The 115,343-nt window shown below is 35.1% G+C and carries 117 protein-coding genes (2 of these 117 cut by a window edge); 75 read left to right on the forward strand and 42 right to left on the reverse strand.

The window, feature by feature from the left end:
• A protein-coding gene (locus tag JF259_RS02025) for a SusC/RagA family TonB-linked outer membrane protein (protein ID WP_199112749.1) crosses the window boundary here: on the reverse strand, positions 1-2,019 show its 5' portion. 1,212 nt of this gene lie to the left of the window's left edge; only the first 2,019 of its 3,231 coding nucleotides appear in the window; its start codon is at positions 2,017-2,019; its stop codon lies off the left edge, out of view.
• A 122-nt stretch (positions 2,020-2,141) separates the two neighbouring features.
• Positions 2,142-3,767, reverse strand: coding sequence for a POTRA domain-containing protein (locus tag JF259_RS02030; protein ID WP_233164063.1), 1,626 nt, complete (start codon positions 3,765-3,767; stop codon positions 2,142-2,144).
• Positions 3,768-4,016: 249 nt separating this feature from the next.
• Here JF259_RS02030 and rpsL point away from each other — a divergent pair, with 249 nt between their 5' ends.
• The 36 genes from rpsL (at position 4,017) to JF259_RS02210 (ending at position 26,691) form a co-directional block, all read left to right on the forward strand.
• A complete protein-coding gene (rpsL, locus tag JF259_RS02035) occupies positions 4,017-4,391 on the forward strand; it encodes a 30S ribosomal protein S12 (protein ID WP_199112753.1) in 375 nt (124 codons plus the stop codon).
• Positions 4,392-4,481: 90 nt separating this feature from the next.
• Complete coding sequence (rpsG, locus tag JF259_RS02040) at positions 4,482-4,958, forward strand: 30S ribosomal protein S7 (RefSeq protein WP_199112761.1); 477 nt, start codon at positions 4,482-4,484, stop codon at positions 4,956-4,958.
• 6 nt (positions 4,959-4,964) lie between these two features.
• Complete coding sequence (gene fusA / locus JF259_RS02045; RefSeq protein WP_199112763.1) at positions 4,965-7,091, forward strand: elongation factor G; 2,127 nt, start codon at positions 4,965-4,967, stop codon at positions 7,089-7,091.
• Between the two features lie 11 nt (positions 7,092-7,102).
• The gene (gene rpsJ, locus JF259_RS02050; protein ID WP_007650482.1) at positions 7,103-7,408 is read left to right on the forward strand and encodes a 30S ribosomal protein S10; all 306 of its coding nucleotides are present in this window, start codon (positions 7,103-7,105) and stop codon (positions 7,406-7,408) included.
• A gap of 148 nt (positions 7,409-7,556) precedes the next feature.
• Positions 7,557-8,174 (forward strand): 50S ribosomal protein L3, encoded by a 618-nt coding sequence (rplC, locus tag JF259_RS02055; protein WP_199112765.1) that lies wholly within the window; start codon positions 7,557-7,559, stop codon positions 8,172-8,174.
• Positions 8,174-8,803, forward strand: a complete 630-nt coding sequence (gene rplD / locus JF259_RS02060; RefSeq protein WP_199112767.1) for a 50S ribosomal protein L4 — start codon at positions 8,174-8,176, stop codon at positions 8,801-8,803. The genes rplC and rplD overlap by 1 nt, the downstream gene beginning before the upstream one ends.
• 7 nt (positions 8,804-8,810) lie before the next feature.
• Positions 8,811-9,101, forward strand: coding sequence for a 50S ribosomal protein L23 (rplW, locus tag JF259_RS02065; protein WP_199112769.1), 291 nt, complete (start codon positions 8,811-8,813; stop codon positions 9,099-9,101).
• A 10-nt stretch (positions 9,102-9,111) separates the two neighbouring features.
• Entirely contained in the window at positions 9,112-9,939 is an 828-nt protein-coding gene (rplB, locus tag JF259_RS02070; protein ID WP_199112771.1) for a 50S ribosomal protein L2, read from the forward strand.
• Between the two features lie 3 nt (positions 9,940-9,942).
• Positions 9,943-10,221 carry a 30S ribosomal protein S19 gene (rpsS, locus tag JF259_RS02075; protein ID WP_194766102.1) on the forward strand — a complete coding sequence of 93 codons (279 nt, stop codon included), beginning with the start codon at positions 9,943-9,945 and terminating at the stop codon, positions 10,219-10,221.
• A gap of 6 nt (positions 10,222-10,227) precedes the next feature.
• Positions 10,228-10,635 (forward strand): 50S ribosomal protein L22, encoded by a 408-nt coding sequence (gene rplV / locus JF259_RS02080; RefSeq protein ID WP_199112779.1) that lies wholly within the window; start codon positions 10,228-10,230, stop codon positions 10,633-10,635.
• A gap of 9 nt (positions 10,636-10,644) precedes the next feature.
• Complete coding sequence (gene rpsC / locus JF259_RS02085) at positions 10,645-11,364, forward strand: 30S ribosomal protein S3 (protein WP_199112782.1); 720 nt, start codon at positions 10,645-10,647, stop codon at positions 11,362-11,364.
• A 21-nt stretch (positions 11,365-11,385) separates the two neighbouring features.
• A complete protein-coding gene (gene rplP / locus JF259_RS02090) occupies positions 11,386-11,805 on the forward strand; it encodes a 50S ribosomal protein L16 (protein WP_199112792.1) in 420 nt (139 codons plus the stop codon).
• A 98-nt stretch (positions 11,806-11,903) separates the two neighbouring features.
• A complete protein-coding gene (gene rpmC, locus JF259_RS02095) occupies positions 11,904-12,095 on the forward strand; it encodes a 50S ribosomal protein L29 (protein ID WP_199112794.1) in 192 nt (63 codons plus the stop codon).
• Between the two features lie 11 nt (positions 12,096-12,106).
• On the forward strand, positions 12,107-12,364 hold the full coding sequence (gene rpsQ, locus JF259_RS02100; protein WP_117172447.1) for a 30S ribosomal protein S17: 258 nt from the start codon (positions 12,107-12,109) through the stop codon (positions 12,362-12,364).
• Between the two features lie 2 nt (positions 12,365-12,366).
• Complete coding sequence (rplN, locus tag JF259_RS02105) at positions 12,367-12,735, forward strand: 50S ribosomal protein L14 (protein ID WP_199112796.1); 369 nt, start codon at positions 12,367-12,369, stop codon at positions 12,733-12,735.
• Between the two features lie 12 nt (positions 12,736-12,747).
• Positions 12,748-13,059 carry a 50S ribosomal protein L24 gene (gene rplX, locus JF259_RS02110; protein ID WP_199112798.1) on the forward strand — a complete coding sequence of 104 codons (312 nt, stop codon included), beginning with the start codon at positions 12,748-12,750 and terminating at the stop codon, positions 13,057-13,059.
• Between the two features lie 2 nt (positions 13,060-13,061).
• Positions 13,062-13,613, forward strand: coding sequence for a 50S ribosomal protein L5 (gene rplE / locus JF259_RS02115; RefSeq protein WP_199112800.1), 552 nt, complete (start codon positions 13,062-13,064; stop codon positions 13,611-13,613).
• 3 nt (positions 13,614-13,616) lie between these two features.
• Positions 13,617-13,886: a 30S ribosomal protein S14 gene (rpsN, locus tag JF259_RS02120; protein ID WP_099563531.1), complete on the forward strand. Its 270-nt coding sequence runs from the start codon at positions 13,617-13,619 to the stop codon at positions 13,884-13,886.
• Positions 13,887-13,958: 72 nt separating this feature from the next.
• Positions 13,959-14,357: a 30S ribosomal protein S8 gene (gene rpsH, locus JF259_RS02125; protein ID WP_166967730.1), complete on the forward strand. Its 399-nt coding sequence runs from the start codon at positions 13,959-13,961 to the stop codon at positions 14,355-14,357.
• Positions 14,358-14,369: 12 nt separating this feature from the next.
• Positions 14,370-14,912, forward strand: coding sequence for a 50S ribosomal protein L6 (rplF, locus tag JF259_RS02130; protein WP_199112802.1), 543 nt, complete (start codon positions 14,370-14,372; stop codon positions 14,910-14,912).
• Positions 14,913-14,922: 10 nt separating this feature from the next.
• Positions 14,923-15,279 (forward strand): 50S ribosomal protein L18, encoded by a 357-nt coding sequence (rplR, locus tag JF259_RS02135; RefSeq protein WP_199112804.1) that lies wholly within the window; start codon positions 14,923-14,925, stop codon positions 15,277-15,279.
• A 6-nt stretch (positions 15,280-15,285) separates the two neighbouring features.
• Positions 15,286-15,810, forward strand: a complete 525-nt coding sequence (gene rpsE / locus JF259_RS02140) for a 30S ribosomal protein S5 (protein ID WP_199112805.1) — start codon at positions 15,286-15,288, stop codon at positions 15,808-15,810.
• Positions 15,811-15,821: 11 nt separating this feature from the next.
• A complete protein-coding gene (rpmD, locus tag JF259_RS02145; RefSeq protein WP_099563536.1) occupies positions 15,822-16,001 on the forward strand; it encodes a 50S ribosomal protein L30 in 180 nt (59 codons plus the stop codon).
• Positions 16,002-16,017: 16 nt separating this feature from the next.
• A complete protein-coding gene (rplO, locus tag JF259_RS02150) occupies positions 16,018-16,470 on the forward strand; it encodes a 50S ribosomal protein L15 (protein WP_199112806.1) in 453 nt (150 codons plus the stop codon).
• A 15-nt stretch (positions 16,471-16,485) separates the two neighbouring features.
• Positions 16,486-17,835 carry a preprotein translocase subunit SecY gene (secY, locus tag JF259_RS02155; RefSeq protein ID WP_199112807.1) on the forward strand — a complete coding sequence of 450 codons (1,350 nt, stop codon included), beginning with the start codon at positions 16,486-16,488 and terminating at the stop codon, positions 17,833-17,835.
• A 10-nt stretch (positions 17,836-17,845) separates the two neighbouring features.
• The gene (infA, locus tag JF259_RS02160) at positions 17,846-18,061 is read left to right on the forward strand and encodes a translation initiation factor IF-1 (RefSeq protein WP_007094967.1); all 216 of its coding nucleotides are present in this window, start codon (positions 17,846-17,848) and stop codon (positions 18,059-18,061) included.
• 4 nt (positions 18,062-18,065) lie between these two features.
• On the forward strand, positions 18,066-18,182 hold the full coding sequence (gene ykgO, locus JF259_RS02165) for a type B 50S ribosomal protein L36 (protein WP_013305171.1): 117 nt from the start codon (positions 18,066-18,068) through the stop codon (positions 18,180-18,182).
• A gap of 100 nt (positions 18,183-18,282) precedes the next feature.
• Positions 18,283-18,657, forward strand: coding sequence for a 30S ribosomal protein S13 (rpsM, locus tag JF259_RS02170; protein ID WP_199112811.1), 375 nt, complete (start codon positions 18,283-18,285; stop codon positions 18,655-18,657).
• 107 nt (positions 18,658-18,764) lie between these two features.
• Positions 18,765-19,148 (forward strand): 30S ribosomal protein S11, encoded by a 384-nt coding sequence (gene rpsK / locus JF259_RS02175; RefSeq protein WP_199112822.1) that lies wholly within the window; start codon positions 18,765-18,767, stop codon positions 19,146-19,148.
• A gap of 226 nt (positions 19,149-19,374) precedes the next feature.
• Positions 19,375-19,980: a 30S ribosomal protein S4 gene (gene rpsD / locus JF259_RS02180; protein ID WP_199112830.1), complete on the forward strand. Its 606-nt coding sequence runs from the start codon at positions 19,375-19,377 to the stop codon at positions 19,978-19,980.
• Between the two features lie 97 nt (positions 19,981-20,077).
• Positions 20,078-21,070: a DNA-directed RNA polymerase subunit alpha gene (locus tag JF259_RS02185; RefSeq protein WP_199112832.1), complete on the forward strand. Its 993-nt coding sequence runs from the start codon at positions 20,078-20,080 to the stop codon at positions 21,068-21,070.
• Between the two features lie 63 nt (positions 21,071-21,133).
• Entirely contained in the window at positions 21,134-21,610 is a 477-nt protein-coding gene (rplQ, locus tag JF259_RS02190; RefSeq protein ID WP_199112834.1) for a 50S ribosomal protein L17, read from the forward strand.
• An 89-nt stretch (positions 21,611-21,699) separates the two neighbouring features.
• Complete coding sequence (gene carA / locus JF259_RS02195; RefSeq protein WP_199112844.1) at positions 21,700-22,809, forward strand: glutamine-hydrolyzing carbamoyl-phosphate synthase small subunit; 1,110 nt, start codon at positions 21,700-21,702, stop codon at positions 22,807-22,809.
• 150 nt (positions 22,810-22,959) lie between these two features.
• Complete coding sequence (eno, locus tag JF259_RS02200) at positions 22,960-24,249, forward strand: phosphopyruvate hydratase (protein ID WP_199112846.1); 1,290 nt, start codon at positions 22,960-22,962, stop codon at positions 24,247-24,249.
• Positions 24,250-24,420: 171 nt separating this feature from the next.
• The gene (locus JF259_RS02205; RefSeq protein WP_199112852.1) at positions 24,421-25,707 is read left to right on the forward strand and encodes a citrate synthase; all 1,287 of its coding nucleotides are present in this window, start codon (positions 24,421-24,423) and stop codon (positions 25,705-25,707) included.
• A gap of 69 nt (positions 25,708-25,776) precedes the next feature.
• Positions 25,777-26,691: a dimethylarginine dimethylaminohydrolase family protein gene (locus tag JF259_RS02210; RefSeq protein WP_199112853.1), complete on the forward strand. Its 915-nt coding sequence runs from the start codon at positions 25,777-25,779 to the stop codon at positions 26,689-26,691.
• Here JF259_RS02210 and JF259_RS02215 read toward each other — a convergent pair whose 3' ends face one another.
• Complete coding sequence (locus tag JF259_RS02215) at positions 26,692-27,075, reverse strand: RidA family protein (protein ID WP_233164065.1); 384 nt, start codon at positions 27,073-27,075, stop codon at positions 26,692-26,694. It lies immediately after the preceding gene.
• A gap of 310 nt (positions 27,076-27,385) precedes the next feature.
• Between JF259_RS02215 and ctlX the strand changes: the two genes are divergently transcribed.
• The gene (gene ctlX / locus JF259_RS02220; protein ID WP_199112854.1) at positions 27,386-28,321 is read left to right on the forward strand and encodes a citrulline utilization hydrolase CtlX; all 936 of its coding nucleotides are present in this window, start codon (positions 27,386-27,388) and stop codon (positions 28,319-28,321) included.
• Between the two features lie 12 nt (positions 28,322-28,333).
• Here the strand turns inward: ctlX and JF259_RS02225 are convergent, their stop codons facing one another.
• The gene (locus JF259_RS02225; protein ID WP_199112855.1) at positions 28,334-30,400 is read right to left on the reverse strand and encodes a tetratricopeptide repeat-containing sensor histidine kinase; all 2,067 of its coding nucleotides are present in this window, start codon (positions 30,398-30,400) and stop codon (positions 28,334-28,336) included.
• A 601-nt stretch (positions 30,401-31,001) separates the two neighbouring features.
• Here JF259_RS02225 and argS point away from each other — a divergent pair.
• On the forward strand, positions 31,002-32,786 hold the full coding sequence (argS, locus tag JF259_RS02230; protein WP_199112856.1) for an arginine--tRNA ligase: 1,785 nt from the start codon (positions 31,002-31,004) through the stop codon (positions 32,784-32,786).
• Positions 32,787-32,793: 7 nt separating this feature from the next.
• Here argS and JF259_RS02235 read toward each other — a convergent pair whose 3' ends face one another.
• The 6 genes from JF259_RS02235 to JF259_RS02260 form a co-directional block, all read right to left on the reverse strand.
• Entirely contained in the window at positions 32,794-34,116 is a 1,323-nt protein-coding gene (locus JF259_RS02235; protein ID WP_262894859.1) for a sulfatase-like hydrolase/transferase, read from the reverse strand.
• A gap of 175 nt (positions 34,117-34,291) precedes the next feature.
• Positions 34,292-35,467 carry a heparan-alpha-glucosaminide N-acetyltransferase domain-containing protein gene (locus JF259_RS02240; RefSeq protein ID WP_199112860.1) on the reverse strand — a complete coding sequence of 392 codons (1,176 nt, stop codon included), beginning with the start codon at positions 35,465-35,467 and terminating at the stop codon, positions 34,292-34,294.
• Positions 35,468-35,926: 459 nt separating this feature from the next.
• Positions 35,927-36,325 carry a hypothetical protein gene (locus tag JF259_RS02245; RefSeq protein ID WP_199112862.1) on the reverse strand — a complete coding sequence of 133 codons (399 nt, stop codon included), beginning with the start codon at positions 36,323-36,325 and terminating at the stop codon, positions 35,927-35,929.
• Between the two features lie 20 nt (positions 36,326-36,345).
• Entirely contained in the window at positions 36,346-38,700 is a 2,355-nt protein-coding gene (locus JF259_RS02250; RefSeq protein ID WP_317192053.1) for a TonB-dependent receptor plug domain-containing protein, read from the reverse strand.
• Complete coding sequence (locus tag JF259_RS02255) at positions 38,693-39,589, reverse strand: FecR family protein (RefSeq protein ID WP_317192054.1); 897 nt, start codon at positions 39,587-39,589, stop codon at positions 38,693-38,695. The genes JF259_RS02250 and JF259_RS02255 overlap by 8 nt, the downstream gene beginning before the upstream one ends.
• A gap of 119 nt (positions 39,590-39,708) precedes the next feature.
• Complete coding sequence (locus JF259_RS02260) at positions 39,709-40,224, reverse strand: RNA polymerase sigma factor (protein ID WP_199112864.1); 516 nt, start codon at positions 40,222-40,224, stop codon at positions 39,709-39,711.
• 161 nt (positions 40,225-40,385) lie between these two features.
• Here JF259_RS02260 and JF259_RS02265 point away from each other — a divergent pair, with 161 nt between their 5' ends.
• The 16 genes from JF259_RS02265 to JF259_RS02340 all read left to right on the forward strand — a co-directional run bounded on the left by JF259_RS02265 (position 40,386) and on the right by JF259_RS02340 (position 61,062).
• Complete coding sequence (locus JF259_RS02265; RefSeq protein WP_199112866.1) at positions 40,386-42,125, forward strand: hypothetical protein; 1,740 nt, start codon at positions 40,386-40,388, stop codon at positions 42,123-42,125.
• A 204-nt stretch (positions 42,126-42,329) separates the two neighbouring features.
• Complete coding sequence (ffh, locus tag JF259_RS02270; protein ID WP_199112868.1) at positions 42,330-43,658, forward strand: signal recognition particle protein; 1,329 nt, start codon at positions 42,330-42,332, stop codon at positions 43,656-43,658.
• 61 nt (positions 43,659-43,719) lie between these two features.
• Entirely contained in the window at positions 43,720-43,875 is a 156-nt protein-coding gene (locus tag JF259_RS02275) for a four helix bundle protein (RefSeq protein ID WP_394370571.1), read from the forward strand.
• Between the two features lie 114 nt (positions 43,876-43,989).
• A complete protein-coding gene (folD, locus tag JF259_RS02280) occupies positions 43,990-44,868 on the forward strand; it encodes a bifunctional methylenetetrahydrofolate dehydrogenase/methenyltetrahydrofolate cyclohydrolase FolD (protein ID WP_199112870.1) in 879 nt (292 codons plus the stop codon).
• Positions 44,869-45,332: 464 nt separating this feature from the next.
• The gene (locus tag JF259_RS02285) at positions 45,333-45,923 is read left to right on the forward strand and encodes an RNA polymerase sigma factor (protein ID WP_199112872.1); all 591 of its coding nucleotides are present in this window, start codon (positions 45,333-45,335) and stop codon (positions 45,921-45,923) included.
• 134 nt (positions 45,924-46,057) lie between these two features.
• Positions 46,058-47,263 (forward strand): FecR family protein, encoded by a 1,206-nt coding sequence (locus JF259_RS02290; RefSeq protein ID WP_199112874.1) that lies wholly within the window; start codon positions 46,058-46,060, stop codon positions 47,261-47,263.
• Positions 47,264-47,411: 148 nt separating this feature from the next.
• Positions 47,412-50,981 carry a SusC/RagA family TonB-linked outer membrane protein gene (locus JF259_RS02295; protein ID WP_199112882.1) on the forward strand — a complete coding sequence of 1,190 codons (3,570 nt, stop codon included), beginning with the start codon at positions 47,412-47,414 and terminating at the stop codon, positions 50,979-50,981.
• Between the two features lie 119 nt (positions 50,982-51,100).
• Complete coding sequence (locus JF259_RS02300) at positions 51,101-52,846, forward strand: SusD/RagB family nutrient-binding outer membrane lipoprotein (RefSeq protein WP_199112884.1); 1,746 nt, start codon at positions 51,101-51,103, stop codon at positions 52,844-52,846.
• Positions 52,847-53,086: 240 nt separating this feature from the next.
• A complete protein-coding gene (locus JF259_RS02305; RefSeq protein ID WP_199112886.1) occupies positions 53,087-53,866 on the forward strand; it encodes an L-fucose dehydrogenase in 780 nt (259 codons plus the stop codon).
• 72 nt (positions 53,867-53,938) lie between these two features.
• Positions 53,939-55,279, forward strand: coding sequence for an L-fucose:H+ symporter permease (gene fucP / locus JF259_RS02310; RefSeq protein ID WP_199112888.1), 1,341 nt, complete (start codon positions 53,939-53,941; stop codon positions 55,277-55,279).
• Positions 55,280-55,618, forward strand: a complete 339-nt coding sequence (locus tag JF259_RS02315) for an L-rhamnose mutarotase (RefSeq protein ID WP_199112890.1) — start codon at positions 55,280-55,282, stop codon at positions 55,616-55,618. It abuts the gene before it with no gap.
• Between the two features lie 25 nt (positions 55,619-55,643).
• Positions 55,644-57,338 (forward strand): beta-N-acetylhexosaminidase, encoded by a 1,695-nt coding sequence (locus JF259_RS02320; RefSeq protein WP_199112892.1) that lies wholly within the window; start codon positions 55,644-55,646, stop codon positions 57,336-57,338.
• A 37-nt stretch (positions 57,339-57,375) separates the two neighbouring features.
• Positions 57,376-58,116, forward strand: coding sequence for a (Fe-S)-binding protein (locus tag JF259_RS02325; protein WP_199112895.1), 741 nt, complete (start codon positions 57,376-57,378; stop codon positions 58,114-58,116).
• 5 nt (positions 58,117-58,121) lie between these two features.
• On the forward strand, positions 58,122-59,492 hold the full coding sequence (locus JF259_RS02330) for a lactate utilization protein B (protein WP_199112897.1): 1,371 nt from the start codon (positions 58,122-58,124) through the stop codon (positions 59,490-59,492).
• Positions 59,482-60,072 carry a LutC/YkgG family protein gene (locus JF259_RS02335; protein ID WP_199112899.1) on the forward strand — a complete coding sequence of 197 codons (591 nt, stop codon included), beginning with the start codon at positions 59,482-59,484 and terminating at the stop codon, positions 60,070-60,072. The genes JF259_RS02330 and JF259_RS02335 overlap by 11 nt, the downstream gene beginning before the upstream one ends.
• A 117-nt stretch (positions 60,073-60,189) precedes the next feature.
• Positions 60,190-61,062 carry an AraC family transcriptional regulator gene (locus JF259_RS02340; protein ID WP_199112901.1) on the forward strand — a complete coding sequence of 291 codons (873 nt, stop codon included), beginning with the start codon at positions 60,190-60,192 and terminating at the stop codon, positions 61,060-61,062.
• A gap of 49 nt (positions 61,063-61,111) precedes the next feature.
• Here JF259_RS02340 and rluF read toward each other — a convergent pair whose 3' ends face one another.
• The 6 genes from rluF to JF259_RS02370 form a co-directional block, all read right to left on the reverse strand.
• On the reverse strand, positions 61,112-61,867 hold the full coding sequence (gene rluF / locus JF259_RS02345) for a 23S rRNA pseudouridine(2604) synthase RluF (RefSeq protein ID WP_199112903.1): 756 nt from the start codon (positions 61,865-61,867) through the stop codon (positions 61,112-61,114).
• Positions 61,868-62,274: 407 nt separating this feature from the next.
• A complete protein-coding gene (locus JF259_RS02350; RefSeq protein WP_199112906.1) occupies positions 62,275-63,105 on the reverse strand; it encodes an alpha/beta hydrolase in 831 nt (276 codons plus the stop codon).
• 4 nt (positions 63,106-63,109) lie between these two features.
• A complete protein-coding gene (locus JF259_RS02355; RefSeq protein ID WP_199112908.1) occupies positions 63,110-63,472 on the reverse strand; it encodes a cupin domain-containing protein in 363 nt (120 codons plus the stop codon).
• A 3-nt stretch (positions 63,473-63,475) separates the two neighbouring features.
• Positions 63,476-64,450 (reverse strand): YitT family protein, encoded by a 975-nt coding sequence (locus tag JF259_RS02360; RefSeq protein ID WP_199112910.1) that lies wholly within the window; start codon positions 64,448-64,450, stop codon positions 63,476-63,478.
• A 9-nt stretch (positions 64,451-64,459) separates the two neighbouring features.
• Entirely contained in the window at positions 64,460-65,020 is a 561-nt protein-coding gene (locus tag JF259_RS02365) for a hypothetical protein (RefSeq protein ID WP_199112912.1), read from the reverse strand.
• Between the two features lie 29 nt (positions 65,021-65,049).
• Positions 65,050-66,591 (reverse strand): helicase HerA-like domain-containing protein, encoded by a 1,542-nt coding sequence (locus tag JF259_RS02370; RefSeq protein WP_199112913.1) that lies wholly within the window; start codon positions 66,589-66,591, stop codon positions 65,050-65,052.
• Between the two features lie 359 nt (positions 66,592-66,950).
• Here JF259_RS02370 and JF259_RS02375 point away from each other — a divergent pair, with 359 nt between their 5' ends.
• Positions 66,951-67,580: a 7-carboxy-7-deazaguanine synthase QueE gene (locus JF259_RS02375; protein ID WP_199112914.1), complete on the forward strand. Its 630-nt coding sequence runs from the start codon at positions 66,951-66,953 to the stop codon at positions 67,578-67,580.
• Positions 67,581-67,634: 54 nt separating this feature from the next.
• Here the strand turns inward: JF259_RS02375 and JF259_RS02380 are convergent, their stop codons facing one another.
• From JF259_RS02380 to JF259_RS02400, 5 genes are all read right to left on the reverse strand, one after another.
• On the reverse strand, positions 67,635-68,165 hold the full coding sequence (locus JF259_RS02380; RefSeq protein ID WP_199112915.1) for a DUF2911 domain-containing protein: 531 nt from the start codon (positions 68,163-68,165) through the stop codon (positions 67,635-67,637).
• Between the two features lie 87 nt (positions 68,166-68,252).
• Positions 68,253-69,554 (reverse strand): YCF48-related protein, encoded by a 1,302-nt coding sequence (locus tag JF259_RS02385; RefSeq protein WP_199112917.1) that lies wholly within the window; start codon positions 69,552-69,554, stop codon positions 68,253-68,255.
• A 65-nt stretch (positions 69,555-69,619) separates the two neighbouring features.
• Entirely contained in the window at positions 69,620-72,955 is a 3,336-nt protein-coding gene (gatB/aspS, locus tag JF259_RS02390) for a bifunctional amidotransferase subunit GatB/aspartate--tRNA ligase AspS (RefSeq protein ID WP_199112919.1), read from the reverse strand.
• Between the two features lie 87 nt (positions 72,956-73,042).
• Positions 73,043-74,443 (reverse strand): amidase family protein, encoded by a 1,401-nt coding sequence (locus JF259_RS02395; RefSeq protein ID WP_199112921.1) that lies wholly within the window; start codon positions 74,441-74,443, stop codon positions 73,043-73,045.
• Between the two features lie 3 nt (positions 74,444-74,446).
• The gene (locus JF259_RS02400; RefSeq protein ID WP_199112923.1) at positions 74,447-74,716 is read right to left on the reverse strand and encodes an Asp-tRNA(Asn)/Glu-tRNA(Gln) amidotransferase subunit GatC; all 270 of its coding nucleotides are present in this window, start codon (positions 74,714-74,716) and stop codon (positions 74,447-74,449) included.
• A 616-nt stretch (positions 74,717-75,332) separates the two neighbouring features.
• On the opposite strand from JF259_RS02400, the gene gyrB reads away from it, so the two are divergent.
• The gene (gene gyrB / locus JF259_RS02405) at positions 75,333-77,282 is read left to right on the forward strand and encodes a DNA topoisomerase (ATP-hydrolyzing) subunit B (RefSeq protein ID WP_199112925.1); all 1,950 of its coding nucleotides are present in this window, start codon (positions 75,333-75,335) and stop codon (positions 77,280-77,282) included.
• 69 nt (positions 77,283-77,351) lie between these two features.
• Here the strand turns inward: gyrB and JF259_RS02410 are convergent, their stop codons facing one another.
• The 3 genes from JF259_RS02410 to JF259_RS02420 form a co-directional block, all read right to left on the reverse strand.
• A complete protein-coding gene (locus JF259_RS02410; protein ID WP_199112927.1) occupies positions 77,352-77,933 on the reverse strand; it encodes a porin family protein in 582 nt (193 codons plus the stop codon).
• Between the two features lie 40 nt (positions 77,934-77,973).
• Positions 77,974-78,756, reverse strand: coding sequence for a membrane metalloprotease (locus tag JF259_RS02415; protein ID WP_199112929.1), 783 nt, complete (start codon positions 78,754-78,756; stop codon positions 77,974-77,976).
• Between the two features lie 128 nt (positions 78,757-78,884).
• Positions 78,885-79,928, reverse strand: coding sequence for a hypothetical protein (locus JF259_RS02420; RefSeq protein WP_199112931.1), 1,044 nt, complete (start codon positions 79,926-79,928; stop codon positions 78,885-78,887).
• 271 nt (positions 79,929-80,199) lie between these two features.
• Between JF259_RS02420 and JF259_RS02425 the strand changes: the two genes are divergently transcribed.
• From JF259_RS02425 to secDF, 7 genes are all read left to right on the forward strand, one after another.
• Positions 80,200-80,721: an RNA polymerase sigma factor gene (locus tag JF259_RS02425; protein WP_199112933.1), complete on the forward strand. Its 522-nt coding sequence runs from the start codon at positions 80,200-80,202 to the stop codon at positions 80,719-80,721.
• A gap of 58 nt (positions 80,722-80,779) precedes the next feature.
• Positions 80,780-81,694 carry a FecR family protein gene (locus JF259_RS02430; protein WP_199112935.1) on the forward strand — a complete coding sequence of 305 codons (915 nt, stop codon included), beginning with the start codon at positions 80,780-80,782 and terminating at the stop codon, positions 81,692-81,694.
• Positions 81,681-84,224 carry a TonB-dependent receptor plug domain-containing protein gene (locus JF259_RS02435; protein WP_233164066.1) on the forward strand — a complete coding sequence of 848 codons (2,544 nt, stop codon included), beginning with the start codon at positions 81,681-81,683 and terminating at the stop codon, positions 84,222-84,224. Before JF259_RS02430 ends, JF259_RS02435 begins: the two co-directional genes overlap by 14 nt.
• 101 nt (positions 84,225-84,325) lie before the next feature.
• Positions 84,326-85,342, forward strand: coding sequence for a DUF6588 family protein (locus tag JF259_RS02440; protein WP_199112939.1), 1,017 nt, complete (start codon positions 84,326-84,328; stop codon positions 85,340-85,342).
• Positions 85,343-85,612: 270 nt separating this feature from the next.
• On the forward strand, positions 85,613-86,539 hold the full coding sequence (locus JF259_RS02445) for a malate dehydrogenase (protein WP_199112941.1): 927 nt from the start codon (positions 85,613-85,615) through the stop codon (positions 86,537-86,539).
• Positions 86,540-86,800: 261 nt separating this feature from the next.
• A complete protein-coding gene (locus tag JF259_RS02450; RefSeq protein ID WP_199112943.1) occupies positions 86,801-87,406 on the forward strand; it encodes a hypothetical protein in 606 nt (201 codons plus the stop codon).
• Between the two features lie 192 nt (positions 87,407-87,598).
• On the forward strand, positions 87,599-90,595 hold the full coding sequence (gene secDF / locus JF259_RS02455; protein ID WP_199112945.1) for a protein translocase subunit SecDF: 2,997 nt from the start codon (positions 87,599-87,601) through the stop codon (positions 90,593-90,595).
• Positions 90,596-90,728: 133 nt separating this feature from the next.
• Here the strand turns inward: secDF and JF259_RS02460 are convergent, their stop codons facing one another.
• From JF259_RS02460 to JF259_RS02490, 7 genes are read right to left on the reverse strand one after another with little or no spacing between them, the layout of a single operon-like run.
• On the reverse strand, positions 90,729-91,793 hold the full coding sequence (locus JF259_RS02460; RefSeq protein ID WP_199112947.1) for a HEPN domain-containing protein: 1,065 nt from the start codon (positions 91,791-91,793) through the stop codon (positions 90,729-90,731).
• Positions 91,794-91,819: 26 nt separating this feature from the next.
• Positions 91,820-93,253 (reverse strand): sulfatase, encoded by a 1,434-nt coding sequence (locus JF259_RS02465; protein WP_199112949.1) that lies wholly within the window; start codon positions 93,251-93,253, stop codon positions 91,820-91,822.
• A 7-nt stretch (positions 93,254-93,260) separates the two neighbouring features.
• Positions 93,261-93,749, reverse strand: a complete 489-nt coding sequence (locus JF259_RS02470) for a DUF192 domain-containing protein (protein ID WP_199112951.1) — start codon at positions 93,747-93,749, stop codon at positions 93,261-93,263.
• Positions 93,750-93,754: 5 nt separating this feature from the next.
• A complete protein-coding gene (gene lgt, locus JF259_RS02475; protein ID WP_199112953.1) occupies positions 93,755-94,681 on the reverse strand; it encodes a prolipoprotein diacylglyceryl transferase in 927 nt (308 codons plus the stop codon).
• A gap of 48 nt (positions 94,682-94,729) precedes the next feature.
• The gene (locus tag JF259_RS02480; protein WP_199112955.1) at positions 94,730-95,860 is read right to left on the reverse strand and encodes a peptidylprolyl isomerase; all 1,131 of its coding nucleotides are present in this window, start codon (positions 95,858-95,860) and stop codon (positions 94,730-94,732) included.
• A 7-nt stretch (positions 95,861-95,867) separates the two neighbouring features.
• Positions 95,868-96,413 carry a gliding motility-associated peptidyl-prolyl isomerase GldI gene (gene gldI / locus JF259_RS02485; RefSeq protein WP_199113418.1) on the reverse strand — a complete coding sequence of 182 codons (546 nt, stop codon included), beginning with the start codon at positions 96,411-96,413 and terminating at the stop codon, positions 95,868-95,870.
• Positions 96,406-97,425, reverse strand: coding sequence for a DHH family phosphoesterase (locus JF259_RS02490; protein WP_199112957.1), 1,020 nt, complete (start codon positions 97,423-97,425; stop codon positions 96,406-96,408). Before JF259_RS02490 ends, gldI begins: the two co-directional genes overlap by 8 nt.
• Positions 97,426-97,598: 173 nt before the next feature.
• Between JF259_RS02490 and JF259_RS02495 the strand changes: the two genes are divergently transcribed.
• Positions 97,599-98,018, forward strand: a complete 420-nt coding sequence (locus JF259_RS02495; protein ID WP_199112959.1) for a nucleoside-diphosphate kinase — start codon at positions 97,599-97,601, stop codon at positions 98,016-98,018.
• A 96-nt stretch (positions 98,019-98,114) separates the two neighbouring features.
• On the opposite strand, the gene JF259_RS02500 is transcribed toward JF259_RS02495, so the two are convergent.
• The 4 genes from JF259_RS02500 to recF form a co-directional block, all read right to left on the reverse strand.
• A complete protein-coding gene (locus JF259_RS02500; protein ID WP_199112962.1) occupies positions 98,115-98,306 on the reverse strand; it encodes a cold-shock protein in 192 nt (63 codons plus the stop codon).
• 155 nt (positions 98,307-98,461) lie between these two features.
• Positions 98,462-98,653 (reverse strand): cold-shock protein, encoded by a 192-nt coding sequence (locus tag JF259_RS02505; RefSeq protein WP_042242688.1) that lies wholly within the window; start codon positions 98,651-98,653, stop codon positions 98,462-98,464.
• A 98-nt stretch (positions 98,654-98,751) separates the two neighbouring features.
• Entirely contained in the window at positions 98,752-99,048 is a 297-nt protein-coding gene (locus tag JF259_RS02510; RefSeq protein ID WP_199112964.1) for a DUF721 domain-containing protein, read from the reverse strand.
• A 99-nt stretch (positions 99,049-99,147) separates the two neighbouring features.
• Positions 99,148-100,227 (reverse strand): DNA replication/repair protein RecF, encoded by a 1,080-nt coding sequence (gene recF, locus JF259_RS02515; RefSeq protein WP_199112966.1) that lies wholly within the window; start codon positions 100,225-100,227, stop codon positions 99,148-99,150.
• A 137-nt stretch (positions 100,228-100,364) separates the two neighbouring features.
• Between recF and JF259_RS02520 the strand changes: the two genes are divergently transcribed.
• The 8 genes from JF259_RS02520 to JF259_RS02555 all read left to right on the forward strand — a co-directional run bounded on the left by JF259_RS02520 (position 100,365) and on the right by JF259_RS02555 (position 106,860).
• Positions 100,365-101,135, forward strand: coding sequence for a tetratricopeptide repeat protein (locus tag JF259_RS02520; RefSeq protein WP_199112968.1), 771 nt, complete (start codon positions 100,365-100,367; stop codon positions 101,133-101,135).
• A 1-nt stretch (position 101,136) separates the two neighbouring features.
• Complete coding sequence (ribH, locus tag JF259_RS02525; RefSeq protein WP_199112970.1) at positions 101,137-101,622, forward strand: 6,7-dimethyl-8-ribityllumazine synthase; 486 nt, start codon at positions 101,137-101,139, stop codon at positions 101,620-101,622.
• A 216-nt stretch (positions 101,623-101,838) separates the two neighbouring features.
• Positions 101,839-102,072, forward strand: a complete 234-nt coding sequence (locus tag JF259_RS02530; RefSeq protein WP_199112972.1) for a hypothetical protein — start codon at positions 101,839-101,841, stop codon at positions 102,070-102,072.
• A gap of 18 nt (positions 102,073-102,090) precedes the next feature.
• A complete protein-coding gene (locus JF259_RS02535; RefSeq protein WP_199112974.1) occupies positions 102,091-102,378 on the forward strand; it encodes a riboflavin synthase subunit beta in 288 nt (95 codons plus the stop codon).
• A gap of 3 nt (positions 102,379-102,381) precedes the next feature.
• Positions 102,382-104,235 carry a DNA mismatch repair endonuclease MutL gene (gene mutL / locus JF259_RS02540; RefSeq protein WP_199112976.1) on the forward strand — a complete coding sequence of 618 codons (1,854 nt, stop codon included), beginning with the start codon at positions 102,382-102,384 and terminating at the stop codon, positions 104,233-104,235.
• Between the two features lie 3 nt (positions 104,236-104,238).
• The gene (locus JF259_RS02545; protein ID WP_199112978.1) at positions 104,239-104,985 is read left to right on the forward strand and encodes a rhomboid family intramembrane serine protease; all 747 of its coding nucleotides are present in this window, start codon (positions 104,239-104,241) and stop codon (positions 104,983-104,985) included.
• The gene (locus JF259_RS02550) at positions 104,985-105,833 is read left to right on the forward strand and encodes a rhomboid family protein (RefSeq protein ID WP_199112980.1); all 849 of its coding nucleotides are present in this window, start codon (positions 104,985-104,987) and stop codon (positions 105,831-105,833) included. Before JF259_RS02545 ends, JF259_RS02550 begins: the two co-directional genes overlap by 1 nt.
• 4 nt (positions 105,834-105,837) lie before the next feature.
• A complete protein-coding gene (locus JF259_RS02555; RefSeq protein ID WP_199112982.1) occupies positions 105,838-106,860 on the forward strand; it encodes an endonuclease/exonuclease/phosphatase family protein in 1,023 nt (340 codons plus the stop codon).
• On the opposite strand, the gene JF259_RS02560 is transcribed toward JF259_RS02555, so the two are convergent.
• The 7 genes from JF259_RS02560 to JF259_RS02590 all read right to left on the reverse strand — a co-directional run bounded on the left by JF259_RS02560 (position 106,861) and on the right by JF259_RS02590 (position 112,501).
• Complete coding sequence (locus tag JF259_RS02560) at positions 106,861-107,169, reverse strand: DUF6122 family protein (RefSeq protein WP_199112984.1); 309 nt, start codon at positions 107,167-107,169, stop codon at positions 106,861-106,863.
• Positions 107,169-107,792: a WbqC family protein gene (locus tag JF259_RS02565; protein WP_199112986.1), complete on the reverse strand. Its 624-nt coding sequence runs from the start codon at positions 107,790-107,792 to the stop codon at positions 107,169-107,171. The genes JF259_RS02560 and JF259_RS02565 overlap by 1 nt, the downstream gene beginning before the upstream one ends.
• Before the next feature lie 53 nt (positions 107,793-107,845).
• Positions 107,846-109,438 carry a signal peptidase I gene (lepB, locus tag JF259_RS02570; protein ID WP_199112988.1) on the reverse strand — a complete coding sequence of 531 codons (1,593 nt, stop codon included), beginning with the start codon at positions 109,436-109,438 and terminating at the stop codon, positions 107,846-107,848.
• A gap of 66 nt (positions 109,439-109,504) precedes the next feature.
• On the reverse strand, positions 109,505-110,209 hold the full coding sequence (gene dapB, locus JF259_RS02575) for a 4-hydroxy-tetrahydrodipicolinate reductase (protein ID WP_199112990.1): 705 nt from the start codon (positions 110,207-110,209) through the stop codon (positions 109,505-109,507).
• A 2-nt stretch (positions 110,210-110,211) separates the two neighbouring features.
• The gene (locus tag JF259_RS02580; RefSeq protein WP_199112992.1) at positions 110,212-110,829 is read right to left on the reverse strand and encodes a DUF5683 domain-containing protein; all 618 of its coding nucleotides are present in this window, start codon (positions 110,827-110,829) and stop codon (positions 110,212-110,214) included.
• The gene (locus tag JF259_RS02585; RefSeq protein WP_199112994.1) at positions 110,819-111,733 is read right to left on the reverse strand and encodes a ParB/RepB/Spo0J family partition protein; all 915 of its coding nucleotides are present in this window, start codon (positions 111,731-111,733) and stop codon (positions 110,819-110,821) included. The genes JF259_RS02580 and JF259_RS02585 overlap by 11 nt, the downstream gene beginning before the upstream one ends.
• A 3-nt stretch (positions 111,734-111,736) precedes the next feature.
• Positions 111,737-112,501 (reverse strand): ParA family protein, encoded by a 765-nt coding sequence (locus JF259_RS02590; protein WP_199112996.1) that lies wholly within the window; start codon positions 112,499-112,501, stop codon positions 111,737-111,739.
• Between the two features lie 270 nt (positions 112,502-112,771).
• Between JF259_RS02590 and nirK the strand changes: the two genes are divergently transcribed.
• The 3 genes in view from nirK to JF259_RS02605 are tightly spaced (at most 20 nt apart) and all read left to right on the forward strand, a layout consistent with a single transcriptional unit that may run on beyond the window.
• Positions 112,772-114,250 carry a copper-containing nitrite reductase gene (gene nirK, locus JF259_RS02595; protein WP_199112998.1) on the forward strand — a complete coding sequence of 493 codons (1,479 nt, stop codon included), beginning with the start codon at positions 112,772-112,774 and terminating at the stop codon, positions 114,248-114,250.
• Between the two features lie 20 nt (positions 114,251-114,270).
• The gene (locus tag JF259_RS02600; protein WP_199113000.1) at positions 114,271-115,041 is read left to right on the forward strand and encodes a formylglycine-generating enzyme family protein; all 771 of its coding nucleotides are present in this window, start codon (positions 114,271-114,273) and stop codon (positions 115,039-115,041) included.
• A gap of 2 nt (positions 115,042-115,043) precedes the next feature.
• On the forward strand, positions 115,044-115,343 hold the beginning of the coding sequence (locus JF259_RS02605) for an SCO family protein (RefSeq protein ID WP_199113002.1). 417 nt of this gene lie beyond the right edge of the window; the window shows 300 of its 717 coding nt (coding positions 1-300); it begins with the start codon at positions 115,044-115,046; its stop codon lies beyond the right edge, outside the window.

A 115,343-nucleotide genomic window follows, 5' to 3' on the forward strand; every position in this document is an offset into this window, starting at 1 on the left:
CAAATAATTTAATCCGTCTGATTTCAAACTAGGAATAGCAGAAGTTGGAATTATAGAAAGGGCTGCACTAGGGTAAAAAAGTGATCGGTTGTCAATTTCAACTGTAGAGGTCCAGTCATTTCTTCCTGCTAAAGTTAAAAATAAATAGTTAGAGTAGTCTAATTGCAGTTGGCTATAAACACCTATTGTATTTTCTTTTTGAATAAAGTCCAAAGAGCTTCCGAGGGGATCTTGATTACTCTGAGTAGCAAAATTATTATGGTCGATAAAATCAAAAACAACTTGACCTGTACTGGCAACGCCAAATTTATCATATACCTCAGAGTTGGTATTGATACCAACAGTTGCGTTTAAGCCTAGATTTTCGGTTAGGTTTATGTCATTTATATTAAGAATTAAACTATGATCCCAAATGGTATTTGTAGCAGATGTAGTTTTTAGAAAACCTTGTTGGGCAATTAAAGCACTTACACCTCCTTTGTTAATATAAAATTGTTGTCTTTCTGTGTAGGTGTCATAACCTACTCGATAAGTTAATTTTAGATTTTCACTTATATCAAACATTGTACTTATAGAATTGTAAAACCTATTTACGTTTATAGATTCTTGAGAATTGTCTATTAGCCAGCGAGGGTTCTCTTGATCGGTTCTATAGTATACACTAGCTCCTGTAAAAGGATCTTGATAAGGAAGTCCCATTAAATCAAAATTCCTTGGGATAAATAATGTTCTAGTAAAGATGGAAAAGTTGCCTGTACCATTATCTGCAGCAACCGGAGGTGTGATAAATTTGCTTGTTGAAAAATTGAAAGAACCGTTAATAGTAAATTTATTGCTCAATTTAATAGAACCGCCAGCCCCAAAATTTGTTCTTTTAATGTTATTTCCTCTTACGTAACCGTCTTCATCTGTATTACCAAAATTTACATTAAAGGAAGCATTTTCAGTTCCCTTAGATACATTTACAGACGTTGTTCGTCCAAGACCAGTTCTGAAAAAATCTTTCACATTGTTTTTGAAATCTTGATAAGGAACAGTAACGCCTGCATATTCAGGAAATGAAGTGTTTAAAGCAGGTAAATCGTAATGATGTCTAACTGTGAAATTGCCATCAAATCGTCCTCCCCAGTTTCCAACAAATCCAACGTTAACAGAGTTATCACCCCCTTGACCATAAACATCTGTGTAATCTGGTAAGCTTGAAATTTCATTGAAAAAAACAGATTGATTAAGGCTTACTTCAAAACCTTTATCAGCACTTCCATCTCCACCTGTTTTGGTAGTGATCAATATTACACCATTTCTACCGGCATCACCATAAAGAACTGTAGCACTTAGTCCTTTTAAGACACTCATTGAAGCAATGTTGTTAGGGTCTAAATCTAAAAATCTACTGGAAGCAGATACAGAACCGTTACCTGTAGTAACATTACTTTCAGCATTGGTGCTTGTGTTAAACGGAACTCCATTTATAACAAACAAAGGTTGATTGTCGCCTGTAATAGAAACATTGCCTCTAATTTTTATATTGGTTCCACTACCCGCTAAGCCACCTGTTCCTACAACGCTTACACCAGCTATTTTACCAGATAAAACTCTTGCAATATCAGCTTCAGGTCGGCTTTCTACTTGTTCAGAATTTAAAGTTGTTACTGCATACCCTAAAGCCTTTTTCTCCCTTCTAATGCCTTGAGCAGTGACAACAACCTCTTCTAAAACAGCTGTATCTTCTTGCATTGTAATGTTAACAGTATTGGATGATCCAACAGTGACTTCTTGGCTCGTATACCCAACAAAACTAAATACAAGAACATCTCCTGTGCTAGCATCAATTGAATAATTACCATCGAAATCGGTTGAGGTACCAGAAGATGTACCTTTTACTAAGACAGTTGTGCCAGGTAGTGGTAATCCGGTTTCATCGGATACCGTTCCTGAAATTGTCTTCTCTTGTGCAAAAGTTAATTGCACAACAAACGCTAGTAATAGCGTTAGAATTCCACTAAACTTTGTTTTCATTTTAATAATTATTTGAATTAGTCAACATCAAAAATCTTAATAAAATCTTAATAAAGCAATAAATATTGGTTAAAATTTGCTTTTTTTACCCTTATCGATGGTTGAAAGGGGGAATTTGGACTTTAAAATTGAGAAATGAGGCTTATATGTACTTTTGAATTGGAAAGTTTGAATTTTTGATTTTCGCTTTTGCCGTTGGCATAGTTTAATTTAAAAAGTCCAGATTTGGTCATGATTCCTAAGCCGAAACCATATCCAAAAAGTTTTTCCTTTTTATTAAGTATTTTGTTTTCAAAATAAGAAGCGTCTGTAATGGTGTGGACGTAGAGGTTACTTCCTAACTGTAGTCTGTATTCGGTATTTATTGTACCATAGAATGAGGCTAGCAAACTGTTTTCCTCAAAGCCTCTAATGGAGTTTATACCTCCAAATCGAAACAATTCGTTTTCTAGATAGGAGTTAGAAATTAAATTGGAGCTATCTACTCTTAGAAATATGCTGTTCTTTTTGTTAAGATTAATGATTGTAGAGGTGTTTATAGTGATGCCCGTTTGTTTGTCTGAAATGTCAGAGGTGGTTCTTTTGCCTAAGGAGGTTTCTAAATATAAATTTGAATGTAATGGGAATAATAAATTATTGGGTTGGGCTTTTTTATATTCGTAAGCTAAAGTGAAAGCTTTGGTTGTGTAGTCTTTTATGTTGGGGTTGGTGTTTATGGATAGTAAATTACTGGATTGGGAGGCTAATATGCCTGAGTATATTTTATGGTTTGAATTTATAAGATAGTCCAACTTTGCAGATTGATTGACGGTAGAGAATAAAGAGTCTCTTTTGAATATGTGCAGTTGTAGGTTGATACCAATTGGGGATTTAAATAGGTAAGGGAGGCTTAACTTTGTCTCAAAAGTTTTCTGATTGCCTTCGTCGCTCTTGTAGAGTAGTTTTAATGACTCGCCATAATTTAAATTATTGGTCAGGTTTAGGTCAAGATAGCCGTCGAATTCTAACTTTCCGGTTTCGGTGTTTGTTCCAAAACCTAAAAAACCGTTGAATGAATTGCTTTTTGATTTTTCTATGTAAAGATAAAGTGTTGTTGAGTCTTTTGTGAACAATACTTCGGGAGGCTTTATTTGGTTGGCAAAATTTAGGCTTCTAAATAATTCTGTTTTCCTTTCAATAGCACTGCTGCTATAAAATTGGTTTGGTTTTATCTTAAAATAATAGTTCAAATATGACTTAGGGAACATTTCATAACCTCTAATTACAATGTTGTTTATGATTCTTGGTTTTTTGTTGGATTCAAGAACTAAATCGGCTCTTAATTTAAAGTCTTCAATAGGGGTAATGTTGGCTAGTCTTAATTTGGAAAAAGGGAATCCTTTTTCAATATTTTTTGAGTTGATGTACTGGAGTGTACTTTCAATAGTTTTAAATTCTAATTCAAAATAAGTATCGAATACACGTTTGGAAATGGTTTTTAATATACTTGCATCTATAGTTGCATTATTGTAATATATGTATATGGTGTTGTATTTCTTTTTTAGTTGGATGGTGGTCGTAAAAGTTGAATCATTTACTTTGTTAATTGGAGTGCGTTTGTTTTCTATGTAGCCTATCTTCGAAAGGTTGTTTTGAAGTGTCTCAATTTCATTTTTTACTGAAGCATAATCCTTATGAGTTTTAGAATATCCTATGGAGTCTATCGTATGGGAATCTATATTGGAAGCGCCTTTGATTTTAAGGTGCAAGTTTTGGCTGTAAAACTCCGAGAAAAAGGAGGTATATATTAAAAGAAGTAAAAATAGAAATCTTTTCACGTTAAAATTAACTGTGTGTTAATTGTGTAAATCTAACGGAAAATAGATACTTATAATATAGTATGTGGTCATTAATTTTAAACTTAGTTGAAAATTAATGTTTTAGGATTTGAATTTTTAATTTTAATTTCTACCTTTGCAGCCCTCTTAGAAGAGGATTTTTAAATTTATATATAATTTATGCCAACAATTTCACAATTAGTAAGAACAGGAAGAGCCAAAATAACCAAGAAGAGTAAATCGGCTGCTTTGAATTCTTGTCCTCAAAGACGTGGGGTTTGTACGCGTGTTTACACTACAACACCAAAAAAACCTAACTCAGCAATGCGTAAAGTTGCAAGGGTTAGATTAACAAATGGTAATGAAGTGAATGCATACATCCCTGGAGAAGGACATAATTTACAAGAGCACTCGATAGTATTGGTTAGAGGTGGAAGGGTAAAAGATTTACCGGGAGTTAGATATCATATCGTTCGTGGCGCCTTAGACACCGCTGGTGTTGCAGGTAGAACGCAACGTAGATCTAAGTACGGTGCTAAACGCCCTAAAAAGTAAAATGAAAGTTAGAAGTTAGAAGTTAGAAGTAAAAAGTTTAACTAATTACCAATAACTAATAGCCAATAACTAATAACTTAAAAAGAAGACATGAGAAAAAGACAAGCTAAAAAAAGACCGCTTTTACCAGATCCAAGGTTTAACGATCAGTTAGTTACGCGTTTTGTAAATAACATGATGTGGGATGGTAAAAAGTCTGTAGCGTTTAAAGTTTTCTATGATGCAATTGACATTGTAGATGCTAAAAAAACAGATGAAGAAAAATCTGCTTTAGAGATTTGGAAAGATGCTTTATCTAATGTAATGCCTCACGTAGAAGTACGTAGTCGTCGTGTTGGAGGTGCAACCTTTCAAATTCCAATGCAAATACGTCCTGATCGAAAGATTTCAACAGCGATGAAGTGGTTGATTGGTTATGCACGTAAAAGGAATGAAAAATCTATGTCACAGAAGTTAGCCTCTGAAATTTTAGCAGCAGCTAAAGAAGAAGGAGCAGCTGTTAAGAAAAGAGTTGATACTCATAAAATGGCAGAAGCAAATAAAGCATTCTCTCACTTTAGATTTTAATAAGAAATGGCAAGAGATTTAAAATTCACTAGAAATATTGGTATTGCTGCACACATTGATGCAGGAAAAACTACTACAACAGAGCGTATCCTTTATTATACGGGTGTGTCCCATAAAATAGGAGAGGTGCACGATGGTGCAGCTACTATGGACTGGATGGAGCAAGAGCAAGAAAGAGGTATTACAATTACTTCGGCTGCTACTACTTGTACTTGGAACTTTCCATTGGAAAATGGGCAGCCTGTCGATGAAACTAAAGGTTACCACTTTAATATAATAGACACTCCTGGTCACGTTGACTTTACTGTTGAGGTAAACCGTTCATTACGTGTGTTAGACGGATTGGTGTTTTTGTTTAGTGCAGTTGATGGTGTAGAGCCTCAATCTGAAACTAACTGGAGACTTGCAGATAACTACAAAGTTCCAAGAATTGGTTTCGTTAACAAAATGGACCGTCAAGGATCTAACTTTTTAGGTGTTTGTCAACAGGTAAAAGATATGTTGAAGTCTAACGCGGTGCCAATTGTATTGAATATTGGTGACGAGGTAGACTTTAAAGGAATTATCGATTTAGTAAAAAACCGTGCAATTGTATGGCACGATGAAACACAAGGGGCAACTTTTGATGTTATCGATATTCCAGAAGATATGAAGGAAGAAGCTCGTAAGTATCGTGCACTTTTAATTGAAGAAGTTGCTACGTACGATGAGAATCTTTTAGAAAAGTTTATGGAAGATGAAGATTCAATTACAGAGGATGAAGTGCATGCCGCACTTAGAGCTGCTGTAATGGATATGGCTATTATTCCTATGATTTGTGGCTCTTCATTTAAAAATAAAGGGGTGCAATTCTTATTAGATGCCGTATGTCGCTATTTGCCTTCACCTTTAGATAGAGATAATATTATAGGTACAAATCCAAATACAGGAGCAGAAGAGATTCGTAAGCCAGATGTAAAAGATCCGTTCTCTGCATTGGCATTTAAAATTGCTACCGATCCTTTCGTTGGACGTTTAGCATTCTTTAGAGCCTATTCTGGTCGTTTGGATGCAGGTTCTTATATTTTGAACAATCGTTCAGGAAAAAAAGAACGTATCTCAAGAATCTATCAAATGCACTCAAATAAGCAAAATGCTATCGATTTTATCGAAGCAGGAGATATTGGAGCGGCTGTAGGGTTTAAGGACATTAAGACAGGTGATACCATGTCTGCAGAAAACGCACCAATTGTATTGGAATCTATGGACTTTCCAGATCCAGTAATTGGTATTGCGGTTGAGCCTAAGACTAAAGCAGATGTTGATAAATTGGGTATGGCTTTAGCTAAATTATCTGAAGAAGACCCGACATTTACGGCAAGAACAGATGAAGCTTCAGGACAGACGATTATTTCTGGAATGGGTGAGCTTCACTTAGATATTATTGTTGACCGTTTAAAGCGTGAGTTTAAGGTTGAAGTTAATCAAGGACAGCCTCAGGTAGAATACAAAGAAGCTATTACACAACGTGCAGAGCACAGAGAAGTTTATAAGAAACAATCTGGTGGACGTGGTAAATTCGCAGATATTGTATTTACATTAGAGCCTGCTGAAGAAGGTAAGGTTGGATTAGAATTTGTTTCTGAAATAAAAGGTGGTAACGTTCCAAAAGAATTTATTCCATCTGTAGAGAAAGGATTCAAAATGGCTATGGTAAATGGTCCATTGGCAGGATATGAAGTTGATGCTATGAAAGTGACATTAACAGACGGTTCTTATCACGATGTGGATTCAGATCAATTATCGTTCGAATTAGCTGCTAAACTTGGATTTAAAGCTGCTGCTAAGGCTGCAAAAGCTGTTATTATGGAGCCAATCATGAAACTTGAAGTTATCACCCCAGAAGAAAATATGGGTGATATTGTAGGTGACTTAAACCGTCGTCGTGGACAAGTTAGTGATATGGGAGATAGAGCTGGAGCTAAAACAGTAAAAGCTACCGTGCCATTATCAGAAATGTTCGGATACGTAACGACGTTAAGAACATTGTCTTCAGGTCGTGCGACATCAACTATGGAATTTTCACATTATGCTGAGACACCTTCAAATATTTCTGAAGAAGTGATTAAAGCTGCTAAAGGTGTTGAAGCTTAAATATTAAGAAAATGAGTCAAAAAATCAGAATAAAATTAAAATCTTACGATCACAATTTAGTAGACAAGTCTGCTGATAAGATTGTAAAAACAGTAAAGAGTACGGGTGCTGTTGTAACTGGGCCAATTCCATTACCAACACACAAGAAAATTTTCACTGTTTTACGTTCGCCACACGTAAATAAAAAGTCAAGAGAACAATTTCAATTAAGCTCTTATAAGCGTTTACTTGATATTTATTCGTCATCATCTAAAACAATTGATGCTTTGATGAAACTTGAATTACCAAGTGGTGTTGAAGTAGAGATAAAAGTCTAATTCAGAATCCAGAATTCAGAATTCTGAATTAGTTAAAATGTCCCACCGATGTGGTCGCGGGAAAAACGGAAAAATGCAGTTCAAGGTCGAAATGTGTTTTGGCCTTGAATTTTTAATAACAAATAGTAATAATTAATAAATAGTAAATATGTCTGGGTTAATAGGAAAGAAAATCGGTATGACCAGCATCTTTGATGAAAATGGAAAGAACATTCCATGTACAGTAATCGAAGCAGGTCCATGTATCGTTACCCAAGTCAGAACTGAAGAAGTTGATGGTTATAATGCTGTTCAATTAGGTTTCGATGACGCGACAGAAAAAAGTGCTACTAAAGCTGACTTAGGTCATGCTAAAAAAGCAGGGACTTCTGTAAAACGCAAGGTTATTGAATTCAAAGGTTTTGACAAGGAGTACAAATTAGGTGATGCAATCACTGTAGAACACTTCAACGAAGGAGAATTTGTTGATGTATCGGGAACATCTAAAGGAAAAGGATTCCAAGGTGTTGTAAAACGTCACGGATTTGGAGGTGTGGGTCAAGCTACCCACGGTCAACATAACCGTTTAAGAGCGCCAGGATCAATTGGTGCTGCGTCATATCCTGCTAGAGTATTCAAAGGCATGAAAATGGCCGGAAGAATGGGTGGTGAAAAAGTGAAAGTTCAAAATTTAAGAGTTTTAAAAGTAGTTGCTGAAAAGAACCTGCTTGTTGTTAAAGGTTGCGTACCTGGACATAAAAACTCTTATGTAATTATTCAGAAGTAATGAAAGTAGCAGTTTTAGATATAAACGGAAAAGACACAGGTAGAAAGGCAGACCTTTCTAATGATGTGTTTGCTATAGAACCTAATAATCATGCTGTGTATTTGGATGTTAAGCAATATTTAGCAAACCAAAGACAAGGAACTCACAAATCCAAAGAGCGTAGTGAGATTGCTGGTAGTACACGTAAGATTAAAAAGCAAAAGGGGACTGGTACTGCTAGAGCAGGTAGTATTAAGTCTGGTGTATTTAAAGGAGGAGGTCGTATGTTTGGACCAAGACCTAGAAATTATAGTTTCAAACTTAATAAAAATCTTAAGCGTTTAGCACGTAAATCGGCGCTAAGTATTAAAGCTAGTGAGAAGTCTATCGTGGTATTAGAAGACTTTAATTTTGAGTCTCCAAAAACGAAAAACTTTACCGCAGTGCTAAAAGCCTTAAACTTAGAAGGTAAAAAATCTTTGTTTGTGTTGGGTGGTTCAAATAATAATGTATATTTGTCATCGCGCAATTTAAAAGGTTCTGAAGTTGTAACTAATTCAGAATTAAGCACTTATAAGATTTTGAATGCAAATCAAGTAGTGCTTTTAGAAGGTGCTTTAGAAGGAATTGAAACAAACTTAAGTAAATAAGAAACAGATGAGTATCTTAATTAAACCTATAATCACAGAAAAAGCGACTACAGATAGCGAGTTAAGAAACTGTTATACGTTTTCGGTGAATACAAAGGCGAACAAGGTAGAAATTAAAAAAGCAGTAGAAGCTGCTTATGGTGTTTCTGTTGAAAAAGTTCGTACTATAAATGTCCGTCCAGATAGAAGAACCCGTTATACAAAAACAGGTATTCAACATGGTAAAACAAATGCTGTTAAAAAGGCAATTGTACAACTGGCGGAAGGTGAAATGATTGATTTATACAGTAACATGTAATTAGACAAGAATGTCAGTAAGAAAATTAAAACCAATCACACCAGGTCAGCGTTTTAGAGTAGTTAATGGATTTGACGCCATTACTACTGATAAGCCGGAAAAGAGCTTGCTCGTTCCGAATAAAAGATCTGGTGGTAGAAACAGTCAAGGAAAAATGACCATGCGCTATATCGGTGGTGGTCATAAAAGAAAGTATCGTATTGTCGATTTTAAAAGAGACAAAGCAGGAATTCCTGCTGAAGTGAAGTCGATACAATACGATCCAAACAGGACAGCTTTTATCGCTTTGTTAAACTATCAAGACGGCGAGAAAAGATACATTATTGCCCAAAATGGTTTGCAAGTTGGTCAAAATGTAGTGTCTGGATCTGAAGGTATTGCTCCTGAAATAGGAAACGCAATGCCGTTAAGCCAAATTCCATTAGGAACTATTATTTCTTGTGTTGAGCTAAGGCCAGGGCAAGGTGCGGTAATTGCACGTAGTGCCGGAGCATTTGCTCAATTAATGGCTAGAGATGGTAAGTTTGCTACAATTAAGTTGCCATCGGGAGAAACGCGATTAATTTTAGTTAATTGTATGGCTACTGTAGGAGTTGTTTCTAACTCAGATCATCAGTTGTTAGTGTCTGGTAAAGCAGGTAGAACAAGATGGTTGGGTAGAAGACCTCGTACTAGACCGGTAGTTATGAACCCTGTCGATCATCCAATGGGTGGTGGTGAAGGACGTGCTTCTGGAGGACATCCAAGATCTAGAAAGGGTATCCCTGCTAAAGGATTTAGAACACGTTCTAAAAAGAATCCAACTAACAAATACATTGTAGAACGTAGAAAGAAATAAGACATGGCAAGATCATTAAAAAAAGGACCTTACGTTCATTATAAATTAGAAAGAAAAGTAGCTGCTAATGTTGAAGCTGATAAAAAGACAGTAATCAAGACTTGGTCTAGAGCCAGCATGATTACTCCAGATTTTGTTGGGCAGACAATTGCAGTGCACAATGGCCGTCAATTTGTGCCTGTTTACGTTACAGAAAATATGGTAGGTCATAAATTAGGAGAATTTTCACCAACACGATCGTTTAGAGGTCATGCAGGTGCTAAAAACAAAGGTAAAAAGTAGTAAGCTATGGGAAGTCGTAAAAAACAAATGGCAGACGCTATTAAGGAGAGAAAAAAGCATGTTGCTTTTGCGAAGCTTAATAATTGTCCTACATCTCCAAGAAAAATGCGTTTAGTAGCCGATTTAGTAAGAGGTGAACGCGTAGAAAAAGCACTTAACATATTAAAGTTTAGTCAAAAAGAAGCATCTAATCGTTTAGAGAAATTGTTATTGTCTGCAATCGCAAACTGGCAATCTAAAAATGAGGATGCTAATATTGAAGAGGCCGAATTATTTGTAAAGGAAATTAGAGTAGATGGCGGATCTATGTTAAAGAGATTACGTCCAGCTCCTCAAGGTCGTGCACACAGAATAAGAAAACGTTCTAACCACGTAACAATTGTAGTTGGAGCAAACAATAACACACAAAGCTAAGATAGAAGTATGGGACAAAAAACAAATCCAATCGGAAATCGCTTAGGTATTATCAGAGGATGGGAATCTAATTGGTACGGAGGTAATGATTATGGAGATAAGCTTGCCGAAGATGACAAAATTAGAAAGTACGTTCATGCACGTTTATCAAAAGCTAGTGTATCCAGAGTAATTATAGAGCGAACCTTAAAACTTGTAACCGTTACTATCACTACGGCTCGTCCAGGTATCATTATTGGTAAAGGCGGTCAAGAGGTAGACAAGTTAAAAGAAGAGCTTAAAAAGATTACAGGAAAAGAAGTTCAGATTAACATCTTTGAAATTAAGAGACCTGAACTAGATGCATTTTTAGTAGCATCAAGTATTGCACGCCAAATAGAAAACAGAATTTCTTATCGTCGTGCGATAAAAATGGCTATTGCTGCTACAATGCGTATGAATGCTGAAGGAATAAAAGTTCAAATTAGTGGACGTTTAAATGGTGCTGAAATGGCACGTTCTGAACACTACAAAGAAGGACGTATTCCTTTATCGACCTTTAGAGCCGATATTGATTATGCTTTAGTTGAGGCACACACTACTTACGGTAGATTGGGTGTTAAAGTATGGATCATGAAAGGTGAAGTATATGGTAAAAGAGAACTTTCTCCGCTTGTTGGATTGTCCAAAAAGCAAGGAAAAGGTGGAGCCGGAGGGCGTGGAAATTCAAAACCTCGTCGTAGAAAGTAATTTTTTATAAAGTAAAGAAAAATGTTACAGCCTAAAAGAACAAAATTTCGTAAGCAACAAAAAGGACGTATGAAAGGACTTTCCCAAAGAGGGAATCAACTTTCAAACGGAACTTTTGGTATAAAAGCATTAGACTCTCAATTTATTACATCACGCCAAATAGAGGCTGCACGTATTGCCGCTACACGTTACATGAAAAGAGAAGGGCAACTTTGGATTAAAATATTTCCAGACAAGCCAATTACTAAGAAACCTCTTGAAGTACGTATGGGTAAAGGTAAAGGTGCCGTTGAGTATTGGGTAGCAGTTGTAAAACCAGGACGTGTGCTTTTTGAAGTAGGAGGAGTGCCAATTGAAATTGCAAAAGAAGCATTGCGATTAGCAGCTCAAAAACTACCGGTTAAAACTAAGTTTATAATTGCTCGCGATTACGAAGCATAATTTATTTGATATTATGAAATGAGCTATTAATAATTTCGAGTTAATGAAACTATAAATGGCGAATTACATCTGACCAAAGTAAAAAATAAGATTTACAGATGAAACAATCAGAAATTAAAGAATTATCTACCGCTGAGTTACAGGAAAAACTTGGTGAGACAAAAAAGAGCTATTCAGACTTAAAATTAGCTCATGCAATATCTCCTTTAGAAAATCCAATTCAGCTACGTACAATTAGACGTACTGTAGCAAGAATTGCGACGGAATTAACTAAAAGAGAATTACAATAATTCTGCGAAAGATGGAAACAAGAAATTTAAGAAAAGAACGTATAGGAGTTGTTACAAGTAACAAGATGCAAAAATCCATTGTGGTTGCAGAGGTTAAAAAAGTAAAACACCCTATGTATGGTAAGTTCGTGTTAAAAACAAAAAAATATGTTGCACACGACGAAACAAACGATTGCAATATTGGAGATACTGTAAGGATCATGGAGACAAGACCTTTAAGTAAATCTAAATGTTGGAGATTAGTTGAAATCATAGAAAGAGCTAAGTAATTATGGTACAGCAAGAATCAAGATTAAAAGTAGCAGATAACACTGGAGCAAAAGAAGTATTGACAATACGTGTTCTAGGTGGTACTAAAAGAAGATATGCTTCTGTAGGAGACAAAATAGTTGTTTCTGTAAAAGATGCGACACCTAATGGAAACATTAAGAAGGGTGCGGTATCTACAGCAGTTGTTGTACGTACTAAGAAAGAAGTAAGAAGACCTGATGGATCTTATATTAGATTTGATGATAATGCTTGTGTGCTTTTAAACCCTGCGGGAGAAATGAGAGGTACACGTGTATTTGGTCCTGTTGCTAGAGAACTTCGTGATAAACAATTCATGAAAATTGTATCATTGGCACCTGAAGTGCTTTAATGGATTATTAAGATGACAAAGCTTAAAATAAAAACTGGAGATACTGTTAGAGTGATTGCCGGAGACCATAAAGGAGCCGAAGGTAAAGTTCAAAAGGTATTAATAGCGAAAAACAAAGCCATTGTAGAAGGCGTAAACTTGGTGAAGAAACATACTAAGCCAAGTGCACAAAACCCTCAAGGTGGTATCGTAGAAAAAGAAGCTGCAATCCACATTTCTAACTTATCACTGTTAACTTCAAAGGGAGAAACAACACGTGTTGGGTATAGAGTGGAAGGCGATAAGAAAGTAAGATTTTCAAAAAAATCTAATGAAGTAATATAGTTATGGCATATTCACCTAGACTTAAAGAAGAGTATAAAAGCAGAGTTATTGCAGCTCTCACAGAAGAATTTGGATATAAGAATGTTATGCAAGTTCCAAAACTAGAAAAGATAGTGATATCTAAAGGTGTTGGAGCTGCAGTAGCAGATAAAAAGTTAATCGACTACGCAGTAGAAGAATTAACAACAATATCCGGACAGAAAGCTGTAGCTACAATATCTAAAAAGGACGTTGCATCATTTAAATTGCGTAAAGGGATGCCAATTGGCGCTAAAGTAACTTTGCGTGGAGAAAGAATGTATGAATTTTTAGATCGTTTAGTTACTTCGGCCTTACCACGTGTGAGGGATTTTAGCGGAATTAAGGCAACTGGTTTTGACGGAAGAGGTAATTACAACCTTGGAGTTACCGAACAAATTATTTTTCCAGAGATAAATATTGATAAAGTTAATAAAATCTCAGGAATGGATATTACATTTGTAACTTCTGCAGAGACAGATAAAGAAGCAAAATCATTATTAACTGAATTAGGGTTACCTTTTAAAAAGAACTAAGACATGGCTAAAGAATCAATGAAAGCCCGCGAGGTAAAAAGAGCTAAAACAGTAGCGAAGTATGCTGAGAAACGTAAAGCTTTAAAAGAAGCAGGCGATTACGAAGCATTACAAAAGTTACCTAAAAACGCTTCCCCAATTCGCATGCATAATAGATGTAAATTAACAGGGAGACCTAAAGGATACATGAGAACTTTTGGTATTTCACGTGTAACGTTTAGAGAAATGGCCAATCAAGGTCTAATTCCAGGTGTTAAAAAAGCTAGTTGGTAAAATATTTTAAATTGGTTATAGGTTCAAATAGAAATAGTTCTTTTTGAAAACCATAACCGCAAATCAATAATTATGTACACAGATCCTATAGCGGATTATCTTACAAGAATTAGAAATGCAGTGCGTGCTAACCACAGAGTGGTTGAGATACCTGCATCTAATTTAAAAAAGGACATCACTAAAATATTATTCGAGCAAGGATATATTTTAAGTTACAAGTTCGACGATTCTACAGTACAAGGAACTATTAAAATAGCTCTTAAGTACAATAAAGAAACTAAAGAACCTGTAATTAAAAAGATTCAAAGAATAAGTAAACCAGGTTTACGTAAGTATGCAAGTTCTAAAGAGCTACCTAGAATTCTTAATGGTCTTGGTATTGCCATCGTTTCTACTTCTCATGGAGTAATGACAGGTAAACAAGCCAAAAGAGATAATGTAGGTGGTGAAGTATTGTGTTACGTTTACTAAAAAGAAAGAGATATGTCAAGAATAGGAAATAATCCAGTAGCAATCCCAGAAGGTGTTACAGTTGATATAAAAGACGGTGTAGTTACAGTAAAAGGCAAATTAGGAGAATTAACTCAAAATTACGATACTGTTGGTATTACCGTAGAAGATGGTAATGTTTTGGTAACACGTTCTTCAGATTCTAAAGATCAAAAAGCTAAACATGGTTTATACAGATCATTGATGCATAATATGATTGAAGGTGTATCTAAGGGATGGACTAAAGAGTTAGAGTTGATTGGTGTAGGTTATAGAGCATCTAATCAAGGACAAAAATTAGATTTAGCATTAGGGTTTTCACATAATATAGTTTTAGAAGTTGCTCCAGAAGTTAAGGTTGAGACTATTTCTGAAAAAGGGAAGAATCCAATTGTTAAACTAACTTCTCATGATAAACAATTAGTTGGTCAAGTAGCAGCGAAGATTCGTGGTTTTAGAAAGCCTGAACCTTACAAAGGAAAAGGAATCAAGTTTGTTGGTGAAGAAATAAGAAGAAAAGCAGGTAAATCAGCTTAATAATTAAGTTATGGCATTGACAAAGAACGAAAGAAGACTAAGAATAAAAAACAGAATCCGTAAGATTGTTTCTGGAACAGAAGCAAGACCAAGATTAGCTGTTTATAGAAGTAATAAAGAAATTTATGCTCAATTGGTAGATGACGTAACTGGTAAAACTATCAGTGCTGCATCTTCCAGAGATAAAGATATTAGTTCTGCGAAAGCAACTAAAGTTGAAGTGGCTAAATTAGTAGGTAAAGCACTTGCTGAAAGAGCTTTAAAAGCTGGTGTAGAAGCTGTCTCTTTTGATAGAGGTGGTTACTTATACCATGGTAGAGTAAAATCATTAGCTGAAGGAGCTAGAGAAGCAGGACTTAAATTCTAAGAAATTATGTATCGTAAATACAAAAGCGCAGAGTTAGTAAAACCAGGTGGATTAGATCTTAAAGATCGTTTAGTTGGTGTACAAAGAGTAACAAAAGTGACCAAAGGTGGTAGAGCATTCGGTTTTTCGGCAATTGTTGTAGTTGGTGACGAAGCTGGTGTTGTAGGGCAAGGTTTAGGAAAGTCTAAAGATGTTGCAAGTGCTATTGCAAAGGCAGTTGAAGACGCTAAGAAAAACCTTGTTAGAATTCCTATTATAAAAGGAACGTTACCACACGAGCAAAAAGGTAAATTTGGTGGAGCAAGAGTAAATATTATTCCTGCTGCTCCTGGTACTGGAGTAATTGCAGGTGGCGCAGTTAGAACTGTTCTTGAGGCCGTTGGAGTACATGATGTACTATCAAAATCCCAAGGATCGTCTAACCCTCATAATGTGGTAAAAGCAACATTCGATGCTTTATTACAGTTAAGAGATGCTAATGCAATAGCTAGAGATAGAGGTATTACACTTGAAAAAGTTTTTAACGCTTAATAACATCAAAGATGGCAAAAATTAAAGTAACAAAAGTTAAAAGCGCTATCAATCGTACGCAAAGACAAAAAAGAACATTAGAAGCTTTAGGTCTTAAAAAGATTGGTCAAGTAAAAGAGCATGAAGCTACACCAAATATTCTTGGTATGGTTGCTAAAGTTTCACATTTAGTTTCTGTAGAAGAAGCTTAAAAATATAAACTGAAAAATGGATTTAAGTAATTTAAAACCTGCAGAAGGTTCAGTAAAAAGCCAAGGGAAGAGAGTAGGTAGAGGACAAGGTTCTGGAAAAGGTGGTACTGCGACTCGTGGTCACAAAGGAGCTAAATCACGTTCTGGCTATTCTAAGAAAATTGGATTTGAAGGTGGGCAAATGCCTATTCAAAGACGAGTTCCTAAGTTTGGTTTTACCAACATTAACCGTGTGGAATACCAAGGTATTAACTTGGATACTTTACAACAATTGGTTGATGATAAGAAAATAGGTGATACGGTAGATTTTGAAACACTATTTGCTAATAATTTAATTGGGAAAAATGATCTGGTTAAAATATTGGGTAGAGGAGAGTTAAAAGCAAAATTAAAAGTATCTGCACATAAGTTTTCAGCCTCAGCAAAAGCTGCTATTGAAGCTGCTGGAGGAGAAGCAGTAACGTTATAAGACCTTATTAAACGTATGAAATTTATAGAATCGTTAAAGAATGTTTGGAAAATAGAGGAACTAAGAAACAGAATCATTGTAACCTTGAGTCTGCTTTTAGTTTATCGTTTTGGTGCCCAAGTGGTATTACCAGGTATAGATGCTTCGCAATTAGAAGCTCTAGGTGATAATACTGAACAAGGTATTTTGGGATTGCTTAATGCCTTTACAGGAGGTGCATTTGCTAATGCGTCCGTTTTTGCATTGGGTATCATGCCATACATTTCTGCTTCTATTGTTGTACAGTTAATGGGGATTGCAATTCCTTATTTGCAAAAGTTACAAAAGGAAGGAGCAAGTGGACAGAAGAAAGTCACTCAAATAACAAGGTGGTTAACAATCGCTATTTGTTTGTTACAAGCACCGGGTTATTTGGCTAGCTTGCCAAGTTTAGGGATTCCTCAAAGCGCGTTTTTATTAGGAACAGGGCCATTGTTTTATTTTTCATCGGTATCTATTTTAGTTACAGGCTGTATTTTTGCCATGTGGTTAGGAGAGAAGATCACCGATAAAGGAATTGGTAATGGTATTTCCTTATTAATTATGGTAGGTATTATAGCTAGATTACCTCAGTCATTTTTACAAAATGCCGCAACTAGGTTAGAGGGTAACAATATTATGTTGATTCTTTTTGAGTTAGTTATTTGGTTTGTTATCATTTTGGCTTCTATTATGCTTGTAATGGCAGTTAGAAGAATAGCCGTTCAGTATGCAAGACGTACAGCATCTGGAGGCTATGAGAAAAATGTTATGGCTGGATCTAGACAATACATTCCTTTAAAACTTAATGCATCTGGAGTGATGCCTATTATCTTTGCTCAGGCCATTATGTTTGTGCCTGGGTTAATAGGAGGTTTAGATTCTTTAAAGGACTCAGCAATAGGACAATGGCTTCAAACAGAGTTTGGAAATAACATGTTTGGTTTTTGGTACAATTTAGTATTTGCGTTATTAATTATAGTATTTACATATTTCTATACAGCAATTACAGTACCAACTAACAAAATGGCTGACGATTTAAAGCGTAGTGGTGGTTTTATTCCGGGTATCCGCCCTGGTTCTGAAACATCAGAATATCTTGATAAAATAATGTCTCAAATTACCTTGCCAGGTTCCATATTCTTAGCAATTATAGCTGTGTTCCCAGCTGTTATTGTACAACTTATGGACGTACAAGCTGGGTGGGCCTTGTTTTTCGGAGGAACCTCATTATTAATCATGGTTGGAGTTGCAATTGACACTATGCAACAGGTAAATTCTTACTTGTTGAATAGACATTACGATGGCTTGATGAAAACAGGTAAAAATAGAAAAGCAGTAGCTTAATTATTATACTATGGCAAAACAAGCAGCAATAGAACAAGATGGAACTATAATAGAAGCGTTATCAAACGCTATGTTCCGTGTTGAATTAGAAAATGGTCACATTGTGACTGCACACATCTCAGGTAAAATGCGTATGCATTATATAAAATTATTACCAGGGGATAAAGTTAAATTAGAAATGAGTCCTTACGATCTAACGAAGGCTCGAATAACTTATAGATACTAATACGATGAAAGTAAGAGCATCAGTAAAAAAAAGAAGTGCAGATTGTAAAATCGTGCGTAGAAAAGGTAGACTTTACGTAATTAACAAAAAGAATCCTAGATTTAAACAAAGACAAGGATAAATTAGAAGTCATTAGAGTTTAGAGGTTAGATGAATCTGTTTGAAATAGAAATGTTTAGGATTCTAACAACTAAAAACTAACAACTAGAAACAAAAATGATATGGCAAGAATTGCAGGTGTAGACATACCAAAAAACAAAAGAGGTGTTATCTCTTTAACTTATATCTATGGAATAGGTAAAAGTAGAGCAAAAGAAATTTTGGCAACAGCTAAGGTTGATGAAAGTACAAAAGTACAAGACTGGACTGACGATGAAATTGGAAATATTCGTGAAGCAGTAGGAATTTATACAATTGAAGGAGAATTACGTTCTGAGACGCAATTAAACATTAAGCGACTAATGGATATTGGTTGTTATAGAGGAATTCGTCATAGAGCTGGTCTTCCATTAAGAGGTCAACGTACTAAAAACAATTCTAGAACTAGAAAAGGTAGAAGAAAAACTGTTGCTAACAAGAAAAAGGCAACTAAATAATAATTAGAAATTTAGTCTTTAGTATTTAGACGTTGGAAAGAATCTGTTTGAAATTATTTAGGTTTAGGATTCTAGCGACTATCACTAACAGCTAAAAACTAGAAAATATGGCAAAAACAAGCACTAAAAAACGTAAAGTTATTGTAGACTCTGTTGGTGAAGCTCACGTAACAGCATCTTTCAATAACATTATCATTTCACTTACCAATAAAAAAGGAGACGTTATTTCTTGGTCTTCTGCTGGTAAAATGGGATTTAGAGGTTCTAAGAAAAATACACCTTATGCAGCACAATTAGCGGCCGAAGATGCAGCTAAAGTAGCTCAAGAAGCAGGCTTGAAAAAAGTAAAAGTTTACGTTAAGGGGCCTGGAAATGGTAGAGAGTCTGCTATTCGTTCCATTCACAACTCTGGTATTGAAGTAAGCGAGATTATCGATGTTACCCCATTACCACATAATGGATGTAGACCTCCTAAGCGTAGAAGAGTATAACAAATTACGATTCTAGATTTTCGATTGAAGATATTTTAATCATATCTCATAAATCAAAAATCGACAATAAAATTAATATCATCTGATTCACAGATGGTATTAATTTTTTGTATAAATTTGCAAACCGAAAAATAATATTAACAAGTATCAAAACAAGAGATTACTGGTTATCGAAGGATAAGATTTAGACCTTAATTCATAACTACTCTTAAAAACTCAATTTAAAATGGCAAGATATACTGGTCCTAAAACTAAAATAGCTCGTAAGTTTGGAGAAGCTATTTTTGGAGAAGATAAATCTTTTGAAAAAAGAAATTATCCTCCAGGTCAACACGGTAACGCTAAGCGTCGTGGAAAAAAATCTGAATATGCAATCCAATTAATGGAAAAGCAAAAAGCAAAATACACTTACGGTGTATTAGAGCGTCAATTCAGAAACATGTTTAAGCGTGCAAGAGCTGCACAAGGTATTACCGGTGAGGTGTTATTACAACTATGTGAGTCTAGATTGGATAATGTAGTTTACAGAATGGGAATTGCCCCATCAAGAAGTGCTGCTAGACAATTAGTATCTCATAGACACATAATTGTTAATGGTGAATTGGTAAACATACCATCATATTCTTTAAAAGCTGGAGATGTAGTAGCTGTAAGAGAAAAATCTAAATCTTTAGATGTAATTACGCAATCTTTGGCTAATTCAAATCATGTTTACGAATGGATTACATGGAACAATGATACCATGCAAGGAACCTATGTTGCTGTTCCCGCTAGAATTCAAATTCCAGAAAACATAAATGAACAATTCATAGTCGAATTATATTCTAAATAATAAATTAACAACATTGGTATTTAGCCAAAGGGTTTATTCGTACTTCTTCAAACTTATAAACCGCGCAACTAAATAACAATTAAAACGAAGAAAAATTATGGCAGTATTTAATTTTCAGAAGCCTGACAAAGTAATCATGATCGATTCAACCGATTTTGAAGGCAAATTCGAATTTCGCCCTTTAGAACCTGGTTATGGATTAACAGTAGGTAACGCATTAAGAAGAGTTCTACTTTCATCTTTAGAAGGATTTGCAATTACATCGGTTAAAATTGAAGGTGTAGATCATGAATTTTCTACAATTGCTGGTGTTGTTGAAGATGTAACAGAGATCATTTTAAACTTAAAGCAAGCTCGTTTTAAAAGACAGATTGACGATATTGATAACGAATCTGTTTCTATATCAATTTCTGGTCAAGATCAAATTAAAGCGGGTGATTTCCAAAAGTTTATTTCAGGATTCCAAGTATTAAATACCGAATTGGTTATTTGTAACTTAGATCCTAAGGTAAACTTTAACTTAGAGATTACTATTGAGAAAGGTAGAGGTTATGTGCCTGCAGAGGAAAATAAAAAGGCTGCTGCACCTATAGGAACTATCTTTACAGATTCAATATACACGCCTATAAAGAATGTTAAGTACAGTATAGAGAACTACCGTGTAGAACAGAAAACTGATTATGAAAAATTGGTTTTTGAAATTATTACAGACGGTTCTATTACACCTCAGGATGCTTTAACAGAAGCGGCTAAAACATTAATTCATCACTTCATGTTATTCTCTGATGAGCGTATTACATTAGAGGCGGATGAAATAGCACAAACTGAAACATATGATGAAGAATCTTTACATATGAGACAGTTACTTAAAACAAAGTTAATCGATATGGATTTATCGGTGCGTGCGCTTAACTGTTTAAAAGCTGCTGAAGTAGATACATTAGGAGACTTGGTGTCATTCAATAAAAATGACTTGATGAAGTTCCGTAATTTTGGTAAAAAATCATTAACAGAGCTGGAAGAGCTTGTAAGCGTTAAAGGTTTAAACTTTGGAATGGATTTAAGTAAATACAAATTAGATAAAGATTAATTAATTTCTTCATAGTTTGCTCCCCAAAAGGGTAGAGGCAAGATGAAGACTAAATGAAATGTCATGAGACACGGAAAGAAATTTAACCATTTAGGAAGAAAAACAGCCCACAGAAAATCAATGTTGGCTAATATGGCTTGTTCTTTGATTGAGCACAAACGTATCAATACAACTGTAGCTAAAGCAAAAGCTTTAAAGCAGTTTGTTGAGCCTTTGATTACAAAATCAAAAGAAGATACAACGCATAACAGACGTATTGTAATGTCTCGATTGAGACAAAAAGATGCAGTTACAGAGTTGTTTAGAGATGTAGCTACAAAGATCGCTGATAGACCAGGTGGTTATACTAGAATTATTAAGTTGGGGAATCGTTTGGGAGATAACGCAGACATGGCTATGATAGAGTTGGTAGATTATAATGAAATCTACAACGCGGGACAAGCTAAGAAGAAAACAACAAGACGAAGCAGAAGAGGTGGTTCTAAACCGGCAGCTGCTCCAGTTGTTGAAACTAAAGCAACCAACGAAGAGGAAGAATAGATGTTAATATACATTTTAAATATAAAGGATAAACTATTTTAGTTTATCCTTTTTTTTGTGCAATTTTGCAAAACTTTTTTATCGAATAAATGAAATATCAAAAAAGACAAAATGCCATTATCCTTTTGGCAGACGGTACTATTTTTTATGGAAAAGCTGTAGGTAACAAGCAAGGAACTTCATTTGGAGAAGTGTGCTTTAATACAGGTATGACTGGGTATCAGGAAATTTTTACCGATCCTTCTTACTACGGCCAATTGATGGTAACAACCAATGCTCATATTGGGAATTACGGAACTAATGCTGATGAAATTGAGTCAGATTCTATTAAAATAGCAGGCTTGATTTGTAAAAATTTTAGTTACGATTATTCTCGAGATGCGGCAGATAGTTCACTAGAGACATTCTTGAATGATAATAACCTTTTGGCAATATCTGATGTTGATACTAGAGCTTTGGTAAGTTATATTAGAGACAATGGAGCTATGAATGCTGTTATATCTACCGATGTTGATAATGTTGATGAATTGAAGAAGCAATTGGCTGAAGTGCCAAACATGAATGGTTTGGAATTGGCATCAAAAGTCTCTACAGATGAACCTTATTATTTCGGTGATGAAAATGCGACTTATAAAGTAGCAGCTCTAGACATTGGCATCAAGAAGAATATTTTACGAAACATTGCTAAGCGCGATGTTTATATAAAGGTGTTCCCTTATAATGCAACGTTTGAGGAGCTGAGTAATTGGAACCCTGACGGTTATTTCTTGTCTAATGGACCAGGTGATCCAGAACCTTTAAAAGAAGCACAAGCTTTAGCTAAGGAAATTATTAAAAGAGATTTACCTTTGTTTGGTATTTGTCTTGGTCATCAGGTAATTGCAATTGCAAATGGTGTGTCGACATATAAAATGCATCATGGGCACCGTGGTATTAACCATCCAGTAAAGAATCTTGTTACGGGTAAAGGTGAGATTACATCACAGAATCACGGATTTGCAGTTAATAGGGAAGAAGCCGAATCGCATCCCGATTTAGAAGTAACCCACATGCATTTAAACGATCATACTGTGGCTGGATTGGCTATGAAAAGTAAAAATTGTTTTTCAGTTCAATACCATCCCGAAGCTAGTCCTGGTCCCCATGACTCTTCGTATCTTTTCGATCAGTTTATTGAAAATATAAAGAAAAGCAAATAAATAATTGGCCCTCAAGAAAGAAACCTTTTTTGAGGGCTTTATTTTACTAAAACGTTATAGAGGTGATTTTGGGTATTTCTTTAAAAACCTCTAAAATTAAACAAGATTTAACCGTAAATTTGAAGTAATAAAAGTTAAAAAATAAGACATATGAGTGCAATAATTAATATCCATGCAAGACAAATTTTAGATTCCAGAGGGAACCCCACAGTAGAGGTAGACGTTGTAACAGAAAATGGTATTTTAGGTAGAGCAGCAGTTCCTTCGGGAGCATCAACTGGTGAGCATGAAGCTGTCGAATTACGAGATGGTGGTAATACTTATATGGGCAAAGGCGTATTAAAAGCAGTTGAAAATGTCAATTCTATTATAGCCGACGAATTATTAGGCGTATCAGTATTTGAACAAAATTTAATCGATCAAATGATGATTGATTTAGATGGAACTTCAAACAAATCAAAATTAGGTGCCAATGCGATTCTTGGAGTGTCTTTGGCAGTAGCTAAAGCAGCTGCATCAGAGCTAGGATTACCATTATACCGTTATGTAGGTGGTGTTTCGGCCAATACGCTTCCGTTACCAATGATGAACATTATTAATGGAGGTTCGCATAGTGATGCTCCAATAGCGTTCCAGGAGTTCATGGTTATGCCTGTAAAAGCAAATAATTTTACGCACGCTATGCAAATGGGAACCGAAATATTCCATAACCTTAAGAAAGTATTGCACGATAGAGGTTTGAGCACGGCTGTTGGTGATGAAGGTGGATTTGCTCCTACTTTAGATGGTACTGAAGATGCTATCGATACTATTGCAAAAGCTGTAGAAAAGGCAGGTTACAAATTTGGAGACGAAGTTAAAATTGCCTTAGATTGTGCTTCAGCCGAATTTTATGAGAATGGCGAGTATAACTACAAGAAGTTTGAAGGCGATAGCGGTAAGGTAAGAACCAGTAAAGAACAAGCCGATTATTTAGCAGAATTGGTTGAAAAGTACCCTATTATTTCTATTGAAGATGGAATGGATGAAAACGATTGGGAAGGATGGAAATACTTAACCGAAAAAGTTGGAGATAAAGTACAGCTTGTAGGTGATGATTTATTTGTAACCAATGTAGAGCGTTTATCTCGTGGTATTGAAAATGGTATAGCAAATTCAATTCTTATTAAGGTTAACCAAATAGGAACCCTTACAGAAACAATTGCGGCTGTAAATATGGCTCACAATGCAGGCTATACTTCTGTAATGTCTCACCGTTCTGGAGAAACCGAAGACAATACAATTGCCGATTTAGCAGTAGCATTGAACACTGGTCAAATAAAAACAGGGTCGGCTTCACGTAGTGATCGTATGGCAAAATATAACCAATTGCTTAGAATAGAAGAGGAATTGGCTGATGTTGCTTATTTCCCACAAGAAAAGGCCTTTAAAATAAAATAATAAACATTATGTTTTATGAAAAAAGCGATTATAAATTTTTTAATAATCGCTTTTTTTTTGAGGTATTTTTGCTAATATTTAAAATGGTTAAATCTTTGCAGGAAACCTTTAAAAACGGAGAGATATTTCGTAAATTAGCGACTCTCAAAATCAAAAAACAATTTTATATATATGTCAAAAACTGCCACTATAGAAATTAACGGTACAAAAAATGAATTTCCTTTAGTTACGGGAACAGAAAATGAAGTTGCAATAGATATTTCAAAGCTTAGAAGTGTAACAGGAGGCGTAACAACTTTGGATGCAGGATACAAGAATACCGGATCTTGTGAGAGTGAAATTACGTTTTTGGATGGTGAAAAAGGAATTTTAAGATATAGAGGATATTCAATAGAAGAATTGGCAGATAAAGCCGATTTTTTGGAGGTAGCTTTTCTTTTAATATTTGGAGAATTGCCTACTAAAGAACAGAGCGAAAAATTTCATGCAGATATTAAAGCACAGTCTATTGTAGATGAAGATGTAAAGAAGATTTTAGACGCCTTTCCTAAGTCGGCGCACCCAATGGGAGTTATAGCGTCGTTAACAAGTGCCCTAACGGCATTTAATCCCTCTTCGGTAAATGTAGATTCCGAAGAAGATATGTATAAGTCGGTGGTTAAAATTTTAGGGAAATTCCCTGTATTGGTTGCATGGACATTCCGTAAGAAGGAAGGACTGCCATTAGATTATGGAGATAAAAACTTAGGTTATGTAGAAAATATCTTAAAAATGATGTTTAGACAGCCTAATGAAGAGTATGTTCAAAACAAAATTTTAGTAGACGCGTTAGATAAGCTTTTGATTCTTCATGCTGACCATGAGCAAAACTGCTCTACATCTACCGTTCGAATCGTGGGGTCATCACACGCAGGTTTGTTTGCTTCATTATCAGCAGGTATATCTGCTCTATGGGGACCGTTACATGGTGGGGCGAATCAAGCTGTTTTAGAAATGCTCGAAGCTATTAAGTTAGATGGAGGTGATACCAAAAAATATATGGCTAAGGCAAAAGATAAGGCAGATCCATTTCGTTTAATGGGCTTTGGTCACCGAGTATATAAGAATTTCGATCCTAGAGCTAAGATTATTAAGAAAGCAGCAGATGAAGTATTAGGTGATTTGGGTATTGAAGATCCTATCTTAGATATCGCCAAAGGCTTAGAGCAAGAAGCTTTAAACGATGATTATTTTGTTAAGCGAAAATTATATCCAAATGTAGATTTTTATTCAGGAATCATTTATAGAGCAATGGGAATTCCTACCGATATGTTTACGGTTATGTTTGCATTAGGGCGCTTGCCAGGATGGATTGCGCAGTGGAGAGAAATGCGTTTACGTAAAGAACCAATTGGAAGACCAAGACAAGTATATATTGGAGAAACTCACAGATCCTTTGTTTCTATTGATGAAAGGTGAAAGCAAAGTTGTTTAAAAAAATAAGAAGCTTCATAACTAATACTTATGGAGCTTTTTTATATTTACAGCATGTTAAAACTCCACATAAAAAACGAGACTGCAAGATTGCGTGCGGTTATTTTAGGAACAGCCGAAAGCAATGGGCCAATTCCTAAAATAGAGGATTGTTATGATCCTAAAAGTATTCAGCATGTATTAGAAGGCACCTATCCAACGGAAGCCGATATGGTTCTTGAAATGGAAGCAGTGGCAGCTGTATTTAAAAAATATGACGTTAAAGTTTTTAGACCAGAGGTCATTAAGGACTGTAACCAAATTTTCTCACGAGATATAGCCTTTGTAATTGAGGACAAAATAATTAGAGCGAACATCCTTCCCAATAGAGAAAAGGAAATTCGGGCAATACAATATGTTTGGGATCAAGTTGATAGTAACAATAGAATTATTTTACCAGAGGAATGCCATGTTGAAGGAGGCGATGTTATGCCTTGGAACGACTATATATTTATAGGAACTTATTCGGGAGAAGATTACCCTGAATTAATTACAGCTAGAACCAATATGGATGCGGTTATAGCCATTCAAGAATTATTTCCAAACAAGACTGTGAAGCCATTTGAACTCAGAAAATCTAATACAGATCCAAAGGAAAATGCATTACATTTAGATTGTTGCTTTCAACCAATAGGAAAGGACAAAGCCATTATCCATAAAAATGGGTTTTTAATTGAAAGAGAATATGAGTGGCTGGTTGATTTCTTCGGAAAAGAAAATATTTTTGAAATTGCAAAGGACGAAATGTATGACATGACCAGTAATATATTTTCTATTTCTGAAGATGTTGTTGTTTCCGAAAAGAATTTTACGAGGTTAAACAACTGGTTGCGTAACCATGGTTTTACTGTTGAAGAAGTACCCTATGCTGAAATATCGAAACAAGAGGGTATGTTACGTTGCTCTACTTTACCCCTAATTAGGGATTAATTAAGGTTTTAAAGCAGTTACTTCTATTTCAATTTTCATTTTACTATCGGCTAAACCAGCATTTATCATAGTAGCAGCAGGGCGTATGTCTCCAAAATACTTTTTTAGTACGGGCCAACATTGCTTAAAATCATCTGCATTTGGAAGTATGTAAGTTACTCTAACCACATTAGTTAAAGATGCGTCTGCCTTTTCTAGGGTTTCTTTAATGTTTTTTAAACACTGTTCGGTTTGTAATACCAAGTCATCACTAATAGTCATGGTTTTATAATCATATCCTGTGGTACCAGATACAAAAATCCATTTGCCTTGAACAACAGCTCGAGAATATCCTATTTCAAATTCAAAGGGCGATCCTGTACTTATTAATTTTCTAGCCATCATTTTTTGTTTTAAAATTAATTATTTGTCCGTGCTCACCATATTATTGGTTAAAAGTGCCTAACTAAGTTCGTTTATTTTTATGAGAAAATCAAGTGTTATGAAAATTCGATTTTAAGTTTTCTCAAAAGAAAATGATGGATTTTTGTGCTAGACAAAAAAGAAAATTAAACATAGCTGCCAATTACGATTTATTTTTGTGATGAGTTCATAGTGTAAAAAGGCGTGTTTTATGTGTGTAAGTTTAAAGTTGAAATGGTATTAAGCATAGTAAAAAGTCATAATTTTGTTGAAACTAAAACTGTTTTATATAATGCTACAGACAACAAATACTATTTTAATGATTCGACCTGTGAATTTCAGGATGAATGAGCAAACAGCAGTTAATAATTATTATCAGAAGGTATTGGGTAGTGTATTACCAGAAACGGTAAACACCAAAGCCCAGCAGGAGTTTGATGCTTATGTTGAGAAGTTAAGAGGTATAGGGGTTAATGTTGTTGTTGTTAGTGATACAGAGGAAAGCGATACGCCTGATTCAATCTTTCCTAATAATTGGATTTCATTCCATGAAAACGGAACAGTTAGCTTGTATCCTATGTTTGCTGAGAATAGGCGTTTAGAACGACGAGAGGACATTTTAGATGTTTTAGAACAACAAGGTTTTGTAATTAAAGATATTGTCGATTATACTAGTGCAGAAGAAGCTAATGTTTTTCTAGAAGGTACTGGTAGTGTAATATTGGATCGTGAGAACCGTAAGGCGTATTGTGCATTGTCTGCCAGAGCTGACGAGGATTTGTTTGTTGAGTTTTGTGAAGATTTTGAATACACCCCCGTTATTTTTACCGCTTATCAAACTGTCCAAGGAAAGCGCAAAGCTATTTACCATACTAACGTTATGATGTGTTTGGGAGAGACTTTTGCTGTAATATGTTTAGACAGCATAGACGATAAAAAGGAACGCAAAAACGTAATGGCTCATTTAAAAGAAAGCGGAAAGGAAATCATAGCTATTACAGAGGCACAGGTTAATCATTTTGCTGGAAACATGTTACAAGTAAGGGGAGGAGACAATAGGTTGTATTTAGTTATGAGTCAAGCAGCCTACAACGCGTTAACTACAGATCAAATAGCACGGTTAGAAAAGCATAATAAAATAGTGACCAGCTCTTTAGATACTATTGAAGCGTGTGGTGGTGGAAGTGCCCGTTGTATGATGGCAGAGGTGTTTTTACCTAAATCTTAAATTTAGATCGATTTAAGCTGGTTTAGATTTGGGAAGTTGTACATAAAATGTACTGCCTTCGTTTAGTGTGCTTTCAACCCAAATTTTACCATTGTTCAGTTCTATCAATTCTTTACAAATAGAAAGCCCTAAGCCAGTGCCTTTTTCGTTATTGGTACCAACTGTTGTAAACGTAGTATTACTAAACAGTTTTTCCATGTTTTCTTTAGAAATACCAATTCCAGTATCGGCTATGCTTACTATACAACTGCCATTACTAATATGATTAGAAATAGTTATGGTATCGCCACTTTTACAAAATTTCAGGGCATTGGCAAGTAAGTTTTGTATAACAATTTCAAACATGCTCCTGTCGGCATAAGCAAAATCACGTAATGAATGATCAACCAAGGCAATGCCCTTATTTTCCATACGTTTTTCAACGAGCTTTACTTTGTCTTCAAAAACCTCTTGAATGTCAAATAAACTGGGTTTTGGTTCTAAGGAATGCATTTGTGATTTAGACCAGTTTAATAAGTTGTATAAAAGTAATGAGGCATTATTGGCATTTTCGCTTAATTCGGGTATTAGATTGTCGAACTCCTCTTTTGATAAAGTGCCTTCTTGAAGCAAATTAATAAATCCGTTAATAGAGGATAAAGAGTCTTTTAAATCGTGAGATACTATAGAGAATAGTTTGTCCTTTACGTTATTAGCATTTTCAAGTTGTTCAGTTTGTTTTTGATAAGCTTCGTTTTGCAATTGAATTTTAATATTTTTTTCCTCTAATTCTTGAGTGTATTTTATGTTGCTATTACGTTTTATATAAATCAATATCAAAAAAGTAGAAACTATAGCAAAGGCCGCAAGAAGCAGATAAGAGATTAACTTAAAGCGATTAAGGGTTGTTCTATTGCCGCTGCCATTATTGTTTTGTGATAAATTTTCTATTACCTCATTGGATTTGTTAAAATCATTATTGGCATCTAAATCTGTTGTTTCTAGTGGAGATGCACTTCTACTAAGGTTTTCATTTGAAATTTGATTTTTTAAATCGTAATACCTTCGTTGCCATACAAAGGCACTGGCAAAATCCCTTTTAGTGGAATCTATAGCTTTCATTAATTTATACTGTTTCAGTAACTCTTCGTTATTTCCTAAATTTTTCGCTAGGGAACCAGCCTCAAGAAGTTGCTTTTCTGCCAGTATAAATTTTCGTTGTTGAAAGTTTAAATCACCCAAATTGATTAAGGTTGTTAACAATCCGGATTCGTTTTTGGTTCGTCTGTTAATTTGTAAGCCTTGAAGTAAATAGCCGGTAGCTTTTTCATAATCTCTAAATTTAAGATATTCACCTCCCAATTTTGGAAAAATGGCCCCACGAATGGAGTCATTATTGTTTCCTATACTTGCTATTACTTTTTCATAATATTCTATGGCTTTACGGTGTTCTCTTTTTATAGAATAAAGCTTAGCTAAATTACTTTGGCTGTTAATGATAGCAGATTTATCATTTAATACTTCTTGAAGATCTAAAGCTTTTAAATTAAACGCAATAGAATTGTCAATATCATTTACATTATAATAAGCCTCTGCAAGATTTGTATAGGCTGAAACCAGTTCGCTTTTTAAGTTTCGTTTCTTAAATGCATCAATGGCGGCTAACGAATATTGTAGTCCTTTAGTATAATTTCCACGTTTAATCTCTATTAAACCAATGCTGTTGTTAACCTTGGCAATTCCTAAAGTGTCATTTAAATCATTAAACAATGCTTTAGACTTTGAATAGTTGGATGTGGCATTGATATAATCGTTTTTTTGTGCAAATATCAATGCTCTGTAATAGGTGATTTCGGCAATCCCTTTTTTATAATTTAAAGAAGAAGCAAGTCTGTCACTTTCAATGATATATTTTAACGCTCTATCATAATCTTTTAAATCATAAAGTGATTTAATAAGATTTAAAGAAGTATCCACTTTTAAAGTGTCTTGACTCTGAAATGCTAATTGTATGGAAAGGCTGTCTAATTCCTTGGTTTGTGAAAAACTGTAGAAAGCAGATAAAAATATAATTATAATTAACGTAATTGTTTTTCTCATACAATGTATAAATTACAAATACTGTCGCTATAATTAAGGTATCTTACTTTGAGGGAAAAAAAGATTACTCTATTTAAGCTTAAAAAATGTTAGTGTCTAAAGTTTATTAATAGCTAATGGTTAAACAAAAGTTGGAAAAACTGTCTTTAAAAGCTAATTTCTCTGTTTTACTACCAAAAAATTAGATGAAATGAAGCCCTGAATTTTGAGAAATATCGACGAATAGATTAACGGCAAAAATCATAGAAAAACAACACTTTCATCGATGAAATGCACTCACACAATGCAGGTACTTTTTATCGCTGTGGTAATCCTTTGAATACAAATACTTTTAAGAGTATTTCTTGAGCCATTCCATTGCTATTTTAAATTTTCTCAAAAAATAAGGATTGACTTTATTATAATAGTGCAGCTGATCTATATTTTTTATCGGATACCACCGCCATTCGAAAGTTTGATTAAAGACCGCTCCGTTCTTAGATAAAAAAAACTAGTCTAGATTGTTTTTTCTTAAAAACCCTTCTTTTATTTATAAGGACATTTTTATAAAAGATGCTTTAATAAAAGTTTTATCTTTGTGCACTTAAAAAAAGTACTATTAATGAGCTTTCAAGAAACTTTATCAAGCCAAGTAAAACAAGCTGTTTTATTAAATTACAATATAACTATTGATGCCGTAGAATTTCAAGCAACCAGAAAAGAATTTGCAGGGGATATTACAGTTGTAATTTTTCCAATGTTACGTTTTATAAAAGGTAATCCGGTACAAATAGGAGAAGTAATTGGAGGCTATCTGGTTGAAAATGTTTCTGAAGTTAAAGCATTTAATGTTGTAAAGGGGTTTTTAAATATAGAAATAAGTGATGCTTATTTTATTAACTTTTTTAATAGTATTAAGGATGTAACTTCCTATGGTTTTGAAACGCCACAAGCTGGTGATAAAGCTATAATGGTAGAATATTCGTCGCCAAACACAAATAAGCCTCTGCATTTGGGGCATATTAGGAATAACTTGTTAGGCTATAGTGTTGCAGAAATTTTAAAGGCTTCAGGGAAAAAAGTTTATAAAACACAAATTATAAACGACAGGGGCATACACATTTGTAAAAGTATGTTGGCTTGGAAACGTTTTGGAAACGGAAAAACACCAGAGAGTACAGGGCTAAAAGGAGATAAACTAGTTGGGAATTATTATGTAAAATTCGATCAAGAATACAAAAAGGAAATAGAAGCTTTAGTGGCAAAAGGACAAACGGAAGAGGATGCCAAAAAAAATGCTCCTATTCTGTTGGAGGCTCAGGACATGCTCTTAAAATGGGAAGCTGGAGATGAAGAAACGGTCGCGTTATGGAAAAAGATGAATGGTTGGGTGTACGCTGGCTTTAATGAAACCTATAAAAATTTAGGAGTTGATTTTGATACCTTATACTACGAAAGCGATACGTATTTGTTAGGAAAAGAATTTGTCGCCGAGGGTTTAAAATCAGGCGTTTTCGTTAAAGAAGCAGATGGTTCGGTTTGGTGTGATTTAACCGAAGACGGTTTAGATAAAAAAATAGTACAACGTGCCGATGGGACTGCTGTATATATGACACAGGATATTGGCACGGCCATACAACGTATTAAAGATTTTCCTGATGTTGGAGGGATGGTATATACGGTTGGAAATGAGCAAGATTATCATTTCCAGGTGTTGTTTTTGATTCTGAAGAAGTTAGGTTTTGAATGGGCTAAAAACCTATACCATTTAAGTTACGGTATGGTAGACCTACCTAGTGGAAAAATGAAAAGTAGGGAAGGAACCGTAGTTGATGCCGACGATCTTATTGATGAAATGGCAGCTACAGCGGGGGAGATATCTGAAGAGTTAGGGAAATTAGATGGCTATACTGATGCAGAGAAACAGGAACTATACAAAGTTATAGGACTAGGGGCTCTAAAATATTATATCTTAAAAGTAGATCCCAAGAAACGTATCCTTTTCGATCCTAAAGAATCTATCGATTTTCAGGGGAATACAGGCCCTTTTATTCAGTATACTTATGCAAGAATCCAATCTATTTTAAGAAAGGCAGATTTCGATTATAGCACAACATTACATGCTGAAGGCAAGGTGTTAGCCGATAAAGAACGAGAACTAATTAAACAATTACAATTGTTTCCAGAAGTTGTTCAAAATGCTGCTGCACAACACAGTCCGGCATTCATTGCTAATTATACCTATGATCTGGTTAAAGAGTTTAACTCCTTCTATCAAAATATTTCCATTTTGGGAGCCGATAATGAAAATGATAAGGTATTTAGGGTGCAACTTTCAGAAAAAGTAGCGATGACTATAAAAAACGCATTTAAGATTCTTGGAATTCAAGTGCCAGAAAGAATGTAGTTAACCTTTATTCAGTACTTTTCCAATTAGGATGTTTTTTTAACTCATCCATTAAAAACCGTTTGGTTTCTAGCTCCTTTTCGGTTAGCGAATCTAGATGTATGGGGTGTTTTTCCAGTGGATCTTTATTTAAGTTGAAAAACGTTCCATCCTGGTATAATTTATAATCAAGTGTCCTAACAAATTGATTTTTATATTGATTTATGCGTTTCCCCCATTGGGGGTCGTAGTGTACAAATGCGGTGTTACGTGCTTTATAGTCATTACCTTTTAATAAAGGATAGAAGCTTCTCCCATCAGAAGAAATCTTTTTGTCAACAATGTCGGCTAAGGTTGGAAAAAAATCACTGAATTCTATTAGTTCACTGTAAACAGAGCCTTTCTTTATTTCCTTAGGCCATGAAACGATTAGCGGTACATGCGTGCCAGCGTCAATTGTATTACCTTTTGCTCCTTGAACAGTACTATTTACCGTCTTAGAGAATATTGTGGGATGTGTACCATTATCTCCGGTAAAAATAATAATGGTATTGTCATCAATATTAAGAGTTTTGAGTTTAGTTACTATTTTGCCGATAATTTTATCGGTATAAGCTACCATATCCTTAAAATAGGCTGTGTCATTTTTCTTTCGTAGCTCAATTTGTCCCCAGTCTTTAGAGTCGGGTGTAGGCACAAAAGGATCATGGACTAAGACCATAGGGTAGTAGATAAAAAAAGGTTTGTCTTTCTTGCGCTCCATAAAATCCATCAGATAATTGGCAAATATATCCGGTCCATAGTCATTGGTTTTACCTTGTATGGTTTTGCCATTTTGTTCAATTAAGGGCGCTGCATATCTTCCTCCTTCATTTCCTGATTTTGTTAATTGCCATAAACAGTATTCGTCAAAACCAAATGTATTAGGTTTTGTATTATCATTCCAATCAGGAATGTTGTCTTTATGATAGGCACCATTTAGCTGCCACTTTCCGGTAATACAGGTGGCGTATCCTGCATCTTGCATTAAGTTTCCAAAAGTGTATTGGTTAGTATTTAAATGACCAAAATAATCGTAATTTCTATAGTTGTACAGGCCTGTCATTATTTTAACCCTTGAAGGTGTACAGAGCGGTTGGGAAATGCACTTTGAGAAACGAATACCATTAGAAGCTAGATGGTCTAAATTGGGCGTATTGTAAGCTATAGAACCATTAGAGCTCAAACATTCATATCCCATGTCATCAGCCATAATGAGAATGATATTTGGTTTCCTTTTACTTTTTTTGTCAGCGTTACATGAGAATACGAAAACTGAAAGAATTATTAAAATTGATAAGTAAGGTTTCATCTGTTAATATTTATTGTTTTTTAGTGGTCAGATGCGATGTCTAAATCATTATATACTCGCGTGTTTTATTTTGAAAATAGGAGTTCGTGAATCTTCGATTTCGGTTGGGTTTGTAACTTTTTGATAATAGGCATTTCAAAGGTATTAATAAAATTAGAAGTATATTTTAATTATTTTATAACTTTAACTTAAAACCCTTCTTTTCCAGATAGCCTGTAAAAATAACAACCAACATTGCAAACCCGAAAGAGACAATGAGGCCTAGAATCCCATTGTTTAAAACATCGGGTAAGCGTATAGTGGATAAGTTCCTAATGGGGTATATAAAGTAAGGGATCATATAGCAAGTTAAGGTAGCTGTTCCAGCGGGTGCAATTATCTTCGCCCATTGCGTGTGTTGTTTAACATCGGCAATATAATAGCATAGTACAAATAAAAGAAACCCAAGTCCGATGCAAATCCCTAACCATGCCGGAGTACCTTGGATCTTTGAGATACCCCAATAGGGACGCATTAAAAAGCCGTAAGACAAAATGGCTACTCCAGTTAAAGTTAGGGTTAGTAACTTTTTAGGAGTATCGTTTTTAAATTTAACGAGTATTAGGGCAGCAATAATACCAGCATTTGTAAATGCAGGTATCGTGCCCGTGTAAATCGTTGAGATATATTTAAGAGCACCCTTTAGTTGAGGTAAAAGGTCGGCATGATGTAATACAGAAAGTAAGTTGAAAATATAAAAGCAACCTATTATAACTATTTTATTGCCCTTAGAAAAAAGATAAATTAAAGCATTAATACCGTATGCCCAACCAATAAGCCCCAAAATACCCCACCATTGCGTTGTCATACCACTGTTGCCAGTAGGACCTCCTTTGTATATAGCGGCTAAAAAAATAAGTATTAAAATACCAACAACCTGTATTGGGTTATGCCATTTAAAAGGTATAGGACTTCGCTTCCAATCTGTCCAAATTAGGACAACGCCCAAGGCCATAAGCAGGCACCAAGTATATTTGTCTAACATACCAGAATCATGGGCCGTTTCGTAATTAACCATAAATACCCCAATAATTAGAAGTGATATGCTTCTTATAATAATGTGTCTGGCAATTGTATAAATATTACCTCCTTTTTTTAGTCTTTGTTTAATAGCAAATGGAATGCTTAATCCCACAATAAAAAGGAACAAAGGGAAAATAATATCAGAAAAACCTAAATAGTCTTCTGTAGCTGTAGCATGGTTTAGCCATTTAGGAGTGTTTGTTAAAGTCCAGAAATCGTTTACCCAAATCATTAATACCATGGTTAGAGCTCTTAAGATATCTATTGAAGCTATTCTTGAGTTTTTCACACGTTTAAATTTTAGTAATTATTTTTTTATTGTAATTATAAAATTAAGAACGTGTGCAACCACTCCTTACACTCGTTCTCTCATTAAAAATTTTAAACATTCCTTTTGTGAAGTAATTTTTAAAATTTCTTAATGCTCGTTTCATTTGTTTAATATACTTGTATAATACAATAAAAAAATAATTGCAAACAATTCTGCGTTACGATTGTATAAATTTAAGGGTTTCTAAAAAACTTCTTTAATGTTTTGATCTTCATTTTTTTGTTTTTTCTTGTCGATTTGTTCAACAATGTATTTTGGGGCATTGTCCTTTTTATAAAATACGACTGGAATTTAAACAGTCTCTTAATGTGTTTTTTTAAGATTTCATTTTAGGAATAGCTATAAGAGCATTAATCCTTAATGCTAGAGATTAAGAAAAAAATTAAAGCTTGCAGTTACAAGCAGAGGAGAATAAATTTATTCCAAAGAAGCTTTGTAGGTAAGGTTTGACCGTGATTTAGCAATGAGGTTTTGTTCTAAAATTGAATTGAAATTTACAAATTGTAACACTGCTTTTTCTTGGGATTTAAATTGAATAGTTAAATTGAAACGCTGTGTATTTATTAAATTGAAACGCTGTGTATTTAAAAGAGATTTAAAACTGAAAATAGTATACCGATTGAGCGTAACTTTTAAAGGGATTGTACTATGATAGTGGGTAGTATGATTGCCACTGTTCGAACGAGGAGTGATAACCTGTTCGGTTTGTGGTCTTTGATAATTGTTAATAGCCGCCGTAAAGCCAGAAAATGTTATTAAGGTAATCAGCAAGGCTATACTGCCAAAAAGTGTTTTTATGTTTTTTGCAATCAACATATTACAAATATAAGTAATTATTAAAAGTGCACCCTAAAGCTAACATTTGGAGTAATGCCAAGTGATTCATTATCAACTTGGTTGACTTCATTTTCGTCGTCAAGAGTATAGTAAGTATTTATAATATTCTTTTTGTTTAAAACGTTCCAAACTGAAGCACCAACAGTCGCTTTAACAGTATCTGTAATATTAAAGGCATAAGTAGCGGAACAGTCTACACGTAAATAATCACTTAAATTAGAACTGTTGGGGTCCGCATAAGTTATTTCGTTGTCATCAGGATCGTCTTCCAATGCTGGTTTGGTAGTGGGTTTTCCAGAATGCCAGTTTAAACCTAAGGCAAATTTAAACGCATTACTGGTATAGGTACCCGCTAAATTAAGCGCATGGGTTATGTCTGTGTTATTCGGAAAAGAGCGTCCGTCGTTTAAGGATTTGAAGGTATAATTGTTGGAGCTAAACGAATAGGATAACCAAGTGCTAACGGTAGTGCTGAATTGTTTGTTTAGTAAAAAATCAACGCCCTTTATGTTGTAACTTCCAGTTGCATTTATAAATTGGTACTGGTTTTGAAACCCTTGACTTCTTGTGGTAATCCCGTTTACTTTTTTTATATAGGTTTCAGCACTTATCAATAATTTGTTTTTGTTGTAATGAATACCGGCAGAAAGCTGTTTACTCTTTATGATTGGAACGGGGTGTATCTCTTTATTGTTAATGGTTATAGCCTTCTCTTTATTATTTGATAATACCCAGCGACGTTTCTCAATACCTAAAAAGTCGTTTTGTAGATCTATAATTTGAGAGGTGGTCTGACTTTTAAACTCACCCAATATTTCAAAACGGAAGTTGTTAAGAAATCGTTGGCTAAAACTTAACCTAGGTTCAGCTAAAAACACGTTGAACTTAGAGATGTAGTTTAAGCGCCCACCCAGATTAAATTTGGTCATAGCGTTAAGTGATAGAAATCCGGTTTCAGCATAAATAGCGTGATTGCGCAGCACATCTCTTATGTAGCTTCTAAAAGGAGGATTGTTAACATCTTCTAGGTTGCTTATCCCTACTTCGGTAAACTGATAGCCGCCATTGAGCTTAAATTGTGAATCGGGTTGATAGTTAATGTCTAGTTTTACCGAACCATCATAAACTTCATTCTCTTGAATTAGTCGCTGGTTATTTAGAATGTCAAAATTTGTGGCATCAAGATCGTAATTAGAAACATATATTTGTGATGTGGTTGAAAACCTATTACTCCAATCTCTGGTATAAGTTACACCTACAGCCCTGTTTTCTTGTAAGAGCATGCTGTTTAAAGCTTCGTCTCTATCATTTATAGTAGATTGTTCAAGGTAATTTAGGTTATTGTTTACATTTAAGATATGGAAACGAATTTTGTCCTTTTTTGAAATGTCATATAAGAACTTTACGGCAATATCATAGAAATAGAATTGTTCGTTTTTGGAAATTGAGTTTGAATCTTGATTTGAATTGCTTAGATCCGAATCTTGAAAAATACGCTTAAAATATTGATCGTAAGTCGGGGTGAGTATCAAATCGGTTACAGAGCGTCGAGTAGAAAACTGTAATTCTGTTCTTGATGATAATGGGATTTTTGCATACGCATCAGCATTAATTAAATTAAACCCTATTCCAGCTTTGAATGTACGATCCAATTCATCGGGTAGTTGAATGTCTATAATGCTCGAAATGCCGTCGCCATATTTGGCACTTGTACCATTTTTAAAAACATTTATGCGTTTGGTAGTATAGGGGCTAAAGGCCGAAATGAGCCCAAAAAAATGTCCGGATTGATACATTTTAATACCATCCCACAGCAATAGGTTTTGGTCATGGGTGCCGCCTCTTACATTAATGTTCGAAACGGTTTCGTCTGAACTTAGGACACCTGGCAGGGACTGTATAGTTTGTAATACGTCAGGTTCAATTAAGCCGGGAAGAATACCAAAAGCTTCAGGCTTAATGGTAACAGAACCATCATTTAATTTTGTTATCCCGGTAGTAAGGTAATTATTAATAACAACCTCTTCCAGCTCTTGTACTTTAAAGCTATTGCGTTCTGAGTTTGTTTTTTTTATGGCAACAAAACGCTTGTCTAGTAATTGGAAGTCTAGGCGCGTTTCTGTCCTCAATGCTTCCAAAGCAACTTCCAAAGTTAAACCTTCACTGGGGAGTGTGGCTTTTTTGTCTTTAATAAAGGCATCTACATAGGAGAACTTTATGTTGTATCGGCTTTCTAAAACTTTTAAAATTGAGATAAGTGGTTGCTTTTCCTTTTGAATAACTTGAGCGTTTACACTTTCAATATTCAAAAAAAATAAAAGGATAACAATAGAAAGTAGCCTTCTATTACTCACGGGTTAAGATTATGGTATTGTTAACCTTACTGTAAGTTACTTGTAAAGGTAAGGTAATGGATTGTAATGCAACATCTAAATTGTTATGTGCAAAACTACCACTAAACAGTTGTTTGGTATCTATGTTTTTTGTGGTAATATTAACGTTGTACTGCCTTTCAAACTCAGCAAGCACCTCCTTGTAAGGTAAGCTTTTAAATGTACTCTCGTTATGGAGCCACGAAGGGCTTGGTTGGCTTTCTTTTTCTTTAGCAATTAATTTCCCATCAATAATTAAAAAACTGTCGCCAGGTTTTAATTTTGTTTCTTGAGAATTATGGGTGACTCCAACCAAGCCTTCGTAGCAAATAACTTCAAAATAATTTTTTCTTTGCTTTACATTAAATTGGGTGCCATAAACGGTAACGGTTCCTGATTTTGTGATAACATTAAAGGTCTCACCTTTGGCAACTTTAAAAAAGGCTTCGCCTTCCAGTCTAATATCACGTTCATGTTTCCAAGATTTTTTATTAAAGACGATGGATGATTTAGCATTAAGTGTAACACTGGAAGCATCAGGCAAACTTATAGTTGTTTTTTGTGCCATAGTTGTCGATACACTTGTATCTAGAGTTGTGGTATAATGGTATATACCAAAACAAATAACAAGTATGGCAGCGATGCGCATAAATGACTTTAACCATGAGGTTTGCTTTTTGGAGCTTCTAATGGCAGACAATGTACGTTCTAATTCTTTAGAAGTGTCATAATCATCTGCTTTAAAGGCCTGTAGACTATGCGTTAACTTCATTAAGTCATCATAGTCCTCAAGTGCTTTAAATGCCTCAAGCTCTTGGTCATTTAAATCGTTGTTTAACCATTTCGATATTAAAAATTCTCTATCCATCATATCTAAATTCAACTATATAACAATTAACACTCATTTTTTCCTACCCTTTATTTTAAAAAGTTTCAAGTTCCAAGTTTCAGGTTTCAAGTTTTTGGTTTCGTATCGATAACAAACAATCATTACAGTTCCTTAATGTCCCTTCGCAATTTCTCCAAAGCCCCATAAATACGTTTTTCAACCGCTTTGGTTGAGATGTCTAAAATTTTAGCTATTTCTTTAAAACGTTTTCCTTCTACACGGTTCATCATAAAAGCTTCACGTTGCGCATCGGTTAAATTAGCTAGGGCTCTTTGTAGTTTGTCCATGTACTCGGATTCCTGCATTAAAAACTCTGGGTTTTCATTGGTGGACGTTTTGGGTTTGGTCTGTTGGTACTTTAAAACTACTTTTTGGTGGGCAACTTCATTTAACATTAAATTATTCGCTGTAGTAAACAAAAAACTTTTGGCTTTATCAGGAGTGACCTTAGCACAATTTTGCCATAATTTAACAAAGGCTTCCTGTACCTTGTCTTTAGGGTTTAGCAGTTCGCCAAACTTATAATATAAAAAGTCATGTAAATCTTTGGCATATTTATTAAAAATAGAAGAAAATAGATGTTCTTCACAAATATTATCATGTAATTGTTTCTTCATGCGGTTTAGGTAGTTGGAGCCTCTAAAATAAGGCTTTTTGGAGTTTGGGTTTTGGAATTTTTAATTTTTTTTGGGAATGAGGGTAGGAATTTTTAATCGCTTCCTGTTTTATGATTAAAAATGCTATGTTAAACCCTAAATCAAACATTATGAAAGATCTAATGAAAACACTATTATTCGTACCTTTTTTTGCCTTTTTATTGTTTACATCTTGTCAAGATGAAGTTGTAGAAATTACGCCCCCAAATGATTCAGAAGCACTTGTAGCTAATTCTGAGTTAACCAAGTTGATAAGTGCTACTTCTATTAAAGATGGATCGGCCGATAACATAATTGATAGAGCAAGTTGTCTATCTGTTGAGTTACCGGTTACTGTTATTGTTAATGGCCTTGAGGTTACTATTGATTCTAAAGAGGATTTTAAAGTAATCGAGGCCATTTTTAATGAGTTTGAAGATGATGAAGATCATCTGGACATTGTTTTTCCAATTACAATAGTTTTATCTAATCATTCAGAAATTGTAATTGAAAACCGGGATGCTTTAGAAGACCTTATACAAGAGTGTAAAGGAGAAAACGAACCAGATGACGATATAGAATGTATCGACTTTAAGTACCCAATTTCTTTTTCGGTTTACAATGCCAATTTTGAGATAATTGATGTTATTACCATTGAAAGTGACCGACAATTATACCATTTTATAAAGCGTGTAAAAGAAGGAGAAGTATTTGCGAGCCTTAACTTTCCTGTAACCATGGTTTTAAGCGATGGATCTGCCGTAGTTGTAAATAACAACCAGGAGTTACAACAGGTGATTCATGATGCAAAAGAAGCTTGTGACGAGGATGATGATAACGATTATGGCGATGACGACTTTACAAAAGAACGTTTAGACAATTTATTAATGTCTTGTCCATGGGTGGTTTATGAATTTAAAAGAAATGAAGATAACTTAAACGATAAATATCGCGAATATGTTATTGCATTTAAAGAAGATAACGTTGTTAAAGTACGCGCCAGGGGAGGTGATATGCTAACTGGAACGTGGTCGACTCGTGTTACCGAGCGTGGTGCTTTAATAAAATTAGAGTTCGACACCTTAGTAGACTTTACCTTAGAATGGTTTGTATACGATTTAGAACCTGGAAAAATAAAACTATATCAAGCCGGGGGTAATAGAATTATTTTAAAGAAAAACTGTGATATTGTTGTAGATTACACTAAGGAGCGTATAAAAAATTACCTTCAAGAGTGTTTATGGCGAATAGTACGTTTAAGCGTTGATGGTGTAGATAATGAAAAAGATTATATAGGAACGCCTTTAAAATTCTTTGAAAACAATGTTGTTAAGCTAAGGGTAAATGGCGAGTTTGTAGAAGGTACTTATGAAATAGGTGTAAGAAACAATGGTTTTGTTTTACAAATCATTTTGGAAGGAAGACCCAACTTAAAACTAGAGTGGTTTATAACGTTCCTAGAACCAGGTTTAATTAAACTTGAAAATGCCACTAACAGAATGGTGTTGCAGAGACATTGCCCAAATGTTGATGACGACTTAAATTATGTTGATAATGTTTTAATTGACAGTGAATGGGAGGTAGCATTGTATGAAGACGGTGATGTGAATAAAACAGAAGAGTTTCATATGTATACCATAGACTTTTTAGAAAGTGGATGGATTAAAGTGACCGATCCCAATAATGGTATTATTGATGGTTCTTGGTTAGCTTACAGGAATGAAGGCTTGTTTTTAGCGATGCACTTTGGTATTGAGGCTCCATTTGATGCGTTAAATCATAGATGGCGAATTAAAGAAATATCAGAAAACAGAATTGAATTAAAAGATTATAGTGCTACAGGAACAATAGAACGTATATTGGTCTTAGAAAAGAAAGTGTAATATAGTTTATCATGAAGAAGAGAAATTTATTCCAATAGGTTAGTTAGTTAAGTTTCCTTTTAAAAGCGGTCGATATTTAAATATTGACCGCTTTTTTATTGATAGTTACTTAAATAATATGCTTCAAATGATTAAATTTGCAACTTTATTTCTACATCCTAATAATGTTTAATAGCGATGTAATCAAAATTTTGAATCTGAAGTATGTTTAATAATTTAAGTGATAAATTAGATAAGGCCTTACATGTATTAAAAGGACATGGCAGTATTACAGAAGTTAACGTAGCTGAAACTTTAAAGGAAGTGCGTCGCGCATTACTAGATGCCGATGTTAACTTTAAAATAGCAAAAAGTTTTACTACTAAAGTTAAAGAAAAAGCTTTAGGTCAAAATGTATTGACTACGTTGCAGCCCGGACAGTTAATGGTTAAAATCGTAAAAGACGAACTAACCGAACTTATGGGGGGCGATGCAGAGGGCATTAACCTTTCTGGAGATCCGAGTGTTATTTTAATGTCTGGTTTACAGGGATCTGGTAAAACAACATTTTCTGGAAAGCTGGCCAATTACTTAAAAAACAAAAAGACAAAAAGGCCGCTTTTAGTGGCATGTGATGTATATCGTCCCGCTGCGATCGATCAGTTGCACGTTGTAGGAGATCAAATAGGCGTTGAGGTATTTAGTGATCGGGGGAATAATGACCCTGTTGCGATTGCAAAGGCAGGTATAGCGCATGCAAAAGCCAATGGTTTTAATGTGGTTATAATAGATACTGCGGGTCGTTTAGCTGTAGATGAGGCAATGATGACCGAAATATCAAACATCCATAAGGCAACTCAACCGCAGGAAACCCTATTTGTTGTTGACTCAATGACAGGTCAGGATGCAGTTAACACAGCAAAGGCATTTAATGATGTTTTAAATTTTGACGGTGTTATTCTAACAAAATTAGATGGTGATACCAGGGGGGGGGCTGCGATCTCTATTAAATCTGTAGTTAATAAGCCTATTAAGTTTATTGGTACAGGAGAGAAAATGGAAGCGATAGATGTGTTTTATCCATCACGTATGGCTGACCGTATTCTAGGTATGGGGGATGTTGTGTCTTTAGTAGAACGTGCACAAGAACAGTTTGATGAAGTAGAAGCAAGGAAGCTCCAGAAAAAGATTGCTAAAAATCAGTTTGGATTTGATGACTTCTTAAAGCAGATACAACAAATCAAGAAAATGGGAAACATGAAAGACCTAGTTGGTATGATTCCCGGGGCTGGTAAAATGATGAAAGATATTGACATAGATGATGATGCCTTTAAAGGTATTGAGGCTATTATTCACTCTATGACACCCAAAGAAAGAAGCAATCCAAGCATTATAAATGCGAGTAGAAAGAAACGCGTTGCTAAAGGATCGGGAACCACTGTTCAAGAAGTAAACCAGTTGTTGAAACAGTTTGATCAAATGAGTAAAATGATGATAATGATGCAAGGTGGAGGCGGAAAGAAAATGATGCAATTGATGAAGAATATGCGTTAATTTGGGTGTTCAGTCACAGTATCAGTTTTCAGTAACTAGATAGTGAAATAATCTTTCAATTATGGATTTCAAAAAATTATTAGCTTATCAAAAATCATTCGATTTGGCTATGGATATTTTTGAAGTCTCGAAATCTTTTCCAAAAGAGGAAGTTTATTCGTTAGCCGATCAAATAAGAAGGAGTTCACGTTCGGCATCTGCTAATTTGTTAAATTAACGGAAGAAGTCGGAAAACTAATAAATTATATGATTAATAACCCAATCAAGTTTGGAGTTGATACGGAATAGTTTTTCTGCGACTGCCGACTGCGATTGAAAACTAATTAGAAATATGACCATACTAGACGGTAAGAAAATAAGTAATGACATAAAAGAGGAAATAGCCAATGATGTTAGTAGAATGCTTGCTAGTGGTGAAAAGACGCCTCATTTAGCAGCGGTTCTTGTTGGTACAGACGGCGCCAGTATGACCTATGTTAATGCAAAAGTAAAAGCATGTGAAAAAATTGGTTTTGATTCTACACTAATAGATTTACCAGAGGAAACCTCAGAAGAAGTGCTCTTGCAAAAGATTCATGAATTGAACACCAATGATGATATCGATGGGTTTATAGTGCAGTTACCGCTTCCTAAACATATTGACGAACAAAAGGTGTTAATGGCTATCGATCCAGATAAGGATGTTGATGGGTTTCACCCAGTAAATGTTGGTAAAATGACTTTAGATTTGCCCACTTTTTTGCCAGCGACCCCTTTTGGTATCTTAGAATTGCTAGAGCGTTATAATATTGAGACTTCAGGAAAAAATGTGGTTGTAATGGGTAGGAGTCATATTGTAGGGCGCCCAATGAGTATTCTAATGAGCCAGAAGCGTAAAGCCGGTGACGCTACCGTTACCGTAGTTCATAGTCGTACAAAAAACTTAACAGAGATAACTAAAAGCGCAGATATTATTGTTGCAGCTATTGGAATTTCAGAATTTTTAACCGGCGATATGGTCAAGGAAAGTGTGGTTATTGTTGATGTGGGCATAACGCGTGTTCCAGATGAAACTAAGCAGCGTGGTTATAGGTTGGCCGGAGATGTTGAATTTGAAAGTGTAAGTAAAAAAGCAAGCTATATTACACCAGTACCAGGAGGCGTTGGTCCAATGACCATAGCTATGTTACTTAAAAACACATTACTTGCCAGAGAAAGACATAGAAAATAAAGTTTCTTTATTTATAATTATAAAAAGCATTATAGTTGAGAATTATAATGCTTTTTTTGTTCTTAATTTTTAATAATATTAGAGGTCTTGGGCTAAACGATTAATTATTTTTTGTGAAATTAATCAGATACTTTTATGTTGAAAACTATATTTTGATTTATAGCAAAAATACATGGCTTCTTTTTAAGAAATTACTGTAAAAAAACAGCTTATATTGTTAATTTATTATTTAATTAGTTGGTAATAAGTTTAAATAATTAAATTGCATCAAAAATTTTGAAATTAACTTTTTCAAGGAATTATTATTTTTAGGTTTTTGAGTAAAACAAGATAGTAAGCATAGTAGAGCTATGGTCGGAAAATAACGAATACGGAAAAATTTTCAGCAGTTTTTTAGGAAATTGAAAAAGTAAAGATGACTTCATTTGTTCATTAATGCAAAAAAACAATCTATATTATAATTAATGCGGGAACTGGAGGAGGACATGTGGCATAAGTTTGTAAGTGGTGATCAAAAAGCGTTTGCAACCATTTATAATTCAAATGTAGATTCACTATTCTCGTATGGAATGCGCGTATTTTCTAATCGAGATTTCGTGAAAGATTGTATACAGGACGTGTTCTTGGATATCTATGAACATAGAAAGCAGCTATCTATACCTAAAAACATTAATCATTATTTGTTTATTGCTCTTAAACGGTCAATGTTTAAGAAATTGAAGAAAGAAAGGAAGAAAGGAGACTTTTCTGAATTTGAGACTTTTTCGTTTATAACAGAACACAATATAGAATCTAGAACGATTGATAAAGAAATTAAAGAACATCAAAAAAAGCTTTTGCGCGAAATAGTAAAAGAGTTGACTTCCAAGCAGCAAGAGATACTTTATCTAAGATTCTCGAAAGGATTTGATTATATCGAGATTTCCGAAATTGTCGATATAGATCATAATTCAGTACGTAAACAAGTATATAGAGCAATAAAAAAGTTAAGACAAAATAAAGCCTTTAAGAGTATCTCTCAAATTATCTTATTTTATTCTTTAATTGATTGTTAAAGTTTTTTATTAAAAAGAAAACGCTTTCATATCTATTTGATAGTTAGTGTTTTGTGTGTATTTTTTAAAATTGTTTAAAAAAAGTGTCCACAAAGTGGCGTTTCTGTCCCCTTTATAATGTAAACAAAAAGAATATGGAGCCTTATTCAAGGTATTTAGAAGACAGCTTTTTTATTGAATGGGTATATAAACCTACTCAGGATAGCGATAGGTTTTGGCAAAACTACATTTATGAAAACCCAGAAGAAAGAGACGTGATAATTGCTCTTAAAGAGTTATTGTTAAGTTTGAAAGTAGAACCGTTTGTTATTTCTAAAAAAGAGAAGGATGAAATTTTGAGGGAACTTTTAATAAAAGTAGCCACTGGAAAAAAGACAGGTAAAATACATTACTTTATAAGGCGATATTATAAGTATGCAGCCTTGCTTTTGGTATTTATAGCTATAGGATTTTTGATAAATGAGCACTTTTATAAATCTACTAAATTGCCTTTTAATAATATCAATATAGTTGCTCTTGATTCAATTAACAGTACGCGGTTAACATTTGGGACTGGGGAAAACGTTTTTATAGAGGAAAAAGAGTCATTAATTGAGTTTAATGGATTAGGAAATATTGTAGTTAATCAAAATGATACTATAAGTAATGGATCTAGGGCTGATAACAAAGAGATAGAAACCTTAAATACCCTAATAACACCTTATGGAAAAAGAAGTAAGGTAGCGCTTTCGGACGGAACTGTGGCATATCTTAATGCAGGCACGCAGTTTGTGTTTCCAGAAAAGTTTATTGGAAGTAAAAGAACGGTGTTTTTGTCTGGAGAAGCCTTTTTTGAAGTATCTCCTAATAAAGAAAAACCATTCATAGTACAAACAGTTGTAGATGAGTTGTCCATTGAAGTTGTAGGGACGAAGTTTAACGTATCTGCTTACCCTTCCGATCAGGATGTTTTAACTGTTTTGACAGAAGGGAAAGTTAATGTTGTAGAAGATAATGTATTCAAGAAGGATAAAACGTTTTTAAGTCCAGGGCAACTAGCAGTTTGGAATAAGGAAGAAGAACGTGTAAAAGTAAGAGACGTAAATACAGATAATTATACATTGTGGATTCAGGGCTTGTTACATTTTGAAAGTGAACCGTTGTTTAACGTCATTAAAAAGATAGAGCGCTTTTATAATGTAGAAGTTACTTTTAATGAATCAGCAGATAAGCTCATGGGAGTAAAAATAAGTGGTAAGCTTGATTTAAAAGAAGATCTTAATAAAACCTTACAAAATTTAATGATCACAGCTGATTTTAATTTTGAAAAAATAAATACTAGAAAATATATGATAAAATAAAAGAAAACCAGGAAATGCGCCAACATTCCCTGGCTAAAAAAACTGTTAGAAATAACAGAATGTTTAATGTAAAACGATCAAATTTATGAAAAAAAACCAACTTTTCTACAACTTCTTAGTGGGTTATAGGAACAAAATTCTATTTGCGATGAAATGTCTTAGTTTGTTTTTGTTGCTATTCACATTTTATTCTTTCACCGATTCGTATTCTCAAAGTACTAAATTGAGAATTGACCTAAAACAAGCCTCTTTAATCGATATGATTAAGGAAATCGAAAACCAAAGTGAATTTGTATTTATTTACAACGACGAAATCTTACCAGAGTTAAGTAAGATTAAAGGAGATATACAAATTAGCAATAAATCTATTTATAAGGTTTTAGATAGAGTGCTAGACAACAATAAACTTGTTTATTCAATAAATGAGCGACAAGTAATTTTAAATAAAAGTACTGTATTTAAGTCTCAAGTAGATTTACAGCAAAGTGTTGTTAAAGGTCTAGTATCCGACAACGAAGGGATGCCTTTGGTTGGGGTTAATATATTAAAGATTGGTACCATTACCGGTACTCAAACTGATTTTGATGGAAATTATGTTATTAATGCCAAAAAAGGAGATCAACTGTCATTTTCTTATGTGGGTATGCAAACTGTAACCGTTACAGTTGGCGATAATACCACAATTAATGTTACCATGCAGGAAGATACAGAGAACTTAGATCAAGTGGTAGTAACAGCTTTTGGTATTAAAAGAGATGAAAAATCATTAGGGTATGCTGTGAGTCGAATCGAATCTAAAGACATAACCATTGCAGGAGCCTCTACAAACCCTGTCGTTAGTTTGTATGGCAAGGCTTCTGGAGTTGGTATTACTACTAATGCTGCAGGGCCTACAGGGGCTGTAGATATAAAGATACGTGGAGCAGCTGGATTAGAGTCATCTGCAAATACAAGACCTTTGTTTGTAGTTGACGGTATGCCAATTTATGATACCGGATCTAATATGGCAAACAGGGGATATGATCCTTTAAACTCCTTTGATTATGGTTCGGGAATAAATGATATAAATCCAGAAGATATTGCTTCCATAGAAATATTAAAAGGCGCTAAAGCTTCGGTATTGTATGGAGGAGAAGGAGCAAATGGCGTGGTTTTAATCACAACTAAGAAAGGCACTGGTACACGCGGTCTTGGAGTGAATGTCAATACACAATATACTTATGAAATTCCAAGAACATTTATTGATTTTCAAAACGAATATGGTTCAGGTACTAGTGAATACACAAGACAATACGAAACCTTACCTGGAGGTGGTCAAGGTCATAGACAAGTTGTTTGGAGTCGATTTAATTGGGGACCTAAATTTGACGGGGCGCCAGTACAATTTTTGGACGGTAGTATAAGACCTTACCAAGCGTATCCTAACAACTATTTAGATTTATTTAGAAATGGTAGCAATGCTATCCATACTGTAGCGGTTTCTGGAGGTAATGAGATGGGAAATATGCGGGTGTCTTATACAAATCAAGAATTTAAGGGCTTACTTCCTAATAATTATCAAAAGAAGCATGTTTTTAATTTTAGTGGGATGTTAAAAGCTTCTGATTTTGCAACCGTAGAAGTTAATACCAATTTGTACAAGATTAAAACCCACAACCGATATCCAAACTTGGGAGATATTGTAGCTTGGGGTATTAATAGGGATTATGACTTTAATGCCATAAAAGATTTGTACAAAAATGAAGATGGTTCTAAGTTTAATGCTGAAGATACAGGTTGGCCAGGACAATTTGCGCCTACTTATTTAATGAATACATTATGGGAGCAGTTAGAAAATAGTGATTTAGATGATAAATTACACTTGATAACATCGCTTAAAACAACTTTAAATTTTACAGATCAATTATCTTTTATTGGTCAGGTTGGATTGGATTATACCGATACAGATTTTACAACAAAGAACCCAATTACGCGATTTGAACCAGAAAATGCAGGAGGGAGATATGCATATGCGAGACATAACACAACAGTAGAGAACTACCGAGGATTATTAAATTATGAATTTAGCCTCTTTGATGATAGAATGAAAATATTTTCGTTTGTAGGAGGTGAGTATAAAAAAACAGCGTTTAAGAGTATTAATGTAGCTACCTACGGCGACCTGAGATTTCCAGATTTTTGGTCTCTTAATAATGAACAAGATTGGCCAGATGGTAGCCAAAGAGGACGCGTTAGAGGGCATAATTATGGCTCACAAGTGTTGTACAGTGCCCTAGGTTCTGCTACAATTTCATGGGATAATGAGTTGTACTTGGAGTTACAGGCCAGAAATGACTGGTCTTCAACTTTGCCTCCAGAGAACAATTCTTTCTTTTATCCAGGGATCGGGTTAAGTTGGAACTTTACAAATACGTTTGATATCCCTTTTATGGAGTATGGTAAGTTTAGAGCTAGTTGGGCCGATGTTGGACGTGGTGCCCCAGGAAGTGTTACTAGTTATTTCGCTAATAGATCTTATAGTGTAGGTGGTGTAAATAATACAGATGCACTCTCTATAAGCGCTCCTTCATCGTTATTTGCCGGAGCCTTAAAGCCTGAAAGGAAGAGAGAACTCGAGGTTGGTTTTGATGCTCGATTTTTTAAAGGTAGCAGAATAGAAACCAGCTTTTCTTTTTATCATAATAATATTTATGATCAAATTATGGGTGTGCCTTTATCAAATACAACAGGTGCAGGGGACATCAAGATTAATGCTGGTAATGTTGCAAACTGGGGGTATGAACTACTACTTAAAGGATCACCGATAGTAACTAAAAAATACAGATGGGATCTTACATTTACGGCAGCTAAGCAGCAATCGGAAGTAAAGAAACTGTATCCGGGAATTACGCAAAAAGTTACAGGGTCGGTAGGAAACAGTATTGTTCAAGTGGCAGAAGAAGGAAGGCCGTTTGGAGAGCTGCGTATGTTTGACTATTTAACAGATGGAGAGGGTAACAGAGTAGTCGATAATTCAGGGTATTATGTGTTGGATCAGTCAGAATTAAAAGCTGTGGCTAATACTACACCCGATATTTTTGGAGGTTTTATGAGTGACTTTTTCTTTAAAGGTTTCAATTTCCATATTGGATTAGATTATAAATTTGGGGCAACTATATTTTCGCGTTCTAATTATTATTACCGCGGTATGGGAATAACAAAAGAGACATTAAAGTATAGAGATGAAGCTCATGGAGGATTGGCTTATTACATTGATGGCGCTGGTGATAAAATTCCTTGGCAGCATAATCAAGCAGCACCAACAGACTCTAGTGATGGTTTGGTATATCACGACGGGGTTATTAATCCAGGGGTAGTTAATGTAGGCACTGCCGAAAATCCAGTATACGAACAGAATGGTAAGATCTTATCTGCTTACGAACGCAGTTTAATATATATTAATGACCTTGGGCAAAATTATGCGCCTGACGGATTGCACAAAAACGATTATATCAAACTTCGTGAATTGTCGTTAAGTTATACGCTACCAGGAGATTTGGTGAAAAAAGTTGGAATGCAGAAAATGACACTTTCATTTTTGGCTAGAAACTTGTTTTACATATACAAGTCCATACCTAATATAGATCCAGAATCTACTTTGGGAACCGATTCTTGGGTGGAGGATTCAGCTTATCCTGTAGCCACTTCAGTAGGAATGGGACTTAATATTAGTTTTTAATCAAAAGTTAAATAAAAAGATAAGGTATTATGAAATGAGCCATAACAAATCTTGATACCCACCGAGATGATTATTGGCGAATTACATCTGATCTATGAAAAACAATAAAATTTAAACAGATGAAAAAAATAATGTTATTAATGTTTTCCTTGATAGTCCTTTCGTCTTGTCAGGATGTCTTAGAGGAAGAATTTCAGAACCCGCAGCAATACGTGCCTAACCCAGATCAACTGGCTTCTGGGATGTTTACAAACGCTCTCCTTCAATATAAATTTTATATTAAAGATTACGGTGAATATTGGTGGCAATTAAGCGGTAACGGTATGCCTAGTTATGCACAAATATCTTGCCGTTATATTACACCTAGATATAGTTGGTTTATCGATTATGATGACGTAACAAACGGAAATGGTTTTAGCCAAAGTGGATTTAATTGGTTTAATGACTTTTACTTAAGAATGCGTAATTGGGGATTGATCCAGGACGTAATTAATGGACTTAGCGGTCAAGAGTATGATGATAGTGTTATCTATTTTAAAATGTTGTCAATAATGAAGGATTGGGCAGCTTTGAGGAATGTAGACCTGTTTAATTCCATTCCATATTTAAATGCTTTTAAAGGATCTCAAGGTGAATTCTTTACAGAGTACGATGATCCAGAAGCTATTTATAAGGCAGTTTTGGATGATTTAAAAGCCATTGCAGACGAATTACCAGGGATTTATGCAAAAATGTCACCAGAAGGGATAGCTACTTTGCAAACTCAAGATATTGCTTTGCAAGGGAATGTCGATAAATGGGTTCAGTATGCAAATGCTTTAAGACTTCGGTTTGCAGTTAAATTGGCAAGTGTAGATGCACAGTTTGCGTCAAGCCATATTAGTGATGCAATTAATAATTTGCCAACAGAAGATTTAGCTTTTGACCTGCCTCATATTGATGCTGCAGGCGCATTACCTGGTGGAGGTACATGGCAACGTGGATTATACGAAAGGCCTTATGTGACTTTTATTCCTAATATAATTATGAATAGAATGAACTTTCATGAGTTAGAATATGAGGAAGCTATAGACGATCCTAGATTACCTGTTATTGCATTACCTACAAAGTATAATGATTATAGAGGTGTGTCCTTAGATGCCGATGGTCAGAATCAAGGTTATGTCGATGGCGATAGATATTATCCGTGGGCAGATAACTTGGAATCTTCATCTGAAAATAATGCCAGATCTATGTATAGTCATGTTACCCTTACGCATAATAATGTACCAGCAGATATGTTTACGCTTGCAGAGATAGACTTGTTATTAGCGGAAGTGGCTGCAAAAGGATTAGCGAATACAGGTAAGACAGCTGGGGGGCACATTGAGGATGCTGTAATGCATTCTACCGATTATTGGTATATGTTAAACGGTTTAGGGCAGTATAGACAGGACTATACAACAGAGCCTTGGGCAAGTCTAATTCGTCCTTCTAAACCTAGCCAAGCCATTATAAGCTCTTATGCTGAAAAAGTTAAGAATGCTTTTGATGCAGTTAGTAGTGCTGATGACCAAATGGAGATTATTATGCAACAAAAGTACATTCATATGAATTTATTGCGACCCATAGAATTATGGAGTGAATTAAGAAGGACAAGACATCCAAAATTAGAGCCTATGACATTTCAAGGTAAGGTTATGAAGCCACAGCCAGAACGCTTAATGTATCCGTCTTCTGAATTACAAAACAACTCAGAGGCTTTCTTAAAAGTAATTGATCAGAATAATTGGACATCACCAATCTTTTGGAGAACAGATGCAAGCTCTTATTATAGAGATGATTATGTGACGTTTAAAACAGGGATGTTACCTGACTTTAATTAATAATTTATACTAACAAAGTTTAGTTTCTAGGTGAGATTGTTTTTAAACAATCTCACCTTTTTTTATGATGCCATTTTATTAAAGCATGGTCTTAGAAGGAATAGGTTAGGTAAATGTTGTCAATGAGCAAAAAAAGTATCAGTGAAAGTTGTTTTTATGGTAGATAATATCCAAGTGAATAAATTAGATTTGTTATTTGTACATTGTACAACTATTTTAACAAAACTTTATTAGGACATTTTGGATTTAAAACTAAAAGATAAGGTCGTCATAGTTACTGGCGGATCTAAGGGGATAGGATTGGGAATAACAGAAGCTTTAATGAATGAAGGAGCAATCCCAATGATTGTTACAAGAAATGAAAAAAGTGTTTTAGAGTTAATGAAAACCTTCGAAGAGAAGGGTCAAAAAGTAGCTTATGCTATTGCAGATTTAGTGGATCCAGCCCAATGCAAAGCCGCAGTACAAAAAACAATAGAGACCTTTGGTAGAATAGACGGTTTGGTGAATAATGCAGGCGTTAACGATGGTATAGGTTTGGAGCATGGGTCTTACGAAGGGTTTATGGAGTCTATTAAAAAGAATCTCACACATTATTACCTAATGGCGCACCATGCACTCCCAGAGCTTAAAAAGAGTAAGGGAAGTATTGTAAATATAGGCTCTAAAACATCGTTAACAGGGCAAGGTGGAACATCAGGCTATGCAGCTGCTAATGGCGGACGTAATGCCTTAACACGAGAATGGGCCGTAGAATTATTGCCCTATAGCATTCGGGTTAACGCTGTAATTGTAGCCGAGTGTTATACGCCGTTATATGACCGATGGATAAAGACTTTTGATAATCCAGAAGAAAAACTACAAGCCATCACAAAAAATATTCCTTTGGAAAATAGAATGACCGAGGCAGAAGAAATAGCAAATACTGTCGTCTTTTTATTGTCAGAACGCTCCAGTCACACTACGGGGCAGTTGATTTTTGTAGATGGAGGCTATGTCCATTTAGATAGAGCATTGTAACCTTCGTCGAAAAAATAGGAAATGCTAAATCAATATAACTAAATTTAAGCTTTATTATAATTATTATAACCTATGGATAACATTAAAAAAATACCTGTTGTATCAAAGAAAGTTTTACTTCCTTTTATTTTAATAACCTCATTATTTGCACTATGGGGCTTTGCTAATGCTGTAACAGACCCTATGGTTCAAGCATTTAAAAAAGTTTTAGAACTTTCCAATTCACAAGCAGCTTGGGTACAGATGGCCTTCTACGGGGGCTACTTTTGTATGGCTTTACCAGCGGCCATGTTTATGCGTAAGTATTCGTATAAGGTTGGTATTTTAATTGGACTAGGTCTTTATGCTACAGGAGCTTTGTTATTTTATCCAGCTGCCATTACCGAAAAATTCTGGTTCTTTTGTTTGGGACTTTACATTTTGACTTTCGGATTGGCTTTCTTAGAGACAGCAGCAAACCCTTATGCATTGGCATTAGGAGCGAAAGAGACTGCGACGCAACGTTTAAATTTAGCACAGGCTTTTAATCCGGTGGGTTTAATTGCTGGATTGTTTGTTGCTCAGCAATTTGTTTTAAAGAATTTGCAATCAGATGATATTTCAGATTTTAGTGCTCTCGATGAAGCTTCTAAAATATTAATTAAGACATCAGACTTAATGGTTATACGCGATCCATATGTGATTTTAGGTTTGGTCATTACAGCAGTATTTGTTCTGTTTGTTGTTAGCAAAATGCCACAATCTAAAGATGAAGGAGGTATGCCTAGTATAGGAGATACATTTGCAACATTGGCAAAAAACAAAAAGTATGTATTAGGGGTGTTGGCGCAGATTTTATATGTAGGAGCACAAATTATGTGTTGGACCTATATCTATCAATATGCAGAAGGCATAGGTATGGACAGTGTTACCGCTGGTTATTACCAGATGGGGGCATTTGTGTTATTTACGGTAGGTAGAGCGGTTGGAACGTATTTACTACGGTTTGTTAGTTCAGGAAAGCTGTTAATGTATTTTTCTGTGTTTTCAATGGTGTTTGTGTTCGGAACTATGTATATAAATGGCATTGTGGGGCTTTATAGTTTAGTAGGAGTTTCGTTTTTCATGTCCTTAATGTTTCCTACTATCTATGGTATCGCATTGGGAGATTTAACAGAAGAACAATCGAAAGTGGGATCTGCCGGTTTGGTAATGGCCATTGTTGGGGGAGCATTAATGCCAAAGCTACAAGGTATAATAATTGATGCAGGAGGTAATGGCGTGGCCGATACTAAGATCATGGGCGTTTCCGAAGTTAATTTTTCGTTTATATTGCCGCTGCTTTGTTTTGTGTATATTGCATGGTATGGGCTTAGGGTTTTTAAGAGACATGAAGCTACAGATGATGCATTGCATTATGTTAATCAGGATTAGATGGGGAGTTTAAAAAGACATTGTTTTGCTTTAGATTTGGTAGATGATCCCAAATTGATGGCAGAATACAAAAAGTACCATGAGAAGATCTGGCCCGAGATAACCGCTAGTATCAAAGATGCGGGAATAGAAGTTTTAGAGATTTATTGTGTAGGGAATCGAATGTTTATGATTATGGAGGTTAATGATACCTTTTCATTTGAAAGGAAATCCAAAATGGATGCCGATAATCCAAAAGTTCAGGAGTGGGAAACGTTAATGTGGAAATATCAGCAAGCTTTACCAACAGCTAAGAAGGGTGAAAAGTGGTTGTTGATGGAAAAAATATATGAATTGTAGTTTAATCAAATAAAAGATAATAGAAATGAGATTATTAGTTGTAATATGTGTCTGCTTTTTAAGTATATCATGCTCGAATAAGTACAAAGAAGTGGCAAATACAGATCAGGATTATCCAATAATCCCTAAGCCACTGGTTATGGAAATGGCCAAAGGAAGGTTTTTAGTTGATAAGAATACCAAGGTTTCAGGTGATGCTTCGCTGGAAAAAGAAGGTCAGTTTTTAGCAGACATGTTAGGAGCTGCAACCGGTCTGGATATTTCGTTTAGTGAAGGATCACAAGGGAATATTCAATTGCAGCTGGATAGTCGTATTGCGAATGAAGAAGGCTATCAGTTAGAAGTAGCATATAATAAAATAACCATATCGGGAAAAAATTCTAAAGGTGTATTTTATGGCATCCAAACCTTACGCCAGTTACTGCCAGCAAGTATTGAGTCTGCCAATGGAAGTTTAAAAGAATTAACCATTCCAGTAGTAAGCATTAAAGATGAGCCAAGATATGTTTATAGAGGGATGCATTTAGATGTAGCACGTCACTTTTTCCCTGTAGATTTTATCAAAAAATATATCGATTTAATCGCCTTGCATAAAATGAATACATTTCATTGGCATTTAACAGAAGACCAGGGCTGGCGTATTGAAATCAAAAAGTACCCCAAGTTAACTGAAATAGGCTCCAAGCGTTACGGAACGATTGTGGGCCATCATCCGGGAACCTCTAATGATGAAAAGGAATATGGGGGCTATTACACCCAAGAAGATGTTAAAGAGATTGTAGCTTATGCAACAGAGAAGCATGTTACAGTTATACCGGAAATTGAATTGCCAGGGCACAGTAGTGCAGCCATAGCAGCATATCCTTATTTAAGCTGTTTTCCAGAGGAGCCAACAGAAGTTACCAACGATATGATGTCTAAAAAAGGAAAAGAAGTTCAAGCGGCCGGAACCCCAAAGATCGTTCAGGAAACCTGGGGTGTATTCAACGATGTATACTGTGCAGGTAAAGAAGAAACCTTTGCCTTTTTGCAAGACGTGTTAGATGAAGTTATACCCTTATTCCCTTCGAAATATGTTCATATTGGAGGCGATGAGTGTCCTAAAAAGAATTGGGAAAGATGTCCTAGTTGTCAGGCTAGAATTAAAGCTGAGGGCTTGCATGACGAGCACGAATTACAAAGTTATTTTATCCAACGGATGGAGAAATACCTCAATTCCAAAGGCAAGCAAATTATTGGATGGGATGAGATTTTAGAAGGCGGATTGGCACCTAATGCAACAGTCATGTCATGGCGAGGAACCAAAGGCGGTATAGAAGCAGCCAAACAGCATCACGATGTTATCATGACACCAGGGCACTCTTGTTATTTTGATCACTATCAGTCTGAAGACAAGGCTAACGAACCTTTGGCTATTGGAGGAAAGACAACGGTAGCCGATGTTTATGCTTACGAACCAACACCAGAAGAGCTGTCGGCAGAAGAACAAAAATTTATTTTGGGAGCGCAGGGGAATGTCTGGACCGAATATATGGCAACGACCGATTATGTCGAGTATATGATCTTACCCCGTATGAGTGCCCTGTCGGAAGTAGTTTGGTCTGATAAAGATGCTAAGAACTGGGACGATTTTAATGCACGTCTTAACATTTTTGTAAACCGTTTGGAGGCTATGGGATTGAATTATGCCAAGCATAGTGTCCAAAAAGAAACAGAGTAGTAGATAGAAGAAAATATTTTAGAGAAAAAAGAAAATAATGACAGTAGGATTATTTATCCCTTGTTACATTAATCAATTATATCCACAAGTAGGAAAGGCAACATTAGAAGTTTTAGAAAAGCTAAATGTTAATGTTGTTTATCCTTCGGGGCAAACCTGTTGCGGACAACCCATGGCCAATTCAGGATATGAAAGCGAGTCGGTTGGGGCGTGTTTGAATTTAGTAGAAAACTTTAAAGATTTCGATTATATTGTTACACCTTCAGGTAGCTGTGCCTATCATGTTAAACAACATTATGATATTGTAGAACAGACCAAAGACGTTGTTAAGGTTCGTAATAACGTATACGAACTTTGCGACTTTATAGTGAACGTTTTAAAGAAAAAGGATCTAGGAGCCAGCTTTCCCCATAAAGTAGGCATACATAAAAGCTGTCATGGATTGAGAGGATTACGCTTGGGTTCCTGCTCCGAAGTTGTTGGAGAACCCTTTTCGTTTATTGAAGATTTACTTAAAGAAGTGGATGGCGTTGAACTAATGTCTTTAACACGTAAAGACGAATGCTGTGGTTTTGGAGGTACTTTTGCAGTTACCGAAGAAGCTGTTTCCGTAAAAATGGGAAAAGACCGTGTTCAAGATCATTTAGATAGTGGGGTAGAGGTTATAACAGCCACAGACACCTCTTGTTTGATGCATTTAGAAGGTTTAATAACCCGTAATAAGCAGCCTTTAAAGGTGATGCATGTTGCCGAAATTTTGAATAGTACAATTAAGTAAAAGGAATGGAGCACTCTGTAGCGGCAAGTATATTTAATAAGAATGAAGCCAAGGTAAATTGGCATGATAAAGCCTTGTGGTTTGTACGCCATAAACGTGATCTTTCAGTACATACCGTAAAAGGTTGGGAACAATTAAGAGAGTTGGGATCTGCAATAAAGGCGCATACACTGTCCAATTTAGATAATTACTTAGTCGAATTTGAAGAAAATGCCCTGAAGAATGGGGTACAAGTGCATTGGGCAGCCAATGGCGAAGAACATAACCGTATTGTACATAGTATATTAAAGGCGCATCAAGCTAAAAAAGTAGTAAAAAGTAAATCGATGCTTACTGAAGAATGCCATCTAAATCCCTATTTGGAAGTCGATAATATTGAAGTAATTGACACCGACTTAGGGGAGCGCATTGTGCAACTGGCTAAGGAGCCGCCAAGCCATATTGTGTTACCTGCTATCCATAAAAACAAAGAAGAAGTTGATGAGTTGTTCCAAGAGCATTTAGGTACAAAACCTTGTAATGGAGATCCTCAGTATTTAACCAACGAAGCGCGTAAACATTTACGGGAAAAGTTTATAGAAGCTGATGCAGCTATAACAGGGGTTAACTTTGCCATAGCCGAAACAGGTGGTTTAGTGGTGTGTACAAATGAAGGTAATGCCGATATGGGGGCGCATTTAGCCCCTGTCCATATAGCATGTATGGGCGTAGAGAAGCTTATACCCAAACAAGAACATTTGGGCGTATTCTTAAGGTTATTGGCAAGAAGTGCTACCGGCCAACCCATTACCACTTATTCATCTCACTTTAAAAAGCCACGAGAAGGTGCTAAAATGCATATTGTAATTGTAGATAATGGTAGGGCAGAACAATTAAGCAGACCTGATTTTAGAGCTTCCTTGCATTGCATTCGCTGTGGCGCTTGTATGAATACTTGTCCCATTTACAGACGTAGCGGCGGACACAGTTATAATGCGACAATTCCAGGTCCCATAGGTTCTATACTGTCGCCAGGAAAAGATTTAAAAAAGTATAGTAGTTTACCGTTCGCCTCCACCTTATGTGGGTCTTGTAGCGATGTTTGTCCTGTTAAAATTGATATTCATAAACAATTGTATAAATGGCGACAAATAATAACTAAGGAAACCCCACAACCGGCCATGAAAAAAATGTCGATGAAGTTCATGGGGCGCATGTTTTCCAATCCTAAGCAATATCAAAAGATAGGAAGAGCAGGGCGTTGGGCTTTGCGAAATTTGCCTAAAGGTCTAATTAATGCACGCCCTAATGTATGGGGTAAAGAGCGGGATTTACCAAAAGGTCCTAAAGAAAGTTTTGATGATTGGTATAAAAAAAGAAATAAAAATGGGAAGTAGAGACAGTATATTAGCCAATATAAAGCGTAATAAGCCAGATTTACTACCACTCCCGGAAATAAACCTTGAACAATTTGAAGACTCCTTGGATTTAGTTGAAGAATTTACCAAGAAGGTAGAAATTGTTGGAGGTAATGTATTTAATCTAGCGTCGAAAGATGAGGTTTTAAAGCAGGTAAAAGCTTTGTTTCCCGATACCAGTCATAACTATTCCACAGTAGAAGGAACGTCTGGTTTTAATACAATCAGTTTAGAGGCATTGCAAAGGCCTCATGACCTTAACGATTTAGATGTATTGGTGCTAGAGAGTTTAGTTGGAGTATCTGAAAATGGAGCTGTTTGGGTTTCTAGCAATCAATTACCAGTTAGGGTATTGCCTTTTATAACCAAGCATCTTGTTTTGGTCTTAAATAAGAGTTGTTTAGTGCCAAATTTGCACCATGCTTATAAAGCCTTGAATGGCATAGATAATGACTTTGGAGTATTTATTTCAGGTCCTTCCAAAACAGCAGATATTGAACAATCTTTAGTAATAGGTGCTCATGGTGCTTTAAGTTTAAGTGTGTTTTTAATAGCATAAAGATTGATTTTGTTGTCTGTATAAAGCAATGATACTTTTATTGCTTTAAATTGCTTAGTTTTTGTATTTTTACGTTTTATGTATAAGCCTGTTAATAAATTGGGCTCACATCAATATATGAAACTACATTTATTAGACCGGAGCAATAGAATAAAAAATAGTTCTTTCACTATTACTGAAAATCGTTATCCGTTTTTTTTAAAAATATGGCATTACCATCAAGAATTGGAATTGGTCGTTATTCAAAAAAGTACGGGAACACGATTTATTGGTGACAATATTGAGAAGTTTAATGTTGGCGATGTCGTTTTAATAGGTAAAAATTTGCCACACATGTGGTTAAATGATAAAGAGTATTTTGAAGAAGACTCTAAATTGGAAGCACATGCCTTAGCTATTCATTTTAAAGAAGATTTTGCAGGTCAAGGTTTTTTTGATATGCCAGAAATGAATGCTATTGAAAAGTTAATTGACAAGTCGAAATACGGTATAAAGTTTTCTGGAGATTTAACTTTAATAAGGGAATGGATCAATAACCTTAGGAACTTAGAAGATTTTGATAAAGTGATTAAGTTTATTCAAATTCTTAATAACCTAGCCAGACACAAAGATTATAAATTATTGTCTAGCAACGGATTTATAAACTCGTTTAAGATGACTGAAAAGCATAACCTTAATAAGGTATATGAGTTTATAATTAAGAATTTTAGAGAACAAATAAGCTTAGCTGATGTGGCAGACATTGCCTGCATGAACCCATCTGCTTTTAGTAGGTTCTTTAAACGCGTTAATAGAAAAACATTCAGTGAATACTTAAATGAAGTACGCGTTGGTTACGCCTGTAAATTATTGATAGAGGAAAAGTATAACATATCCGAAATATGTTTTGAATCTGGATTTAATAATATTTCTAATTTTAACAGACAGTTTAAAAAGACTATGAAATACGCGCCTACAGATTATATAAAGTTTCACGCTCAAAGAGCGTAATTGTAATGACACCTCTTTTTAGATTGAAGTTTTTATAGAACAAAAGAAACTAAGGTCTTTTCCCTCTTAAGGGTGTTGGTTTGTATTCTTTTGAAGAGCCACTAATTAAGCGGTTCAGTTCATTAAATTCATCAGAAGAAAGTTCCCTGTATTCACCAATAGGCATATCCAATTTAATATTCATGATCCTAATGCGCTTGAGTGTTACAACAGTATAGTTAAAATACTCGCACATACGACGAATTTGCCGATTAAGGCCTTGCGTTAAAATAATTCTAAATTCAAAGGTGTTAATCTTTTCTACCTTACATTTCTTTGTAATTCGATCCAAAATAGGAACACCCCCAGCCATGCGTTTAATAAAAGTTTGGGAAATAGGTTTGTCGACCTTTACAACATATTCTTTTTCATGATTGTTGCTGGCACGCAAAATTTTATTTACAATATCACCATCATCCGTTAATAAAATAAGTCCTTCACTTTGCTTGTCTAAGCGACCAATTGGAAAAATACGTTTTGGGTAGTTTATAAAATCAATAATGTTATCTTTTTCAACACGTGTATCGGTAGTGCAAACAATACCAACAGGTTTGTTAAAAGCAAGGTAAACAAACGATTTCTTTATATTGTTTATCAATTCCCCATCAACACGAACATCATCATTGAGGGTTATTTTAGTGCCTTTTTCGGGAGGCACCCCATTAACGGTTATACGACCAGCCTCAATGAGCTTGTCGGCTTCACGACGTGAGCAATACCCCACTTCACTTAAATATTTATTGATGCGTTTTAATTGATCTGACATGCAGCAAAAATACAATAAACTAATGAACTCATTTAAACTTTTTCAATTGGCTATAAAATTGCCCTTTTCCGCCCACTTTTTGTCTTTTTCTCCTTCCGTAGTCCAGCTATGCAACTCAAAAATGCCTTCCAATGAGCAAATAATGCCTAATTTTCGCTTTAATCAAAAAGAATTCCTCGATGCTTTGCGTCGGGGTTTCGGTTGAAATTGTCATTCCCGTGAAATCGTAGATTCATGAATACCTTAATTTAAAATATGTTTTGATGAATAAAACGGGAATCTAAACAATAGAATTTCGGTTTTTGACCTTTTTAGGTCAAAATGAAACGAGCTAAATACCCCTATGGCTCTGCCTCGGGGATGGTTCGTTTCAAGAAATTATTTTATTCCAAAAAGTTTAAATGAGTTCAAGAACTTATAAAGTCTATAATGTGGTTATTAACGGTGTCGAATTTTAAACCGTGCCCATAGCCAGTAGTTGCTATTAGTTCCGCATTTTTATAACTGTTTTTAAAATCTATAGTATCAGAAAATGGGATAATGTCATCGTTCTTATCATGAATAATAAGTCCTTTTGCTTTTATGTCTTTTGAAAAATTTGCAGCCGAAAAATAGTTGGGATGATGATCGTAATGCTTTAAAACAAATAAATCCATGGCATTTGATACCTTCTTACTGTATCCCATCATGCATTTATAGCGGTTAAACATTCCGGTAAAATTTGAAGGCGCTCCCAGTAAAACTAATTTGTCAATAAAGGTTAATTGGTGTTTGTATTGCGCAAACACAGTAGCCATACCACCAACTGAATGGCCAATAATAATAGTTGTATTAAACTTTTTTGCTACTTTGTAGATGCATTCCGAATAAGCTAGCGAATTAAAAATGTGACCTTCAGAATTCCCATGAGCGGGAGCATCGAGAGCAATAATGTTATAATTTAATTTTTTTAGGTTTTCTATTAGGTCTTTCCACCTAAAGGCATTGCTTTCCCAGCCATGCACCAGTAAAACGGTTTCTTTTTTGCCAATCCACCTATAGGACATAATGGATGTACCATTACAATTTATTTCTTCTTTAAGTGCAGTATCAAGGAAATCGTGTGCTTCTGTACTTAACTTTTTTCCCTTTTTTGGGGTAGAAAATAACTTTATGGCAAGTTTAGCTGCTTGCTCAGAAGAAAAGATACCAATAAGGTTAATAAAAATACCAATTAGTTTAGCCAGATGTTTTTTCATTTAATTAAGCGTCTCTATTTACTAAATCCATAGAAAAAGCTGGAGTACAAATGGCTATGTATTCACAGGGTTCTGTAAACGGATTGGAATATTGAACACGGGTGTTTTTATTTATTTTTATAGACTGACCAGCCTCTAGTACTATCGTTTCACCATCTATTATAAATTGCTTTTTACCTTTTATAATAAAAGTGTATTCATCAAATTCTGGTGTTTGAAAAGGTTCACTCCATCCAGCAGGAGCTTTCATGTGGGCAATACTAATTTTTGAATTACCATCAGAAGCTAAGCCAAAGTGTTCTTTTATAATTTTACCATCGTTGGTAGCCACTATAAAAGGCGTATTTTGTATAGTGTATTTCTTCATTGGTTAATTCTTAAGCGGTTTTCTTTTTATCATACCGCCTTTTAAATCTTTAACGATTCCCATAATAATAAAGGCCTTTCTGTCTATTTTGTCAATCTCAGTCTGGAGTTTTGCTAATTCTAAGCGTGTTACAACGGTATAAATAATGTCTTTATCATAGCTTTTTCCTCTTGACCCAAAGCCACCTTTACCAGCATAAATAGTACATGCCCGACCTAATTTTTCAATGATCATTGTTCTTATGGCTTCGTGCTGCTCCGAAATAATGGTAACGCCTATATATTCTTCGACACCATCCACAACAAAATCGACTGTTTTAGCAGCACTGAGGTAGGTTAAAATAGCATAGAGAGCTATTTCCATTGACAAGATGTAGGCGCCAAAGGAGAAAATAATGATATTTATAATTAGTAATACGTCACCAATAGTAAGTGATAATTTTCGGCTTAAATAAACGGCTAGTATTTCTGTCCCGTCAATAACACTGCCACCCCGTATGGACATGCCAATACCCAAGCCTAAAAAAAAGCCGCCGAAAACGGCTATGAGTAATTTGTCTTCTGTAATTATGGGGTAATCGACATAATGCACTACAAAGGCCAAAAACGCAATAGCAACTACACTGCGTAATGCAAATTTAAGGTTGATGGTCTTGGAGGCAAGAATTAAAAATGGGAGGTTTACAAAAACCAATAGTAAACTCAACTCTATAGATGTGATATTTTCTAGTAACAAGGAGATTCCTGTGGCTCCACCGTCAATAAATTGATTGGGTAACAAAAAGCCCTTTAAGCCAAATCCAGCAGCAAAAACCCCAATAATTATGAATATGTATTCTTTAACGGTATGCGTTAATTCTACATATAGATTTCTTACCAAAGGCACTATTTCCCTTTTGCTCACAGGTTTTTTGGCCTCTTTGTCTCCAAGCCTTTTTCGGGCAATATCTATTAATAGTTTTGATAAGAATGGATTCATTAGTATTTATTAATTGTTGTGCCAGTTAATAAAAAAGTATTTCAGTTTGGCGCCATCAGGAATATGGGTTGCTTCTAAATTTAAGTCCATATCAAATCTAAGGTTTGCCGGAAGCTCGCCCTTGTCGATAGTAAACGATGCATTTAATTCGTTAACCGTGATGAGTGCCGAGTTAATTAAATTGTCAATTCTCGATATCTTGTATGTATTCGAAATATCTTTAAATGTACTTAAAATAGACAAGTTTTTGTCTGTTTTGTATCGCGGATCTATAATTTGGATATTTTCAATAACCGATAAAGAGTCCAAAGCTTGTCTAGGTGTAAGAGTTAGTAAGTGTTTACCTCCCTTTTCGAAAATTTTAATACTATTTCTGTTCCCCGCAAATTCATCGCCGCTTGTAAATTTTACGATAGAATCGTTTTTAAAAACGGTTTCAAGATCCTTTACGCGCGTGGAATCTGTTAGCGAGCCAATGTGTTGCTTGCTTATTTGAAAGGGATCTTGCGTTTTATTACAATTAGTAAGTATTAAAGCAATAATAATAAGGGGGAAAAATGATTTGTTCATGAATATGTATAGTTTGTTAGAGTTACTGTTTATTTTTTTAAGACTTTAGTTAATATACCAAAGACGCTGCGTATAAATGTGGCGCTTGTAAGTACTTTTACTATGGGATTGATACGCGTGCTTTGTCTTCTTCTGGTACTTGTTTGTTTTTTGGAAGTAGCTTTTATAAGAGCTTCACGTTCTTGCCTTGCTTTTTCTTTAGCTTCTTCAGCTTGGGCTCGTTCAATTTTATCGTTAAGTATTTCGTATGCGCTTTCCCTATCAATAGTTTCATTGTATTTCTTAGCGAGCTTAGACTTTTCTATTAAATCACTTAGTTCGCTCGCAGTTAAAACATCCATTCTGCTCATTGGCGCACGCATCATAGTGGCCGATAAAGGAGTAGGACGCCCTTTTTCATCTAAGGCAGATACCAAGGCCTCTCCAATACCTAAAGATGTTAATACTTCTGTAGTATCGTAATAGTCTGAGTCCGGATAGTTTTGAGCTGTTAGTTTAATAGCCTTTCTGTCTTTGGCAGTAAAAGCTCGCAAAGCATGCTGTACTTTTAAACCTAACTGCCCTAGAACTGCTTCTGGAACGTCGGTAGGATTTTGGGTCACAAAATAAAGTCCAACACCTTTACTACGAATTAATTTCACAATACTTTCTATTTGATTGAGTAAGGCTTTAGACGCTTCATTAAAAATAAGATGTGCCTCATCAATAAACAAGATCAATTCGGGCCTATCACTGTCGCCCTGCTCAGGAAAAGTAGCATAGATTTCGGCTAGTAGGCTCAACATAAATGTTGAAAACAATTTAGGTCTGTCTTGTATATCGGTTAATCTTATAATATTAATATAACCTCTTCCTTCATCATCAATACGCAATAAATCTTGTACATCAAAAGAGGCTTCACCAAAGAATAAATCAGCACCCTGTTGCTCCAATTCTACAATTTTACGCAGAATAGCACCTGTTGATGCAGTCGAAATTCGACCGTAGGCTTCGGCAAATTCCTGCTTACCTTCCTGGGTAGCGTATTGTAATATCTTTTTAAAGTCTTTTAAATCGAGGAGCGGTAGTTTGTTATCGTCACAATATTGAAAAATAACGGCTACAATACCTGTTTGCGTTTCAGTTAAATCTAAAATACGCGATAATAAAACCGGACCAAATTCACTAACGGTGGCTCTAAGGCGTACACCGTTTTGTTCAGAAAGTGTTAATACTTCTACAGGAAAGCTTTTGGACTCAAAAGGCAATCCTATTTTTTCATGACGTTCGTCAATCTTTGGATGACCGGGACTCGGTTGGGCCAAACCGCTTAAATCACCTTTAATATCCATAAGTAATACAGGAACGCCTTTGTTACTTAAATTCTCAGCTAGAACTTGTAAAGATTTGGTCTTTCCAGTTCCGGTTGCCCCAGCTATTAAGCCATGTCTGTTCATGGTCTTTAAAGGGATTTTTACATGTGCGCCCGAAATGGTTTCTCCATCTAACATGGCAGCACCAATAGGAATAAAATCGCCCTTAGTCGTGTTGCCCTCTACAATATGGTTTAAAAAAGCTTCCTTTCTGTTCATAGGTGATAATTTCGGATAAAAATAACTATTCTATGTTAAACGATAATGAACTCATCTTGACTTTTTGTTTTTAACCGAAAATGAGATCAAAATTTATTCAGTTGAGGCACTTTTTGAAAGTTATAGTATTCCTACGAGTAAAAAAGTAACGAATTATGAATGGATTTAAGTCATTTTTTAGGAAACAGAAAAGGTTAAAATAAACTCAATAATTAAGCTATATAAAACAATAAACTTTTAATTCATACTTTTTTAAAGTATTGTATCTTTGCAAACTAATAAATAAGCCATAGAAAAGACGATATCTTACCAAATTTATTATTGGCGTGTTATATCTGACCAGATTAAAGAGTAAACAGATGAATAAGGAAATACAGTTACTAGTAGATAAAGGCGAAATGTTGCCTTTAATGGAGGAGTTTTATACCATTCAAGGAGAGGGGTATCACAAAGGAACTGCAGCTTATTTTATTCGTATAGGAGGTTGTGATGTGGGATGTCATTGGTGCGATGTTAAAGAAAGTTGGAATGCAGATATACATCCGCCAACAGAGACGGTTAAGATTGTTGCCCAAGCTAAAAAATATAGTGATACAGTAGTGGTAACAGGAGGCGAGCCCTTAACTTGGGACATGACAGCCTTAACAGCACAATTAAAGGCAGAAGGATTGCAAGTGCATATCGAAACATCTGGAGCTTATAAACTTACCGGCATTTGGGATTGGATTTGTTTGTCTCCTAAAAAGATGAAATTACCAACACAAGAAGTTTATGAAAAGGCTAATGAACTCAAAATGATTATTTATAATAGAGATGATTTTCGGTTTGCAGAAGAACAAGCAGCTAAAGTAAATAAAGATTGCATATTATATATGCAACCAGAATGGAGTAAGCGTGACAAGGTGATTCCCGAAATTGTAGATTATGTGATGGCACACCCAAAATGGAAAGTGTCTTTACAAACGCATAAATATTTAAATATACCCTAAACATAAAAAAAGTGCCTAATAAGGCACTTTTTTTATGTTTATAATAGCATCATGCTATTTCGTGAAAGCAACGGCAACTCTTGTCGTACCCCATCCTAAATGTAAAGCATCATTAGTAAAAGCAATGGAAAAAGCCTCAAGGGATTCGCTTGCAGTTGTAACAGGTGCTGGAACCCTAATAGCATCATTTGCTTCTTTATAAGAATAAGCACCCCAAACGTTAATATCCTTGCTCAAAATAATCGTCCATTCTTTTTCTCCAGGAATGGTGAAAAGCGAATACTCTCCGGCACTTACAGTTTTTCCTCCAATTTTTACGTCTTCGTATAAAGTAATGTTGGCAGCTTCATTAGCGCCAGTACGCCAAACTTTACCATTTGGAGCAAGCGAACCTAATGAGCGTCCTTTAAGTTGAGGTCTACTATAGATAACTTTTGCAATTGCAGGAGCATTTCGGGATGTTCTATATATAGTTGCATCCATAGGACTTTTATCGAGTTTACTAAACTCTTGAGCCCCAGCATTGGTTGTTAATAATAATACAATAGCAAAAGCTATACTTGAAATAAAATTTGATGTCTTCATAGTTTTTTTATAGTTAGTGTTAATATGCAATTTTAAAATTAAGTAATTCTTTGTTTGAAGTTCTTAATATTATATTAAAAAATGATGTTACTTCTTAATAAATTTTTTGGACTCCCTTCCTGTATTATTATGGAAGTTAATAAAGTAAACTCCAGAAGCCAGATCTTCAACAGAGAAAGCATAGTTTTGAGGTGTTTTGGCTTGAATGTTGTTTTTAATACTCAATTGTTTAATGTATTTTCCGTTTGAGTTGTATAGTTCAATTACCAAATTATCGATAGATTCAAATACAATATCAAACTCTAATGTAGATGTTACGGGGTTGTTTTTAAATGAAATGTTTAATGGTGCCCTATTTTGGTTTCTTACGATTTTGGTACTCAAAGTTTCATCGGTAAACTTGTAAAGTGACGTGCCACTAGCGTAAGCTAGATTAGAGTTGATAATAAAAATTCGGTTTAGATTACTACCTGTATTAAGATTTGTCCACGTTTGTCCTCCATCTTCTGTTTCGTAAAAACCGGTAGTATGCCCACCCATCCATCCACGGTTTTCTGAAATAAAACCTACCGCTTGTACGTCTGTTTCTGGCGCATTATAACTACTCCAGGTTTGACCGCCATCATTTGTTTTAACAAGCTTACCTGGGTTTTGAGGAACGGATGATATGGAACCAAAAATGATGTTTGTATTACTTTCTAGGACCTGCAACTTCCAAAAATATTCCCCTGTTATATTAGAATTGTAAATTTCTGTCCAACTACTTCCTCCATCTGTTGTTTTTAGTATTGTAGCACCATTGTTACTTCTACCAGAAGCATAACCAACAGATTCTGTTAAGAAATAAATTTCAACCAAGGCATTGGCATAAGCAGACATATCAATATACTGCCATGTGCTTCCACTGTCGGTTGATTTAATTATATAAGCTGGAGAAAAATACGCTCCACATCCGTAAATGGTAGATTCCCCAACAGTATCCAGTCCACAAATTGCTGACGGATTTGGAGATATATTTGTTACCTCTTCCCAGTTATCACCACCGTTTGATGTTATAAAAAACTTGCCATTTAATGTGCCCAGGAAGCCAATGTCTTCATTTAAGAACTCAATGTTTCTAAAATAATAATCACCTCCAAGTTCACTTTCATTTAGTTGCTCTGTCCATGTTTTTCCACCATCTATAGTTTTGTATACGGCAGCATAAAAGCCATTAGCGGCCCAACCTATATTTTCATCTAGAAAGAAGATGTCGTCAAAACGTTGGTTGTTTATATTGGGAGTAATAGCTGTTAAAGTTTGCCAAGTGGGTTGCGAATAGGTGTTGAAAAATACCAAAAAGCAGCTATAGAACAACAGTTTTGCAAAATGGTTGTTTAGTGGATTCATAGATGTAAAAAAAAAATGCCTTAGACAAAACTAAGGCATTTCTTTAGTCAATATTAAAGAAAAGTTTATTTTTTAATTACTCTTACATTCATTTCTTCTACTTTTTTGTCAGATAATGGAGAAGGTGAGCCGAATAATAAATCTTCACTGGTTCCTGTTTTAGGAAAGGCCATAACCTCTCTAATAGAGGCTTTTTTCTCTAAGATCATCATTAAGCGGTCTACACCCCAGGCTATACCACCATGTGGTGGAGCGCCATAATGAAATGCTTTATACATGGTGCCTACACTTTTTAACATCTCTTCTTTATTGTAGCCCATATTTCTGTATGTAGCTTCTAGTATTTCAGGTTTATGTGCTCTAATAGAACCGCCACCGATTTCGTAACCATTTAAAATTAAATCGTATTGTTGTGAAATAATGGTGCCAATTTCTTCTTCTTTACCGTTCATATGTTTTTCTATGTCGTTAATAGTCGGCATGGAAAATGGGTTGTGAGTAAAAGTCCACCTACCTTCATCGGTTTTCTCGAACATAGGGAAGTCTATTACCCAGGCAGGGCGTAGTTCTTTTGGGTTTATTAAACGTAAAAAGCGTCCCATTTCCTGTCGTACGGCATCCAAAGCTTTATTGGCCGTAGCATGGTCGGCTGCCGAGAAAAATACAATATCACCTACCTTGGCATTGGTAGCTTCAATAATTCTAGCAGCTATATCTTCGCCTAAAAATTTAATGATTGGTGACTGTAAATCATTCTCGTTAACTATTATGTAGGCCAGACCTCCTAGACCATTAGCTTGAGCAATGGCCGTTAGGTTTTCAATTTGACCTTTGGACAGACGTTTGTTTCCTTGTTCTTTGGCCGATACTTTAATACATTTTACAATACCACCATCTTCAATAGGTTTACTAAATACTTGGAAGGTTGTATCTTTTACAATATCTGTAATGTCTTGCATTTGTAAGCCAAAACGTAAATCGGGTCGGTCGCAACCATACTTGTCCATGGCTTCTTTATAGGTAAGGACTTCAAAAGGATGTAATATCCATTTTTTACCGTACACTTTTTGGACAATCTCATTAAACATGCGTGTGTTTAAGTCTATAATGTCCTGCATGCTGGCATAAGCCATTTCAATGTCCAATTGCGTAAATTCTGGTTGACGGTCGCCACGAGAATCTTCATCCCTAAAGCAACGGGCGATTTGGAAATACTTTTCAAATCCACCAACCATTAGCATTTGTTTGAATTGCTGTGGCGCTTGTGGTAAGGTGTAAAAAGATCCCGATTGTTTACGCGTTGGGACAATGAACTCTCTAGCACCTTCGTCGGTACCAGCGGTTAAAATGGGGGTTTCAATTTCTAAAAAATCTTCATTGTCTAAAATATCACGCATTAGCTTTGTTACCTTATGTCGGTTTACAATAGCTCTTCGTACACTGTCATTTCTGTGATCTAAAAATTTATATTGAAAACGAACCGTTTCGTTAGAACGTGCTGCCCTTTTTATTTCAAAAGGCAAGGTTTTAGACAGGTTCAATATTTCTAATGCAGAGGTTTCCAGCTCAATAGTTCCAGTGCGTAATCCAGCATTGTAATCATCTTCTTTACGTTGTACAACGTCTCCTGTAACCGAGATTACGGTTTCTGGTTTTAGTTTTACCAGTTCATCTAAATTGGGGAACGATTCCCTGCTTAAACGAACCTGGAATATTTCGTTGCTCGAATCCCTTAAATCGATAAAAATCAATTCACCATGATCACGCACACTCGACACCCATCCAGCCAAAGTTACTGTGTTGGAAATAGAGGCTTCTGAAAGTTCCGTAATTTTATGCGTTCTATAAGCTTCTTTAACAACTAAAGGAATGTTAGGTATTACTTCTTCTTCAGCTTTTGTTGTGGTAGCTTTATCGGATGTCTTTTTTTGTTTCTGTGTTTCGGTTTGCGCTTCTTTAATACCATCGGCCGATAGTGCATCTAATATACCTTGACGGATAACTTTCCCAGATGCACCTTTTCCAATAATGGCAATTACTTTTCCAACAAGAATTCCAGCTTTGCCTTGGTTTCCAGCTTTTATATCGCTAGCAATAGCTTCATTTTCAGAAATAACCTTATTAATAGCTTCAGTAATTTTGTCTTCAGAAATGGTATTAGCTTCAAAGTACTTTTTATAATCAAAAGTTCTGTCTTTTAAGTAAGAAGTAATGGCATTCTGAACTAAAACAGCTGTTATTTTTTCGGATTTAAAAAGTTTGAAGATGTCAATTAAGTGGTTAATATCGTGAATGTCCCCATATTCGTCCGCACCAATATTGTTAACCAGTGTTTTTGCAACAAAAGAAGGGTCTTTAAGCTCGTTGTTTATTGTTACGAATGTTTTAGATCGGATAGCATCGGCCGTAAAGAATTTGGCATCTTGGGGTAAAACGCCTCCTTTTATTAAAATAGACTCTACAGCAAATGGCAATGCACTAATATCAACATCGATGGTTTCAACCACCTCTTTAATGTTTACAAAAGGCAAATCGGGCTCAGAAATAAAGCGATAGTCTGCTTCAAATTCCTTTTTACGCATGGTTTTGGTTTGCTTCAAGTCGGCATCCCATAGCACGGTAGTTTGCTCTGGTCTAAATTCTTTATGTTCTAAGTAATAGTTTAATTGCTTTTCAACTTCCTCTTTTAAGGCATCGACCATGAACTTGAATGAATTCAAGTTTTTTATTTCTGTACGCGGATTTAAATTGTAAGTATGCTTTTTTCGTAAGGATACCGAAACATCCGATTTAAACTCGCCCTTTTCAAGGTTGGCCTCCGATATTTTTAAATTTTGAACGATGCGTTGTATATATTGTGCATAGGTTGAAGCATCTTCAATATGGCGGATACAAGGCGTGGTAACAATTTCAATTAAAGGCACCCCTGCTTTGTTAAAGTCAACTAAAGAGACTTTCTTTTCGTGTATTAGCTTGGCTGCATCTTCTTCAATGTGTACTTGTGTAAGGTTTACAGTAAACTGCGAACCATCATTTCTAAAGCAAGATACTTGTCCATCGGGTATAATGGGGTTGTGAAACTGGGTAATCTGAATATTTTTGGGGTTATCGGGATATTCATAATGTTTTCTATCCCATGAGATCACATCATTGTCGAATGTAGATTTTACGGCTTTTCCAAAATGAATGGCCTTGGTAATGGCTTCTTTGTTAACCGCAGGAAGCACCCCCATTTGTCCTGTACAAACGGCACATATATTTTGGTTTGGCGTTTCTATTTCTTGATTTGGACAAGAACAAAACAATTTGGTATTGGTATTTAACCTAACATGCGTTTCCAGTCCAATTACCAATTCTAACTCGTGGGCTTTAAGCGCCGCATTTAATTGTTCCAATTTCATCTGTTCATTATATTTTTTTAGGGGTCAGATGCAATACACAAATGAATGCCCTTAGTTGTTTCAGAAATTTCATTTTTGTGCATTTCATTATATAGTTTCTTTTAAGAAGTTAGCAAATTGTAGCACATGTGCATCATTGTTCTTGGCAGCTGTAATTTGTATACCAGTAGATGTGCCTTGCGGAATGGTTAGGGTAGGTAACTGTCCTAAACTAAACCCAACGGTGTAGGCGTCTGATAAGTACATGGCCAGAGGGTCTTTTAAGCTGTCTCCTATTTTGGGAGGTGTGCTTGGGGTTACAGGTGAAATAATAATATCGACTTCTTCAAAATCCTTATTAAAATTTTCTGAAATTTGATCTCTTAGAGCAAGTCCTTTTAAATAGATCTCATCTGAAAACCCTTGTGACAATACCTGGTTGCCCCCAACAATACGGCGTTTGGTTTCTTCTGAAAAATTTTCAGAACGTGTAACAGCATAAGTTTCCTTTAAATTTTCGGATTCAATACGATTACCATAGTTAGTACCATCTAGGCGCGATAAATTGGAAGCAGTCTCGGCCATAGCCAATGTGTAGTAGGTTGAAACTAGAATGTCCGATTTAAAGAAGTCTAAAGCCTTTACTTCGATGCCTTTTGCTTTTATTTTTTCGATGCTAGCTAAAAAGTCGTTTTTAATTTGGGTATCAATAGCATCATTTTCAATAAAATTTTTAAAATAACCAATGGTTTTTACGGTATTGGTATTTGCTATTGTTTCTTCACTAATGCTCTCGGATTCTATAGACGTTTGGTCTTTAGCGTCCTTACCGCTCATAACATTAAGTACAATGCGTATGTCTTCAATAGACTTGGCTAAAGGCCCTACACAGTCGGTAGACGACGCATAAGCCATTAAGCCATATCGGGAAATACGACCATACGTAGGCTTTAAGCCATATATTTTGTTATAACCAGCAGGTTGTCTAATGGAACCTCCCGTATCGCCTCCAATGGAGAATATAGTATAATCTTTGGCAACATTTACTGCAGAACCACCACTGGAACCACCTCCAACTAATTCGGGGTTGATTGCATTTTTAACCGCACCAAATATGGTGTTTTCACTGGATGATCCATGTCCAAAACTATCGCAGTTTTCTTTAACTATAGGAATGGCTCCAGCATCCAATAATTTTTGTATAGCGGTAGCTGTATAAGCAGATTTGTAATGTTTTAACAGGTTAGAACTTGCAGTTGTGTACGTACCTTGCAGCATATATACGTCTTTGATGCCAAAGGGAATACCTTCTAACACCCCAATAGTTTCCCCATTTGAAATTTTTGCATCGACTTTAGCAGCTAGTTCAAGCGCAGATGATTCTAATAGGCTATTTGCTGTATTATGGGTGTTCTTTTTAAGTAAATCTAGTTTCCTCTGTACTAGCTCTGTACAGGTAATTTCCTTACTTACTAATTGTTGGTGAATCTTTTTTATTTGAGAGTCCATAACTTATTCTTCTATAACTTTAGAAACTACTAAATACCCATTTTTCTCTTTGGGAAAATTTTCTATTATAATTTGCTTTTCTATTGCAGAACTTTCAATTACAACATCATCTCTCAAATCGTTTACAGACAGAGCATTATTATTAACATTATTAAAAGACTCATTATTTTCGGTATGGGCGTTCTTTATTACGTCAAATAATTTGTTAACAGCCTCCGAGGGTTGTGCTCCTTTAATACTCGACAATATGTCGACGGTCATAATTTTACTCATTTCTTTGATTTTTAGGTTTAAAAAAAGCCTTCCGAATTCGGAAGGCTTCATATATTTTTTAACAATAACCTTCCAGTCCTAAAAATTAGGATTATTGAAATTATTATTGTTATTATTATTTATCATTGCTCTATTTTGAAGGTCAAATATATGTAGAATTAACTTACTAAGCACATTTTTTTTGTATATCCTGTCGTGTATTGTCAAATTAATAAAAAAAGCAAAGTTAATTTATTAGTTCTATAATGGATTTAATGTTATCGCTTAATAAGGTTAATTAATTAGGTGGGGATTTATCGTTATTAGTCGGGAAAATGACTTTTTTTTAGTTAAAAAAAGGGTTGCAAATAATTGCATAAATCAGTTTTAAGGCATTTTGTAATTTTTAGGTTTTTAAAATCTTGAAAAATATAGTAAAATCTATTTTAAGGCTATTTTCGAGCGATTTAAGCGCATTTTTAGTAATTAACAATTGTTGATAATTATTGAATAAAGACGTTAAAATGCTTTTTAAAAGCATGCTTATTTTGTATATTTGTTTGTATTCAGAAGGGTGCGTTAGGCATCTTTTTTTATGAGATAAAATTTGACTATAATTTTTAGATAACTATTAAATATGAGTGAAGCAAAAGAAGAATTTAATAAGCATGGTTATTCGGCTGACAGTATTCAGGCGCTGGAGGGTATGGAGCACGTACGTATGCGTCCATCCATGTATATTGGTGATGTAGGTGTTCGTGGTTTACATCATTTAGTGTATGAAGTTGTAGATAACTCTATTGATGAGGCGCTTGCAGGACACTGTAATAATATTACCGTTACGATAAATGAGGATAATTCGATTACTACTGAGGATGATGGTCGTGGTATTCCAGTAGATATACATAAAAAAGAAGGTATTTCTGCGCTAGAGGTTGTAATGACCAAGATTGGAGCAGGGGGTAAGTTTGATAAAGATTCCTATAAAGTCTCCGGTGGATTACACGGTGTTGGTGTAAGTTGTGTTAACGCACTGTCTGAACACCTAAAGGCAACGGTGCATAGAGATGGTAAAATATGGGAGCAAGAATATGAGCGTGGTAAGTCGTTATACCCTGTAAAACAAGTTGGTGAAACCGATAAGAGGGGGACCATTGTTACTTTTAAGCCAGATCCTACTATTTTTCAACAAACCTTAGAGTATAGTTATGATACTTTAGCAAGTAGATTAAGAGAGTTATCTTATTTAAATAAAGGTATTACCGTTCATATAGTAGATAAGCGAAGTAAAAAAGAAAATGGCGATTTTGAAGGAGAAACATTCCATTCAGAAGAAGGCCTTAAAGAGTTTATTAAGTATTTGGATGCAACCCGTGAGCCTTTAATGAAAGATGTTATTGCTTTTGAAGGTGAAAAAAATGGTGTACCAGTTGAGGTTGCTATGGTGTATAACACATCCTATGCAGAAAATTTACATTCTTATGTAAACAATATTAATACCCATGAAGGCGGAACGCATTTATCTGGTTTTCGTCGTGGTTTAACGCATACCTTAAAGAAATATGCCGATGAATCTGGAATGTTGGATAAATTAAAATTTGACATTGCTGGTGATGATTTCCGTGAGGGTTTAACAGCAATTGTATCTGTAAAGGTACAAGAACCACAGTTTGAAGGTCAGACAAAAACTAAACTAGGAAATAGAGAAGTGTCTGCTTCGGTGAGCCAGGCAGTTTCAGAAATGTTAACCGATTATTTGGAAGAGCACCCCGATGATGCTAAAATCATTGTGCAAAAGGTTATTCTAGCAGCTCAGGCTCGTCATGCTGCCCAAAAAGCACGCGAGATGGTACAACGTAAAACCGTCATGAGCATTGGAGGCTTGCCAGGGAAATTAAGTGACTGCTCAGAACAAGATCCTGCAAAGTGCGAAGTATTCCTTGTTGAGGGAGATTCGGCGGGTGGAACTGCAAAACAAGGACGTGATAGAAACTTTCAGGCCATATTGCCATTGCGTGGTAAGATATTGAACGTAGAGAAAGCTATGACCCACAAAGTGTTTGAAAATGAGGAAATAAAGAACATTTTTACAGCACTTGGTGTAACGATTGGGACAGAAGAAGACAGTAAGGCATTAAATTTATCTAAATTACGTTATCACAAAATAGTAATTATGTGTGATGCCGATATTGATGGTAGTCACATTGCCACTTTAATCTTAACATTTTTCTTCCGTTACATGAAAGAGCTTATTGAAGAAGGACATGTTTATATTGCAACGCCTCCGTTATACTTGGTTAAGAAAGGAAATAAAAAACAATATGCTTGGTCAGATAAGGAACGAGATGGAATTATAGCAGAATTTGGAGATGGTTCTAAAATTCAACGTTATAAAGGTCTTGGAGAAATGAACGCAGAGCAACTTTGGGATACAACTATGAACCCAGAGTTTAGAACTATGCGTTTGGTGCAAATTGATAATGGTACTGAGGCCGATCGTATTTTCTCGATGTTGATGGGGGATGAGGTGCCACCGCGTAGAGAATTTATTGAGAAGAATGCCATCTATGCAAATATTGATGCTTAAAAATAGAGCATGAATACAAACTAAAAAATGTCGCTTAATTTAAGCGACATTTTTTAGTTAATTTAAAAATCAAAAGTCAAATCCAATTGAGAATTGCCAAACCCTATTTTTAGGGCTGCCATCGTCATAAATACTTCCTAATCCCAAATGGTAACGCACACCAAGGCTAACACCTGAGTCGGTTTTAAATCCGCCTCCAAAATTTACTCCCCAGTCCAAATCTTTTGGGTTAAATTCTTGGGAGGTATTAAAAAGACTAAAGTTGCTATCATATTCTTCTTTGTGTGAGATGGCTAATCCTAATTGCGGTCCTACCTCCAGAAAAAAATGATCGCTTGGGTACATTTTAAATAAAACGGGCAAGTTAACATAGTCTATTTTTTGTGTAAACGTACTACCATTATCATCTAATTCATATCCCTGTTGCGAGTATAATAATTCAACTTGAAGTGCTATGCTTTCAGTTAAAAAGGATTCACCATAAAGCCCTATGTGAAATCCATGTCTTTGTCCCGTTTCGGTATTACCATCAAAACTAACAGCGGCGAGGTTATAGCCTCCCTTAATTCCTGCGTTAGATTTATGGTCTTGAGCATTTATAAATAAAGTTGAGAATAGTGTACACATAATTGTGAAAAAAGTCGTTTTCATTGTTTTTTTTAATTTAAGTTAATGATGTGTTGGGTAAAGTCTATTTTCCACCGTTAGCTCTCAAATCGGCAATACATTGGTCGTCGAGTTGAGGTATAGAATTAGAACCAATCATATTAGCAATGCCAGCAGCAGATTCAACGGCCCAGTACATTAGGCAGCTTTCTACATTGCAGTGTTTTTCATGATCAGGATCTTCATGATCGCTTTGCGGAGTTGCTCCTAAATTTGTTAATCCAAGAATATGTCCGAACTCATGATTGATAACGGTTGCTTCTAGAAGGTTTCTATTAGGTTCAAAAGGACTGTTGCTTAAATCGTGAATACTTTCCTCAAAAATTACGAACGATGTGTTTCTGTATGCCGTACCAAGCACAACACTGTCTTCAGAATTGCTGTCCGATTCGCCATCGGTAAAGAAAGCCCAAATGGCAATAGTGTCGTTAGTATTATATTTTGTACGGTTTGCATCTTCAATAGCAACAATTTCCTCTATCGTTAAACGGTCATCTTCCGGAGAATTAATAGCTCTTTTTTCTATAGTAATGCCGTTAGGCTTATGGGTTCTTGCTTCTAAAAAGGAAACAAAATTGTCTTGAGCAGCTTGTGTTGGTGCAAAGCCGTCAACGTAAACAAGTTCAATAACCATACTTTTGTATGTGTCATCCGATAAAATATCGTTAGAAGCACTTCCTGTAGCTTTTTTATTGGCAGCTTTGTTTACTGAAGTTTCTTGGTTATTGGTAGCATCATCACTGTCCGTCGTACAAGCTTGAAGGATAAATAATAGAAAAAAGAATGGAATTAAAATGTTATGCTTCATGATTTTTGAATTAACAGTGTTTCTCTTGTTTTTATAGGTGCTATAATAACAATTTTTTTGTTATTAAACAGCTACCGAAATTTCGGCAGCTGTTTTTACCATAACAATGGGACAAATGCGATACTAGTTTATATTTGGTCTAAAACTAGTGTTATAGTAGCATTTGTAGTGCTTTGTAGTGAGATTGAGTTCTCGGAATAGCTTGTTACTTCCCAGGTATGATTTAATAGTTCAAAATTGGCATTACCAGAAAAGTTTAAAGTTAAGAACACTTCAAGCGATGATGTTACCTCGTAAGTACCTTCAACAGTAGTATTAATAGTGTGCTCGGCCAAACATGTTAAATCGTTAGCGAAGTCTATAGTATAATCTGCATAGTTGTTGGCTGTGTTTACACCTGCATTTACAAACGATTCTACTTTAAACATACCATTGACTAAAATGGTTTCCAAGGCATCAGCATTTTCTTCAGCTTCATCTTTAATGTCTTCGTTTTCCAAACAGTCGTTAATTTGTGTTCTTAAATCTAAATCACTGGTAATGTTTACGACTGTTTCGTCTTCTAATGTAGCTGTGATTGGGTAATTTACGGCAAACAATTCGTCATTACCAAAGTTGTTCATGTATGTGTATAACTGTTGTTCAGATTCAATAACAACACTACCTGTTTGTTCAAATTTAAGGTCATATGTCAATATGGTAATAGGAAAGTCTATATCCAAACAATTAATAGCGTCTTCTGCTTCGTCTTCAGCTTGCTCACAAGCATCCATTAAGGCGTTGTACTCTGCTTGATTTGCTACGTTTACTTCGTTATAGTTGCTTAATTTAACCGATAAAGGAAAGTGTAAAACAACATTGTCATCATCAGTATTAAATTGTCCTAAAATATCTAATACCAAAGAATAATCCAATTGACTTAATAGGGTTACCTGTGTGCCATTTACTGTAGCCGTTACAGGAAATAAAATAGAAGAACAAGACATGCCATCTAAAAAATCGTCAAAACTACCGTCGTACATAGAAGTACGTTCTAAGTTGCTGGCTGTTTCAGAATTCGCCGAATTTGTGTTTGGGTTTTGTCCATTTTCATTGTCTATTTCATCTTGACAAGAAGTTAATCCTAGAAATGAAAGTAATAAGATTGCGGTAATAAATTTTAATGTTTTCATGATACTAATTTTTTGGGTTATAATAATTTTCTTTTTCATAGCGATTTTTTCGCCTTTCTGAATTTAAGACCCCTATCAATTATTTTACCCTATGCTTTTTTTGTTTTTTTTACGAATTTTTAGTCAAATCACTGTTTTTCAGTGTGTTATTTTTTAAATATTTATTTTATATTTTTGTTGCAATCTACATTTTATAAAGACTATATGAAATAGTCTAGACTAAAACTTATTACGTTATAACAGATAGCTATTAAAAAGTTAAATATAGTATATGAGTAGTCCCAAACATAAACTCTGCGAAGAATCTTTTTTTAATTCATTTTATTTAGAACATGTGCAGGCTGTAAATAATTTTGCCTTTTATAAGTGTGGTGATAAGGCAGCCTCATTGGATTTTGTACAAGATGCTTTTGCTAAGATATGGGAAAATTGTTCCAAGATAGATTTTACAAAAGCAAAAACGTATTTGTTTACTACAGTTAATAATTTGTTCTTAAATACAGTACGGCATCAAAAAGTGGTGATGACTTATGAAAAGGAAAAACCCTACATGGATAGGACGAATTTGAGTCCAGAATATTTAATGGAGGAAGAAGAGTTCAAACAGAAATTGATGTCTGCCATTTCTGGTTTAAGTGCTGAGCAGCGGGAAGTATTTTTATTGAATAGAATAGAAGGGAAAAAGTACAGGGAAATTGCAGAATTACTGGATATTTCCCAAAAAACAGTAGAGAAGAGAATGTCTGGAGCCTTGAAAATATTACGAGCAAAGGTTGAAGAAATAAAAATTTAACTTGTTATTGTAGGGTAAATTTATATATAGGTGTCTCAATTATAGAAAACGTTGTTTAATGAGCAAAGAAAAGGACATATTAAAATGGTTTGAAGGTGAAATTTCTACCGAGGAAATTAAAAAACGCCATAGCGAAGAAGATTTTTCAACACTTGAGAAGTTAGGGTTTTATGCAAAACAAATTGAAGCACCTAAAATTGATGCTCAAGCTGCATTAGCTGATTTTAAAGCTAGAAATCTTAAAAGAACCAAGCCTAAAGTTGTCCGCTTAAACTTTAATAGCGTTTTAAAAGTGGCAGCCGTTCTGGTTGTTATGCTTACGTCTTCTTATTTCTTGTTTTTTAATACAAACAAGTCATTTTCAACACATATTGCCCAAACAGAAATAGTGTATCTTCCCGATAATTCAGAGGTTATCTTAAATGCACAATCTAAACTGGTATATAACAAAAAGCAGTGGAAGCAAAAGCGGATTCTTGAATTGGAAGGTGAAGCTTTTTTTAAAGTGTCCAAGGGCGAAACGTTTACAGTAAAAACAGAAGTAGGGGCTATACAAGTATTGGGAACACAGTTTAATGTAAAAGAGCGAATCAATTATTTTGAGGTACAATGTTATGAAGGTTCGGTACAGGTTCAATACAATGCTGTAAAGACTGTTTTGACACCTGGAAAGTCTTTTAGGGTAGTAAATGGTGAGGTGAGTCCTGCTGCAGACTTTGTTTCAAAAAATCCGTCCTGGCTAGCCAATGAATCCTCTTTTGATAATGTTCCATTGTGGCAGGTTATTGCAGAATTACAAATACAGTACAACATAATTATAGTTGCAGATAACATTGATACATTCCAAAAGTTTTCAGGAAGCTTTACACATACCGATAAGAATATTGCATTACAATCGGTTACAATTCCTCTCAAATTAAGTTACAAGATAGATGGTGAAAATGTTACGTTCTACACTTATGAAGCTAACTAATTACTTATTTTTATCAGTTATATGTTTTGGGTTTTCTTTTGTTGGTCAAGCACAGGAAACAGTGTCTTTGGTAAAGCTTATGGCCGATATTGAAGCACAATTTGATGTGAAATTTTCTTATTCAGTTAATGATGTCGAAAATGTTGATGTAAATGAGCCTAGCGAAGCGTATACTTTAAATCAGGTTATTGCTTACCTTAATGAAAATACACTTTTAAACTTTAAGTTTTTAAACGATCGTTATATAACGGTGTCTACTTTAGATAAAACCATTTCAGTTTGTGGTATACTGGTTAGCCATGATACTGGCGAACCCATTTTTGGAGCCTCGGTTATTTTAAATAATTCAACTAAAGGCGGGATTACGGATGTTAATGGTAGATTTCAATTAGACAATGTGCCGTTAAATAAAACCATTGTAATTTCATTTCTGGGTTATGAAACACAAAAGATTCAAGCCAATGCGTTGTTATCAAGAAATGGGAACTGCAAAACTATTTTAATCAAGGAAGAGGCCGAAGTTTTAAATCGGGTACTTATTTCAAAATTCTTAACTACCGGTTTACAAAAGCGCAGTGATGGAAGTACAGTTTTAAATACCGAAAAATTTGGCATTTTGCCAGGGCTTACCGAACCAGATATTTTGCAATCTATCCAAGCACTTCCTGGTGTAGAAAGTGTAAACGAGAGCATTGCAAATATTAATGTAAGGGGAGGGACTAACGATCAGAACTTAATGCTTTGGGACGGAATCAAGATGTACCACTCGGGACACTTTTTTGGACTCATTTCTGCTTACAATCCCTATCTTACCGATAAGGTAGTTGTTACCAAAAATGGAACCAGTAGCGAGTTTAGCGATGGCGTGTCCAGTACGGTAAATATGTTTACAAAAAACAAGCTTAATACAAAGCTTTCTGGAGGTGCTGGTTTGAATTTATTGCATGCCGATGCCTTTTTAGAAATACCAATAACAAATAAAGTAGCCCTACATGTATCGGGAAGACGTTCATTTACCGATTTTTACAATTCGCCAACTTACGACACGTATTTTGAACGTAGTTTTCAAGATAGTGAGCTAACAACGAATAGTGATAATATTAGTGAGAGTAATAGATCCTCAGAGTTTTTCTTTTATGATTATTCGGCGAAGTTACTTTTTGATCTTAATGAAAATCATAAGATAAGAGTCAATGCAATAGGCATTAGTAATAATTTAGACTATACAGAAAGCTTTGTTAACACTGATGGTGAAACAGAGTCTAAGACCAGTAATTTAAAACAAGAGAACATAGGCGTTGGAGCTAATTGGTCAGCCAATTGGAGTGCTAGGTTTAATAGTGAATTTGTTGCTTTTTATTCGAATTATAATGTCGATGCCATCGATTATAGAATTGAAACCGACCAAAAGTTAACGCAGACTAATGAGGTTATTGAAACAGGGATAAAATTAAAAACCAATTATTCGGTTAATAATAATTTACACTTGTTAAATGGATATCAATTTAGTGAGATAGGTATTCTAAATGAAACCACGGTAAGCGCACCTTCTTATGAACGTACTAAAAAGGACGTATTGCTAAATCATGCACTTTTTACCGAGGCAGAGTTTAATAAAAACCGTACCTATTTTCGAATTGGTGTACGGGCTAATTATTTTCAGAAGTTTAATAAACTATTAATTGAGCCAAGGTTAAATTTTAGACAGAAACTTTCGAATCGATTTACCACAAAGCTACAAGGAGAATTTAAGAATCAATCAGCCACACAGGTTGTCGATTTTCAAGACGATTTTTTAGGAGTTGAAAATAGACGTTGGATTTTAGCAGATGAAGAAAACATTCCAATTTCCACGAGTAAACAAGGATCTTTTGGTTTTGAATTTAACCATAATAATTTAATGATTGATGTAGAAGGGTTTTATAAGTTGGTAACTGGTGTAACCGCTAAAAATCAAGGCTTTTACAATAACTTTCAATACCTTAATGCTTCAGGAAACTATACAGCTAAAGGCGTGGAATTCTTAATTAATAAAACAGCCAATAAATATAGTGCTTGGTTTAGTTATACTTATAGTATTAATGATTATGAGTTTAAAGCATTTACGCCTTCGGTATTTCCAAATAATGTTGATATTAGGCACTCGGTATCTTTGGCTTTTAATTACGATGTTTTGCAAAATTTAAAGCTATCTATTGGAGGCATATGGCGTACAGGACGCCCATATACCAAACCAGTAGCCGGCAATGAAACTGTTAGGGACGGTAATACAACTTTGGTAAACTATGATACCCCTAACAGTGAAAATTTAGATGCCTTTCAACGATTGGATGCTTCGCTTAATTATTATTTTAATATTACAAAATCGGTAAAAGCATCCTTTCGAGCTGGTGTTTTAAACATTTTAGATAGACAAAATAGCATCAATAGGTATTATGAAGTAGACCCAAATGATTCAGAGTCCGCTATTCAAATTGACAACACGTCTTTAGGGCTAACCCCTAATGTAAGTTTTAGAGTTAAATTTTAAGTATATAATGGAATTTGTATCGATTAAAAGCAATTTTAATCGATTAAATGTTGTTTTTTAATATAATTTACTATTTTTGTTGCACCCAAATTTATAGAACTATGAAAAAGTTAACCTTATTTATGTTACTAAGTCTAGTAACAATTACAGTAAAAGCCCAAAACGATTTAGATGCGCTTTTGGCGGCAGGAGTTGAAGATGCTGAACATTTTGCTAACGACTATTTAATGCCGGGAACCAATGGTCTTATGTATAGTATGAATGCCAATTGGTTTAATACAGCCGACGCAAAACCTTTAGGCGGTTTTGAAATATCCATAGTTGCAAACGCGGCGACGATTAAAAATGAGCATAAATCCTTTTTAATGGATACGGATACGTATAATAATGTGCGATTTGTCCAAGGTTCTAATGCTCAAATGGTCGCAACTGCCTTAGGGGAAAATGATCCAGACGTGGTTGTAGAGATTACTTATGATGATCCTATTTTTGGACAGCAAACAGAAGAAATAACCTTGCCTTCAGGGATTGGTTCAGAAACAGCAAATTTGTTACCTACCGCTTTTATTCAAGGCGCATTAGGACTGAGCAAAGGTATAGAGCTTAAAGCACGTTTTGTGCCTAAGATTGATACAGATGATGTGTCCATAAGTATGTATGGAGCTGGTTTGCAGCTTGAATTTACAAAATGGTTACCGGCCGATAAACTCTTGCCAGTTGCTATATCTGGTTTGGTCGCTTATACGCATTTAGATGGAACCTATAATTTAGATGATTCCTCAAATATAGAAGGTGAGAATCAACGTTTAGAAACAGCGACCAATACCTGGTTGCTTCAATTAATAGCGTCTACCAAAATGCCGGTTATTAATTTTTATGGCGGACTAGGGTATTTAAAAGGTAAATCGGAATCAGATTTGTTGGGAACGTATAGGGTTTCTAATGGTGTTTTAACGACAAGTGATATTGTTGATCCTTTTTCTGTATCCAGTGAGATTTCTGGCGTACGTGGTACAATAGGTACAAAATTAAAACTAGGATTCTTTAGGCTTAATGCAGAATACCACTTAGCAGAATTTAATGCTTTTTCTGTGGGGATCAATTTTGGATTTAGATAATGTTAAAAACAGGAATTGGCTGCATGAATATTTGTTAGTAGTGCCCTATATCGTTTTAGTTAAAAATGTATAAAAATTATTGCGAAAAGTGTAAGATTTAATCTTGCACTTTTTTTATTAACCGTATATTTATTCGTATTTTTGAGCTATAGAAATCAACGAAATAACAAAATTGATTAAGGTGAAAACATTAGGGATTTTCAATGTAAATTGAAAGTTCCTTTTGTTTGAAGTAACATATAATCATTAAAATTCTTAAAAAGTTAACTTATGAAAGTAACAGTAGTAGGAGCAGGAGCAGTAGGTGCCAGTTGTGCAGAGTATATTGCTATTAAAGATTTTGCTTCAGAGGTCGTTTTATTGGATATTAAAGAAGGCTATGCTGAAGGAAAAGCTATGGATTTAATGCAAACCGCATCATTAAATGGGTTTGATACCAAAATCACGGGAATCACTAACGATTATAGCCTAACGGCAGATAGTGATATATGTGTTATTACCTCAGGAATACCGCGTAAGCCGGGAATGACACGAGAAGAATTGATAGGCATCAATGCAGGCATTGTAAAAACCGTTGCATCAAGTCTAATTGCGCATTCTCCAAATACGATTATTATTGTTGTAAGTAACCCTATGGATACGATGACCTATTTGGTACATAAGTCAACCAACCTACCTAAAAATAGAATTATTGGTATGGGAGGTGCATTGGATTCAGCACGTTTTAAATACAGATTGGCAGAAGCACTAGACGCACCAATAAGCGATGTGGATGGTATGGTGATAGGCGGACATAGTGATACGGGTATGGTGCCATTAACTTCTCATGCTACAAGAAACAGTGTTAAAGTATCAGAATTTTTAAGTGAAGAACGCTTAGAGCAAGTGGCAGCCGATACTAAAGTAGGTGGAGCAACCCTTACCAAATTATTGGGAACATCCGCTTGGTATGCTCCAGGAGCGGCAGTAAGTGGTTTGGTACAAGCCATTGCTTGCGATCAAAAGAAATTATTCCCATGTTCAACATTGTTGGAAGGGGAATACCAATTAGAAGACATTTGTATAGGAGTGCCGGTAATTTTAGGTAAAAATGGTATTGAGCGTATTGTTGATATACCTTTAAGCGATGCCGAAAAAGAACACATGCAGGCTAGTGCCGAAGGTGTTAGGAAAACAAACGGATTGTTAGAATTTTAATATTCAATAATTTAAAAATAGCCATTGTGCGTTTGGATTGAACTAGTTTCAATAATGTCTGTTCGAGTGATTTTTTGATAAAAAAATAGTATCGAGAACTATTTTAAAGGCTAAAATTCTTATTCTCGATACAAATTTTACTCGTTTCAATCGTAAAGAGCACTCGAATTGACAGGGTTTTATTAAAATGCACAAAGGATTTAAAAATAGATATTTATATAAAGACTGTAGAAATACAGTCTTTATTTTTATATTTGGCGCATGAACAAAAAATGGTACTTTGGTGCTCTTACAATTATCCTAATCGTATTAGGTGTTTACCAGAACGGCGTTTCTGGACCTAATCAGGAGGTTGTATTGAAATTCTCAGATGCAAATATCACATCTGATGAAGCCCAAAGCGCTATTATGGCTGTTAAAAATCAATTGCAGACCATTGGAATTGATGCGGTTCAGGTACAAGAGCTAAGCAACGGAGAGTTTAAAATAACCTATTACAGTGCGACCGATGTTGAATTTATAAAAGAAAAGCTTTCAGAATCTAAAGCACTCAAATCAGGTTATTTATCTGCGAACAAACACGAAAGGTCTCCTAATGACGATTCAAAGCAGTATAAGCTCGATGTATTCGAAATCCATAAAGGGAATGATGTGCCTTCTGGATTGGATGGGAAATGTGTTTTGAATGTAAAACAGGATTTCGATAGGTTCTATAATCCCAACCTTTATAACTTTAACAATGAAATAGATGCTAAGGACGAGGATAAAACCGTTAAAGTAGCATTTAAGGTGTGCCGCACTATTGCGGTAGCACTAGATACAACTTCACGTAATATACCAGAAGTCAGGGCTGGACCATTGGCTTAAGGAAATGAGGTGCTAGTATATTTTACTTCTTACTACTATGCCTCCAGTTAAAATTTCAAATTATACTTTTAAGTATACCATTACTTTCTAAATAATATTATTTAGGAAATACATTTAAGATTAACCATAAAACATGTACGTAACAAGATTTGTATTGTTACAAGAAACATTTAAAACTAAAAAAACATAAAGATGCAAAATAAAGGACTAGTAAAATTATTTGCAGTTTTATTCGGGTTGGTTAGTATTTACCAACTATCCTTTACATTTAAGGCGAATCAGATTGAAAAAAATGCAGAAGAGATTGCTATAACTAAAATTCCAGATACTGAAGAAAATTATAGAGTTAAACGAAGTGCAGAAGAAGCTAACTATTTAGAGTCTATTGCGACAGATACCGTTTTTAATATAGGTATTGCTAAATTCACTTATAATGAGGTGAAAGCTAAAGCCATGAATTTAGGTTTGGACCTAAAAGGTGGTTTAAACGTTATTCTACAGATATCTGTAAAAGACATATTAAAAGGACTGGCTAACCATACGACCAATCCTGCTTTTAACCAGGCCTTAGATAATGCTTCCGAGCTCCAAAAGGATAGTCAAAATACTTATTTAGAGGATTTTTTCATCGCATTTGATGCCATTAAAGGCGATACTAAGTTAGCATCACCAGACATTTTCTACACCAAGGAGCTTGATGGGGAAATTAATGGTACGATGAGCGATGATGAGGTAAAACAAGTTATAGGAAGAAAAATAGATGAATCCATCGTTTCGGCTTTTGAAGTATTACGTAAGCGTATTGATGAGTTTGGTGTAACATCTCCAAACATACAACGTTTAGGGACTTCAGGGCGTATTTTAGTTGAATTGCCAGGTGTTAAAGATGTTGAGCGTGCCACAAGTCTTTTACAAAGTACGGCGCAATTAGAGTTTTGGGATGCCTATAAAGGAGAGCAGTTCTTTCCGTTTTTAGCCCAAGCAAATGAGGTTTTAAAAGAGATTGTCGATACACAAGAAACTACAGAAGAATTAAAAAGTGAAGACGCCGAAGATGCTACCGATTCTAAGATTGATGAACTTTTAGGAGATGCAGAAACCGATTCTACCGCTGTTGCCAGTGTAAACCCAATTTTCGATTTAATTAAAGGACAAGGTTACCCAGGAGGACCTGTTCTCGCTAAGTTCGAGTTAAAGGACAGGGAAACACTTTTAAACTATTTGAATTCAAAAGAAGTAAGGGCCTTGTTACCTGCCGAGCAACGCTATGTTAAGTTTGCGTTTGGGAAGCCTGAAAAAAATAGTGAGCTTGTCGATTTATATGCTTTGGTTGGTAATAGAGATAATGTGCCACCGTTAAGTGGTGCCGTGGTTACCGATGCGAGAAACCAATTTAGCCCAACAGGTAAGTCTGAAGTATCTATGCAAATGAATGCTAAAGGAGCTAAGATATGGGAAGAAATGACTGGTGAGGCATACGCGACTAAAGGAAACATAGCAATCGTGCTAGATAATATTGTGTACTCAGCACCAACAGTTAGCACTGGTCCTATCGCTGGTGGAAGTTCTTCAATTTCAGGTGATTTTACCTTGAATGAAGCGATCGATTTAGCAAACGTATTGCGTGCAGGTAAATTACCAGCTTCGGCCGATATTATTCAAAGTGATGTTGTGGGACCATCTTTAGGTCAAGAAGCTATCGATAGTGGTAGTATGTCATTCTTAATAGCCTTGGTATTAGTGTTATTATGGATGGTATTTTATTATGGGAAAGTTGGTGTTTTCTCAGACATAGCAATGTTATTAAATATCTTGTTGATTTTTGGTATTTTATCTGGTCTAGGAGCGGTACTAACCTTACCTGGTATAGCCGGTATTGTACTTACCATAGGTATGTCGGTAGATGCCAACGTACTTATTTTTGAACGTATTCGAGAAGAGATAGCAAAAGGGAAAGCTTATAAAGAGGCCATTCAAGATGGATTTAGTAATGCACTATCCTCAATTTTAGATGCTAACATTACGACTGGTTTAACAGCCTTAATCTTATTCGTTTTTGGAACGGGACCAATCAAAGGGTTTGCTACTACTTTGTTAATTGGTATAGGTACTTCTTTATTTACAGCGATCTTTATTACCCGTTTACTAATAGATTGGTATGTAAATAGAGGCGGGAAACTAAACTTTTCGACATTTATTACTAAAAACCTTTTTAGAAATATTAATGTAGAGTTCCTTAGAAAGCGAAAAATTGCTTACATCATTTCAGGAGTAATAATCGTTATAGGCTTAGGGTCTTTGTTTTCTAATGGCTTAGACCAAGGGGTTGATTTTGTTGGAGGAAGAACTTATCAGGTACGTTTTGCGCAGGATGTAAGTGCATCTGAAATAACAAGTGTTTTGTCTAAACCAGATGTATTTGGAAGTGCCGATGCTAAAACTGTTGGTGAGGCTAACAACTTAAAAATCACGACGAAGTACAAAGTTGATGAAACAGGTAAAGAAGTAGATGAAGAAATAAGAAGTAAACTGTTTACAGCTTTACAACCCTATTTACCAAATTTAACATACGAAGCGTTTATTGATAATACTAGTGATACTAAAACAGTAGGTATCATGGAGCAATATAAGGTGAGCCCAACGATTGCTGATGATATTAAGCAAGCATCCTTCTGGGCGATTTTAGGATCTTTAATCGTAGTATTCCTTTACATCTTATTACGTTTTAAAAGGTGGCAGTATTCACTTGGTGCGGTAGCCGCTGTATTTCACGATGTATTAATTGTATTGGGTGTGTTCTCTATAACATACCGATTCATGCCATTTAGTATGGAAATCGATCAAGCATTTATAGCAGCTATCCTAACGGTAATTGGTTATTCCCTGAATGATACCGTGGTTGTTTTCGATAGAATACGTGAGTATTTTAACGAGCACACTTCTTGGGAGTTCAATAAAGTTGTAGATGTATCTCTAAGTAGCACATTGAGTAGAACCTTAAACACCTCTTTAACGACTTTGGTTGTATTATTAGCAATCTTTATCTTTGGAGGCGATTCTATTAGAGGCTTTATGTTTGCATTAATTGTGGGCGTTATTGTCGGTACATACTCTTCATTGTTTATTGCAACACCCGTTATGTTCGATTCAGTTCAAAAACTAGAAGATAAAAAGAAGAAAAATAGCTAACTCAAATTTTTTCTTTATTATGAAGCCCATCTCCAATTTGGTTGATGGGCTTTTTTATTTTTGACGTGATAGTAGAGGAGACCATTCAATTAACGTATACCGTATATTTTTATAAAGTATAATATAGAGAACCCTAAATTATGTCCAAATCTGATTTTTCGTAAACTTTATTTAAATATTGAAATTTACCGAATTGGTATTTAGATTCGATACCTAGTTGCTTTTCGCATTTATATTTATCTGAAAATTCAATTAACTTACCTTTAGAACTTATCTTATTAATGTTTTTCAATAAATTATTATAAATATTAAAAAGAAGGTCATCAGTGAAAATCAAATCTTCTTTTGTTATTTCTTTAAATTTTCCATCATGAACATAATCACATCTTTTTTTGTACATCTCACTAATCCTAGTTTCAATTTGATTGGTTTCCCACTTCTCATACCAATCTAGAAGGTATCTAGTCCTTTCAATAATTTTATCTTCAATTTTTTCAGATTGATTTACCAATAACATTTCTAAGGCTATAATGTTTTTTAAAAATGATTCTGGAATGTCATGGGAATTTAAACTTTTGCCAATCATCTTTGCAACTGAAATCAAAAGATTTCTCCACTTTGAATTTATCTCTACTTCTCGATTTATTATAGCTAAAAGCTTGTGATAATAGAAATTATTATGAAACTCTTTCCATCTCTCGTTTAATTCAAGTGGTAAAGGGTGTAAAGATTTACTGCCTAATATCAGTCTTAAATTTTTTTTGTCAATCAACAATGTTTTGTTACGAAGTGAGTATTCTGAATTCTTTATTTGGATCTTATAATGAAATCTTCTAGTCGAGAAACCAAGCGAGGAAAAAGTAATTAGGTCTATTGCGTCTTCAATTAATCTAATATTGTCAAAATATTTTTCTTTTGGTACACCTGTAAAGTTTAAGACCGCGTAGGTTTGAGAGAATTCAAAAAAATCTCTAAGACTAATTTTATACCGTTTCGGAGTATTAACTCCAATATTGCCAAGTTTTGAGATTGGAATTTGAATACCCAATCTTTTTCTTATCCTTGGTAATCTACTCTTTGAAACGAAAATTACATTACCAACTTTTAATTCGTTGGATATTGTGCCAGTGAGTTTTAAACCTGAAATGGGAACTATAAACAACCACTCACTATTTGAGTCAGAACTATTTTGCATCATATTAGATTTTGTCAAATCTACACAAACTACGGATATACAACCCCTAAATCATTTGTTCTTACTTTTTCTAGCTTCTTTTTTAGTTTCTTTTTAAAGAAAGCAACGGTTTTGGCATACTCTGGCATGTTGGCTAAGTTTGTATATTGCTTTGGGTCGTTCTCCATATCAAATAGCTCTATACCGGCTGAAGCATCTTCATTGTATTGAATATAAGCCCATTTTTTAGTTCTTAATAAAAACGATTTACCGCCTTGTGTTACGCTAAATGCCATATCCCTAACACTGTGTTGGGGCCTGTCTAAGGTTTTGGTTAAACTTTTCCCTTGAATGTACTTAGGGTATTTTAATCCCGCCAGTTCCGAAATGGTAGGGTAAAGGTCAAGTAGCTCTACAAACGAATGGCATACCTGTGGTTGTTTGCCGGGAACTTTAATGATTAAAGGGACACGTACCGATTCTTCATGTAAGCTTACTTTCATCCAAAAATCGTGTTCTCCTAGATGAAATCCGTGGTCTGAGGTGAAAATAACAATAGTGTTATCTTCCAGTCCCTCATCCTTAAGTGCTTTTAATACTTTGCCTACTTGTGCATCCATATAAGAAACCGAGGCGTAATAAGCGGCTACAGCTTTTTTTTCTTGTTCAAGAGACATTTCGGCATTGACACTCGTTACGTAATTAATGCCTCTTTTGGGGATGTCGTCCCAATCGCCCTTTACTTTTTTGGGCATTACGACTTCCTCATAAGGATAAGGCGTAAAGTAGGATTTAGGAGCAACAAAAGGAACGTGTGGTCTAACAAAGCCTACTGCCAGAAAGAATGGCTCATTTTTATGTTCCTTAATTAAAGCTACTGCTTTTTTGGCTGTCTTTCCATCCGAATGAACAAGGTCGTCTCCTTCGGCTTTTACAATGGTCATAACATTGCCGCCTTTGCGTTCAATTTTACCGTCGGGGTTGTTCTGTACCAATTCGGCATCTCCAATTGCTTTCCATTCTGGCCCTTGACTGTTATAGCGTTCGGTCCAAGAAGCCTGATCGTCTTGTCCGTTCGATCCTGTTTCAATGTCTATGGGAACTCCCATGTGGTATATTTTACTAACTCGGGCTGTGTAATAACCGTTGTCTTTAAATAATTGAGACCATGTTTTTCGATTGGGTCCAATATTTTCACGTCCGCTTACATAACCAAACGTTTTGGTAGCATTGGGGTAGTAACCAGACATAAGCGATGCTCTGGAGGGGCCACAAACGGGATATTGTGTGTATGCTTTGGTATAAAGCGTACCTTCAGAAGCTAATTGATCGATATTAGGTGTATGGCAAGCTTTATTTTCATAGGAAGAAACAGCCGTAGCCGTTAAATCATCCGAAATTATGAACAAGATGTTAGGCTTTTTATCTTGAGTGTAGGCAATCCCGCTAATTAGAAATAACAGTAATATTAATTGTTTCATCATGCAAATTTTATTTAGTATAACCTATGCTATCACCAATGGCTAATCCCCAAATATCCACTAGACCAGCATTCACTTCCAAGACATGTTTGGCAGGTGCGTTTGAAGGTAAAGAGGTCTCGTCAAAAGGTTTGGCATTTTTTTGAAAGCTAACAATCGTATTCTTGTCACTTATATAAATGATGTCTAGTGGGAAACGAGTATTTTTCATGTAAAAATAACGCTCTTGAGCATCTTTAAACACAAAAAGCATGCCTTGGTTGTTTAGCATTGCATTCCTGTACATCAAGCCCGTTTGAATATCGTAGTCCGTATCGGCTATTTCAATATCAAGCGAAACTTTTAAGGTGTCACTAGAAGATTTAAAAATACTGAGCTCACCTTCTTTTTTAAAGTGCACTTCCGTTTGTTTTATTTCTTTTTTACCTTCTTTACAAGAATGTATGCTAATGTTTAAGCACAAAATGAAGGATAATACTATTACCGATTTAACATGCATTTTTATTACTTAACTGCAGATTTTGGTTTGTATATAAACATAAAATAGAATCCTAATAAAACAAATGGAATACTTAGCCATTGTCCGGTATTTAAAGCCCATGAAGCTCTTTCGTCGACTTGTGCTTCTTTAACAAATTCAACAAAAAATCGGATGGTCCATAATAAAACCAAGAACAGTCCAAATAGAAATCCTGTTTGCTCACTTTTGGGTGTTTTAGTGTAGACATACCATAAAATTAAAAATACGAAAACATAGCAAAACGATTCGTATAATTGGGCTGGATGACGATAAGGAACAGCTTCTAAAAGGCTTTGGAATTTTGGGTTGTCCGTTACTGCGTTATAGGCTTTTTGAACGTCTTTAATTCCGGTTAGTCTTACAATCTCACTTTTGTAATAGTAATCTTGGATAAAACGAACCCCAAAGTTAGAATCGGTTACTTTGCCAATAATTTCAGAGTTTATAAAGTTACCTATACGTATAAAAATAGCTCCAGAGGCCACCGATATAACAACCCTATCTAAAATCCACAATAAGGATTTGTAGGTGTATTTTCTGCGATACAGGTACATCCCTATTATTATTCCTATGGCAGCGCCATGACTAGCAAGCCCTTGAAACCCCGTAAATTCAAAACCGCCTTTAAACTTAAAGGGGAGAAAAATACTAAAAAAATCCTGCGTTATTAACTCCGATTGGTAAAAGAGTACATGCCCTAAGCGCGCACCAATCATAGTAGCTAGAACTGTATAAATAAATAAAGGGTCTAAATAATCCAAAGATACTTTTTCCTTTGTAAAGATACGTTTCATAATATACCAACCTATAACAAAGGCTACCACCCACATGAGGCTGTAAAAATGGAGTTTAAAATTTCCAACAATGTCAATTCCGGTTATAGGGTTCCAATCAAATTTTAATAAGTACATGGTTTTTATATTTTAACGTAGCTTAACGGCTTTTGTTTTTATTGCGTGTTATTTAATAAGTTCAACTATTTCGACTTCAAAGATTAAGTTGGATTTTGGAGGGATACCCCTGTTGCCTGTCTCTCCGTAGGCTAGATGGTATGGGATAAACAATGTCGCTTTATCACCTACGCTTAACTGTTGTAGACCTTCCTTAAAGCCTGCTATCATACTGGCATCCGGACTAATATCGGCCGTTATAGGTTGGTAGCCATTGTTTGCTTTTTTTCTGTCATTAACTGCATTAAAACTTTCAGCAGTTTCCAATTTGCTAGTGTCCAATAGTTTGCCGTCTTCAAAATATACTGCATAGTGTGTTAACACCTGGGCTGTTTCCGTTAATTTTTCCCCCGTTCCCTTTTCGGTGATAATATATTGTAACCCTGATGCCAAACTTGTTGCGTTGGCCTTTTGCGTGTTGAATTTGTCTTTAGCAGTCTCGATAGCTGCATCGATTTTTGCTGCTTTTTCTTTTTCAAGGCGTGTTGCTTCCTCAAAATAATTATTAAAGGTATTAGCAGCATCAAAAGCTTTAGCATTTTTACCTTTTCTAATAATGTTCAATTCCTTAATAACAACATCTTCTACAGGTTTGTTTTGCGGTTTGGTAGTTTTTACATTAGAAATGGAGTCTTGTACATCCAGTCCCATGACGAGTTGTCCAAATACAGTATGCCTGTTGTCTAAATGTGGTGTTGGTTTTTCAGTTATGAAAAACTGACTACCGTTAGTTTTAGGTCCCGAATTGGCCATGGAAAGAATACCGGGTTTGTCATGTCTTAAATCTGGATGGAATTCATCATCAAATTTATAACCCGGGCTCCCAGTTCCTGTTCCAGTTGGATCACCACCTTGGATCATGAAATCATCTATAACACGATGAAAAATCGTGCCGTTAAAGTATTTTTTCTCTAGATATTTATTATCTACCATGGTATTGGTTCCTTCGGCTAGGGACACAAAGTTGGCAACCGTAATGGGTGTTTTGTTATATGTAAGTTTAGCAACCATTATGCCTTTGGAAGTAACAAATTCGGCATACAAACCATCTTCAAGATCAGGATACTGCGCTTTACATGAGGTTAATATAATGGTTAATGAGATGAATAAGATTTTAAAAGGGCATTTTAATGTCACCATAAATGTATTATTTGTTAGTTCTGTTTTCGGTTATGGAGTTTACTGTTACTTCGCAAATTAAAGGCGTGTTGCTTCCTATTTTGTTTTGATCGCCATAATAGCCATATGCTTTTAGGGAAGGAAATAAAAAGGTAACGGTCTCTCCAGCTTTCATGAGTTTTAGGCCTTCACGAAGCCCTGTAAATAACTCCTCTTGATCCATGGCATAATTTTGTGTTTTGATGTCTTCCTTCGAGTAAATTAGGGCACCGTTTAATGCTTTTACATTATAATTATAGCTAACAATATCTCCAAAGCTAGGCGTGTTTAAGCTATCTATGGTTGCTTTATTATTATAGTAATACCAAAAACCACTTTCGGAAGCTAGGTACTCTTTGTCGTCTTGAGCCATTAGCTTTTTTATGTTGGCTTCCTCAAGAGCATTTAATTTTTTATTGCGTTCTACAGAAGCATCAATAAACGACCCGGTTTTAACGGTAATAGGTCTTCGAGCTTCAGGTGTTTTACAATTAAAGGTTAGTAATACAGCTATTAGTATAAGTAGTCTAGACATCATTTAGAGCTTTGTTATAACTAGGCAATATACTAATAAATTTTTCAACGGTATCTTCTAAAGATAAATAGCTTTTGCCTCCTGCGGCATTTATATGTCCGCCACCATTAAAATGGGAACGAGACAATTCGTTTACAGAAAAATTGCCTTTAGAACGTAACGATATTTTTATGATACCTTCTTGTTTGTCTTCAATAAAAATAGCAGCTAAAACAATGTTGTCTAGAGAAAGCCCATAATTAACTACGCCTTCGGTATCTCCTTTCTTATAGTTATAGGTGTTGAGTTCCTCTTGAGAAAGGCTAATATAAGCAGTTCTGGATTCGGGGATGACTTTTAAATTATTTAAAGCACATCCCAATAGTTGTAGACGTTCGTAGCTATTGGTATCGTATACATTGTTGTGTATTTCTGCATTGTTGGCTCCTTTTTCGATAAGCTGCGCTACAATTTTATGTGTTTGACTTGAGGTAGAAGCAAAACGAAACGACCCTGTATCGGTCATTATACCAAGGTATATGCAGGTAGCAATGGTTTTGTCTATTAAATCTGTATCTTCTAGCATGTGTATGAAGTGATATACCATTTCGCAGGTAGAACTCATATTTACATCGGAAAACATGTAGGTTGCATAATCGTCTGGAGCTTGATGGTGGTCTATCATTATTTTTAAGGCCTTACTTTCAGATAAAATTGTTTCCATGCCACCAGTTCTGTGAAATGCATTAAAATCCAAAGTGAAAATAATATCGGCATTTTTAACTAAATCATTGCATGTATTAGTTTGCAGATCGTATTTTAAAATAGACGTTTCTCCTGGTACCCATTTTAAAAACGAAGGATAATCGTTAGGAGTGATAACGGTTGCATTATGGTTGTACTTTAAAAGGTAATGATAGAGTCCTAATACAGAGCCAATAGCATCACCGTCGGGGTTTTTATGGGGAACAATTACAATATTTTTGGGTTCGGAAAGTAACTGTTTTATGCTTGATATGTCTTGTTTTTTCATAAGGCACGAAGATACGATATTTTTAAAATTGGATAGGCTTGTTTTTACTGATAAATACATTACTTTTGCACGAAAATCATATAGAAGTTTGTTAAATTTTTTCTTATGGTAACGGTGATTCCATGAAGACTTATTTATCAAATTTTAGAAAACGGAATAAATTAAAATTATAAATGACAACAAATAGAACATTTACAATGCTTAAGCCAGATGCTGTTGAAAAAGGGCACATAGGCGCAATACTAGAAAAAATTTCAGCTTCAGGATTTAGAATTGTAGCTATGAAATTAACCCAAATGACCAAAGCCGATGCTGAGACATTTTATGCAATTCACAGTGAGCGTCCGTTTTTTGGTGAATTGGTAGAGTATATGACACGAGGACCAATAGTTGCAGCAATTTTAGAAAAAGATAACGCGGTAGAGGATTTTAGAACGTTAATTGGTGCTACCAATCCAGCCGATGCAGCCGAAGGAACCATTCGTAAGCTGTATGCAGCTTCTATAAGTGAAAATGCAGTTCATGGTAGTGATAGTGATGAGAATGCAGCTATTGAAGGTGCGTTTCACTTTTCAGGAAGAGAGATGTTTTAAGATAAATACGTTTCAAATTCGAATTGGTATTATAATGAAAAACCCAGCAATAAATTTGCTGGGTTTTTTGTTTCCAAAAAAATTAAATAGTATATATTAAATTACTTTTACATTTACTGCGTTTAATCCTTTTCGGCCTTCTTGTAGATCGAATTCAACGTCATCGCCTTCGCGAATCTCGTCAACTAATCCAGAAATGTGGACAAAATGTTCTTTTTTTGAACCTTCTTCTATAATAAATCCAAACCCTTTTGAATCGTTGAAGAATTTTACTGTTCCTTTACTCATTGTTAAAAATATTAATTAATAAATTATGTTTAATTAACTCAATGCCAAATAGTAAAAATTAATATTTAACAGAAAGTTAAGAGGAAAGATAGTAAATAAAAAAAGTCTATCAAAAAAATGATAGACTTTAATTTGTAATTGTTAAAGTATATGTATTAGATTACTTTTACGTTTACGGCGTTTAATCCTTTTCTACCTTCTTGTAGATCGAATTCTACGGCATCACCTTCACGAATTTCATCGATAAGTCCTGAAATGTGTACGAAATGTTCTTTGTTGTTGTCATCCTCAACGATGAATCCAAAACCTTTAGAATCATTGAAGAATTTTACGGTACCTTTACTCATTGTATTTTATATTATAAATAATTAAGCACCAAAGGTAGTATAAATAAGTTTAGTTTGGTGATTTTAATTCAATTATTTCAAAAAAATAATATTGGGTACTAGCGAAGTACCAGTTTTTTAACAATTTCTTTACCTAAAGATTCGTTTAGTAAATTAATAATCTTTTGTTTGCCATAACTCAACTCTTCCCTAAGAACACTGGAACTAAGTTGCACATAAAGTGTATCACGCTCCAAACTTACAGAAGTGGTGTAGTTATTTACGCCATTACCCATAAGGTTTGCCCAAGCTTCGGCAACATTAACTTTGTTTAAACCTTTTTCTAGTTTATTGGTTTCTACAAATTCTTTTAGTGCATCAGCAATACTTATGTGTTCGTTGTTTCGTTTTGCCATGGGGTTGGTTAAAAAATATGTTAGGGAATACAAAAGTACATCCTATAATAGTTATTTTAGTGTTAGAAGCTGTTAAAATTCGTTTGGAATAGATATAAATTACAATCTGAAAATTTCGTACGATTGGTGTACTTGTTTTACGGCATTTTCAGTGCGTTCGGCGTGGGTGTCACTTATGAAAATCTGACCAAAATTTTCATCATCAACTAGTTTAATTATTTGGGAAACCCGCTGTTCGTCCAGTTTATCGAAAATATCATCAAGTAGTAAGATGGGGTTTACACCACTTTGCTTTTTTAAAAAGTCGAATTGGGCCAATTTAAGTGCAATTAAGAATGATTTTTGCTGCCCTTGACTTCCAAATTTTTTAATAGGATGCGTTTCTATGTTAAAATGTAAATCGTCCTTGTGGATGCCTTTACTTGTGTACTGAAGTGCTTTGTCCTTGTTTAAAGCGTCTTGTAGAAGGCTGCTTATATCATTATCGAACAAATCGCTATGATACACTAAATCTACAGTTTCATTGCCATTACTAATAGCTTTATAACGTGCCTTGAAAATAGGAATAAATGTTTCCAAAAAGGCTTCTCTTTTTTTGAAAATATGAGTGCCATAATCAGACAGTTGTGTGTTATAAATATCTAAAGTGTCTGCGTTAAAGGTATGGTTTAGTGCAAAATACTTTAGTAGCGCATTGCGCTGTGCAAGTACTTTGTTATATTTAATTAAATGAGATAAATAGCTTTTGTCACTTTGGGAAATAACGCTGTCTATAAATTTTCTACGGGTATCACTACCTTCTATTATAAGGTTTCTATCGGCTGGCGAAATAATAACTAAAGGTAAAAAACCAATATGGTCGCTAAATTTATCATATTCCTTGCCGTTACGCTTTATTATTTTTTTTTGTCCGCGCTTAAGACTAATAACTATTTTTTCAATAGCATCCCCTTTAATGTAGTCTCCGTTAATTACAAAAAAGGCTTCATCGTGTTTAATGTTTTGAGTTGCTACTGGATTGAAATAGCTTTTTCCAAACGATAAGTGGTAAATGGCATCTAGGATATTGGTTTTGCCTATGCCGTTGTTTCCAACAATGCAATTTATTTTACTGTCAAACGTAAATGTTCTATTATCAAAGTTTTTATAATTAAGTAATGAAAGCGATTTTAAAATCATGCAAAAAGTTATCTAATGCTGTTGGAAACCTACAATGCTTTAAAAAGAAGTGCAAATTATTGAAAAATATCAAATAAATAACCTTTTAGTTATAAAGAAAAATTATATTTTTGCGGCGCATTAATATTTAAGAATATATGGCTACGTATAGTAAAAGAGGATACAAACCAAAAAATAAAGTAGAGAAAGAACAGAATATAGAGGAAGGTTCTACTACTGCAGAAGTATTTAATACATTAGACGAAACAGCGTCTAAAACTGAAGCGTTTGTAGAAAAGAATCAAAAGTATATTTTTATAATAATAGGCTTAGTTGCTTTGGTTGTTTTAGGAACCTTGGGATACAAGGAGTTTATTGCAAAACCAAAGCAGATAACAGCGATGAACGACATGTTTCAAGCGCAAAAGTATTTCGATCAGGCAATAAACGGTGTTGAAAAAGACTCACTTTTCAATTTGGCACTAAATGGTGGTGAAGGTAAATATGGTATGCTTGATATTATTAATGAATACAGTGGTACACGTGCAGCTAATTTAGCAAACTATTATGCAGGTACTGCTTATTTAAGGTTGAAAGATTATAAAAAAGCAGTAGAGCATTTAAGTAATTTCTCAAGCGAAGATGAGGTGTTAGCACCTTTGGCTAAAGGAAATATTGGAGATGCCTTTGTACAGTTAAATCAGCCAGAAGATGCGTTGGATTATTACGAGCAAGCAGCAAAAATGCGTAATAACGAATATACGACGCCTATGTATTTGTATAAAGCAGGAGCGATAGCTTTAGATTTAGGTAAAGCCGATAAGGCACTTGGCTACTTTAAGCGTATAAAGGAAGAGTACCCTAATGCAACTGAAGCATCAACAATTGATGTATTTATAGGAAAAGCACAAGCGTTGGCAAATAAATAATATGGCTACTGCAAACAAAAATTTATCCGATTACGATAAAACAACAATCCCAAATGCGAAACATTTTCGATTTGGGATTGTTGTTTCAGAGTGGAATGATTCGATTACCGAAAGCTTGTACCAAGGTGCTTTCGAAACCTTACTTGCCCATGGTGTTTTAGAGAAAAACATTGTGCGTTGGGATGTTCCTGGAAGTTACGAACTCATCTATGGAAGCAAAAAAATGCAAGAGCAAATGGTAAGTGCTGTTATTGCCATAGGTAGCGTTATTCAAGGAGAAACAAAGCATTTCGATTTTGTATGCGAAGCTGTTTCGCAAGGTATTAAAGACTTGAATGTTTTACATGAAACACCTGTTATTTTTTGTGTGTTAACAGATGATACATTGCAGCAGGCTATAGACCGCTCTGGAGGTAAACATGGTAATAAAGGTACAGAAGCTGCAGTTGCTGCTATAAAAATGGCAGCGCTAAGACAAAATAGCTAAACCAATATTATTTTATAGAAAAAGAACCCCTGCTCAAAATTGGAAATAGCCTGGAGTTAAGGGGCTTCCATTAATTAGAACTGTGGTTGGTTTCATTTTTAGGTAATTACAGTGATTTATTGGATTTACCCAATTGGGGTGTTAACAATTTTTGGCAATTCTATTACTTGTTTTTGTCTATTTTTAAGTAATTTTGAGGTATAAGCTTCATATACTTTGTTTAAGCGACGCAAAAATAAAACCTTTAATTATAAGCCTAGATTTTCTCAAGGAAATGAGAAGGATTCTAAAGAGGATGCATTTAGGGAAGACGATTTTATTTCTAAATGGAAACAGACTCGCGAAGCCAATAAATCGAAGGTAAGGGGCGTTGTGTCTATACGTACACTTGTCTTACTTTTGGTATTGTTATTGATCTGTATGTATTTGTTAGAAACAAAGTTCATGTAACTTAAAAGCTTAGAAATTATGGGAATCTTAAAATTACGTAAGAATAAAAAATTCAACTATACACCACGCTATTTCGACGATAAAGGTGAAGGTAACCCTTTTGAAATCAAGCATAAATTTGATGATTTTAGAAAAACAGTGGGTAGTAATTCCGGATTAAAGACGAAACTCAGCAATGCTTTAGATGACTTTAAGACCAATCGTAATAAAGAAGCCGATAAACGGGTGTTGATTATAGCTCTTATTCTGGTTTTAATATTTCTTTTTATCATCGATTTCGATTTATCTATTTTCTTTTCTAAATAATACATGGCAGACATTATTCAGCTATTACCAGATCATGTAGCAAACCAAATAGCAGCTGGAGAAGTGGTACAGCGACCTGCTTCGGTAGTTAAAGAGCTTTTGGAAAATGCTATTGACGCAGAAGCTTCAACAATTAAACTAATAATAAAGGATGCAGGCAAAACCCTTATTCAGGTTATAGATAACGGAAAGGGAATGAGTAATACCGATGCACGGCTTAGCTTTGAACGCCATGCAACTTCTAAGATTAAATGTGCCGACGATTTGTTTCAATTGCATACAAAAGGCTTTAGGGGAGAAGCATTGGCAAGTATCGCAGCCATTGCCCATGTGGAACTAAAAACGAAGCAGGAAGAGGATGAGGTAGGATGTGCTCTTGTAATTGAAGGAAGTGATGTTATATCGCAGGAGGTAGTGGTAACACCAAAAGGTACTTCGGTATCGGTAAAGAATTTGTTTTATAATATTCCGGCACGACGTAATTTCTTAAAATCGAATACAGTGGAATTGCGGCATGTAATTGATGAGTTCCAGCGCGTAGCTTTAGCACATCCCAATATTACATTTGCATTTTATAATAATGGTAATGAAACGTTTAATCTTCCTGTTAGTAATTACCGACAGCGTATTGTTAATATTTTCGGAAATAAAACCAACGAAAAACTGGTGCCAGTAGAGGAAGACACCGAGGTACTTAAAATATCGGGATTTGTAGGAAAGCCTGAATTTGCCAAGAAGTCTAGAGGCGAGCAGTATTTTTTTGTTAACAATCGTTTTATTAAAAGTGCTTATTTAAACCATGCGATCTCATCGGCTTTCGATGGTTTGTTAAAAAGTGGTACGCACCCCAGTTACTTTTTAAACTTAACGGTAAATCCACAAACAATTGATATTAATATTCATCCAACGAAAACTGAAATTAAGTTTGATGATGAACATACCCTATATGCTTTATTACGTGCAGCTGTAAAACATAGCTTAGGACAGTTTAATATTGCACCGGTGCTTGATTTTGATCGTGATGCCAGTTTAGATACGCCTTACAATATTAGCCAAAGTGCAACTGTTAGTGCACCAACCATAGAAGTCGATAGAAGTTTTAATCCGTTTCAAGATGAAACATCTTCGCGACCAAGATCAACTACTTATAAGAAGGAACCAGCTGCAAGTTGGGAAGGTTTGTATGTTGGTCTGGAATCAAAGGGGACACAAACGCAAGATGATTTTAGCGAGGTACATTTTGAGAGCGAGGAGTCGGAACTGGTAATCTTTAAAGATCATAATGCGCTTGAACAGGTGCATACTACTTATCAAATAAGTAATAAGTACATAGTTAGCGCTATAAAGTCGGGCATGTTGGTTATCGATCAACATAGGGCGCACCAACGTATACTTTACGAAGATTTTCTTCAGAATATTACCGTTAAGGATGCCGTGAGCCAACAGTTATTGTTTCCGCTTCAGCTTCATTTTTCGCCTCAGGAAGTTGCTGTTATCGAACAATTAAAAGAAGATTTAGAGCACACTGGATTTGTGTTTTCAAATCTTGTTGATGAAACGGTTGAAATTACGGGTGTACCGGTAGGTGTACCAGATAGTGAGGTGTCTATTATTTTAGAACAGTTAATAAGCGATATCGAAAATGAAGTGCCCGACAGTAATTTTAGTGCAGCCGATTTATTGGCGAAGTCCATGGCAAAAAGCTTGGCTATTAAAACTGGACAATCTTTAGAAAAGGAAGAACAAGAACACTTGGTAAATAAGCTTTTTGCATGTAAAGAACCCAATGTTTCTCCAAGTAATAGAATGACATTCATCACGATGAGCGTGGATGAATTGGATAAAAAATTTATATAAAATATGATAAGGATTTCTGAAGCCGTTAAACATTTAATGATTATTAATGTCATTATGTTTATAGGTACATTGTTTATTGGAAATGGTGTTTTTTACGAGTGGTTTGCCATGTATTTTCCAAAAAATGATGCGTTCCAGCCTTGGCAAATTGTTACACATATGTTTATGCATGGTGGCATTTCACATATATTGTTTAACATGTTTGCCCTTTGGATGTTTGGAACACCAGTAGAACAAGTTTTAGGCAAGAAACGTTTTTTATTTATTTATTTTTCTGCTGGTCTCGGAGCTGTTGCATTACAAGTAGGGTATTATTACTTTCAATACGTGCCTAATTACAATGCTTTGTTGGCTTCTGGGCTGTCTCCAGAGCATATCAAGCAAATGCTGGCTACCAATAAGTTGATGGAAGGGGTTTCGCAATCACAACTTTTGGAGTTGCAAACTATTTTCCCTGCTTTTAATGCAAGTATGGTAGGAGCTTCAGGTTGTATTATGGGGGTGCTTGCCGCTTTTGGAATGATGAATCCGAATGCAGAATTAATGCTTATTTTTTTACCTATTCCTATAAAAGCAAAGTATTTTATTCCGGGAATTATTATTTTAGATTTAATTTCAGGAATCACAGGACAATCGTTTTTTAGTCCTAGTAATACAGCTTATATGGCACATGTTGGAGGCGCATTAGCCGGTTTCCTGATCATGTGGTATTGGAAAAAAAATCAGTTTAACCAAAATCGTTGGTATTAATGACGTCATTAACACAAGATATAAAATATAAATTGTCACGGCTTAATGTATTGGAAAAGATCATAGCCATTAATGTGGTTGTTTTTATTATAGGGCTTGTAGTACGATCAAATTTAGGGTGGTTAGAGTTGCCAAGCGACTTTAGCGATTTTATCGTTAAGCCATGGGCCATTGTAAGTTATGCTTTTTTGCACTATGACTTTTTGCACATCCTTTTTAATATGCTTTGGCTGTATATTATCGGACGTATGTTTTTAAATTTGTTTAACCCAAAAATGGCCTTAAACGTTTATTTTTTAGGAGCTATTGCTGGTGGCTTGTTGTTTATGCTAGCCTATACCTTATTCCCCAGTATTTTTGGTGTAAACTCCCGTTTGGTAGGAGCCTCGGCTGCAGTAAGAGCACTATTGATTTTTCTTTGTGCTTATTTGCCTAATCAGGATATACGTTTCTTTACTTTTAGTTTAAAGCTTTGGCATATTGGCTTGGCTATTGTTATTTTGGATGGTATAGGACTTTTTGGGGCTAATGCAGGAGGTAACTTGGCGCATCTAGGAGGTGCTTTATTAGGATATGCATATGCCAAACAGCTGACCAAAGGTAATGATATAGGTAAAGGGTTTGAAAGATTAATGGATGGTATAATAGGCATGTTTAAATCTGCTAAAAAAGGCCCTTTGAAAACAGTGCATAAAAATAAGTCGAAGGTAGGGGGTTATACCAAAGCCGATTTTGATGAGTTTAACCACCAAAAAAAGATTGATGTTATTTTGGATAAAATAAGCAAAAGTGGTTACGATAGCTTAACAGCCGAGGAAAAAGAGTTTTTATTTAGGGCTGGAAAGTAGCGTTATGAAGCAGTTAAGCCTCCTTGATAAACTGATTTTTTTGCTGAATCAAATAGCGGCCTTAGCACTGTTATTGTCGTTTGTTTTACCATATGTACCTCCAAAAACCTTTGCTGGACTCTCTGTTCTAAATTTGAGCGTTTCCTTTTTAATTCTTAGCAATGTTTTGTTCTGTCTGTACTGGTTGGTTAAGCTGAAAAGGCAATTGATGCTATCGCTTGTGGTATTAATTATTAGTTATTTTTCTTTTGGATCACTATATAAGTTTACTTCATCCAAAGAAGAAGCAAATAAAGATAGCATAAAGGTTATGAACTATAACATTAGGCTGTTTAATCTTTATGAATGGTTACCCGAAGCACATTTGGAAACAAAGATTGTGGATTTTATTAAGGCAGAAGCTCCAGGTGTTTTAAGTGTTCAGGAATACCATCCCCATGAAGCGATAGATCTTTCTTTCTTTAAGTATAAGTTCGAAAAGCTATCAGGAAAGAAAACGAAGTACGGCCAGGCTATTTTTTCACAATATCCCATAATAAACTCGGGTTCCATAGAATTTCCAAATACGGCTAATAATGCAATTTTCATTGACCTGGTAAAGGGTAATGATACGGTAAGGGTGTATAATATTCATCTAGAGTCACTACGTATTAATACTAAAGTTGAAAGTTTAAAGAAAGAAGATTCCGAAAGGCTTTTTAAGCGGGTAAGAGGAGCTTTTAAGAAGCAACAGGAGCAAACCGAGTTGTTTTTAGCGCATAAAGAACAATGTAAGTATAAAATGATAGTTTGCGGCGATTTTAATAATACGGCATTCTCGTATGTGTACCGAAAAATAAAAGGTAATTTACGCGATGCATTTAAGGAAGCAGGCAATGGCTTTGGACGTACCTATGATTTTAGGTACTTCCCGGTAAGGATCGATTTTATTTTAGCTGATGAAAGTTATCCCGTTAAGGAATTTAAAACCTATGACGAGCATTATTCTGACCATTATCCAATCATGGCGACTTTGGCTTTGAAATAATTACATAAGCAAACAGTCTACAACATCGGCAATAATATGGATTACCAAACCCAAAGCGACTAAGCGTGTCTTGTTGGGAATTAACAAGATAAGATATACCGTTATGGCATAATAACTGTGGAGTGGGTGAAAATTAATGCTACATCGGTTGGGGGAGAATATAGGGGTGGCCAGTAAATGATCTATATCTATCCAAAAACCCGATAGCATAATTAAAAAGGCCAGTTGCCATTTCGGTTTATACCAAATTAGGGCAACAAAAAGTGGCAGGAGGATATGACAACCATAATGAAGAAAGGGTTGTAGCATTATTGCGCAGGGATTACTTGGGATTCTAAATAGTTCAATGCATTAGGTCCCTCATTAAATAGAAGGTCCAATATGCTCAAATTAGGAATAAAGCCATGCTTATTGTCGAAAACTTGGGTGTAGGCATCAAAAGATTGTTGTTGTTCTTTTTTAGCATTTACCAGATACCTAAAATCTTCACAATTTTCAACAGACTTATTAAAGGTTTGGGATTTTGAAGTATTTAATTCTAATTGTAAACACTCACATATTACTTCAAAACATTTTAGGTTAAAGTCTAAAATATAATCCATTTTACAATTAAATAAAGGGAAAAGTTCGTCTTCATAATATTCAAAAAAAGGAGAGGTACGATAAGCAGATAAAAGGGATTTCCAATGTGTAACCTGCCAATTTTCAGCATTGAAAATTTTAACATCCTTGTATTTTTGACGATTCTTCTGGGTATGGATTACGGGAATGTGCAGTGCCAATTTCCCATTAGCCCCATAAATGTAAGTTCTGTTTCTATAGGTTTGTTTTAAAAAATTGTCTTCAACTTCAAATTGAATATGGTTCGCCTTAACCATGGCTACAAAATGTGCTATGTTAGGGAAATACGTAGGGTGTATTAAAACGGTCATCTGTGGATGCGTTTATTTGGTGGGTACTATGCTTATATTAAACGAAAAACAAATTAATCATTCTTCTTACGAGCACGCCATTTACTGTATCCAATCCATCCAAAAAGTAATACTATAAATGGGATAAAATAGGAGGTAGGTTTGCCACTGCCACCTACAGTAGTGAATAAACGTTTCCAACGTATTTTCTTAAAACCATCGGCAAACGAATCCCAACTCATCCAAATGAAAACAGGTTTTCCAACCACATGGTCAAAAGGAACGAATCCCCATGCCCTGGCATCTAGTGAGTTGTGACGGTTATCACCCATCATCCAGTAGTAATCTTGTTTAAAGGTGTAAGAGTCAGCTTTTGTGCCGTTTATATAAATTTGATTGCCCTTAACTTCCAAGGTATTGCCTTCGTATTCTGTTATGACCCTTTTGTAAAGAGGAAGTACTTCCAGATTGATGTCTACCGCTGTTCCTGCTTTAGGGATATACAAAGGTCCAAAGAAATCAACATTCCATTTGTAATTCGGGTCATGAGGGAACAAACTAGGATCCCTAACGCCTTTTTCCTGTTTTACGGGCATGATGCTGGCCACATTGGGGTGGTTTTTAAATTTAGCTAATGCTTCATCTGAAATAGCAGAAAAATAATAGGTGTTTTGATTGTTAATAATTTGGAATCTATCTGTAATATCGTATCTGTTTGCTAAAAACTTAGGGTTGAACTGATTTGTTTTTGGCTGTACATAATAACTAAATTGTAAGTGTGCCCGATCTGGTAATTCGTTTTGTTTGCCATTAATATACACATAACCATTTCTAATTTCCAATGAGTCCCCAGGGATACCTACACAACGTTTTACAAGGTTTGTTTTTTTGTCAATAGGTTTGTAGTAATTCCTGTTAGGGTGAAAGTTATTCATATCCAACAAAGTATCTGCTGGTTGGTTAAATACTACAATATCATTGCGTTCAATTTTTTCAAAGCCTGGTATTCTAAGGTATGGTAATTGTAATTTATTTTGCCAAGACGTTTTACGTTTGTTATAATCGTCATTGAACAAATACGATTTCTTTTTTAGAACAGGAATGGTATCATGAACCATTGGAGCAGCAACAGTTGTCATTGGTATCCTGGCACCATAATGAAATTTACTTACGAAAAGAAAATCTCCGACCAATAATGACTTTTCTAACGACGATGTTGGAATTGTAAATGGTTGAATAAAATAAGTATGTACAATGGTAGCAGCTACAATAGCAAATAAAATAGAACTTACCCAATCGCCTAAACCTGTTCTGGGGTGTAAGCTTCTGTTTTCAATATGTTTAACGTCGGCAACATAATTTAAATAATAGTTGTAGAAGCCAAGGGTTACTACAGCTAAAAATGTGTCCATGGGTTGGTTTTTACCAAAACTTCTTGCGGTTTCAACCCAAACAACAACAAACATAATGAGATTAACAATAGGTAAAAACAACAAAAATATCCACCACCAAGGACGGTTTATTATTTTCATCAATACAATGCCATTGTATACGGGAACAAAAGCTTCCCAGGCTTGTCTTCCTGCTTTAGTATATAATTTCCATGTGCCTAAACCATGAATAACCTGAATAATTAAAAAGCATATAAACCATTGTATTAACGTCATAATTGTAGTTTTTTTATCTTTAGTTAGTAGCCAAACTTACTAATGTTGTTACCGTTTTTAAATGTATTAACCAATATTTAACACATCATTCATAGTGAAGATTCCCGTTTTTCCAACCAACCATTCGGCTGCGATAACAGCACCAAGCGCAAAGCCTTGTCGGTTGTGTGCAATGTGCTCGATAGTAATGGTATCGACTTCACTTTCGTAATTTACAGTATGCGTTCCGGGTACATCTTCTATACGTTTTGCTACAATAGGTATGCCTGCATCTTCTTGTGTATCTAACGACCATGTTTTGTAACTGTCGTGGTTGGAGATTATGTCGTTAGCCAACGAAATAGCTGTGCCACTAGGAGCATCTAGTTTTTGAGTATGGTGAATTTCTTCCATAGAGACATTATATTGCTTTAGGTTGCTCATCATTTTTGCCAATGTTTTATTGAGTTCAAAAAAGATGTTAACACCTAAGCTATAGTTTGATGCATAGATAAACGCACCGTTTTTCTCTTTACATAAAGCTACCGCTTTTTCGTAGTCGTTTAACCAACCTGTGGTACCCGATACAACAGGAACGTTGTTGTTTATACAATTGGATATGTTATTAAAAGCTACTGTAGGGACGCTAAAGTCGATGGCAACATCGGCCTTGGTTATATCGTATTCTTTATCCTCTTTGTCAATGGCTAATACAATATTGTGTCCGCGTTTTATGGCAATCTTTTCAATAGTTTGCCCCATTTTTCCGTATCCAAGTAAAGCTATGTTCATTTTTAAAATTTGAAATTTAAAGTTAATCCAAGATTGCTTGTGGCATCCATCTTATCTATATTAAAATGAGGAGCCAAAGATAGGTTTTCATCCACATTGTATTGTAATAAATGTGCATCTACATTGGCATCGATTATATTCAAGGTATAAATACCTAAAATGACTAAAAGAGATATCTCTTTATTCCTTCTATAAAATTTTTGTCCGCGTTCCAATCCTTCTGTGGTTACTCTGGGTGTGGGGAGTTGGTTGCCCTGGGCGTCTAAATAAAACTCATCGTTAGTAAAACCGGCAAGTCGGCTTTTATACGCATCGCGGTAACGATTGTATTCTTTGTTGTTATTTATATAAAAATAAATACCTGTACCCAGAGCACCGTAAACAATGGGTATTTTCCAATACTTTTTATTGTAGGCTTGTCCCAATCCAGGTAAAATAGCCGAATAAAAAGCAGCACGTGCAGGGGATAAAGGATCGATAGGAGCCTTAGTAACCTGCAAGAGCGTATCCACTTCAATTGCTTTAGGAAGCTTAGTATCGGAAGTTTTTTTTTCTTGAGCTACTATTGTTAAAGAAAATAGTAATGAGACTATGCCCGTTATTAGGAGTTTATTTGGCACCTTGTACTAATTTTTTAATGCGGTTAAAATCTTCTTCTGAGTGAAAGGGAATGGTTATCTTTCCTTTTCCATTCTTAGAGACCTTAACGTCAATTTTATGCCCAAAGTATTCCGAAAAGGTTGTAATACCTTTTTTTATGTATTTAGGAACATTTTCGGTTTCTGCATCTTTTTTAGGAGTTACCTCAATGTTTTGCGTATTGTTAAAATTACGAATTAATGCTTCCGTTTCTCTTACAGAGAGTTTGTTGGAAAGAATTTTTTCATAAATATCCAACTGAATTGCTTGATCTTCAATTGCAATTAATGCACGACCATGGCCCATTGAAATAAAACCATCCCGCATTCCCGTTTGAATTATTGGATCTAATTTTAGCAAGCGCAGGTAGTTAGTAATGGTCGAACGTTTTTTGCCAACACGTTCACTCATTTGCTCTTGTGTTAAATTAATTTCGTCAATAAGACGTTGGTAGGACAAGGCTATTTCTATTGGATCTAAATCTTGACGCTGGATATTTTCAACCAATGCCATTTCAAGAGATTCCTGGTCATTGGCAATTCTTATATAAGCAGGAATGGTCGCTAACCCAATTAGTTTTGAAGCTCTAAAGCGTCGTTCTCCTGAGACTAACTGATAACTGTTAAAGTCAAGTTTTCGTACGGTTATAGGCTGAATAATGCCTAATTCTTTTATGGAAGAAGCAAGTTCTTGTAATGATTCCTCATTAAAATTGGTACGAGGCTGAAATGGATTAACTTCAATAAAATCGATATCTAGCTCAACAATATTACCTATAACTTTATCTGCATTTTTATCCTGTGCAGATTGAATATCGTTACTAGGGTCTTTTAAAAGTGCCGATAAACCTCTTCCTAAAGCCTGTTTTTTTGTTGCCTTCGCCATATATTAGGAGTTTTTATTGATAATTTCTTTCGCCAAACTTAGGTAGTTACTGGCTCCTTTACTGCTGGCATCATAATTTATAATGCTTTCGCCATAACTAGGGGCTTCGCTTAAGCGTACGTTGCGTTGTATAATAGTTTGGAAAACCATGTTGTTAAAGTGCTTTTGAACTTCGTCTACAACTTGGTTTGATAAACGCAATCGTGAATCGTACATGGTTAAAAGTAAGCCTTCAATATCCAGTGCTTCATTGTGAATTTTTTGAACACTTTTAATGGTGTTCAACAGTTTTCCTAAACCTTCCAGTGCAAAATACTCGCATTGAATAGGTATGATTACAGCATCGGCTGCTGTTAAGGCATTTAAAGTTAATAAACCTAGAGATGGCGCACAGTCTATTAAAATATAGTCATAGTCCTCTTTTATGTCGGCTAATGCTTTTTTTAACATATACTCGCGTTGATCTTTATCTACAAGTTCTATTTCAATAGCGACAAGGTCAATATGAGCCGGAATAATATCAAGATTTGGTGTTTCGGTTTTTATAATGGCTTCTCTTGCAGAATTAGAATGTTCTAAAAGCTGATAGGTGCCAATTTCAACAGTCTCGACATCAATGCCTATACCAGATGTTGCATTTGCTTGAGGGTCTGCATCAATTAATAATACTTTTTTCTCTAAAACACCAAGTGAAGCGGCTAAGTTTACAGATGTAGTTGTTTTACCAACACCTCCTTTTTGGTTAGCAATTGCAATAATTTTACCCATTAATGATTTGGTTTTTATGACTGTAAAAATACAATTATTTACGAGTATAAAAAATGTTACTTGTTAACAAAGCGCATGCTTAATACTTAGTCCTAAATTTCTTATATTTATTAAGAATCTTTATTGAAGAATTATTTTGGTATTTTTCATTTTTAAGTGGGTAATATGATAAAAATCATATTTTTAAAAGCACTTTGAAGTTACTTTTGGTTCCTAAATTAGGATAAAATTATCTTATTTGTAATGACCAACTTAATTAAACACATTATTATGATACTAAAACAAGACAAGTTAAAAATTAAGCTATCAAGCTTTTTAGCCTATTTAGGATTAGTTACAGTACTACTTACTGTGTCGTGTGTAAACACAAAAAAGAAAACTTATGAAAATACGGCCGATATCCCCGTAAATAGAGAAATGGTGGCCGAGTTAACAGCACCCCCTCATGTACCTACACCTGTAGGAAAGCGTTTGGCTAAAAAATTAATAGTCAACATGGAAATCCTTGAAAAGGAAGGGGAAATGACCGATGGTGTAAAATACGTATACTGGACTTTTGGCGGTAGTGTACCTGGTAGTTTTATTAGAACCCGGGTGGGTGATGAGGTAGAGTTCACGTTATCCAATCATCCAGACAATAAATTACCGCATAACATCGATCTACATGCTGTTACAGGACCAGGAGGAGGTGCAACATCGTCTTTTGTGGCACCTGGTCATGAAAAGACGTTCAGTTTTAAAACATTAAACCCTGGTTTATATGTGTACCATTGTGCAACAGCTCCAGTTGGGATGCATATAGCGAATGGAATGTATGGTTTAATTTTAGTGGAGCCAGAAGGCGGCTTGCCTCCTGTAGATAAAGAGTATTACATCATGCAAGGTGATTTTTATACTAAGGGCGAAAACGGCGAGCCTGGTTTACAGGCGTTCGATATGAATAAGGCTGTTGATGAAGATGCCGATTATGTTGTATTCAATGGTAGTGTAAATGCACTAACAGGTGATAATGCGATTACGGCGAAAGTAGGAGAAACTGTGCGTTTATTTGTTGGTAATGGCGGCCCTAATTTAACATCGTCATTTCATGTAATTGGTGAGATATTTGACAATGTTTTCGTTGAAGGTGGTGACATGATAAATGAAAATGTGCAAACAACGTCTATTCCAGCTGGAGGAGCTGCTATTGTGGAGTTTAGAGTAGATGTGCCCGGTACTTTTATTTTAGTAGATCATGCTATTTTTAGGGCTTTTAATAAAGGTGCTTTAGGAATGTTAAAGGTAGAGGGTGAAGACAATAAAACTATTTACTCTGGAGTTGTTCAAGAAGGTATTTATAACCCAGAAGGAGGAGGCGTACAAACCATGCCAGATGATGGTAAAGCAAAACAAACTGTAGCAACTACAGAGAAGACCTTAGCAGAAAAGATGGAATCTGGAAAACAAATTTATATGCAAACCTGTTTTGCCTGTCATCAGGCAGAAGGGCAAGGTATTCCTAATGCATTTCCTCCATTGGCTAAGTCAGATTACTTAAATGCCAATGTAGATCGCGCTATAGAGATCGTACTCAAAGGAAAGACAGGAGAAATTACTGTTAACGGTGAAAAGTATAATAGTGTGATGACAAGACAGTCGATAAGCAATGACGAAATTGCAGATGTATTGACCTATGTATATAACTCATGGGATAACAATAAAACCAATGTAACCAAAGCAATGGTTGATCGTGTTAAAAGTGGGCACTAATCAGTTATTAAGATAAAAAAATGAAAGCTGTTTTACGATTGACAATTTGCATATTGCTATTTTGGGTTCATCCGGCAGATTGTCAATCTAAAATGGTAAAAATAAAAGGAGGAACCTATATTCCGCTTTACGGACGTGATTCATTAAAGGTTACTATTGTAGATTTCCAAATGGATGTGTACCCCGTAACTAATAAAGAATTTCTTGAATTTGTTAAGGCAAATCCAAAATGGCAACGCTCTAAAGTAAAAAAACTATTTGCAGACAAAAATTATTTAAAAGATTGGAAATCGGATACCGAACTAGGAGACCAACAATCATTAAAAGCTCCTATTACAAATATCTCATGGTTTGCTGCAAAGGATTATTGTGAGTGTCAAGGAAAACGTTTGGCAACAATAGATGAATGGGAATACGTTGCTATGTCGAATGAAACGATTCCTGATGCGAGAACATTGAAAAGTTATAATGAATTTATCTTGGGGTGGTACGAAAAGCCAAAAACCTTTAATAATGAAATTGGTTCCACATTTAAAAATTATTGGAATGTCTATGACCTACATGGTTTGGTTTGGGAGTGGACTTTAGATTTTAATTCGGTTTTAGTATCTGGAGAGTCGAGGAAAGATGTGGATAATGATACCAATTTGTTTTGTGGAAGTGCAGCAGTAGGAGCGACCGATTTAATGAATTATGCAGCTTTTATGCGCTATGCTATTCGAGGTAGTTTAAAGGCTAAGTATGCCATGAAAAATTTGGGGTTTAGATGTGTAAGAGATATAAATGAATAATAATGAAGTACCTAAAATTTATTGTAGTACTGTTAGTTTTAACGGTTATTACTGCTTGTAAAGATAATGCTTCGCATAAAGTAAGTGAAGAGGAATCGGTTTATAAATGTCCTATGCAATGTGAAGGAAATAAAACCTATGCCAAATTAGAAGCCTGTCCGGTTTGTAAAATGGATTTGGTAATGGTTGAAAACCAAAGAACAAAATCAGTTGCAGACGATGTTATTTCAGATGAGTCTATTTTCAACCTTACAACTACCTGGCATACCGAAGAAGGGAGCACCGTTCAGCTTAAAGATTTA

It is taken from the genome of Snuella sedimenti (assembly GCF_016428595.1).
In the GTDB taxonomy this organism is placed as follows: domain Bacteria; phylum Bacteroidota; class Bacteroidia; order Flavobacteriales; family Flavobacteriaceae; genus Snuella; species Snuella sedimenti.

Bases quoted from the DNA above. Each gene is read 5' to 3' on its own strand.
- rpsL (WP_199112753.1), top strand. From the start codon at position 4,017: ATGCCAACAATTTCACAATTAGTAAGAACAGGAAGAGCCAAAATAACC.
- rpsG (WP_199112761.1), top strand. From the start codon at position 4,482: ATGAGAAAAAGACAAGCTAAAAAAAGACCGCTTTTACCAGATCCAAGG.
- fusA (WP_199112763.1), top strand. From the start codon at position 4,965: ATGGCAAGAGATTTAAAATTCACTAGAAATATTGGTATTGCTGCACAC.
- rpsJ (WP_007650482.1), top strand. From the start codon at position 7,103: ATGAGTCAAAAAATCAGAATAAAATTAAAATCTTACGATCACAATTTA.
- rplC (WP_199112765.1), top strand. From the start codon at position 7,557: ATGTCTGGGTTAATAGGAAAGAAAATCGGTATGACCAGCATCTTTGAT.
- rplD (WP_199112767.1), top strand. From the start codon at position 8,174: ATGAAAGTAGCAGTTTTAGATATAAACGGAAAAGACACAGGTAGAAAG.
- rplW (WP_199112769.1), top strand. From the start codon at position 8,811: ATGAGTATCTTAATTAAACCTATAATCACAGAAAAAGCGACTACAGAT.
- rplB (WP_199112771.1), top strand. From the start codon at position 9,112: ATGTCAGTAAGAAAATTAAAACCAATCACACCAGGTCAGCGTTTTAGA.
- rpsS (WP_194766102.1), top strand. From the start codon at position 9,943: ATGGCAAGATCATTAAAAAAAGGACCTTACGTTCATTATAAATTAGAA.
- rplV (WP_199112779.1), top strand. From the start codon at position 10,228: ATGGGAAGTCGTAAAAAACAAATGGCAGACGCTATTAAGGAGAGAAAA.
- rpsC (WP_199112782.1), top strand. From the start codon at position 10,645: ATGGGACAAAAAACAAATCCAATCGGAAATCGCTTAGGTATTATCAGA.
- rplP (WP_199112792.1), top strand. From the start codon at position 11,386: ATGTTACAGCCTAAAAGAACAAAATTTCGTAAGCAACAAAAAGGACGT.
- rpmC (WP_199112794.1), top strand. From the start codon at position 11,904: ATGAAACAATCAGAAATTAAAGAATTATCTACCGCTGAGTTACAGGAA.
- rpsQ (WP_117172447.1), top strand. From the start codon at position 12,107: ATGGAAACAAGAAATTTAAGAAAAGAACGTATAGGAGTTGTTACAAGT.
- rplN (WP_199112796.1), top strand. From the start codon at position 12,367: ATGGTACAGCAAGAATCAAGATTAAAAGTAGCAGATAACACTGGAGCA.
- rplX (WP_199112798.1), top strand. From the start codon at position 12,748: ATGACAAAGCTTAAAATAAAAACTGGAGATACTGTTAGAGTGATTGCC.
- rplE (WP_199112800.1), top strand. From the start codon at position 13,062: ATGGCATATTCACCTAGACTTAAAGAAGAGTATAAAAGCAGAGTTATT.
- rpsN (WP_099563531.1), top strand. From the start codon at position 13,617: ATGGCTAAAGAATCAATGAAAGCCCGCGAGGTAAAAAGAGCTAAAACA.
- rpsH (WP_166967730.1), top strand. From the start codon at position 13,959: ATGTACACAGATCCTATAGCGGATTATCTTACAAGAATTAGAAATGCA.
- rplF (WP_199112802.1), top strand. From the start codon at position 14,370: ATGTCAAGAATAGGAAATAATCCAGTAGCAATCCCAGAAGGTGTTACA.
- rplR (WP_199112804.1), top strand. From the start codon at position 14,923: ATGGCATTGACAAAGAACGAAAGAAGACTAAGAATAAAAAACAGAATC.
- rpsE (WP_199112805.1), top strand. From the start codon at position 15,286: ATGTATCGTAAATACAAAAGCGCAGAGTTAGTAAAACCAGGTGGATTA.
- rpmD (WP_099563536.1), top strand. From the start codon at position 15,822: ATGGCAAAAATTAAAGTAACAAAAGTTAAAAGCGCTATCAATCGTACG.
- rplO (WP_199112806.1), top strand. From the start codon at position 16,018: ATGGATTTAAGTAATTTAAAACCTGCAGAAGGTTCAGTAAAAAGCCAA.
- secY (WP_199112807.1), top strand. From the start codon at position 16,486: ATGAAATTTATAGAATCGTTAAAGAATGTTTGGAAAATAGAGGAACTA.
- infA (WP_007094967.1), top strand. From the start codon at position 17,846: ATGGCAAAACAAGCAGCAATAGAACAAGATGGAACTATAATAGAAGCG.
- ykgO (WP_013305171.1), top strand. From the start codon at position 18,066: ATGAAAGTAAGAGCATCAGTAAAAAAAAGAAGTGCAGATTGTAAAATC.
- rpsM (WP_199112811.1), top strand. From the start codon at position 18,283: ATGGCAAGAATTGCAGGTGTAGACATACCAAAAAACAAAAGAGGTGTT.
- rpsK (WP_199112822.1), top strand. From the start codon at position 18,765: ATGGCAAAAACAAGCACTAAAAAACGTAAAGTTATTGTAGACTCTGTT.
- rpsD (WP_199112830.1), top strand. From the start codon at position 19,375: ATGGCAAGATATACTGGTCCTAAAACTAAAATAGCTCGTAAGTTTGGA.
- JF259_RS02185 (WP_199112832.1), top strand. From the start codon at position 20,078: ATGGCAGTATTTAATTTTCAGAAGCCTGACAAAGTAATCATGATCGAT.
- rplQ (WP_199112834.1), top strand. From the start codon at position 21,134: ATGAGACACGGAAAGAAATTTAACCATTTAGGAAGAAAAACAGCCCAC.
- carA (WP_199112844.1), top strand. From the start codon at position 21,700: ATGAAATATCAAAAAAGACAAAATGCCATTATCCTTTTGGCAGACGGT.
- eno (WP_199112846.1), top strand. From the start codon at position 22,960: ATGAGTGCAATAATTAATATCCATGCAAGACAAATTTTAGATTCCAGA.
- JF259_RS02205 (WP_199112852.1), top strand. From the start codon at position 24,421: ATGTCAAAAACTGCCACTATAGAAATTAACGGTACAAAAAATGAATTT.
- JF259_RS02210 (WP_199112853.1), top strand. From the start codon at position 25,777: ATGTTAAAACTCCACATAAAAAACGAGACTGCAAGATTGCGTGCGGTT.
- JF259_RS02215 (WP_233164065.1), bottom strand. From the start codon at position 27,075: ATGATGGCTAGAAAATTAATAAGTACAGGATCGCCCTTTGAATTTGAA.
- ctlX (WP_199112854.1), top strand. From the start codon at position 27,386: ATGCTACAGACAACAAATACTATTTTAATGATTCGACCTGTGAATTTC.
- JF259_RS02225 (WP_199112855.1), bottom strand. From the start codon at position 30,400: ATGAGAAAAACAATTACGTTAATTATAATTATATTTTTATCTGCTTTC.
- argS (WP_199112856.1), top strand. From the start codon at position 31,002: ATGAGCTTTCAAGAAACTTTATCAAGCCAAGTAAAACAAGCTGTTTTA.
- JF259_RS02235 (WP_262894859.1), bottom strand. From the start codon at position 34,116: ATGAAACCTTACTTATCAATTTTAATAATTCTTTCAGTTTTCGTATTC.
- JF259_RS02245 (WP_199112862.1), bottom strand. From the start codon at position 36,325: ATGTTGATTGCAAAAAACATAAAAACACTTTTTGGCAGTATAGCCTTG.
- JF259_RS02255 (WP_317192054.1), bottom strand. From the start codon at position 39,589: ATGATGGATAGAGAATTTTTAATATCGAAATGGTTAAACAACGATTTA.
- JF259_RS02260 (WP_199112864.1), bottom strand. From the start codon at position 40,224: ATGAAGAAACAATTACATGATAATATTTGTGAAGAACATCTATTTTCT.
- JF259_RS02265 (WP_199112866.1), top strand. From the start codon at position 40,386: ATGAAAACACTATTATTCGTACCTTTTTTTGCCTTTTTATTGTTTACA.
- ffh (WP_199112868.1), top strand. From the start codon at position 42,330: ATGTTTAATAATTTAAGTGATAAATTAGATAAGGCCTTACATGTATTA.
- JF259_RS02275 (WP_394370571.1), top strand. From the start codon at position 43,720: ATGGATTTCAAAAAATTATTAGCTTATCAAAAATCATTCGATTTGGCT.
- folD (WP_199112870.1), top strand. From the start codon at position 43,990: ATGACCATACTAGACGGTAAGAAAATAAGTAATGACATAAAAGAGGAA.
- JF259_RS02285 (WP_199112872.1), top strand. From the start codon at position 45,333: ATGCGGGAACTGGAGGAGGACATGTGGCATAAGTTTGTAAGTGGTGAT.
- JF259_RS02290 (WP_199112874.1), top strand. From the start codon at position 46,058: ATGGAGCCTTATTCAAGGTATTTAGAAGACAGCTTTTTTATTGAATGG.
- JF259_RS02295 (WP_199112882.1), top strand. From the start codon at position 47,412: ATGAAATGTCTTAGTTTGTTTTTGTTGCTATTCACATTTTATTCTTTC.
- JF259_RS02300 (WP_199112884.1), top strand. From the start codon at position 51,101: ATGAAAAAAATAATGTTATTAATGTTTTCCTTGATAGTCCTTTCGTCT.
- fucP (WP_199112888.1), top strand. From the start codon at position 53,939: ATGGATAACATTAAAAAAATACCTGTTGTATCAAAGAAAGTTTTACTT.
- JF259_RS02315 (WP_199112890.1), top strand. From the start codon at position 55,280: ATGGGGAGTTTAAAAAGACATTGTTTTGCTTTAGATTTGGTAGATGAT.
- JF259_RS02320 (WP_199112892.1), top strand. From the start codon at position 55,644: ATGAGATTATTAGTTGTAATATGTGTCTGCTTTTTAAGTATATCATGC.
- JF259_RS02325 (WP_199112895.1), top strand. From the start codon at position 57,376: ATGACAGTAGGATTATTTATCCCTTGTTACATTAATCAATTATATCCA.
- JF259_RS02330 (WP_199112897.1), top strand. From the start codon at position 58,122: ATGGAGCACTCTGTAGCGGCAAGTATATTTAATAAGAATGAAGCCAAG.
- JF259_RS02335 (WP_199112899.1), top strand. From the start codon at position 59,482: ATGGGAAGTAGAGACAGTATATTAGCCAATATAAAGCGTAATAAGCCA.
- JF259_RS02340 (WP_199112901.1), top strand. From the start codon at position 60,190: ATGAAACTACATTTATTAGACCGGAGCAATAGAATAAAAAATAGTTCT.
- rluF (WP_199112903.1), bottom strand. From the start codon at position 61,867: ATGTCAGATCAATTAAAACGCATCAATAAATATTTAAGTGAAGTGGGG.
- JF259_RS02350 (WP_199112906.1), bottom strand. From the start codon at position 63,105: ATGAAAAAACATCTGGCTAAACTAATTGGTATTTTTATTAACCTTATT.
- JF259_RS02355 (WP_199112908.1), bottom strand. From the start codon at position 63,472: ATGAAGAAATACACTATACAAAATACGCCTTTTATAGTGGCTACCAAC.
- JF259_RS02360 (WP_199112910.1), bottom strand. From the start codon at position 64,450: ATGAATCCATTCTTATCAAAACTATTAATAGATATTGCCCGAAAAAGG.
- JF259_RS02365 (WP_199112912.1), bottom strand. From the start codon at position 65,020: ATGAACAAATCATTTTTCCCCCTTATTATTATTGCTTTAATACTTACT.
- JF259_RS02370 (WP_199112913.1), bottom strand. From the start codon at position 66,591: ATGAACAGAAAGGAAGCTTTTTTAAACCATATTGTAGAGGGCAACACG.
- JF259_RS02375 (WP_199112914.1), top strand. From the start codon at position 66,951: ATGAATAAGGAAATACAGTTACTAGTAGATAAAGGCGAAATGTTGCCT.
- JF259_RS02380 (WP_199112915.1), bottom strand. From the start codon at position 68,165: ATGAAGACATCAAATTTTATTTCAAGTATAGCTTTTGCTATTGTATTA.
- JF259_RS02385 (WP_199112917.1), bottom strand. From the start codon at position 69,554: ATGAATCCACTAAACAACCATTTTGCAAAACTGTTGTTCTATAGCTGC.
- gatB/aspS (WP_199112919.1), bottom strand. From the start codon at position 72,955: ATGAAATTGGAACAATTAAATGCGGCGCTTAAAGCCCACGAGTTAGAA.
- JF259_RS02395 (WP_199112921.1), bottom strand. From the start codon at position 74,443: ATGGACTCTCAAATAAAAAAGATTCACCAACAATTAGTAAGTAAGGAA.
- JF259_RS02400 (WP_199112923.1), bottom strand. From the start codon at position 74,716: ATGAGTAAAATTATGACCGTCGACATATTGTCGAGTATTAAAGGAGCA.
- gyrB (WP_199112925.1), top strand. From the start codon at position 75,333: ATGAGTGAAGCAAAAGAAGAATTTAATAAGCATGGTTATTCGGCTGAC.
- JF259_RS02410 (WP_199112927.1), bottom strand. From the start codon at position 77,933: ATGAAAACGACTTTTTTCACAATTATGTGTACACTATTCTCAACTTTA.
- JF259_RS02415 (WP_199112929.1), bottom strand. From the start codon at position 78,756: ATGAAGCATAACATTTTAATTCCATTCTTTTTTCTATTATTTATCCTT.
- JF259_RS02420 (WP_199112931.1), bottom strand. From the start codon at position 79,928: ATGAAAACATTAAAATTTATTACCGCAATCTTATTACTTTCATTTCTA.
- JF259_RS02425 (WP_199112933.1), top strand. From the start codon at position 80,200: ATGAGTAGTCCCAAACATAAACTCTGCGAAGAATCTTTTTTTAATTCA.
- JF259_RS02430 (WP_199112935.1), top strand. From the start codon at position 80,780: ATGAGCAAAGAAAAGGACATATTAAAATGGTTTGAAGGTGAAATTTCT.
- JF259_RS02435 (WP_233164066.1), top strand. From the start codon at position 81,681: ATGAAGCTAACTAATTACTTATTTTTATCAGTTATATGTTTTGGGTTT.
- JF259_RS02440 (WP_199112939.1), top strand. From the start codon at position 84,326: ATGAAAAAGTTAACCTTATTTATGTTACTAAGTCTAGTAACAATTACA.
- JF259_RS02445 (WP_199112941.1), top strand. From the start codon at position 85,613: ATGAAAGTAACAGTAGTAGGAGCAGGAGCAGTAGGTGCCAGTTGTGCA.
- JF259_RS02450 (WP_199112943.1), top strand. From the start codon at position 86,801: ATGAACAAAAAATGGTACTTTGGTGCTCTTACAATTATCCTAATCGTA.
- secDF (WP_199112945.1), top strand. From the start codon at position 87,599: ATGCAAAATAAAGGACTAGTAAAATTATTTGCAGTTTTATTCGGGTTG.
- JF259_RS02460 (WP_199112947.1), bottom strand. From the start codon at position 91,793: ATGATGCAAAATAGTTCTGACTCAAATAGTGAGTGGTTGTTTATAGTT.
- JF259_RS02465 (WP_199112949.1), bottom strand. From the start codon at position 93,253: ATGATGAAACAATTAATATTACTGTTATTTCTAATTAGCGGGATTGCC.
- JF259_RS02470 (WP_199112951.1), bottom strand. From the start codon at position 93,749: ATGCATGTTAAATCGGTAATAGTATTATCCTTCATTTTGTGCTTAAAC.
- lgt (WP_199112953.1), bottom strand. From the start codon at position 94,681: ATGTACTTATTAAAATTTGATTGGAACCCTATAACCGGAATTGACATT.
- JF259_RS02480 (WP_199112955.1), bottom strand. From the start codon at position 95,860: ATGGTGACATTAAAATGCCCTTTTAAAATCTTATTCATCTCATTAACC.
- gldI (WP_199113418.1), bottom strand. From the start codon at position 96,413: ATGTCTAGACTACTTATACTAATAGCTGTATTACTAACCTTTAATTGT.
- JF259_RS02490 (WP_199112957.1), bottom strand. From the start codon at position 97,425: ATGAAAAAACAAGACATATCAAGCATAAAACAGTTACTTTCCGAACCC.
- JF259_RS02495 (WP_199112959.1), top strand. From the start codon at position 97,599: ATGACAACAAATAGAACATTTACAATGCTTAAGCCAGATGCTGTTGAA.
- JF259_RS02500 (WP_199112962.1), bottom strand. From the start codon at position 98,306: ATGAGTAAAGGAACAGTAAAATTCTTCAACGATTCAAAAGGGTTTGGA.
- JF259_RS02505 (WP_042242688.1), bottom strand. From the start codon at position 98,653: ATGAGTAAAGGTACCGTAAAATTCTTCAATGATTCTAAAGGTTTTGGA.
- JF259_RS02510 (WP_199112964.1), bottom strand. From the start codon at position 99,048: ATGGCAAAACGAAACAACGAACACATAAGTATTGCTGATGCACTAAAA.
- recF (WP_199112966.1), bottom strand. From the start codon at position 100,227: ATGATTTTAAAATCGCTTTCATTACTTAATTATAAAAACTTTGATAAT.
- JF259_RS02520 (WP_199112968.1), top strand. From the start codon at position 100,365: ATGGCTACGTATAGTAAAAGAGGATACAAACCAAAAAATAAAGTAGAG.
- ribH (WP_199112970.1), top strand. From the start codon at position 101,137: ATGGCTACTGCAAACAAAAATTTATCCGATTACGATAAAACAACAATC.
- JF259_RS02535 (WP_199112974.1), top strand. From the start codon at position 102,091: ATGGGAATCTTAAAATTACGTAAGAATAAAAAATTCAACTATACACCA.
- mutL (WP_199112976.1), top strand. From the start codon at position 102,382: ATGGCAGACATTATTCAGCTATTACCAGATCATGTAGCAAACCAAATA.
- JF259_RS02545 (WP_199112978.1), top strand. From the start codon at position 104,239: ATGATAAGGATTTCTGAAGCCGTTAAACATTTAATGATTATTAATGTC.
- JF259_RS02550 (WP_199112980.1), top strand. From the start codon at position 104,985: ATGACGTCATTAACACAAGATATAAAATATAAATTGTCACGGCTTAAT.
- JF259_RS02555 (WP_199112982.1), top strand. From the start codon at position 105,838: ATGAAGCAGTTAAGCCTCCTTGATAAACTGATTTTTTTGCTGAATCAA.
- JF259_RS02560 (WP_199112984.1), bottom strand. From the start codon at position 107,169: ATGCTACAACCCTTTCTTCATTATGGTTGTCATATCCTCCTGCCACTT.
- JF259_RS02565 (WP_199112986.1), bottom strand. From the start codon at position 107,792: ATGACCGTTTTAATACACCCTACGTATTTCCCTAACATAGCACATTTT.
- lepB (WP_199112988.1), bottom strand. From the start codon at position 109,438: ATGACGTTAATACAATGGTTTATATGCTTTTTAATTATTCAGGTTATT.
- dapB (WP_199112990.1), bottom strand. From the start codon at position 110,209: ATGAACATAGCTTTACTTGGATACGGAAAAATGGGGCAAACTATTGAA.
- JF259_RS02585 (WP_199112994.1), bottom strand. From the start codon at position 111,733: ATGGCGAAGGCAACAAAAAAACAGGCTTTAGGAAGAGGTTTATCGGCA.
- JF259_RS02590 (WP_199112996.1), bottom strand. From the start codon at position 112,501: ATGGGTAAAATTATTGCAATTGCTAACCAAAAAGGAGGTGTTGGTAAA.
- nirK (WP_199112998.1), top strand. From the start codon at position 112,772: ATGATACTAAAACAAGACAAGTTAAAAATTAAGCTATCAAGCTTTTTA.
- JF259_RS02600 (WP_199113000.1), top strand. From the start codon at position 114,271: ATGAAAGCTGTTTTACGATTGACAATTTGCATATTGCTATTTTGGGTT.